This window comes from Seonamhaeicola sediminis (assembly GCF_004358095.2).
GTDB classification, from domain to species: Bacteria; Bacteroidota; Bacteroidia; order Flavobacteriales; family Flavobacteriaceae; genus Seonamhaeicola; species Seonamhaeicola sediminis.
This window is the reverse complement of sequence record NZ_SMZJ02000005.1, coordinates 57,672-173,014: the sequence shown is the minus strand read 5'-3', so window position 1 is coordinate 173,014 and position 115,343 is coordinate 57,672. Positions and strand designations below refer to the sequence as shown.

Annotated in this window: 98 protein-coding genes and 1 tRNA gene (2 of these 99 cut by a window edge); 44 read left to right on the top strand and 55 right to left on the bottom strand. The window is 33.8% G+C overall.

The genetic code is table 11. From position 1 onward, the window contains the following. The 5 genes from E1J38_RS10320 to E1J38_RS10300 all read left to right on the top strand — a co-directional run. A protein-coding gene (locus tag E1J38_RS10320) for a MotA/TolQ/ExbB proton channel family protein (protein ID WP_133356470.1) crosses the window boundary here: on the top strand, window positions 1-119 show its 3' portion. The gene continues 655 nt to the left of window position 1, outside the view; only the last 119 of its 774 coding nucleotides appear in the window; its start codon lies off the left edge, out of view; its stop codon occupies window positions 117-119. Window positions 120-139: 20 nt separating this feature from the next. Then, window positions 140-571 (top strand): hypothetical protein, encoded by a 432-nt coding sequence (locus E1J38_RS10315; protein WP_133356469.1) that lies wholly within the window; start codon window positions 140-142, stop codon window positions 569-571. 5 nt (window positions 572-576) lie between these two features. Then, entirely contained in the window at window positions 577-1,164 is a 588-nt protein-coding gene (locus tag E1J38_RS10310) for an ExbD/TolR family protein (protein WP_133356468.1), read from the top strand. Between the two features lie 16 nt (window positions 1,165-1,180). Next, the gene (locus tag E1J38_RS10305; protein ID WP_133356467.1) at window positions 1,181-1,654 is read left to right on the top strand and encodes an ExbD/TolR family protein; all 474 of its coding nucleotides are present in this window, start codon (window positions 1,181-1,183) and stop codon (window positions 1,652-1,654) included. Window positions 1,655-1,763: 109 nt separating this feature from the next. Further along, on the top strand, window positions 1,764-2,450 hold the full coding sequence (locus E1J38_RS10300; protein WP_133356466.1) for a porin family protein: 687 nt from the start codon (window positions 1,764-1,766) through the stop codon (window positions 2,448-2,450). Here E1J38_RS10300 and E1J38_RS10295 read toward each other — a convergent pair. The 7 genes from E1J38_RS10295 to pyrH form a co-directional block, all read right to left on the bottom strand. Beyond that, window positions 2,445-3,050: a hypothetical protein gene (locus E1J38_RS10295; protein WP_133356465.1), complete on the bottom strand. Its 606-nt coding sequence runs from the start codon at window positions 3,048-3,050 to the stop codon at window positions 2,445-2,447. The genes E1J38_RS10300 and E1J38_RS10295 overlap by 6 nt on opposite strands. Next, a complete protein-coding gene (gene rpoN, locus E1J38_RS10290; RefSeq protein ID WP_133356464.1) occupies window positions 3,050-4,504 on the bottom strand; it encodes an RNA polymerase factor sigma-54 in 1,455 nt (484 codons plus the stop codon). The genes E1J38_RS10295 and rpoN overlap by 1 nt, the downstream gene beginning before the upstream one ends. A 74-nt stretch (window positions 4,505-4,578) precedes the next feature. Further along, on the bottom strand, window positions 4,579-6,012 hold the full coding sequence (gene asnS, locus E1J38_RS10285; RefSeq protein ID WP_133356463.1) for an asparagine--tRNA ligase: 1,434 nt from the start codon (window positions 6,010-6,012) through the stop codon (window positions 4,579-4,581). Between the two features lie 114 nt (window positions 6,013-6,126). Further along, on the bottom strand, window positions 6,127-8,514 hold the full coding sequence (locus tag E1J38_RS10280) for an efflux RND transporter permease subunit (protein ID WP_133356462.1): 2,388 nt from the start codon (window positions 8,512-8,514) through the stop codon (window positions 6,127-6,129). A gap of 48 nt (window positions 8,515-8,562) precedes the next feature. Further along, on the bottom strand, window positions 8,563-9,834 hold the full coding sequence (locus tag E1J38_RS10275) for a DUF5686 family C-terminal domain-containing protein (RefSeq protein WP_222428240.1): 1,272 nt from the start codon (window positions 9,832-9,834) through the stop codon (window positions 8,563-8,565). A 61-nt stretch (window positions 9,835-9,895) separates the two neighbouring features. Next, on the bottom strand, window positions 9,896-10,453 hold the full coding sequence (gene frr / locus E1J38_RS10270) for a ribosome recycling factor (RefSeq protein WP_133356461.1): 558 nt from the start codon (window positions 10,451-10,453) through the stop codon (window positions 9,896-9,898). 46 nt (window positions 10,454-10,499) lie between these two features. Next, window positions 10,500-11,207, bottom strand: coding sequence for a UMP kinase (pyrH, locus tag E1J38_RS10265; RefSeq protein ID WP_133356460.1), 708 nt, complete (start codon window positions 11,205-11,207; stop codon window positions 10,500-10,502). 168 nt (window positions 11,208-11,375) lie between these two features. On the opposite strand from pyrH, the gene E1J38_RS10260 reads away from it, so the two are divergent. Beyond that, a complete protein-coding gene (locus tag E1J38_RS10260) occupies window positions 11,376-12,959 on the top strand; it encodes an IS1182 family transposase (protein ID WP_133356459.1) in 1,584 nt (527 codons plus the stop codon). A gap of 97 nt (window positions 12,960-13,056) precedes the next feature. On the opposite strand, the gene tsf is transcribed toward E1J38_RS10260, so the two are convergent. The 5 genes from tsf to E1J38_RS10235 all read right to left on the bottom strand — a co-directional run bounded on the left by tsf (window position 13,057) and on the right by E1J38_RS10235 (window position 16,927). Next, complete coding sequence (tsf, locus tag E1J38_RS10255; protein ID WP_133356458.1) at window positions 13,057-13,878, bottom strand: translation elongation factor Ts; 822 nt, start codon at window positions 13,876-13,878, stop codon at window positions 13,057-13,059. Between the two features lie 94 nt (window positions 13,879-13,972). Then, the gene (gene rpsB, locus E1J38_RS10250; RefSeq protein ID WP_133356457.1) at window positions 13,973-14,743 is read right to left on the bottom strand and encodes a 30S ribosomal protein S2; all 771 of its coding nucleotides are present in this window, start codon (window positions 14,741-14,743) and stop codon (window positions 13,973-13,975) included. Between the two features lie 247 nt (window positions 14,744-14,990). After that, a complete protein-coding gene (rpsI, locus tag E1J38_RS10245) occupies window positions 14,991-15,377 on the bottom strand; it encodes a 30S ribosomal protein S9 (protein WP_133356456.1) in 387 nt (128 codons plus the stop codon). Continuing rightward, window positions 15,377-15,832 carry a 50S ribosomal protein L13 gene (gene rplM, locus E1J38_RS10240; RefSeq protein WP_133356455.1) on the bottom strand — a complete coding sequence of 152 codons (456 nt, stop codon included), beginning with the start codon at window positions 15,830-15,832 and terminating at the stop codon, window positions 15,377-15,379. The genes rpsI and rplM overlap by 1 nt, the downstream gene beginning before the upstream one ends. Window positions 15,833-15,964: 132 nt before the next feature. Continuing rightward, window positions 15,965-16,927 carry an L-threonylcarbamoyladenylate synthase gene (locus tag E1J38_RS10235; protein WP_133356555.1) on the bottom strand — a complete coding sequence of 321 codons (963 nt, stop codon included), beginning with the start codon at window positions 16,925-16,927 and terminating at the stop codon, window positions 15,965-15,967. Between the two features lie 130 nt (window positions 16,928-17,057). On the opposite strand from E1J38_RS10235, the gene E1J38_RS10230 reads away from it, so the two are divergent. Next, window positions 17,058-19,004 (top strand): YgiQ family radical SAM protein, encoded by a 1,947-nt coding sequence (locus tag E1J38_RS10230; RefSeq protein WP_133356454.1) that lies wholly within the window; start codon window positions 17,058-17,060, stop codon window positions 19,002-19,004. Window positions 19,005-19,007: 3 nt separating this feature from the next. Here E1J38_RS10230 and E1J38_RS10225 read toward each other — a convergent pair whose 3' ends face one another. The 5 genes from E1J38_RS10225 to polA all read right to left on the bottom strand — a co-directional run bounded on the left by E1J38_RS10225 (window position 19,008) and on the right by polA (window position 25,727). Further along, window positions 19,008-20,147, bottom strand: a complete 1,140-nt coding sequence (locus tag E1J38_RS10225) for a glycoside hydrolase family 26 protein (RefSeq protein ID WP_133356453.1) — start codon at window positions 20,145-20,147, stop codon at window positions 19,008-19,010. Between the two features lie 27 nt (window positions 20,148-20,174). Further along, window positions 20,175-21,239: a DUF3179 domain-containing protein gene (locus E1J38_RS10220; protein ID WP_133356452.1), complete on the bottom strand. Its 1,065-nt coding sequence runs from the start codon at window positions 21,237-21,239 to the stop codon at window positions 20,175-20,177. Between the two features lies 1 nt (window position 21,240). Beyond that, on the bottom strand, window positions 21,241-22,227 hold the full coding sequence (locus E1J38_RS10215; RefSeq protein WP_133356451.1) for a hypothetical protein: 987 nt from the start codon (window positions 22,225-22,227) through the stop codon (window positions 21,241-21,243). Window positions 22,228-22,403: 176 nt separating this feature from the next. After that, on the bottom strand, window positions 22,404-22,775 hold the full coding sequence (locus tag E1J38_RS10210; RefSeq protein ID WP_133356450.1) for an endonuclease domain-containing protein: 372 nt from the start codon (window positions 22,773-22,775) through the stop codon (window positions 22,404-22,406). A gap of 99 nt (window positions 22,776-22,874) precedes the next feature. Continuing rightward, window positions 22,875-25,727 carry a DNA polymerase I gene (polA, locus tag E1J38_RS10205; protein ID WP_133356449.1) on the bottom strand — a complete coding sequence of 951 codons (2,853 nt, stop codon included), beginning with the start codon at window positions 25,725-25,727 and terminating at the stop codon, window positions 22,875-22,877. A gap of 233 nt (window positions 25,728-25,960) precedes the next feature. Here polA and E1J38_RS10200 point away from each other — a divergent pair, with 233 nt between their 5' ends. Both E1J38_RS10200 and E1J38_RS10195 read left to right on the top strand, forming a co-directional pair. Beyond that, the gene (locus E1J38_RS10200; RefSeq protein ID WP_133356448.1) at window positions 25,961-27,193 is read left to right on the top strand and encodes a metallophosphoesterase; all 1,233 of its coding nucleotides are present in this window, start codon (window positions 25,961-25,963) and stop codon (window positions 27,191-27,193) included. Between the two features lie 158 nt (window positions 27,194-27,351). Further along, window positions 27,352-27,648, top strand: a complete 297-nt coding sequence (locus E1J38_RS10195; protein ID WP_133356447.1) for a thioredoxin family protein — start codon at window positions 27,352-27,354, stop codon at window positions 27,646-27,648. On the opposite strand, the gene E1J38_RS10190 is transcribed toward E1J38_RS10195, so the two are convergent. Together E1J38_RS10190 and E1J38_RS10185 are read right to left on the bottom strand one after the other, a co-directional pair. Continuing rightward, a complete protein-coding gene (locus tag E1J38_RS10190) occupies window positions 27,645-28,310 on the bottom strand; it encodes a polysaccharide deacetylase family protein (RefSeq protein WP_133356446.1) in 666 nt (221 codons plus the stop codon). The genes E1J38_RS10195 and E1J38_RS10190 overlap by 4 nt on opposite strands. 3 nt (window positions 28,311-28,313) lie before the next feature. Continuing rightward, complete coding sequence (locus E1J38_RS10185) at window positions 28,314-31,628, bottom strand: protein O-mannosyl-transferase family (protein WP_133356445.1); 3,315 nt, start codon at window positions 31,626-31,628, stop codon at window positions 28,314-28,316. 153 nt (window positions 31,629-31,781) lie between these two features. On the opposite strand from E1J38_RS10185, the gene E1J38_RS10180 reads away from it, so the two are divergent. The 4 genes from E1J38_RS10180 (at window position 31,782) to infB (ending at window position 36,470) form a co-directional block, all read left to right on the top strand. After that, window positions 31,782-31,854, top strand: a tRNA-Gln gene (locus tag E1J38_RS10180). Window positions 31,855-32,001: 147 nt separating this feature from the next. Continuing rightward, complete coding sequence (gene rimP / locus E1J38_RS10175) at window positions 32,002-32,463, top strand: ribosome assembly cofactor RimP (RefSeq protein ID WP_133356444.1); 462 nt, start codon at window positions 32,002-32,004, stop codon at window positions 32,461-32,463. A gap of 13 nt (window positions 32,464-32,476) precedes the next feature. Beyond that, window positions 32,477-33,709, top strand: coding sequence for a transcription termination factor NusA (nusA, locus tag E1J38_RS10170; RefSeq protein WP_133356443.1), 1,233 nt, complete (start codon window positions 32,477-32,479; stop codon window positions 33,707-33,709). 31 nt (window positions 33,710-33,740) lie between these two features. Further along, on the top strand, window positions 33,741-36,470 hold the full coding sequence (gene infB / locus E1J38_RS10165) for a translation initiation factor IF-2 (RefSeq protein WP_133356442.1): 2,730 nt from the start codon (window positions 33,741-33,743) through the stop codon (window positions 36,468-36,470). A gap of 128 nt (window positions 36,471-36,598) precedes the next feature. Here the strand turns inward: infB and E1J38_RS10160 are convergent, their stop codons facing one another. From E1J38_RS10160 to E1J38_RS10135, 6 genes are all read right to left on the bottom strand, one after another. Then, window positions 36,599-36,874, bottom strand: a complete 276-nt coding sequence (locus tag E1J38_RS10160; protein ID WP_133356441.1) for a F0F1 ATP synthase subunit delta/epsilon — start codon at window positions 36,872-36,874, stop codon at window positions 36,599-36,601. 42 nt (window positions 36,875-36,916) lie between these two features. Continuing rightward, on the bottom strand, window positions 36,917-38,425 hold the full coding sequence (gene atpD / locus E1J38_RS10155; protein WP_133356440.1) for a F0F1 ATP synthase subunit beta: 1,509 nt from the start codon (window positions 38,423-38,425) through the stop codon (window positions 36,917-36,919). A gap of 168 nt (window positions 38,426-38,593) precedes the next feature. Then, complete coding sequence (locus E1J38_RS10150; RefSeq protein WP_133356439.1) at window positions 38,594-41,461, bottom strand: TonB-dependent receptor; 2,868 nt, start codon at window positions 41,459-41,461, stop codon at window positions 38,594-38,596. Between the two features lie 305 nt (window positions 41,462-41,766). Then, window positions 41,767-43,614, bottom strand: coding sequence for a glutamine--fructose-6-phosphate transaminase (isomerizing) (gene glmS, locus E1J38_RS10145; protein ID WP_133356438.1), 1,848 nt, complete (start codon window positions 43,612-43,614; stop codon window positions 41,767-41,769). 16 nt (window positions 43,615-43,630) lie between these two features. Then, window positions 43,631-45,313, bottom strand: coding sequence for a BamH family beta-barrel-assembly machinery protein (bamH, locus tag E1J38_RS10140; RefSeq protein ID WP_133356437.1), 1,683 nt, complete (start codon window positions 45,311-45,313; stop codon window positions 43,631-43,633). Window positions 45,314-45,383: 70 nt separating this feature from the next. Next, entirely contained in the window at window positions 45,384-46,193 is an 810-nt protein-coding gene (locus E1J38_RS10135; RefSeq protein WP_133356436.1) for a glycogen/starch synthase, read from the bottom strand. 199 nt (window positions 46,194-46,392) lie between these two features. On the opposite strand from E1J38_RS10135, the gene panC reads away from it, so the two are divergent. From panC to E1J38_RS10090, 9 genes are all read left to right on the top strand, one after another. After that, a complete protein-coding gene (gene panC / locus E1J38_RS10130; protein WP_133356435.1) occupies window positions 46,393-47,244 on the top strand; it encodes a pantoate--beta-alanine ligase in 852 nt (283 codons plus the stop codon). 13 nt (window positions 47,245-47,257) lie between these two features. Next, window positions 47,258-47,608, top strand: a complete 351-nt coding sequence (gene panD / locus E1J38_RS10125; RefSeq protein ID WP_133356434.1) for an aspartate 1-decarboxylase — start codon at window positions 47,258-47,260, stop codon at window positions 47,606-47,608. A gap of 3 nt (window positions 47,609-47,611) precedes the next feature. Further along, window positions 47,612-48,571: a lysylphosphatidylglycerol synthase transmembrane domain-containing protein gene (locus tag E1J38_RS10120; protein ID WP_133356433.1), complete on the top strand. Its 960-nt coding sequence runs from the start codon at window positions 47,612-47,614 to the stop codon at window positions 48,569-48,571. Between the two features lie 86 nt (window positions 48,572-48,657). Beyond that, window positions 48,658-49,803: an alpha/beta hydrolase gene (locus E1J38_RS10115; protein ID WP_133356432.1), complete on the top strand. Its 1,146-nt coding sequence runs from the start codon at window positions 48,658-48,660 to the stop codon at window positions 49,801-49,803. Further along, complete coding sequence (radA, locus tag E1J38_RS10110) at window positions 49,804-51,162, top strand: DNA repair protein RadA (RefSeq protein ID WP_133356431.1); 1,359 nt, start codon at window positions 49,804-49,806, stop codon at window positions 51,160-51,162. Window positions 51,163-51,232: 70 nt separating this feature from the next. Next, a complete protein-coding gene (ileS, locus tag E1J38_RS10105; protein WP_133356430.1) occupies window positions 51,233-54,637 on the top strand; it encodes an isoleucine--tRNA ligase in 3,405 nt (1,134 codons plus the stop codon). A 4-nt stretch (window positions 54,638-54,641) separates the two neighbouring features. Continuing rightward, window positions 54,642-55,022, top strand: a complete 381-nt coding sequence (locus E1J38_RS10100; protein WP_133356429.1) for a TraR/DksA family transcriptional regulator — start codon at window positions 54,642-54,644, stop codon at window positions 55,020-55,022. A 140-nt stretch (window positions 55,023-55,162) separates the two neighbouring features. Next, on the top strand, window positions 55,163-55,783 hold the full coding sequence (locus E1J38_RS10095; RefSeq protein ID WP_133356428.1) for a lipoprotein signal peptidase: 621 nt from the start codon (window positions 55,163-55,165) through the stop codon (window positions 55,781-55,783). Between the two features lie 71 nt (window positions 55,784-55,854). Next, the gene (locus E1J38_RS10090; protein ID WP_133356427.1) at window positions 55,855-56,754 is read left to right on the top strand and encodes an ExbD/TolR family protein; all 900 of its coding nucleotides are present in this window, start codon (window positions 55,855-55,857) and stop codon (window positions 56,752-56,754) included. On the opposite strand, the gene E1J38_RS10085 is transcribed toward E1J38_RS10090, so the two are convergent. Genes E1J38_RS10085 through E1J38_RS10070 form a run of 4 tightly spaced genes read right to left on the bottom strand, consistent with a single transcriptional unit; the run spans window position 56,751 to window position 59,595 of the window. Then, window positions 56,751-57,314 (bottom strand): 5-formyltetrahydrofolate cyclo-ligase, encoded by a 564-nt coding sequence (locus tag E1J38_RS10085; protein ID WP_133356426.1) that lies wholly within the window; start codon window positions 57,312-57,314, stop codon window positions 56,751-56,753. The genes E1J38_RS10090 and E1J38_RS10085 overlap by 4 nt on opposite strands. Further along, window positions 57,301-58,278 carry a succinylglutamate desuccinylase/aspartoacylase family protein gene (locus tag E1J38_RS10080; protein WP_133356425.1) on the bottom strand — a complete coding sequence of 326 codons (978 nt, stop codon included), beginning with the start codon at window positions 58,276-58,278 and terminating at the stop codon, window positions 57,301-57,303. The genes E1J38_RS10085 and E1J38_RS10080 overlap by 14 nt, the downstream gene beginning before the upstream one ends. Window positions 58,279-58,297: 19 nt before the next feature. Continuing rightward, window positions 58,298-59,173, bottom strand: coding sequence for a 30S ribosomal protein S6--L-glutamate ligase (gene rimK, locus E1J38_RS10075; RefSeq protein WP_133356424.1), 876 nt, complete (start codon window positions 59,171-59,173; stop codon window positions 58,298-58,300). Next, the gene (locus E1J38_RS10070; protein WP_133356423.1) at window positions 59,170-59,595 is read right to left on the bottom strand and encodes an ATP-dependent zinc protease family protein; all 426 of its coding nucleotides are present in this window, start codon (window positions 59,593-59,595) and stop codon (window positions 59,170-59,172) included. The genes rimK and E1J38_RS10070 overlap by 4 nt, the downstream gene beginning before the upstream one ends. A 101-nt stretch (window positions 59,596-59,696) precedes the next feature. On the opposite strand from E1J38_RS10070, the gene uvrC reads away from it, so the two are divergent. The 10 genes from uvrC to E1J38_RS10020 all read left to right on the top strand — a co-directional run bounded on the left by uvrC (window position 59,697) and on the right by E1J38_RS10020 (window position 74,456). Continuing rightward, a complete protein-coding gene (gene uvrC, locus E1J38_RS10065; RefSeq protein ID WP_133356422.1) occupies window positions 59,697-61,487 on the top strand; it encodes an excinuclease ABC subunit UvrC in 1,791 nt (596 codons plus the stop codon). Window positions 61,488-61,582: 95 nt separating this feature from the next. Further along, on the top strand, window positions 61,583-63,751 hold the full coding sequence (locus E1J38_RS10060; RefSeq protein ID WP_255449859.1) for a patatin-like phospholipase family protein: 2,169 nt from the start codon (window positions 61,583-61,585) through the stop codon (window positions 63,749-63,751). A 219-nt stretch (window positions 63,752-63,970) separates the two neighbouring features. Then, entirely contained in the window at window positions 63,971-65,128 is a 1,158-nt protein-coding gene (locus E1J38_RS10055) for a homogentisate 1,2-dioxygenase (protein WP_133356421.1), read from the top strand. A gap of 169 nt (window positions 65,129-65,297) precedes the next feature. Then, window positions 65,298-66,458, top strand: coding sequence for a 4-hydroxyphenylpyruvate dioxygenase (hppD, locus tag E1J38_RS10050; RefSeq protein WP_133356420.1), 1,161 nt, complete (start codon window positions 65,298-65,300; stop codon window positions 66,456-66,458). A gap of 134 nt (window positions 66,459-66,592) precedes the next feature. Beyond that, window positions 66,593-67,378, top strand: coding sequence for a DUF3108 domain-containing protein (locus E1J38_RS10045; RefSeq protein ID WP_133356419.1), 786 nt, complete (start codon window positions 66,593-66,595; stop codon window positions 67,376-67,378). Continuing rightward, window positions 67,378-68,301, top strand: a complete 924-nt coding sequence (locus E1J38_RS10040) for a tryptophan 2,3-dioxygenase family protein (protein ID WP_133356418.1) — start codon at window positions 67,378-67,380, stop codon at window positions 68,299-68,301. Before E1J38_RS10045 ends, E1J38_RS10040 begins: the two co-directional genes overlap by 1 nt. Then, entirely contained in the window at window positions 68,259-69,581 is a 1,323-nt protein-coding gene (locus tag E1J38_RS10035; RefSeq protein ID WP_133356417.1) for a peptidoglycan DD-metalloendopeptidase family protein, read from the top strand. Before E1J38_RS10040 ends, E1J38_RS10035 begins: the two co-directional genes overlap by 43 nt. A gap of 3 nt (window positions 69,582-69,584) precedes the next feature. Then, window positions 69,585-71,204 (top strand): glucose-6-phosphate isomerase, encoded by a 1,620-nt coding sequence (gene pgi / locus E1J38_RS10030; RefSeq protein WP_133356416.1) that lies wholly within the window; start codon window positions 69,585-69,587, stop codon window positions 71,202-71,204. A gap of 167 nt (window positions 71,205-71,371) precedes the next feature. Then, window positions 71,372-73,924 carry a TonB-dependent receptor gene (locus E1J38_RS10025; RefSeq protein ID WP_133356415.1) on the top strand — a complete coding sequence of 851 codons (2,553 nt, stop codon included), beginning with the start codon at window positions 71,372-71,374 and terminating at the stop codon, window positions 73,922-73,924. Between the two features lie 97 nt (window positions 73,925-74,021). Next, window positions 74,022-74,456, top strand: coding sequence for a hypothetical protein (locus E1J38_RS10020; protein WP_133356414.1), 435 nt, complete (start codon window positions 74,022-74,024; stop codon window positions 74,454-74,456). An 18-nt stretch (window positions 74,457-74,474) separates the two neighbouring features. Here E1J38_RS10020 and E1J38_RS10015 read toward each other — a convergent pair whose 3' ends face one another. Beyond that, on the bottom strand, window positions 74,475-75,530 hold the full coding sequence (locus E1J38_RS10015) for an endonuclease/exonuclease/phosphatase family protein (protein ID WP_133356413.1): 1,056 nt from the start codon (window positions 75,528-75,530) through the stop codon (window positions 74,475-74,477). Window positions 75,531-75,668: 138 nt separating this feature from the next. On the opposite strand from E1J38_RS10015, the gene E1J38_RS10010 reads away from it, so the two are divergent. Further along, complete coding sequence (locus E1J38_RS10010) at window positions 75,669-78,473, top strand: carboxypeptidase regulatory-like domain-containing protein (RefSeq protein ID WP_133356412.1); 2,805 nt, start codon at window positions 75,669-75,671, stop codon at window positions 78,471-78,473. A gap of 59 nt (window positions 78,474-78,532) precedes the next feature. Continuing rightward, a complete protein-coding gene (locus E1J38_RS10005) occupies window positions 78,533-80,008 on the top strand; it encodes a DUF5689 domain-containing protein (protein WP_133356411.1) in 1,476 nt (491 codons plus the stop codon). Window positions 80,009-80,054: 46 nt separating this feature from the next. On the opposite strand, the gene E1J38_RS10000 is transcribed toward E1J38_RS10005, so the two are convergent. Further along, on the bottom strand, window positions 80,055-81,023 hold the full coding sequence (locus tag E1J38_RS10000) for an endonuclease/exonuclease/phosphatase family protein (RefSeq protein ID WP_133356410.1): 969 nt from the start codon (window positions 81,021-81,023) through the stop codon (window positions 80,055-80,057). A 75-nt stretch (window positions 81,024-81,098) separates the two neighbouring features. On the opposite strand from E1J38_RS10000, the gene hflX reads away from it, so the two are divergent. Next, window positions 81,099-82,316, top strand: a complete 1,218-nt coding sequence (hflX, locus tag E1J38_RS09995; protein WP_133356409.1) for a GTPase HflX — start codon at window positions 81,099-81,101, stop codon at window positions 82,314-82,316. Between the two features lie 50 nt (window positions 82,317-82,366). Here hflX and E1J38_RS09990 read toward each other — a convergent pair whose 3' ends face one another. The 16 genes from E1J38_RS09990 to E1J38_RS09915 all read right to left on the bottom strand — a co-directional run bounded on the left by E1J38_RS09990 (window position 82,367) and on the right by E1J38_RS09915 (window position 96,282). Continuing rightward, window positions 82,367-83,293: a DUF3078 domain-containing protein gene (locus tag E1J38_RS09990; RefSeq protein ID WP_133356408.1), complete on the bottom strand. Its 927-nt coding sequence runs from the start codon at window positions 83,291-83,293 to the stop codon at window positions 82,367-82,369. A gap of 72 nt (window positions 83,294-83,365) precedes the next feature. After that, window positions 83,366-83,872: a DUF2480 family protein gene (locus E1J38_RS09985; protein WP_133356407.1), complete on the bottom strand. Its 507-nt coding sequence runs from the start codon at window positions 83,870-83,872 to the stop codon at window positions 83,366-83,368. A 4-nt stretch (window positions 83,873-83,876) separates the two neighbouring features. Beyond that, complete coding sequence (locus tag E1J38_RS09980; RefSeq protein ID WP_133356406.1) at window positions 83,877-84,209, bottom strand: cupin domain-containing protein; 333 nt, start codon at window positions 84,207-84,209, stop codon at window positions 83,877-83,879. Between the two features lie 11 nt (window positions 84,210-84,220). Beyond that, window positions 84,221-84,547, bottom strand: coding sequence for an SUF system Fe-S cluster assembly protein (locus tag E1J38_RS09975; protein WP_133356405.1), 327 nt, complete (start codon window positions 84,545-84,547; stop codon window positions 84,221-84,223). A 64-nt stretch (window positions 84,548-84,611) separates the two neighbouring features. Next, window positions 84,612-85,034: a SufE family protein gene (locus E1J38_RS09970; protein ID WP_133356404.1), complete on the bottom strand. Its 423-nt coding sequence runs from the start codon at window positions 85,032-85,034 to the stop codon at window positions 84,612-84,614. 136 nt (window positions 85,035-85,170) lie between these two features. Beyond that, window positions 85,171-85,971 (bottom strand): META domain-containing protein, encoded by an 801-nt coding sequence (locus E1J38_RS09965; RefSeq protein WP_133356403.1) that lies wholly within the window; start codon window positions 85,969-85,971, stop codon window positions 85,171-85,173. Window positions 85,972-86,022: 51 nt separating this feature from the next. Beyond that, complete coding sequence (locus E1J38_RS09960) at window positions 86,023-87,237, bottom strand: aminotransferase class V-fold PLP-dependent enzyme (RefSeq protein ID WP_133356402.1); 1,215 nt, start codon at window positions 87,235-87,237, stop codon at window positions 86,023-86,025. Window positions 87,238-87,270: 33 nt separating this feature from the next. Then, complete coding sequence (sufD, locus tag E1J38_RS09955) at window positions 87,271-88,584, bottom strand: Fe-S cluster assembly protein SufD (RefSeq protein WP_133356401.1); 1,314 nt, start codon at window positions 88,582-88,584, stop codon at window positions 87,271-87,273. Window positions 88,585-88,664: 80 nt separating this feature from the next. Next, complete coding sequence (sufC, locus tag E1J38_RS09950) at window positions 88,665-89,417, bottom strand: Fe-S cluster assembly ATPase SufC (RefSeq protein WP_133356400.1); 753 nt, start codon at window positions 89,415-89,417, stop codon at window positions 88,665-88,667. A gap of 2 nt (window positions 89,418-89,419) precedes the next feature. Then, window positions 89,420-89,782: a hypothetical protein gene (locus E1J38_RS09945; protein WP_133356399.1), complete on the bottom strand. Its 363-nt coding sequence runs from the start codon at window positions 89,780-89,782 to the stop codon at window positions 89,420-89,422. Between the two features lie 13 nt (window positions 89,783-89,795). Then, entirely contained in the window at window positions 89,796-91,244 is a 1,449-nt protein-coding gene (gene sufB / locus E1J38_RS09940) for a Fe-S cluster assembly protein SufB (protein WP_133356398.1), read from the bottom strand. A gap of 18 nt (window positions 91,245-91,262) precedes the next feature. Continuing rightward, window positions 91,263-91,592, bottom strand: a complete 330-nt coding sequence (locus E1J38_RS09935; RefSeq protein WP_133356397.1) for a HesB/IscA family protein — start codon at window positions 91,590-91,592, stop codon at window positions 91,263-91,265. A 106-nt stretch (window positions 91,593-91,698) separates the two neighbouring features. Then, entirely contained in the window at window positions 91,699-92,769 is a 1,071-nt protein-coding gene (locus E1J38_RS09930; RefSeq protein ID WP_133356396.1) for a cytochrome-c peroxidase, read from the bottom strand. Beyond that, window positions 92,770-93,531, bottom strand: coding sequence for an MbnP family protein (locus E1J38_RS09925; RefSeq protein WP_133356395.1), 762 nt, complete (start codon window positions 93,529-93,531; stop codon window positions 92,770-92,772). Continuing rightward, a complete protein-coding gene (locus tag E1J38_RS09920; protein WP_133356394.1) occupies window positions 93,532-94,890 on the bottom strand; it encodes a hypothetical protein in 1,359 nt (452 codons plus the stop codon). Window positions 94,891-94,899: 9 nt separating this feature from the next. Continuing rightward, on the bottom strand, window positions 94,900-96,282 hold the full coding sequence (locus E1J38_RS09915; protein ID WP_133356393.1) for a choice-of-anchor B family protein: 1,383 nt from the start codon (window positions 96,280-96,282) through the stop codon (window positions 94,900-94,902). 172 nt (window positions 96,283-96,454) lie between these two features. Here E1J38_RS09915 and thiL point away from each other — a divergent pair, with 172 nt between their 5' ends. Continuing rightward, window positions 96,455-97,501: a thiamine-phosphate kinase gene (gene thiL, locus E1J38_RS09910; RefSeq protein WP_133356392.1), complete on the top strand. Its 1,047-nt coding sequence runs from the start codon at window positions 96,455-96,457 to the stop codon at window positions 97,499-97,501. Here the strand turns inward: thiL and E1J38_RS09905 are convergent. From E1J38_RS09905 to E1J38_RS09890, 5 genes are all read right to left on the bottom strand, one after another. Continuing rightward, on the bottom strand, window positions 97,491-97,733 hold the full coding sequence (locus E1J38_RS09905; protein ID WP_133356391.1) for a DUF1660 family phage protein: 243 nt from the start codon (window positions 97,731-97,733) through the stop codon (window positions 97,491-97,493). The two genes, thiL and E1J38_RS09905, sit on opposite strands and share 11 nt — an antisense overlap. 81 nt (window positions 97,734-97,814) lie before the next feature. After that, on the bottom strand, window positions 97,815-98,081 hold the full coding sequence (locus E1J38_RS15300; RefSeq protein WP_133356390.1) for a DUF1660 family phage protein: 267 nt from the start codon (window positions 98,079-98,081) through the stop codon (window positions 97,815-97,817). Between the two features lie 59 nt (window positions 98,082-98,140). Continuing rightward, on the bottom strand, window positions 98,141-98,443 hold the full coding sequence (locus E1J38_RS15265) for a hypothetical protein (RefSeq protein WP_369407158.1): 303 nt from the start codon (window positions 98,441-98,443) through the stop codon (window positions 98,141-98,143). An 82-nt stretch (window positions 98,444-98,525) separates the two neighbouring features. Next, window positions 98,526-98,921, bottom strand: coding sequence for an alpha/beta fold hydrolase (locus E1J38_RS15260; protein ID WP_369407157.1), 396 nt, complete (start codon window positions 98,919-98,921; stop codon window positions 98,526-98,528). Between the two features lie 45 nt (window positions 98,922-98,966). Further along, a complete protein-coding gene (locus tag E1J38_RS09890; protein ID WP_133356389.1) occupies window positions 98,967-99,623 on the bottom strand; it encodes a hypothetical protein in 657 nt (218 codons plus the stop codon). Window positions 99,624-99,820: 197 nt separating this feature from the next. Here E1J38_RS09890 and E1J38_RS09885 point away from each other — a divergent pair, with 197 nt between their 5' ends. Beyond that, window positions 99,821-101,143, top strand: coding sequence for an aspartate kinase (locus E1J38_RS09885; RefSeq protein WP_133356388.1), 1,323 nt, complete (start codon window positions 99,821-99,823; stop codon window positions 101,141-101,143). Window positions 101,144-101,198: 55 nt separating this feature from the next. Here E1J38_RS09885 and E1J38_RS09880 read toward each other — a convergent pair whose 3' ends face one another. Next, window positions 101,199-102,491 (bottom strand): aminopeptidase P family protein, encoded by a 1,293-nt coding sequence (locus E1J38_RS09880; protein WP_133356387.1) that lies wholly within the window; start codon window positions 102,489-102,491, stop codon window positions 101,199-101,201. 270 nt (window positions 102,492-102,761) lie between these two features. On the opposite strand from E1J38_RS09880, the gene E1J38_RS09875 reads away from it, so the two are divergent. Genes E1J38_RS09875 through E1J38_RS09860 form a run of 4 tightly spaced genes read left to right on the top strand, consistent with a single transcriptional unit; the run spans window position 102,762 to window position 107,253 of the window. Continuing rightward, window positions 102,762-103,436, top strand: a complete 675-nt coding sequence (locus E1J38_RS09875) for a succinate dehydrogenase cytochrome b subunit (RefSeq protein WP_133356386.1) — start codon at window positions 102,762-102,764, stop codon at window positions 103,434-103,436. A 10-nt stretch (window positions 103,437-103,446) separates the two neighbouring features. Continuing rightward, window positions 103,447-105,462, top strand: a complete 2,016-nt coding sequence (locus E1J38_RS09870; RefSeq protein WP_133356385.1) for a fumarate reductase/succinate dehydrogenase flavoprotein subunit — start codon at window positions 103,447-103,449, stop codon at window positions 105,460-105,462. A gap of 22 nt (window positions 105,463-105,484) precedes the next feature. After that, window positions 105,485-106,228, top strand: coding sequence for a succinate dehydrogenase/fumarate reductase iron-sulfur subunit (locus tag E1J38_RS09865; RefSeq protein ID WP_133356553.1), 744 nt, complete (start codon window positions 105,485-105,487; stop codon window positions 106,226-106,228). 41 nt (window positions 106,229-106,269) lie between these two features. Beyond that, window positions 106,270-107,253 carry a M28 family peptidase gene (locus E1J38_RS09860; protein ID WP_255449858.1) on the top strand — a complete coding sequence of 328 codons (984 nt, stop codon included), beginning with the start codon at window positions 106,270-106,272 and terminating at the stop codon, window positions 107,251-107,253. Here E1J38_RS09860 and E1J38_RS09855 read toward each other — a convergent pair. Next, on the bottom strand, window positions 107,250-110,705 hold the full coding sequence (locus tag E1J38_RS09855) for a DUF8818 domain-containing protein (protein ID WP_255449857.1): 3,456 nt from the start codon (window positions 110,703-110,705) through the stop codon (window positions 107,250-107,252). The genes E1J38_RS09860 and E1J38_RS09855 overlap by 4 nt on opposite strands. A gap of 255 nt (window positions 110,706-110,960) precedes the next feature. On the opposite strand from E1J38_RS09855, the gene E1J38_RS09850 reads away from it, so the two are divergent. From E1J38_RS09850 to E1J38_RS09840, 3 genes are all read left to right on the top strand, one after another. Beyond that, window positions 110,961-111,725, top strand: coding sequence for an exodeoxyribonuclease III (locus E1J38_RS09850; RefSeq protein ID WP_133356384.1), 765 nt, complete (start codon window positions 110,961-110,963; stop codon window positions 111,723-111,725). Window positions 111,726-111,757: 32 nt separating this feature from the next. Then, on the top strand, window positions 111,758-112,717 hold the full coding sequence (locus E1J38_RS09845) for an OmpA family protein (RefSeq protein WP_133356383.1): 960 nt from the start codon (window positions 111,758-111,760) through the stop codon (window positions 112,715-112,717). Between the two features lie 165 nt (window positions 112,718-112,882). After that, on the top strand, window positions 112,883-113,920 hold the full coding sequence (locus E1J38_RS09840) for an NADP(H)-dependent aldo-keto reductase (RefSeq protein WP_133356382.1): 1,038 nt from the start codon (window positions 112,883-112,885) through the stop codon (window positions 113,918-113,920). 60 nt (window positions 113,921-113,980) lie between these two features. Here E1J38_RS09840 and E1J38_RS09835 read toward each other — a convergent pair whose 3' ends face one another. Beyond that, window positions 113,981-115,343, bottom strand: partial view of an Rne/Rng family ribonuclease gene (locus tag E1J38_RS09835; RefSeq protein WP_133356381.1) — the 3' portion only. It continues 182 nt past the right edge of the window; only the last 1,363 of its 1,545 coding nucleotides appear in the window; its start codon lies off the right edge, out of view; it ends in the stop codon at window positions 113,981-113,983.

The window sequence follows — 115,343 nt, the reverse complement described above, 5'->3', positions numbered from 1 at the left end:
TGGCTATCATTCTTCAAATTTTTTATAATTACATTATTGCTAAAATTGATAGTATAGTTAATGATATGGAGGATGCCTCTATTACATTAATGGACTTATTAATTAGAAATAAAAAGTAATAATTAAAGAATAAAAGATTATGGGTTTACATAAAATATTAAAAATAGTAGCTTTTGCTATAGCCATTATTGGCGCAATTTTTGCGCTAATGATAATAGCAGGAGATGAAGGAAGTGCTGGTGGTCCTGCAGGTAACATGTTGTATGTTACATATGTAGTACTAGCATTAATTGTAGGTCTGGTTGTAATATTTGTTATTAAAGGATTATTTGCAGGAAACATCAAGAAGACTCTGTTGACTGTAGGTGCTTTTTTAGCAATTGTGTTTATTTCATATGCCATGTCATCAGGAACAGATTTAGATTTACAGCCGTTTGTTGATAAAGGGCAAGACATTACAGAGGCAACATCTAAGAAAGTGGGAGCAGGTTTATATACCTTTTATGTATTAGCTTTTTTAGCTATTGCATCTATGGCTTTCTCTGGAGTAAAAAAAATGTTTAATAAATAATTATTATGGCAAAAAGAGCAGCACCAGAAGTAAATGCAGGCTCCATGGCCGACATTGCGTTCTTATTACTTATATTTTTCTTGGTAACAACTACTATTGAGGTAGACTCTGGGATTAACCGTAAGTTACCGCCAATGGAAGAGTCAGATGAGGATGTAGTTATTAAGCAAAAGAACATCTTTACGGTTTTGCTGAATGGTAAAGATCAATTACTTGTAGAAGATGAATTAATGGAACTTAAAGACTTAAGAGCAGCAGCAAAAGAGTTTTTAGATAACGGTGGCGACGGATCTTGTTCTTATTGTAAAGGAAAAAAAGATCCTAAATCATCAGACAATCCTGATAAGGCTATTATTTCGTTAAAAAATGAAAGAGAAACTACTTATAAAACCTACATAGCGGTTCAAAATGAACTGGTAGCGGCTTATAATGAGTTAAGAGATAGAAGAGCTCAAGAACTGTATCGTAAATCTTTCACAGAAATGCAAGCTAATTATAAAGATGTTAATTGGCCAGGGAACAAAGACAAGCTTAAAGAAAAGATAGACCAAATTAAGTTGGAATATCCACAAAAGCTTTCAGAAGTACAATAATTTAACATTAACTAATATGTCTAAATTTAAAAAGAAAAAGAGCGGCGCTTTACCAGCTATATCTACAGCATCTTTACCAGATATTGTATTTATGTTATTATTCTTTTTTATGGTGGCTACCGTAATGAGGGAAAATACCTTAATGATTGAAAATAATTTGCCGTTTGCAGATCAGGTTGAAAAGCTTGACAAGAAAGACTTGGTTATGTATATATATGCAGGAAAACCAAGTGAAAATTTTAAGCAATATGGTACAGAAGCAAGAATTCAATTAAATGACAAACTTGCTGATGTAAGTGATATTGCAGCTTTTATTGCTGCAGAAAGGGCTGCCAAAAGAGAAGAGTTAGTTCCTTTTTTAACTACGGCTTTGAAAGTTGATAGTGATGCAAACATGGGGTTAATTGGAGATATTAAGCAAGAACTAAGAAAAGTTAATGCGCTTAAAATTAACTATACTACCAAAAAAGGTAGCGTGTTTGGAAGATAGTTTATAATCTTGATTTTATATAGGTATAGAGGCGTTTTGAATTTTCAAAACGCCTTTTTTTCATTGTAGCAATTTTATTGTAGCTAAATTTTTTTTAATATAGATTAACATGAAATATTTTGTACTTATTATACTTTGTTTTTTAAGTGTAGAACAACTATTTGCTCAAGAACATGTTGATATAGAAGTAGATTCGCTTTATAAAGAAGACCAATTCTATGCTGGAGTCACTTATAATTTATTAGGAAAAAAACCGGTTAATTTAAAGCAAAGTGGGTTTTCACTGGGTTTTCAGTTAGGTTTCATAAAAGATATGCCCATTAATAAAAGGAGGAATTTAGCATTTGGATTAGGACTTGGGTATTCAGCTAATTCATTTAATCAAAACTTGCTCATTAATAGAGAATCTAATGAGTTAACCTATAGTATTCTAGCTGAGGAAACTTTTACAAAAAATAAATTTTCAAGTCATTTAATAGAAGTTCCGTTTGAATTTAGATGGCGTTCGTCTTCACCTTTAAACTATAGTTTTTGGAGAATTTATACCGGCTTTAAAGTTAGTTATGTTGTAGCACACACTACAAAACACAATGGAGATTTAGGAAACATTAAATTTAGAGATATTGAAGACTTTAATAAGTTTCAATATGGGTTTACCCTTAGTCTGGGTTATGATACTTGGAACATATATATGTACTACGCTTTAAACCCTATATTTTCAGATAATGTTATACTTAATGGTGAACAATTAAACATGAATGCCATAAAAATAGGCCTTATGTTTTACATTTTATAACCAATATGGGACCAGCAAGAGTTGCGGAATTACTCCAATAAAAATACCCATTAGTAACTCTTTGTATGTATGCGCATTTACATGTAGTCTTGAGGTTGCAACTGCTCCGCTAATTATAGCCATTAAGGCTAAGGTACCATTTATATTAATACTAAAATGAATACTTAAGGCGATAAAAAACATAAATACCCCAGAAACGGCTATCATATGTATACTAGCTTTAAATTTAAAAAAGGCGAGAACTAAACATGTCATTGATGAAATTAAAATACCAACAAAGAAAAAATACAACTCAATTATTTGGGTTGGTGTTAAAATACGTTGAATAACAATAATCACAACAATACAATTAAGAATTAAGGGTAAAATACGTTCTGATGTTGTTTCAAGGTAGATTGATTTTACCTTGCCTAATGTTTTTAATAAAAAATACAGAAGAATGGGTAGAATTATTGTGAGAATGAATAGCGATATTAATTTGGCCGTTATAACTTCTTTTGGAATGAACCTGGGCGATTTAGAAAAGTAGAATATAACACCCAGTAAAGGCATTAACAATGGATGAAAAATAAACGAGATACTCCTTAAAAGATGATTCATTATATTTTTTTACGTAATCTAGCAACAGGAATATCTAGTTGCTCTCTATATTTGGCAACTGTTCTTCTAGCAATTGGATAACCTTTTTCTTTCAAAATACCCGCCAAAGTTTCATCAGTTAATGGTTTTTTCTTGTCTTCTTCTTCAATAACGGTTTCTAAAATTTTCTTGATTTCTCTAGTAGAGACATCTTCACCCTGATCATTTTTCATGGATTCTGAAAAGAATTCCTTAATTAGTTTAGTTCCGTAGGGTGTATCAACATATTTACTATTGGCAACTCTGGAAACTGTAGACACATCCATATTGATTTCGTCTGCAATATCCTTAAGAATCATAGGCTTCAAATTACGCTCATCACCAGTTAAAAAATATTCTTTTTGGTAATGCATAATCGCACTCATAGTCACAAAAAGTGTTTGTTGTCGTTGTTTAATGGCTTCAATAAACCATTTGGCAGCATCTAATTTTTGCTTAATGAAAATAATGGCATCTTTTTGGGATTTAGATTTGTCCTTAGAATCTTTGTATCCCTTAAGCATATTGTTGTACTCCCTTGAAACATGAAGTTCTGGTGCATTCCTGCCATTAAGAGTTAACTCTAATTCACTATCAACTATTTTAATGGCAAAATCTGGTACAATATGCTCAACAATGCGGTTATTACCAGAATAAGACCCACCAGGTTTTGGATTTAGGTGTTCAATCTCAGAAATAGCATCTTTTAATTGCATTTCAGAAATATCAAATTTCTGAATTAACTTTTGATAGTGTTTCTTGGTGAATTGTTCAAAAGCATTATCAATTATGTCTATAGCTAATTCTATATCTGGAGTCTTTTCTTTTCTATGAAGTTGAATGCTGAGGCACTCCTGCAAATTTCTTGCACCCACTCCAGCCGGGTCTAACTGATGTACTATTTTTAGAACGTTTTTAATGTTAGATTCTTCGGTATAGACATTTTGTGTAAATGCCAAATCATCCATTATATCTGATAAAGATCTTCTTATATACCCACTTTCGTCAACACTTCCTACCAAAAACTCAGCAATATCTCGTTCTTCATCAGTTAATCTATAAGTATTTAGTTGATTTATTAAATGTTGTGTAAACGATGTTCCAGCAGCATAAGGCATTGTTTTCTCTTCATCGTCACTACTGTAATTATTGACTTGTGTACGATAATCTGGAATTTCATCATCACTTAAATATTCGTCAACATTGATATCTTCAGCATTAATGGTTTCGTTGTCATTATAATCGTCATTATTATCGAATTCAGAATCATATTCCTCTTTATTTTCTTTACCGCTTTCTAATGCAGGATTTTCCTCTAATTCTTGTTTAAGCCTTTGCTCAAAAGCTTGTGTAGGCAACTGAATCAATTTCATTAATTGAATCTGCTGAGGCGATAGTTTTTGTGATAATTTAAACTGTAAATGTTGCTTGAGCATATTTTGATTTGGTTTGAGTTAAAAGTATAAAATTTCTTTTAACTACAATACTTGTACCACAACCAAAATTGAGACTAAAATTCTGCGTTTTGAGGAGTTCTTGGGAAAGGAATAACATCTCTAATATTACACATACTAGTTACGAACATTACTAAACGCTCAAACCCTAGACCAAAGCCAGAATGAACTGCAGTGCCATATTTCCTGAGATCTAAATACCACCAAAGTTCTTCTTCGGGTATATTCAAGGCCGCCATTTTTTGTTTTAAGACTTCCAAACGTTCTTCACGTTGAGCACCTCCCACAATTTCGCCTATGCCTGGGAATAAAATATCCATGGCACGAACTGTTTTGCCGTCATCATTTAAACGCATGTAAAACGCTTTGATATTTGCTGGATAGTCAAATAGAATTACAGGACATTTAAAGTGCTTTTCTACCAAAAAACGTTCGTGCTCGCTTTGTAAATCACAGCCCCAATCTTTGATAATATATTTGAATTTCTTTTTCTTATTTGGTTTACTATTTCTGAGAATATCAATAGCTTCGGTGTAGCTTACACGCTTAAAATGGTTGTCTGTTACAAATTTCAGTTTTTCAATGAGCGTCATGTCACTTCTATCGGCTTGAGGTTTTTTCTTATCCTCATCTTGTTGACGTTTATCTAGAAATTCTAAGTCATCACTATTATTTTCAAGCACATATTTAATTACAAATTTTAAGAAGTCTTCGGCTAAATCCATATTACCAGCTAAGTCCATAAAGGCCACTTCTGGTTCAATCATCCAAAACTCTGCTAAATGGCGTGAAGTATTAGAATTCTCGGCTCTAAAAGTAGGGCCAAATGTATATACCTTTCCAAGTGACATGGCATATGTTTCAGCTTCTAACTGACCTGAAACCGTTAAATTGGTTTCTTTTCCAAAGAAATCCTTGGAATAATCTACTTTATTATTGCCGTTTTTTGGTAGATTATTTATATCTAGACTTGTTACTTTAAACATTTCTCCAGCTCCTTCGGCATCACTACCAGTAATTATTGGAGTGTGCATATAATAGAAACCATGCTCATTAAAGTATTTATGAATAGCATAAGAAAGAGCAGATCTTAAGCGCATTACAGCACTAAAAGTATTGGTTCTGGTACGTAAGTGGGCATTTTCGCGTAAAAACTCAAATGAATGTTTTTTGGGCTGAATTGGATATTCTTCAGGATCAGAATCACCTAAAACCTCTAAAGTTTTTACTTTGATTTCTACTTTTTGTCCTTTGCCTTGGCTTTCTACTAATTCACCTGTTACATGAATGGCGGCTCCAGTAGTAATTCGTTTTAATAAAGCCTCATCAAAATTTTCAAAATCTACTACGCACTGTATGTTATTTAATGTTGACCCATCGTTTAAGGCAATAAAGCGGTTTGCTCTAAAAGTTCTAACCCAACCTTTTATTTCTACTTCAGGAAAGGTAATATCTTCTGTTAATAATTCTGAGACGCTATACTGACGCATTAAATCTTAATTTTGAATGTAAATATAAAAAAAGCCTTTCGGCTTCCAAGTTTAATTTAAGTAAAAAAGATAATTCTATAAGTAAAAATATAAAAAATATTATTTATTGAAAGGTTATTCAACTTCGTCCTCATCAGGAATAATATTTATAGCAGGTTCTCTTAAAACTTCTTTATTAGCAATACTGCGTTCTAAAGAAAGTAATAATGAGGGAAGTAATAAAAGATTAGATAACATGGCAAACAATAGTGTAGCCGAAACTAACGCACCCAATGCTACGGTACCACCAAAGCTGGAAATGGTAAACACCGAAAATCCAAAGAAGAGCACAATAGATGTGTAAAACATACTAACCCCTGTTTCGCGTAAAGCACCATAAACAGAAACTTTTATTTTCCAGTTATTTGCCTGTAATTCCTGTCTGTATTTAGCTAAAAAGTGAATGGTATCATCTACCGAAATCCCAAAAGCAATACTAAACACTAAAATAGTTGAGGGTTTAATAGGAACACCCAGATAACCCATCAATCCTGCGGTAACCAATAATGGGAGTAGGTTAGGAATTAATGAAATAATAATCATTCTCCCAGAACGAAACATATAGGCCATAAATAATGAAATTAAGAGTATGGCCAATGATAACGATATAGCTAAATTTTTAACCAAATATTTGGTGCCTTTCTGAAATACTAGGGCTTTGCCTGTCATGGTAACATTGTATCGTTCCTTTGGGAAAACCTTATCTATTTTATTTTGTAGATTTTCTTCAATACGTTCCATTTTATCAGTCCCAATATCTTTCATAAAAGTTGTTATTCTAGCATATTGCCCCGTACTATCTACAAAGTTGTTGAGTAAATCCACATCAGAAGAAGAATTTCTAGCATATGATAAAATGAAACTGTTTTCCTGTGATGTAGGTAGTTGATAATATTTAGGGTTCCCGTTATAGTAAGCTTGTTTTGAATATTTAACCAAACTCACCACAGAAATAGGCTTTGATAGTTCAGGGGTTTCAATAATGAGATCTTCTAGCTCATCCATGCGTTTAAGCGTAGCGAGCTTCATAACCCCTTTTTTACGTTTGGTATCTACCATGAATTCTAAAGGCATGATACCGTTAAACTCTTCCTCAAAAAAGCGTATGTCTTTAAAAAATTCGGCTTCTTTGGGCATGTCTTCAACTAAACTACCAGAGATTTTAATTTGATATATACCTATAATACTTACTATAAGCAAAACAACCGATGTGGCATATATGGTAATTCGCTTTTGCTTAACCATACGCTCCATCCAGTTTACAAAACCACCAATCCAACGCTTGTTTAAATGCTCTAAATGGCGGTCTTTTGGATGGGGTAAAAACGTATAAATAATTGGTATAATAAGCAGACATAAAATAAAAATAGCCAAAATACTTAAGGATGCTACTACCCCAAATTCTTTTAAAAGTTGACTTTCAGTAAGTATAAAAGTTGCAAAGCCAGAGGCAGTGGTTACATTAGTCATTAAGGTAGCATTACCAATTTTGGTAATAACACGTTGTAACGATTTTACTTTATTACCATGAAGCTTTACCTCATGTTGGTACTTATTAATTAAAAAGATACAGTTGGGGATTCCTATAACTATAATTAATGGTGGAATTAAAGCTGTTAAAACGGTGATTTCGTAATTGAACAACCCAATAATACCAAGTGTCCACATTACCCCAATACAAACTACAATAAGTGAAATGAAAGTAGCTCTAAACGACCTAAAAAAGAAAAAGAAAATAATGGATGTAACCAGTAATGCTGCAATTACAAAAAGGTTAATTTCATCAATGATGTTTTGAGAATTTAGGGTACGTATATAAGGCATCCCTGACACTCTAACATCTAGATTATAATCTTTTTCAAAAGTCTCTATTTTATCAATTAAGATATCAATTACAAAATCTTTTCTTGCCGATGTATTTACTATATCCTTGTTTAAATAAATTGCGGTCCTGACTGTTTGGGTTTCCTTATTAAACAAAAAATTATCATAAAACGGATACTTATGAAACAGTTCGTTTTGAAGTATTTCAATTTGTTCAATTGAAGTAATGGAGTCTTTAATAAAAGGTTCTAAGTTGAACTTTTCATTCCTTGTGTCTTTAACAAGTTTTTGAAGGTCTGTAATAGAAATTACGGTCTCTACTTCTTTGTAATTTTTAAAACTATCCGAAAGTTTGTTCCAGGCATTAAGCTTTTCAATAGTAAATAAAGAATTGTCTTTTACTCCTAAAACAATAAGATTACCCTCTTCTCCAAAGGTTTTTAAAAAGTTATTGTATGTAATATTAACCTCGTGTTCATCTGGTAATAAGTTGGCTTCAGTATAGGTAAAGCGCATGTTATCCCACTGCTTGCTAAAAAACAATGTAGTAATAATAATAGCAATAAGAATAATGATTTTATTACGTAAAATCAATCTTGCAGTAACATCCCAAAAGTCTTTGCTGAACAGTTTAAACATACCTTTTTATGAAAGCAGCGCAAAGGTAGAAAAAACCCTTGTATTACCTCATAAAGTCACGTTAAATGTAAACTTTAAAGCAAGATTGTCTGTAAATTCAGGTAAATGATAACCACCATAACGGTAGGTAAAGCTTAAGCCAAAACCAAAGAGTAGTTTATTAATTTCGAATCCAGATTCTGTATAACCTTTTTCTAGTGTTTTAAAACTAATATTTTCATGTTTTTCAGGAAATTCCATGTTACCAATGGCAAATCTAGAAATCAATACCAATTGCGGGTTGAGACGCTCTGAGATTTTAAAGGGTTTAAAAAAATGTTTAGCTTGGATGGTAGTAAACTTATCAGAAAAGAACTCATTAAAATACATAGTTTCAAAACTATTTAAACCAGCTACAGAGAACCGCTGCATAACCGTTTCTTTTGTAATGTTATTAGGATAAGCATGGTACATATGTGTAATAGGGGTATCACCGTTAGCTAAACCTGAAACCAAAGTTAATTCAGAATAGTTGTCTTTGTCAATAATAATTTTATGTATGGTTCTGAAATCAATTTTAGAAAAATTGAAATCACTTTTAAAAACATTTTTAAAGCTTTTTGAATATTGAAGCGTGAATTTGGGATATCCTTGTTTAGTTTCTTTTAAACCATTTTCAGTTTGATTAAAATCGCTAAAAGGGTTCCATTGAAAGGCAATTTTAGCTACACTTAATCTAAAGTTATTTAATAGCATGCCATTAGTATTGAAACTATATTGGTAAGTTGGATTGATACTACTAATTGAAAATTCAGTTTTAGTACTTAACTTATCAAATAATAGGTGTTCTATACCAATAGATTTTGTGATATGGCTATGAAACAAATCAATATTTAATAATCTGGGTTCAAAAAATTGAAAGAAACGACCGTCTGTTAAGAATTTAGTGCTTCCGGTTTCTTGTAAATCGTCTGTATAAGATAGACTTAACCACGTATTGGTTTTAGGCGCTAACCTAATTGCTCCACCAATACTAAATTTGAATTCATCATCTCTAAACCCATAAACTGAATAACCATTTATTTTAAAATTTTTTGAGAAGTTTTCATTGGTAGTGCCACCAATACCAGTACGGATGCCTTCATATTGATTGAATTTTATTAAATACCTTAAATCGAAATTGAAATATTTGCTAGGTAAATAGCCATTGCCTAAATGTTTTACAAACGTTTCCTTTTTAACAGAATCTTGTATGCTTTCCTTGAAGGCTTTGTAAGAAGATTGACTGTTTAAAAGTTTAAAACAAAGGATAATAACAAAAAAAAGGCAATGCTTAAGCATATTATTAAACAGAAATGATTGTTGATAAAAAAAGCGACATAATTGTCGCTTTAGTTACATTTTAAACGGTCATAATTTCTTTTTCCTTAACATGGAAAATATCATCTGCTTTCTTAACGTAAGAATCTGTCATTTCTTGTATGTCTATTTCGGCATTAGCCTTTAGGTCTTCAGAAGCATCGTCTAATTTTTTAATATCATGCATAGCATCTTTACGGGCATTTCTAATGCCAATTTTAGCATCTTCTCCTTCAGCTTTAGCTTGTTTGGAAAGATCGCGTCTACGTTCTTCTGTTAATGGAGGGACATTAATAATAATACTTTCACCATTATTCATAGGGTTAAAACCTAAGTTGGCAATCATAATAGCACGTTCAATTTCTTGAAGCATAGATTTTTCCCATGGCTGTATGGTAATGGTTCTTCCGTCAGGAGTATTAACATTAGCAACTTGGTTTAGTGGTGTTTGAGAACCATAATAATCTACCATTACACTCCCTAGCATTGCAGGACTTGCTTTTCCTGCTCTAATGTTAGAAAGCTGTTTTTCTAAATGCTTTATAGCATTATCCATGGCTTCTTTTGCTGTGTCTAATATAAATTGTATGTCTTCTTTCATAGTATTAAAATTTACTTGGCATTAAGAAACAAAAATTACGCCAATTTTATATATTAACTACAGTTCCAATTTCTTCACCTGAAACTACTTTAAGCAAATTACCTTTTTTATTCATGTCAAAGACTATAATAGGTAATTCATTTTCTTGACTTAAGGTGAATGCTGTTGTGTCCATAACTTTTAGTCCTTTACTTAAAACTTCATCAAAAGAAATATTACTAAACTTAATGGCCTTTTTATCTTTTTCAGGGTCTGCTGTATAAATACCATCAACACGTGTTCCTTTTAAAATAACATCAGCTTCAATTTCAATAGCTCTTAATACAGCTGCTGAATCTGTTGTAAAGTAAGGATTTCCAGTACCACCTCCAAAAATTACTACTCGACCTTTTTCAAGATGTCTCATGGCTCTTCTTCTTATAAAAGGTTCTGCTACTTCATTAATTTTAATAGCGGTTTGAAGTCTAGTTTCAATATTCGCATCTTCTAAAGCTCCTTGTAAAGCTAAACCATTAATTACAGTAGCAAGCATTCCCATATGGTCACCCTGCACTCTGTCCATACCTTTACTGGCTCCAGCAACACCTCTAAAAATGTTACCACCACCAATAACTATGGCAACTTCAACACCTTTGTCTGTAATTTCTTTTATATCTTTTGCATATTCCGATAATCGGTCTGGGTCTATGCCATATTGGCGATTTCCCATTAGGGCTTCTCCGGATAGTTTAAGGAGTATTCTTTTATATTTCATTAGCTGTTAATACTGAAGTTGTGCAAAACTACGCAAAAATTTATTTTATATGATGATTAAATGAATGCAATTATTAATTTTGATTTGAGTTAAAGAAACAAAAAAGAGGCTGTCTGAAAAGGCAGTCTTTTTTTTTGCCATTTTTCCAATAAGTTGTTAAATTTAAGAATGAGCAGAAAAATAATTTTTAAGACTTACGACCAAGATCAGTTGAGTCTTTTGCCGCCCAGTTATGATGAGCTGGTACCGGTCAACCATCCCGTGCGCATTGTAAATAAGATCATCGACCATATCGACATCAGTGCCTTAGAGGCAAGTTACAAAGGAGGCGGCACGTCAAGTTACCATCCGCGGATGTTGCTCAAGGTCATTATCTATGCCTATCTGCGCAACCTTTATTCTTCGCGAAAAATAGAACAGGCATTACATGAGAACATCCATTTTATGTGGCTCAGCGGACAGAGCAGACCCGACCACAACACCATCAACGATTTTAGGGGCAAACGTTTACAAGGCCATCTAAAGAAAATATTCCACCAAGTCGTTTTGCTTTTGGTGGAACAGGGTGTTATCAGCTTAAAAGATATTTATGTAGACGGCACCAAGATTGAGGCCAATGCCAATCGCTATACTTTTGTATGGGGCAAGTCCATAAAGACGAGCAGGGAGCGCATCAAAAAACAATTGAAAGAACTTTGGTCCCATGTAGAAAAGGTCTATAAAGATGAACAGCATATTCCCAATACGCCCGACTTTGAAGCTATCGATGCGGAAAAAGTTGAAGCAACCATCAACCAAATCAATGATGCGCTACAGGGCAGGGAGGTCGATAAAAAAGTAAGACAAAAGCTAAATTACGCTAAGAAAAACTGGCCGACAAATATGGCAAAATACCAAAAGCAGGAAGCCATTTTAAAAGAAAGGAACAGTTACAGCAAGACAGATCCCGATGCCACTTTTATGCGGATGAAGGACGACCATATGCAGAACGGGCAACTAAAACCGGGCTACAACGTGCAGGCCTCCACCAACAACCAATACCTCACCAATTATACACTGGCGCAGACCACGGCAGATACCACTACCTTAAAAGAACACGTTAGCGACCACATTGAAAATTACAACGAAACACCTGAAACACTCACGGCAGACGCAGGCTATGGCAGTGAAGAAAATTATACAGATCTAGAAGATAAAAACATAACGGCTTTTGTAAAATACAATTACTTCCATAAAGAGCAGCAAGACGAAAAGAAAGGAAAAAACAACCCCTTTCATCCAGAGCAATTACATTATAACAAAGGAACAGACACTTATTATTGTCCCATGGGACAGGCCATGACAAACATTGGTAGCCATAAAAAGAAAACAAAAAACGGTTTTGAGCAAGAAATACATCGTTATCAGGCTCAAAACTGTAATGGTTGCCCGCTCAGAGGCCTTTGCCACAAATCAAAGCATGACCGAATCATAGAACGCAATTACAATTTAATGCGGCTCAAGGCAAAAGCAAGAACACTGCTTACCGGCGAGCAAGGCATCGCCAAAAGAAAGCAACGATGCTGGGATGTGGAAGCTGTTTTTGGAAACATAAAACACAATATGAATTTTAAACGCTTTATGTTAAGGGGGATCGATAAGGTAAGAGTGGAAATAGGGCTTATCGCCATGGCACATAACCTTAAAAAGTACAGTTTAACGGTGCAGGATTTTACTGCCACTTTTCAATCAAATATATCCAACCGCTTCTAAAACCTATGCTTTTATAAAAAAGAAAATCGCCTAAAAATCACTTTTTAGACGACCTCTTATAAATATTTAGGTTTTCCTTAATTAAAAGGAAATATGATTACCCTAAAGCAACTCGCTCAAATCCAGTAACAGTAACATCTCCGTATGTTTTCACATAATCGGCAACGCTTAATTTACTGTCTTTGATAAATGCTTGGTTTACTAAAGTGTTATCTTTGAAGAAACGGTTAAGTTTTCCTTTAGCAATGTTATCTAACATAGCTTCTGGTTTTCCTTCTGCACGTAACTGATCTTTAGCAATTTCAATTTCTTTTTCAACAATTGAAGCATCAACACCTTCTTCATTTAAAGCAATTGGATTCATTGCAGCAGCTTGCATAGCAACATCTTTTGCTGCTACCTCAGCACCATCAACTTTGGCAGAAAGACCAACTAAAGTAGCAATTTTGTTACCAGCGTGTATGTATGATCCAACAAAAGGAGCTTCTAATCTTACAAATGCATTAATGTCTAGTTTTTCACCAATAACACCAGTTTGCTCAATTAGTTTTTCAGAAACAGAAATACCATTAAAATTTGCAGCTAAAAACTCTTCTTTAGTTGCGTAATTTAAAGCTAATTCAGCTAATTCATGAGCAAGGTTTACAAAATTTTCGTTTTTACCAACAAAGTCAGTTTCACAACCTAATACTATAGATACACCAACAGTGTTATCTGCATTTACTTTTGCAATGGCAGCACCTTCAGTAGATTCTCTATCAGCTCTTTTTGCAGCTACTTTTTGTCCTTTTTTACGTAGGATTTCAATGGCTTTATCAAAATCACCTTCAGCTTCAACTAGAGCTTTTTTACAATCCATCATGCCGGCTCCAGTAGTTTTTCTTAATTTATTTACCTCTGCGGCTGTTATTTTTGTCATAATTTCTATGCATTTTATTAAATAAGTCGCTTAATTTATTTTACAAGAAAAGAATTAAACGACTCACAAATATTACTTAATTATTATATAAAGTTTATTCTTCTTCTTCAGCAATTGCTGCCTTTTTAGAAGTTTTAGCTTTTGGAGCATCTTTTTCAGCTGTAGCAGCATCTTTTTCAGCTTTACGTTCTGCTAAACCACCTGCAATGGCATCAGTTACACATGATAAAATTTTATCAATTGATTTAGAAGCATCATCATTTGATGGTATTACATAATCAACCTGACGTGGGTCTGAGTTTGTATCTACCATAGCAAAAATTGGAATGTTTAATTTTTGAGCTTCTTTGATAGCAATGTGCTCACGCTTAATATCTACTACAAATAAAGCGCCTGGTAAGCGAGTCATATCAGAGATTGAACCTAAGTTTTTCTCTAATTTAGCTCTTAAGCGGTCTACTTGTAAACGTTCTTTTTTAGAAAGTGTGTTAAAGGTACCATCTTTCTTCATTCTATCAATTGAAGCCATTTTTTTAACAGCTTTTCTAATAGTAACAAAGTTTGTTAACATACCACCTGGCCATCTCTCAGTGATGTAAGGCATGTTAATAGCTCCTGCTTTTTCAGCAACAATATCTTTTGCTTGTTTTTTGGTTGCAACAAATAAAATTTTTCTTCCAGAAGCTGCAATTTTAGCTAATGCTGCGTTTGCTTCATCAATTTTTGCTGCTGTTTTGTAAAGGTTAATAATATGGATACCGTTACGTTCCATATAAACGTAAGGAGCCATGTTTGGATCCCACTTACGTGTTAGGTGACCAAAGTGTACACCTGCTTCAAGTAATTCTTTTACTTCTACTGCCATTTTTGTAATAGTTTACGTTCTGTTGAATTAGCAATGATTAAGTGGTCATTTTCAAATCGCCTTAATCATTTAGATGCTAAACTAAATCCTGCTCTCAAATTTTTACTGGTAGCTAGGAACAACAATAACTGTTTTTAATTATCCTGTCCCGATAGCTATCGGGTTTGTTTCAGGAACTTAATAGTTTTAAATTTTCAACTTGATTGGATAACTCTTAAAGAGATTCCCAATCAAGTTGAGGATAATATTAACGTTTAGAGAACTGGAATTTCTTACGCGCTTTTTTCTGACCGAATTTTTTACGCTCTACCATTCTTGGATCTCTAGTTAATAAACCTTCAGGTTTTAAGATAGCTCTGTTTTCAGCATCCACCTCGCATAAAGCACGAGAAATTGCTAAACGAACAGCTTCAGCTTGACCAGTAATGCCACCTCCATATACATTTACTGTAATATCAAAGTTGCCATCATTGTTAGTCAAAGCTAATGGTTGCTTTACTTTGTACTGTAAAGTAGCTGTAGTAAAGTAATCCGCTAAGTCTTTTTTGTTAATCGTAATGTTTCCCTTTCCTGAGGCAACATATACACGTGCAACAGCCGTCTTTCTACGGCCAATTTTGTGAATTACGTCCATTAATTGAATTCGTTTAAGTTAATTGTTTTAGGTTTTTGAGCTTCATGTTTGTGCTCAGGACCTACAACAACATTTAAATTACGGAATAAAGCTGCCCCTAATTTGTTTTTAGGCAACATTCCTTTTACTGATTTTTCTACTATTCTTGCTGGATCTTTTCCAAACAATTCTGTAGCAGATAAACTTCTTTGACCACCAGGGTAACCTGTATGACGGATATATGACTTATCTGTCCACTTGTTTCCTGTTAAGTTGATTTTTTCTGCATTTATAACAATAACGTTATCTCCGCAATCAACGTGTGGTGTGAAGTTTGGCTTGTGTTTACCTCTTAAAAGTTTTGCAACTTTAGATGCTAAACGACCAAGCGCCTGACCTTCAGCATCAACTAAAACCCACTGCTTATTTACAGTAGCTTTGTTTGCTGAAATCGTTTTGTAGCTTAATGTGTCCACACTAATTATTTTTATTTATTAAACATTCCTCTTCAAAAAAGAGTTTGCAAATTTACGATTAAATATTTGATAAACAAACCCTGTTTGGAGATTTTTTGAAGCTGAAAATCAGATAGCTGGAAGTGGTGAAATTTAATTGCTAAAAGTAGCTCGTTGCAATCGGTCGTTTATAGATTTTCCAAGTCCAAAATTAGGAAACCGTTCGGCAATGATTATATCTAAATTTTGATGGTCTAGGTGGTGCATTGAGGCATAAAGTTTAGACATAGCTTCAGCCAAATTACCCTTTTCTGAGAGAATGATTTGATATGTAACACGGTCATCTTCAAATCTCGTTTTAAAAGATAGGATACCAATGCGTTTTCCTTGATGTTTTTCAATTTCCTCTAATATAGAATCACATAAATAAGTTGTTGTGTTGGGAGCATAATGACGAGCCAGCATCCCTGGAGCATCAGGCTTTATTTCTTTTTTATTTTTTAAAGTCACGGGGCCAACTACCTTTTCAATGTCTTCTAATGCTAAAGCCCCAAGTCTATAAATAACAGGCTCATCATTTTCAAAACCAATGATAGTAGATTCGATACCATTTTCACAAGAGCCACCATCCAAAACTTGTTCAATAGCATTTTCAAAATAAGCAGCAACATGTTCTGCTTTAGTAGGGCTGATACTTCCAAAAGGATTGGCGCTGGGAGCGGCTAAAGGGAAAGGTAGCTGTTTTAAAAGCTTTAAGGTAATAGGGTGATTAGGTACTCTTACGGCTACAGTATCTTTGCCAGCTGTTACTAAATCTGGAATAGCCTGTTGTTTTTTCAATACCAGTGTCATAGATCCTGGCCAGAAGGTTTCAGCTAATTTTTGAGCTTTAGGCGGAACATAACTAGCTATATCCTTTAATTTTTCAATTGACGGAATATGAACTATGAGTGGATTAAAAAATGGTCTTTTTTTTATTTCAAAAATACTTTTAATAGCTTTTTCGCTATAAATGTTTCCTGCAAGCCCGTAAACGGTTTCCGTTGGTATGGCAACAAGTTTTTCAGCGCTTAAAATAGCTGCAGCTTTTTTTATATCTTTTGAAATGATACTCATATAGTTTTTAAACGAGGTGCAAAAATACACTCTTTTTTTATTTTCTAATACTTCTTTAACTTTGATGTGTTTCTCAATCAATACTTTATAAAACATCAACCAATGATTTTTTAATTACTTTTGCAGTTCTATGGAGGAGTTAAGGTTATCAAATTGGTTGCCCACCACAAACAAAGAGGTTAAAATTCGTGGTTGGGATGCATTAGACGTTATTTTGTTTAGCGGGGATGCTTATGTGGATCATCCTTCTTTTGGTCCTGCTGTTATTGGGCGTATTTTAGAAAGTTATGGTTTAAGAGTTGCTATTGTGCCTCAACCTAATGTCAATGATAATCTTCAGGATTTTGTAAAACTAGGGGCTCCAAAGTTGTTTTTTGGAGTTACAGGGGGTTGTATGGATCCTATGGTTAGTAATTATAATGCTAACAAGAGAAAACGTAAAAAAGACGCCTACACACCTAATGGAGATATTGGTTTTAGACCAGATTACGCAACAACTGTTTACTCAAATATTTTAAAGGAAAAGTGGCCAGATATTCCAGTGCTCATAGGTGGTATTGAAGCTTCTTTAAGACGTGTAACACATTATGATTATTGGAGTGATAAATTGATGCCTTCTATTCTAGTAAGTTCCAAGGCTGATATGTTAGTATATGGTATGGGAGAGCAACCTCTTAGAGAAATTGTAAGGTTGTTGCAAAAAGGTGTGCCTTTTCATAGTATCAATACCATAAAGCAAACGGTATTATTAATTGAAAATGAAGAAGATATCCCGAAAAATAAAAATTGGGAAGATGTAGAAATAGCATCTCACGACGATTGTTTGAACGACAAAAAAACCTTTGCTTCTAATTTTAAAGTGATAGAGCAAGAGAGTAATAAGTTGTATGCACGACGTATTTTTCAAAAAGTAGGCAATAAAACGTTGATGATTAACCCGCCATATCCTACAATGACTGAAGAAGAAATTGATGCTTCTTTTGAATTGCCATATACCAGGTTACCACACCCCAAATACAACAAACGCGGACCTATTCCTGCATATGAAATGATTAAATTTTCCATCAACATACACCGTGGCTGTTTTGGCGGATGTAGTTTTTGTACCATTTCAGCACATCAGGGCAAATTTATTGCGTCTCGTAGTCAAGAATCTGTATTAAGGGAAGTTGATACGATTGCAAATATGCCAGACTTTAAAGGCTATCTTTCAGATATTGGTGGACCAAGTGCCAATATGTACAAAATGAAAGGTAAGGTTCAAGAAATATGTGATAAGTGTGTAGCTCCATCTTGTATTTCGCCAGTTATATGTAGTAATTTAGATACCTCACATAAACCTTTAACCCAATTATATCAAGCGGTTGATAACCATCCGAAGGTTAAAAAATCGTTTATAGGAAGTGGTATTCGGCATGATATGTTGGTGCCAGAATTTAATAAAAATGCCGATGCCAAAGAGCTAGATGATTATACTGAGGAGGTTATGACCAAACATGTTTCGGGACGTTTAAAAGTAGCCCCAGAACATACTAGTGATCCTGTTTTAAAATTGATGCGTAAACCATCATTCAAATATTTTCACAAGTTTAAGGAACGTTTTGACAAAATAAATAATAGTAAGAAATTAAAACTTCAACTTATACCTTATTTTATATCCAATCACCCGGCATGTGAAGCTGAAGATATGGCAGATTTAGCAGCCGAAACTAAGGATATGGGCTTTCAGTTAGAGCAAGTGCAAGGTTTTACACCAACGCCTATGACAGTGGCTACGGTGATTTACTATAGTGGATACCACCCTTACACACTTGAAAAAGTAAAAACACCTAAAACCCAAAAGGAGAAGGATGAGCAACATCGATTTTTCTTTTGGTATAGACATGAAAATAGAGCTTGGATTAAAAATACATTAAACAAACTTGGGCGTACAGATTTGTTGAAGGTACTGTTACCCGAAAATGATAAATGGCGCAAAAACAAACCTGGTAAAACCAAGAATACCTTTAATGACGCTGTGCCTTTTAATCAAAGAAAAAATAAAGCCAAGTTTAGGTCTAAGAAGAAGAGGCGCTAAGCATTATTCCGTTTGTATATCACTGTTTAATAAGATAACGTCTTTGGATACAAAGGTTCTAAAATCCTCTTCGGAAGGATGCCCTTCATAAGGCCCGAAAAAGTGATCTTTTCTGGCATTCCTCCAAATCATAGCATAAGTTATTGAACTGCTTCGTATAGCTCTATATAAATTATCGGTCCACCAATTGCTCTGTGGTACATTCTCAATTCCAGTTTCGGTGAGTGCAAAAAGCATGTTTTTTTCACGGGCTATACTTTCAACGATATCTAAATTCCGAATAGCATCATTGAGAAAATTACCATTTCTGAAATCATAAAGGTCTATACCGAGCATATCTACATAATCGTCACCTGGGTAATTCTTCATATACTCAGCCGCGTTGGTTACAATGTTTGGTGAATAAACATATAAAGCATTATGAACATTATACGTTTCGCTCAATATAGTTACGGTATCCCTGTAGAGCTGTTTAAACTCTTCGTTTGTTCTAAGGCCTTCGCCCCAATAGAAGAAATTCCCGTTCATTTCATGCCATGGGCGAAAGAGAACGGGTATAGGGCGGCCATTCTCGTCTTTTAACTCGTTAAGAAAGAAAGCAATATCTTCTAAGTAGCGAAGAAATCTACTCCTTACAGATCCGCCTTCTAGCATTTCACCTACAACTTTTGTCCTGTCAAAGGCATCGCCCCCTGATAATGGATTCGAGGCATGCCAACTTATGGTTATTATACTGCCATTTTTATGGGCGTTCTTTATAGCGCTTTCCCATCGAGAAAAAAAACGCTCAATTGGGATTGAAGTGTCCCAACGCTCCCAACCCTCTAAATCGAAGCCAATAATGGCTGGGTAATCTCCTGCCACTAAACTAAAATCGCTTTCGAGTGAATTGTATTCATAAAAGTCCAAACCACCAAAAACAGCCTCTTGTTGGCCAAGGGCAATTCCTTTTTGTGTAATGTGCTGCAACCTGGCATGTAAATCCTTTGCCTCTTGCACCAAATTGGGGTCTGCAAAGGTAATTTGAGAATCTATAGTTATAGGGTCTCTAACCGCATTGGGGTCAAATAAATCCAAGTCATCAGTTTGGCAACTAAAACAAAAAAAAACAATTAGTACCAGAATTTTGATAATGTGTTTCATCAATTATTATGGTATTAGAGCATTATTTTAAGGAATCTCATAAATTTCTGGATCAGGGTAAAATGCAGCGATAGCAAACCAATAACTCATTACAGATTTTACTGGCTCAAAAGATATGCCATTTCTAGAATTACTTACAACATTCCCAAAAATAGAATAGCTATTACCATTGTCATCACTAAAAAAAACTTCAGAATTATTAAAACTATAGTTAAAATTGTGGTTAGAAGTATTAGGGTCTAATTTAAAGGCATTAATAATATTGCTATTTCCAACAATCAAATAATCATTACCGTTAAAAGTATCGCGAATTACTTTTCCGTTTTCAAAGTCAGAGAATTGATAAACTTTTGCCTTGTCATCATCAATAATAGTATAGACCCTTTGTTTGTTTGGTAGGGATGGGTTTGTTATGGCTGGCCTAAAGATAAAACGTTCGTTGTTTACAGCATAATCGCCATAAGGAGAAATACCATAAGATCTTGAAAAACCTGTATTGGTATTTAAAACCTGAGAATCGGGATATAGTGTTTTCCAAGTAGCCCAATTCGTTTCTACCACATTATATAGTTTAGGCTTGTCTCCAATGAGTTCGCCATTTACACACTCTAATCCTAATTGCGACCAATTGCTGTCTGTGTTTCTATCGTACATTATCAAGTTAGCATTGTAAAGGAGTCCTGAAACACCAAAAGTCGTCCTTGCGTTTTTCGATACACTTTCCCAAGCAAATGCTGTGCCTGTAAGCGGACAATAATTTAATGTAAAAAAAGCCCCGTTTATTTCATCGTTGGTAACTTCGTGCCAATCCATGACCACGTGTGGGTAAGCTCTAGTAATATCGTTTTGGAAAATACCAATGACCAAGTCATCATCGTTCAAAAAATCGACATTATTGGCGTTGGTGAATTTTGGTTTATCGATTGAGGGAATCCCATCTTTCCCAGGGCCGCCATCTCTTACTTCGTTTATAGGGATTAACCATTCCAAGGCTTGCGGTGACGGGTTCGGGTTATCTAATGGTATAGTTTCAGAACTGCTACAAGACCATAAAAGGGTAATGGTAAACAAGAAAATTAAATACTTTTTCATTTTATTTTGAATTAAAATTTAATGGACTTTCTTTTGGAGATAGCTTATACAGGAAGCCAGTTGTTAATCTATAAGTAGGTGTTAATTGTGTACCGTCTACATTACTGTAAAGTGGTAATTCTGCCTTGGTTGACAGCGTTAGATTAGGAGTTAAGTTTATGGAAATGTTCGGGATTAAAAAAATCCAATTACCACCAGTGTTATCAAGCTGTCTACCTTCAATTCTATCTTTTACTGTGTTGCGATACTTGAAGGTTATATTTGGTGATACAAGTGTTTTTAGCAGCGTAAATTGATCTGAAAAACCTAAAAAAGCCTGAAATTCGTTACCGAATTTATAAGTAGAGTTTCCTAGATATTCTGTATCAGTACCCGTATTTCTGTATACAAACCTTGTAGAGACGTTTAACGAAGGCCTGAAATTAAAGCGTTTCGCAGTAGATAACCAATAGATGATATCCCAAGCATTACTTCCAGGTTGTAAATCGTTAATAAGTAATATACCGTTCCTATCTGCTTCGGTAGATGAGCCTAAAGGGATCTTTGTTCCCAATCCCAAGGTTAAATCGCTATCTTTTGATATGAGGTTCGGGAAATTATATTTAACTAATAGAATGGCATCACCAATGCCAGAAGAGGCTTCTAAATTTCTGCTTCCGTCGAAAGGACTTGTAATAATACGACGTTGATTTACCCATGTAAATAATCCTTCAACAGACAAAGTATTTGTAACGGCAAAGCTACTGTTAAGAAGTACAGAATGTGTAGTTCTTAACCGTGTGTCGTCATTCAGTCGTTCGGAGCCAGCATTTAAAGTGTTTAGATTATTAAAATCGTAATTGAGTCCGAATTGAAAAGTGCCTTTTTCAGATAAAGGCAAACCTATGTTATTGGATAGGGGAATACCACCAGAACAGCAGGTTTGTCCCAAGGCATGCATGGCATACATAAAACTTAAGATGCAACAAATCTTTTTGACAGCTCCCATAGCAACAATCTCTAACCTGTAAAAGGTCGTTTGCTTGGTTTAAGCCTTACTAATTTTAACTTTTGGGAGGTATTGACAAGATTAGATTTAAAGATCTCCTTCTTAGGCGTAAGAATGATGTCCCCTTAGGATTATCAAAATTAAAATATATTTTCATTGAAGATACCGAACGAAGTTCAAAGGGGTGTCTTTAATTCCTTCACTGTTTCTTCAATTACCAACAAAACACTAAACATGTGTTTTTTTACTTCTTCATTAGAAAATCTTAAGAATTTAACCCCGTAAGCTTCCAATTCTCCTTGTCTTTTAGCATCATATAAAACGCTGTGGTCATGACTTCTACCATCAATTTCTATTGCTAGACCAATTTCATGGCAATAAAAATCAACAATATAGTTTAACATGGGAACTTGTCTGTGGAATTGTACGCCTAGGGCTCGTCGTTTTATGTTTTGCCATAACAAGACTTCTGGGAGCGTACTGTTTTTACGCAACTGTCTAGCCAGTTGTTTTAGTTCAGGGTTATATGGGATTATTTTGTTCCGCATTTCTTTATCTGACACCCCTGTGGTCCCCTCAAGGGGACAGCCCAACACAATATCCCCTCGAGGGGATTATAGGGGTGTTATATGAGTTCTGGTCAATTCTTAATGCGCCTCCAACCAGTTATCACCAATATCTAAATCCACATCTAGAGGTACGTCTAGTTTATAAGCGTTTTCCATTTCGGTTTTAACCAAAGATTTGATGGTTTCCAATTCGGGCTTATATACGTCGAACACCAATTCATCGTGTACTTGTAGTAGCATTTTAGTCTTAAAATCGCCTTCATTTAATTTGTTATGAATATTGATCATGGCAATTTTTATAATATCTGCAGCACTCCCTTGAATTGGGGCGTTTACAGCATTTCGTTCTGCGGCTCCACGAACTACAGCATTTCTTGAATTAATATCTTTTAAGTAACGACGACGGCCTAAAACAGTTTGTACATAGCCATTATCTCTAGCAAAATCTACTTGCTCACTAATAAAATTTCTAAGTTTAGGATAGGTAGCATAGTAGGTGTCAATGAGCTCTTTAGCCTCTGTTCTATTAAGGTTTGTTTGGTTGCTTAATCCAAAAGCAGAAACCCCATAAATAATTCCAAAGTTTACGGTTTTAGCATTGCTGCGTTGTTCTCGAGTCACTTCGTTTATTGGGATATTAAACACTTTTGAAGCCGTTGAAGCATGGATATCTTCACCATTGTTAAAGGCTTCAATCATGGTTTCTTCTTTACTTAAAGCAGCTATGACACGTAATTCTATCTGCGAGTAATCGGCAGCTAAAAGTGTATAATCATTGCTTCGTGGAATGAATGCTTTTCTAACCTGTCTGCCACGCTCCGTTCGAATTGGGATATTTTGAAGGTTAGGATTATTACTACTTAAACGCCCTGTGGCTGCAACTGTTTGCATATAATCTGTATGTACACGTCCAGTGGTTTCCTCAACTTGGCTTGGTAGAGCATCTACATAAGTGCTTTTTAATTTTGAAAGCCCTCTAAAATCTAATATGTTTTGAATGATTTTATGATCTTTAGCTAGGTAGCTAAGTACATCTTCAGAAGTAGAATATTGCCCAGTTTTGGTCTTTTTAGGTTTGTCTACCAATTTAAGTTTTTCAAATAAAATGACTCCCAGTTGTTTTGGTGAAGCTATATTGAATTCTTCTCCAGCTTCTTTATAAATTTTTGATTCCAATTCGGCAATATCTTTTTCTAGCTGGCCCGATAAACTGTATAAAAAATCTTTATCTAAGTTAATGCCTTCTAATTCCATGTCGGCTAAAACTTTAAGCAAAGGTACTTCAATCTCATCAAATAGCTTTTGGGTATTGGCTTCGCCCAATTCATTTTGAAAATGTTCTTTGAGCTGAAGGGTGATATCAGCATCTTCAACAGCATATTCTGTTTGTTCTTTCAAATCAACTTCACGCATCGATAATTGATTTTTTCCTTTTTTACCAATTAGGGTTTCAATTGAAATTGGCGTGTAGTTTAGATAGGTTTCAGCCAGCACATCCATGTTGTGGCGCATATCTGGATTGATGAGGTAGTGCGCCAACATGGTATCAAATAATTTACCTTTTACTTCTACATTATACTTTGCTAAAACTTTGATATCATATTTTAAATTTTGACCAATTTTCTCAATAGATTCGCTTTCAAAAAAAGGTCTTAATTCTTCAATGAGTTTTTGTGCTTCGTTTTTTTCTTCCGGAAAAGGTAGATAAAATCCTTTTCCTGCTTCCCAAGAAAAAGCAATGCCAACTAGTTCTGCTGTTATTGGATTAATGCCTGTAGTTTCTGTGTCAAAACACACACTTGTTTGCTGCAGTAGTTTTTCAATAAATAACTTTTTTGAAGTAACCGTGTCTATATATTGATAAAAATGCGATGTAGTTTCTGCTGTTTTTCTTGTAAATGCCGAATCTGTTTCAGTCTTAGAGGCATTAGAACCCTCAGAGTCAAATAGTGAAAATTGTCCAGCACCAGCAGACGCTTTTAGCTTTGAGGAGGTAGTTTTTGCCTCGGTTGTGTGAGTTATAGACTCAACAGTGCTTGTCTCTTCATTATTAGCAAACGTTTTTAAGAAATTTTCTGTTAATCTCCTAAACTCCAAATCCTGAAATATCTGTTTTACTCTTTCAACATCTGGATGGTCTAGTTCAAAATCTTTAGCATCAAAAGTTACTGGAACATCAAGCATGATAGTAGCCAGTTGTTTTGAAAGTAAACCTAATTCACCATTAGCTTCAATTTTCTCTTTCATTTTACCTTTCAACTGATCTGTATTTGCCAAAAGCCCTTCCATAGAGCCAAACTGCTTGATGAATTTTTTGGCTGTTTTTTCGCCAACACCAGGAAGTCCAGGAATGTTATCACTAGAATCTCCCATCATTCCCAAAAAGTCAATTACCTGAAGCGGATCTTTTACTTCAAATTTTTTCTGAACTTCAGGAATGCCCCAAGTTTCATAACCGCCTCCAAAAACTGGTCTGTACATAAATACATTTTCGGTTACCAATTGCGCAAAATCTTTATCTGGGGTAACCATGTAGGTTTTATAGCCTTCTTTTTCGGCTTGACGTGATAAGGTGCCAATAACATCGTCTGCTTCATAGCCTTCCTTTACCATAATGGGGATGTGCATAGCTTTTAAGATTTCAAAAATATGAGGTATGGCAGTTGTGATACCTTCGGGCGTTTCATCTCTATTGGCTTTGTATGCTTCGTACATTTCAACACGGTCTGCACTACCTCCCTTATCAAAACATACAGCCAAATGGTCTGGGCGTTCACGCTTAATAACATCTAAAAGAGAGTTCATAAATCCCATAATAGCAGATGTATCCTGTCCTTTAGAATTTATTCTTGGGTTTTTTATAAAGGCGTAATATCCACGAAAAATAAGGGCATAAGCATCTACTAAAAAAAGACGTTTTTGTTCAGACATTGATTTTGTTTTTGATAGGAAATCAAATGTACATGAAATTTTTTATTTAAAAATTCATAAAAAATTAAATGAAATAATTTTTACCACAGCAAGTGTTTGAAAAGTTATGAGTAATTCATTGTAACGTACCATCTTTCATTAAGTCCAAAAAAAGGAAGTCTTAACTATAAGTTAAATAAACTAACGTTTCAGAATTGTAATTTAGATTACCACTATATTTGTTAAAAAAAGCCATGCTACGCTTAACATTGTTCATTCTTATCTTGTTGCTTTTGGATTTTTATACTCTTCAATCCTTTAAGGCTATTTTTAAAAGTAGTGTGGTTACTTATGTCTATGTTTTTGTTTCTCTTTTAATTTTAGGAAATTTTTTTATTCAAGTATTCACATTTGATAGGTCTAATGGTATTCCTTTTCGGTTTTCACTTGCACTTATTTTGTTTGTTCTCTTTTATGTTCCTAAAATTATTGTAGGTATAACATTGTTTGCTGAAGATGTATTTAGGGGTTTTGCCTTTGTCTTTGAAAAGATTAGTAGTGAAACCAATGCTACGGTAGCCTTAAATAGTAGACGTAAATTTATTTCTCAATTAGCTCTAGGAATTGCTGCAATTCCATTTACGTCTATCTTGTATGGTGTTATTAAAGGAAAATACAACTTTAAAGTTTTAAAATATTCGTTACACTTTGAAGATTTACCAAGTGCTTTTGATGGTTATAAAATTACCCAAATAAGCGATATTCACTCAGGAAGTTTTGATAATAAAGATAAAGTAAGTTATGCGGTTGATTTGATTAATGAACAGGAAAGTGATGTGATTTTGTTTACAGGAGATATGGTGAACAATAAAGCCGATGAAATGAAACCATACATAGATATATTCAGCAAGCTAAATGCTAAAGATGGGATGTATTCGGTTTTAGGAAATCATGATTATGGTGATTATGTGCGTTGGGAATCTGATGACGCTCAATTACAAAATTTAGAGGATTTAAAGACAATTCAAAAAGACATTGGGTTTGATTTGTTGCTAAACGAACATCGATTCATTGAAAAACATGGCGAACGTTTAGCTTTAATAGGCGTTGAGAATTGGGGCGCTGGGGGTTTTAAAAAAGCAGGTGACTTAAAAAAGGCATCTAGAGGAATTGATAAAGATGATTTTAAAATATTGATGAGTCATGATCCATCCCATTGGGAAAAAGAAGTCATTCAAGATGAATATCATTACCATTTAACATTAAGCGGACATACGCATGGTATGCAGTTTGGTATTGAAATTCCTGGGTGGTTTAAATGGAGTCCAGTTAAATGGCGCTACAAGTACTGGGCAGGTGTTTATGAAGAGCTAGGAAAGTTTATTAATGTGAACCGTGGCTTTGGTTATTTAGCATTTCCCGGACGTGTTGGTATATGGCCAGAAATTACGGTTATAGAGCTTAAAAAAGGTGTAAAGTCAGTATAGTTAATTTAAGTGTTCAAAATTGTGTTATTTCAGTCTTTTTTAATACATTAGACATACAGAGAGCCTTGTTTTTACGCTTGGTCTTAAGGCAATGAACGCATTACAAAAAAAATGATTAGGTTTGTAATACAGCATTTTACCAATTAATACTAAAAAGTATGTCGAAATTTGGGGAACTTATAGATGTTGAAATTCCAGTATTATTAGAGTTCTACACAGACTGGAATGAACAATCCACCGCAATGCATCTGGTTTTAAGAGATGTTGCAGCGGCGCTTGGAGACAAGGCTAAGGTTATTAAGATAGATGTTGATAAGAATGAAGAACTAGCCGATGCTTTAAGGGTTAAAACGTTACCTACTTTAATAATTTACAAAGACGGTGAAATGAAATGGCGCCAAAGTGGTGATCTTGATGCAAATACACTTATTGAAATTATTCAGGAGTACGTCTAGTCTAGCGCTTTAAAAGTGTAATCTCTTTTAGTAAAAAAGTCCAATACTTTTGGGAGTGTATACATCATATTTTTTGATGCTTTTATACTATCATGAAATACAATAATGCTTCCTGATTTAGCTTTTGAAATTACGTTATTTAGGCAAGTTTCTTTGCTTACATTTTTGTCCCAATCAAAAGATAGTACATCCCACATGATAATTTTAAACCCTTGTTCAATGAGCTTTTTACCTTGTTTGGGTTTTATTTGTCCATAAGGTGGACGAAATAGATTGACGTTTTGATAGCTAATGGATGATGATTCATTATTAATATTTTGAGACTTAAAAACTTGATTGCAAATTTTTATATCCTTAAGGTAGTCTTCTGTATTTGTTTTCCATCCTTTAATATGGTTTTGAGTATGGTTACCAATATTATGACCATCTGTCAAAATATTTTGAAAAATTTCAGGATGCTTTTCAATATTGTTTCCAATACAAAAAAATGTAGCTTTGGCATTGTAATCTTTCAAGGTGTTTAATACCCAATTGGTAATTTTTGGTGTTGGACCATCGTCAAAAGTGAGAAATATAGTTTTTTCATTAGATGGTATATCCCAAATATAATTTGGAAAGACACTTTTTGCAATTAAGGGCGTTTTTACTGGTTTGTAAATCATGCCTTACTCAATAGAGTCTGTTGTGGCCTCAATTCCGATGCTATCGGTTTGCAAAGGTAGGTCTTCGTTACTATCACTATCATCTTCTTCGCCGTAAAAATATTTAAATAGCCTTAAGTAATCATTAAAGATGTCTCCTTCGGTTCTTGCAAATTCAATATCGTGCTTTAATAAAACATCAACTAAAGCTTTATATCGTTGAATATCAGTATAAATATCTTCAAATAAGCGCTCTTGACTATTTGTTTTTAAGCTACTATAGTATTTTAAGTTTTCTTGATATTTAATTACAACATCTTTAAAGAGTTGTTGCGCTTTCTCTTTATTACCAACTTCATAATAAGCACTAATATAAGGTTCTAAAAGCGTGTAGTATCCAAAGTAATCTACTGGCATATTGGTTAAAGCAATATCTGCAATTTCTTCAGCCTTTTTAAGTTTACCTTCATTAATAAGCTGTTCAATTAATCTGGCTAAATTACCTCTGTAAGTAATAGCGTTTTTTCGGGTTTCTGGATCATGATAAATATTAGGGCTGCCGCTATTACCCCAGTCCCAAGTTTTAACTTTTTCATACATAAGGTCTGCATCTACACGCCCCATGTCGAATGGATTTGCCCTGTTAACAGGAGTTTCAATAGGAACTAATTTGTAGCACATGCCATCAAGCTGAAGGTAATCTTTCATCCATAGATAATCATCGTCACCAAAACTTCCACCAGTAAAATAAATAGGACGCTTCCAATCATTATTAGCAACAACATCTAACATTAATAACCGGTTTTTATAGATAGCACCTCCACTAACTTCAATATCAATATGAGGAACTATTTTATCAGCATCTTTTTCTTTTACAATACCATGTTTTAAGGCATTTTCTTTATTAACTGGTATTCTGAAAAACTTGGTTGGTATGTATCTGGCGTTAAGTTGTTGTGATGGATACCTATTTACATCAGCGTCTGTGAAACTTTCTAAATAATATCTAAATCTAGTTTTAGGGCTGTCATTAGTAATGAAATTTAAAGCTTCTTTTATGGAAATAGTATCATTTGAAATTGGAGCGATAGTTATATAGTCATTGGTACCCCACCTGTAATGTTCATGTGTTAATTGTGACGGAATGGGGTCGCTCTCATAGGCTTTTCGTTTCATTTGGTCTATATACCAATCGGTTTGAAATAAACTGGTGTTTACAATACGAACATCAGTTCTATACCCCTCAATTTCTTGAGCATACCAAAGCGCAAACGTATCATTATCTCCAATGGTAAATAGTATGGCATTTTCTGCACAAGAGTCTAAATATTTTCTGGCCATAGCCTGCGCGGTATATTTTCCAGAACGATCATGATCATCCCAATTGTTAGCAGCTAAAATTCCAGGAACTAGAACTAAAGAAATTATTGTAATAACAAGGGCTCCTATTTTTTTTGGAAGTTGATTTTTTAATGCATCATACATGGCATAAACACCAAACCCAATCCAAAGAGCAAATACATAAAAAGAGCCTACTACAGAGTAATCACGTTCACGAGGCTCAAACGGACGTACGTTAGTATACACTTGAATGGCTACCCCTGTAAAAAGAAAAAATACTAACATCACCCAAAATAGTTTTTTGTCTTTATTAAATAAAAAGAAAAAGCCAATTAACCCTAAAATGAGAGGTAGTAAATAGTAGGAGTTTCTGGCTTTATTATTTTTAACATCACTAGGCAGTTTATCTTGTGAATAACCAAGGTGCCACTCATCAAGTGGTTTTATACCACTTAGCCAGTTACCATGATTATCGTATTTTCCTTGAATATCATCTTGTCTTCCGGCAAAATTCCACATAAAATAGCGCCAGTACATGTAGCCTAATTGGTATTCAAACAAATACCTTAAATTATCACCTAAACTTGGTTTTTCAATATCAAAATACTCTCTACCGTATTGCTTAAGAAATTTATCAAAACCTTCATAGTCAATATTACCTTGATTAACCTCTTTAATAAAATTACTAACCAAAGAGCGCAATTCGTTTTGCATTTGGTATTCTGGTTTCAGTTTAAACTCTAAAAACCCAGTAAACATCATATAATTTTCAGCATGTTCACTACTCCACATCCTTGGTAAAATGGAAGCGTGGTCTGAGTTGTAATTCTGTCTGGCATTTTTGTAATCGTTTACAATGATATACTTGCCTTTTTCTTCGTCTTTTTCGTATTTAGGTTTATCGTCTTTGTACGGATTATTTTTATCTAAAGGAGCATAAATATCAGTAAACTGAGGGCCGTAAAATAAGTGTGTTTCAGGGTACTGTTCTAGGTTATAATAGGCTAACAACTCGCGCGCGCTAGAAGGGTTATTTTCATTAACAACCACATTGGCGTTAGCTCTAATGGGTAACATTAACCATGTTGAAAACCCAATAATGACAAAAGTTAAGCAAAGAATGGCTGTATTTAAATGTGTGTATTGTTTTTTTCTTGTATACTTTATACCATAAAAAATTATGGTTACCAATAGCAGGGCAGCAATTATAGAGCCTGAGTTAAAAGGTAGACCAACACTATTTACGAAAAAGATTTCTGAAACACTAAATATTTTTAGAATATTGGGTGCTAATAATTTAAATATAAACAGTAATACAGCAACCGAAACTACATTAGCGATGATAAAGTTTTTAACAGTAACCGTTTTGTAGTTTTTAAAATAGTAAATAAGCCCAATAGCAGGAATGGTTAATAATCCCATAAAGTGCACACCAAATGATAAGCCAATGATGAATGCAATTAAAATTAGCCAGCGGTTTCCGCGTGGTTTATCCATGTCTTGTTCCCAACGCAACCCTAACCAAAATAACACAGACATAATTAAGGTTGCCATAGCATACACTTCAGTTTCAACGGCATTAAACCAGAATGAGTCTGTAAACGTAAATGCCAAACTACCTACAAGACCACTACCAAGAATAGCCAAAGATTTAGATTGACTATCTTCAGTACCTCCTGTTATTTTTTTAAGAAGTAAAGTTATGGTCCAAAACATAAATAGAATAGCAAAAGCACTAGAAACAGCACTCATCATATTCATCATAAAACCAACTTGAGAAGGCTCTAAAGCAAACATTGAGAAAAAGGCCCCGAGCATTTGAAATAATGGCGCCCCTGGAGGGTGACCAACCTGTAATTTAGCCGAAGTTAATATATACTCTCCGGCATCCCAAAAGCTTACGGTAGGTTCAACAGTTAAGCTGTAGGTTATAAGTGCTATTAAAAAAGAGAACCATCCTAAAATGGTATTCCATTTTTTAAAGTTCAAATTGGTCATAAAATATCTGTGTTTGGTTGCTGTGGCGAATTTAAGAATAAATACGTTACTTCAAATTTTTTTAAGTAAACGTTAAGGTTTAAGAATTATTTTTTTGAAAAAATGTTTGTGCAGAAAAAACTTTGTACTAAATTTGCACCCTCAATTACACAATGGCCTATGGTGTAACTGGCAACACGTCTGGTTTTGGTCCAGAAGAGTCTAGGTTCGAGCCCTAGTAGGCCAACAGTAATTTTAAAAGTCCTTGCTTTATAGTAAGGACTTTTTCGTTTTTGAGGTTTATAAATTAAATTAAAAATTATATATTTGCACCGTTGTTAGATAAAAAAAAGATAATGAGGGGACGGAAAGTCCCCTCTTTTTATAATAAAAAATGTTTAAAACCACAGTTGAAAATTTATTGAACGATGCTTTAGAGGAAAGACCTGATTTATTTCTAATCGATTTTTCCGTACAAGGCGATAATCAAATAAAAGTGGTTATAGATGGTGATAATGGTGTTTTGGTTGAAGATTGTATTTTTATTAGTAGAGCTATAGAACACAATCTAGACAGAGAAGAGCAAGATTTTTCTTTGGATGTTATGTCTGCAGGAGCTGCTGCACCATTGGTTAAGCAACGTCAGTATAAAAAGAACATTAACAGAACACTTGAAGTAAAAACCGAGTCTGAAAAATTTGAAGGTATCCTTTCCAACGCTTCGGACAATGATATTACTTTACAGTGGAAAGTTAGAGAGCCTAAACCAGTTGGTAAAGGAAAAGTAACAGTGACAAAAGAAGCGAATATCGCTTACATAGATATTGTAGAAGCAAAAGTTGTGATTAAATTTTAATTCAGTAAGAGTTATGGAAAATATCGCGTTAATTGAATCTTTTTCAGAATTCAAAGACGATAAGCTGATTGACAGAGTAACGTTAATGGCCATTTTAGAAGATGTGTTTAGAAGCGCCTTAAAAAAGAAATTTGGCGATGATGACAATTTCGATATTATTGTAAATCCAGATAAAGGAGATTTAGAAATTTGGAGAAATAGAGTGGTGGTTGCCGATGGTGAAGTAGAAGAACCCAATCAGGAAATTTCATTATCTGAAGCCAGAAGAATTGAGCCAGATTTTGAAGTTGGTGAAGACGTATCTGAAGAAGTTAAATTAACAGATTTAGGAAGAAGAGCTATTTTAGCATTGCGCCAAAATCTTATTTCTAAAATCCATGAGCATGACAATACAATAATTTACAAGCAATTTAAAGACCTTGTAGGTGAGCTTTACACAGCAGAGGTGCATCATATACGCCATAGAGCAGTTATTTTGTTAGATGATGAAGGTAATGAAATTGTGTTACCAAAAGACAAACAAATACCTTCAGATTTTTTCAGAAAAGGAGATAATGTAAGAGGTGTTATTGATTCTGTTGAACTTAAAGGAGCAAAGCCTACCATATTAATGTCTAGAAGCTCCCCGGTATTTTTAGAGAAGTTATTTGAACAGGAAATACCAGAGGTTTTTGATGGGTTAATTACCATTAAAAAAGTGGTTAGAATTCCTGGAGAAAAAGCTAAAGTAGCAGTAGATTCTTATGATGATAGAATAGATCCAGTTGGTGCTTGTGTAGGTATGAAAGGTTCTAGAATTCACGGTATAGTACGTGAATTAGGTAATGAGAATATCGATGTAATTAACTACACAAATAACTTACAATTGTTTATTACAAGGGCCTTAAGCCCTGCAAGAGTAACATCAATTAAAATTGATGAAGAAAATAAACGCGCTGAGGTTATATTAAAACCAGAAGAAGTAAGTAAGGCTATTGGTAGAGGAGGTCATAACATTCGTTTAGCGGGTCAATTAACTGGTTATGAGATTGATGTGTTTAGAGAAGGCGCTGAAGAAGATGTGGAGTTAAGTGAGTTCTCTGATGAAATAGATGAATGGATCATCCAAGAGTTTAGTAAAGCAGGTTTAGATACCGCTAAAAGTATTCTAGAACAAGATATTGATGATCTTGTTAAGAGAACAGACTTAGAAGAAGAAACTATTTACGACGTTATTAGAATTCTAAAGGAAGAATTTGAAGAATAACATATATATTTGAGTATTTTAAAGGCAATTTATGGCTGGAACAATTAGATTAAATAAAGTATTACGTGAGCTTAACATCTCTTTAGATCGTGCTGTAGAATTTTTAGATTCTAAAGGTGTAGAGATAGAAAAGCGCCCAACTACAAAAATTTCTGAAGAGGTTTATGAAATTCTTTCAGATGAGTTTGAAACAGATGCTAGCAAAAAAGTAGCTTCTAAAGAAGTTAGTGAAGCAAAGCAAAAAGAGAAAGACGAGTTAAGGGAGCAACGCGAACGTGAACTTGAAGCAAAGCAAAAAGAAGCAGCCAAAAAAGAGGAAGTTGTAAAAGCCTCTGTTACCGTTTCAGGCCCCAAAACTGTAGGGAAGATCGATCTATCTCCTAAAAAACCTGAGGCTAAAAAAGAAGAAGCGCCTATAAAAGAAGAACCTCCTGTAGAAGTCGAAAAGCCAGCAGAAGAAAAATCAGTGGTTAAGACTGAGGAAGTAGAAGTTCCAAAACCAAAAAAGGAAGCTCCCAAAAAAGAAGTGCCTCAACAGGAAATTAAAAAAGATCCTAAAGGAACAGAGGAACTTCCTGCTCAAGAAGAGAAAGTTAAAACTCAATATCAAAAACTTACGGGACCAAAAATTGCTGGAGATAAAATTGATTTATCTCAGTTTAATAAGCCTAAGAAAAAGAAAGAGGACAAAAAAGAGGGTGCTTCAGGTAGTGATGCTTCAAATAAGAAGAAGCGTCGAAGAATAAGTAAAGTTGGTGGAGCACAGCCTAGTGGAAATCAAAGAGGAAATCAAAATAGAGGGAACGATCGCTTTAAAGGTAAAGGGAGAAGAAATACCGTTGTTAAAGAAGAGCCTAGTGAAGAGGATGTAAAACGTCAAGTAAGAGAAACACTAGAAAAACTTCAAGGTAAAGGCGCCAAAGGTAAAGGAGCTAAGTATCGTAGAGAAAAAAGAGAACAACATAGAGATCAAACTGAAAGAGAGTTACAAGCAGAAGCAGCTGAAAGCAAAATACTTAAAGTAACGGAGTTTGTTACAGCAAGCGAGGTTGCTACCATGATGAATGTTAGTGTTACTGAAATTATCTCTGCATGTATGTCGCTTGGAATGATGGTAACCATGAATCAGCGTTTAGATGCCGAAACGTTGTCTATTGTAGCTGAAGAATTTGGTTATCAAGTGGAGTTTGTTACGGCTGATATTGAGGAATCTATTGAAGAGGTAGAAGATACACCCGAAGATTTAAAACCACGAGCGCCAATCGTAACGGTAATGGGACATGTAGATCACGGTAAAACATCACTTTTAGATTACATTCGTGAAGAAAATGTAATTGCTGGAGAATCAGGAGGTATTACCCAGCATATTGGGGCCTATGGAGTTACTTTAGAAAGCGGACAAAAAATAGCCTTTTTAGATACACCAGGTCACGAAGCGTTTACAGCAATGCGTGCCCGTGGAGCTCAAGTAACAGATATTGCAATAATTGTTGCAGCAGCAGATGATGATATTATGCCACAAACAAAAGAGGCTATATCGCATGCACAGGCGGCTGGAGTTCCTATTGTATTTGCAATAAATAAAATTGATAAGCCAAATGCTAATCCTGACAAAATTAAGGAAGGACTAGCCAATATGAATTTATTGGTTGAAGATTGGGGAGGAAAAATTCAATCACATGATATTTCTGCTAAATTCGGTACAGGTGTAAAAGAATTACTTGAAAAAGTACTATTAGAAGCAGAGTTATTAGAATTAAAAGCAAATCCAGACAAACCAGCAGTAGGTACTGTTGTAGAGGCATTTTTAGATAAAGGACGTGGATATGTGTCTACCATTCTAGTTCAGGCTGGTACATTACGTGTAGGTGATTATGTGTTAGCAGGTCAGCATAGCGGAAAAGTAAAAGCTATGCATGATGAACGCGGTAAAGATTTAAAAGAAGTTGGTCCTTCAACGCCCGTATCTATTTTAGGTTTAGATGGAGCACCACAAGCGGGTGATAAGTTCAATGTATTTGAAGATGAGCGCGAAGCCAAAGCTATTGCAACTAAACGCTCTCAATTGCAACGTGAGCAGTCTGTTAGAACACAACGTCATATTACACTTGATGAAATAGGAAGACGTATTGCTCTTGGTGACTTTAAAGAGCTAAACATTATCCTTAAAGGAGATGTGGATGGTTCTGTTGAAGCACTTACAGATTCGTTCCAAAAACTTTCAACTGAAGAGATTCAAGTTAATATTTTACATAAAGGTGTTGGAGCCATTACTGAAAGTGATGTGTTATTGGCATCGGCATCAGATGCTATTATCATAGGATTTAATGTTAGACCAATGGGTAATGCTCGTGCCATTGCAGATAAAGAAGAAATCGATATCAGAACATACTCTATCATTTATGATGCTATCAACGACTTAAAAGATGCTATGGAAGGTATGTTGTCACCAGAGTTTAAAGAAGAGATTACTGGTACTGCAGAAATAAGACAAACGTTCAAAATTTCTAAAGTTGGAACCATTGCAGGTTGTATGGTAACTAATGGTAAGATATTCAGAAATTCAGGAATAAGACTTATTAGAGAAGGTGTTGTAATATTTACTGGAGAATTGGCAACTTTGAAACGATTTAAAGACGATGTTAAAGAAGTATCTAAGGGATATGATTGTGGTATGCAGGTGAAAAATTACAACGATATTAAAGAAGGTGATATTATTGAAGCCTTCCAAGAAGTGGCGGTTAAGAAAACATTGAAGTAGATTAATCTTAACAACTGACTGATCTTGATTATCAGAATCCTTATGGAGTATAAAATAATTAGTGAACATAAAAAGAAAAGCGAACCATTTGGTTCGCTTTTCTTTTTATATCTGTTTAAGAAAGAAACTTAGTCTGCTAAAACAATAACTTTGTTATCTTTCATTTCTATAGTACCAGAATTAATTTCTAATGTAAAACCCTTGTTAGATTTAGCAAATTTAGAAGCTACTTCTTCGTCTAATGTGATATTGCCAAAAATCTTAACTTGTCCCTCTTTTAATAAAGATACAACAGGAGCATGGTCTTTAAGCATTTGAAACTCTCCATTTATTCCAGGAACAGCAACTGATTCTACTTCTCCGCTAAATAATGTGGCTTCTGGTGATACAATTTCTAAATACATAATTTTTTAATTAATAATTAATAATTGTCAACTATTAATTGATTACGCTTCTGCTAACATTTTCTCTCCAGCCTCAATAGCATCTTCAATAGTACCTTTAAGGTTGAAAGCTGCTTCTGGTAAATGATCTAGCTCACCATCCATAATCATGTTAAATCCTTTGATAGTGTCCTTGATATCTACCAAAACACCAGGAATACCAGTAAATTGTTCTGCTACGTGAAATGGTTGTGATAAGAAACGTTGAACACGACGAGCACGAGATACCGCTAATTTATCTTCTTCTGAAAGCTCTTCCATACCAAGAATAGCAATAATATCTTGTAACTCTTTATAACGTTGTAATAACTCTTTTACTCTTTGAGCACAGGCGTAGTGGTCATTACCTAAAATATCTGCAGTTAAGATTCTTGAAGTAGAATCTAATGGATCTACCGCAGGGTAAATACCTAACTCAGCAATTTTACGAGATAATACCGTTGTTGCATCTAAGTGAGCAAAGGTAGTTGCAGGAGCAGGATCCGTTAAGTCATCCGCAGGTACATAAACTGCTTGAACTGATGTAATAGATCCTTTTTTAGTTGATGTAATACGCTCTTGCATGGCACCCATTTCTGTTGCTAATGTTGGTTGGTAACCTACCGCTGATGGCATACGACCTAATAATGCCGATACCTCAGAACCTGCTTGTGTAAAACGGAAGATGTTATCAACAAAGAAAAGTACATCTTTACCTTGTCCGTCACCAGCACCATCACGGAAATACTCAGCAATAGTTAAACCAGATAATGCCACACGAGCACGTGCTCCAGGAGGCTCATTCATTTGTCCGAAAACGAAAGTTGCTTTAGAATCTAACATAGCTTCCTTATCAACTTTGGATAAATCCCATCCTCCTTCTTCCATAGAGTGCAAGAAGTCGTCTCCGTATTTAATAATACCAGACTCTAACATCTCTCTTAAAAGGTCATTTCCTTCACGAGTTCTTTCACCTACACCAGCAAAAACCGATAAACCACCGTGACCTTTTGCAATATTGTTAATTAACTCCTGAATTAATACTGTTTTACCAACACCAGCACCACCAAATAAACCAATTTTACCACCTTTAGCGTAAGGCTCAATTAAATCGATAACTTTAATACCTGTAAATAATACTTCGGTAGACGTTGATAAATCTTCAAACTTAGGTGCTTGACGGTGAATTGGTAATCCGTTTTCATTAGCTTTAGGTAAATCTCCTAAACCATCAATAGCATCTCCAATAACGTTAAATAAACGCCCATAAACATCTTCGCCAATTGGCATTTGTATAGGAGCACCAGTTGCTACAACTTCAGTTCCTCTACTTAAACCATCAGATGAATCCATGGCAATAGTACGTACGCTGTTCTCACCAATGTGGGATTGTACTTCAAGTACCAATGTAGAACCATCAGGTCTGTGTATTTCTAATGAATCATAAATTTTTGGAAGTTCTGCCCCAGCAGCGAATTCAACATCGATTACTGGACCTACTATTTGTGCAACTTTACCTGTAACTTTAGACATTACTTATCTGTTTAATATTATGCGATTTAATTGTTGGAAAACATGTTTTGTTTTCGGCTGCAAATATATGGGTTTTAATTTAAAAAGAAAGCTGTTTTTTTAAGCTTTTTTATAATAACAAAAACACCTCCAATTTGGAGGTGTTTTTGTTTGATTTTTAAGTATTAATTATAGATTATTAATTATCCAAGAGACATAGTACATAGACCCTATAAAGCCAGTTCCAAAGGCTTGTGTATATTCATCTCCTAATAGGTTTGTAACTCCAGCTTTGAATGTTGATTTAAAACTAGGAACTTTTAAATTAATCTGGGCATCAATAACATGATATGCAGGTACTGCACCATTACCAAAAGAAGATTCCCAGAAATAGTTGTCACTCCAGCGCCAAGCTAGATTGAAACCAAAGTTTTTAAATAAATCTGTGTTTCCAAAAGATACTTTAACTCTATGTTCAGGTGTGTTAAAGTTAGTTGTTAAATTTGGGTTAGCGTTTTGATCAAAGTCTAACTTAGCATAGGTATAATTACCACTTAAATCAAAATTGGTAAATATTTTTGTAGACAGACCTAAAGAGGCTCCATAAGAATTAACATCAGCAGGAGAGTTTGTGTAGGTACTATATATCTGGAAATCTCCATTGGCAATAGCAGCCACAGACAAAGAGTTATCGCCAACAGTTCCATAAAAAGGAGATACAACAACAGGTTGCGTCAAGAAATCTTTATAAGAGTTATAATAAGCACTAAAATCTACTGTAAAATTATTAAACTTACCACGATATCCTACTTCATAAGATGTAATTTGCTCTGGTTTAACAACATCAGGATTGGCTATAGCATTGGGTGATGCTAAAACTGAAGGATCTCCTGTTTCTAATAATTGTAAGAGTGAAGTCACGGTATATGAATTTTCGTAAGCTACTCGTCCAGTTTGAGTAATGCTAGATGGTTGTCCAAATCCTACTTGTCCAGCTAAACTAACAGGATAATTAGCAGTATATCTATCTAAATTGTCAGGAGCTGAACCTATCAAAATAGCTCTACCAGAATTTAGCCCAATAAACAAATCTTGGGTAGTAGGATTTCTAAATCCTGTTTGTACAGAAGCTCTTATGTTATGGTTTTCATTGACCGTTAAGCCAGCAGAGAATCTTGGAGAAAGGAAACCGTCAAAAAACTCCGATTTATCATAACGGATAGATCCTGTGAGTTTTAAATCCATAGATTCATTGATTTCCATATTCTTTTGAATCTGAGTATATAATCCGTATTCTGAATAGTCTATAGGGCCATTAGTATCAGTATAAATCGTTCCAGATGAATTTAAACTATATTTTCTATATGATCCACCAATTTGAACCTCAGCAAACTCCCATAAATGGCCAAAATTATAATTAGCATCTGCATGGTAATACTTTGATTGGTCTTGAAATTTGGATCCTGTAGCCAAGTCAGGGTTATTTATACTTCTGTTAAATGCTTCTTGAAACTCAGGGGTTCCTGGTAAAAAACGTTCAATACCATCATCAGCAAAAGGGTTTGCTAAATTTGTTGGGTCAAAATCTAATACTTCATCAGCAACTTGCCTTCCAAAAATATGGGCTGCGTCAACATTGCCTCCTGGAATATTGGGTATAAGACCCCCAAATGCTAAAGCATAATTGGCAACATACTCACCATACCAAGTATTATCGTCTTTCCAAGCTCTATTAATATTTCTACCAGTGAAGGTCATGTCATATGAGTCACCTGCCTTATCAGTTACAACATAGCCTCTAAGAAAGAAATTATTATTTCTAAATTCTAATTTATGCTGCTGTTGAAAAAAACCATTTATATTATATCTGTTGGCTCCTTGATAAATTGTAGTACCTACACCTACCTTTCCTACATACTGAATCTCAAAATCATCAGCCCATGGTCTGAAATAGAGACCCCAATCGGCTTTTACACTTTCGGCATTATAATCTGTTAAATTACTTTCGGCATATCCGGTCCTGCTTACATTTTGAGAAGGTACCAAATCTGCTAAAGCCTGTGGTAGTATTCCAGCAGCAACAAGTCCGTCTGCAACAAGGGTCATATTAAGACTTTCATCATCTCCATAAATGTTAATACCATCGTAATCAGGGTTAGTTCTGTCAAACCCTCTATTGAGTTTGTCTTCTTCACTAGTTGCCATCCAGTCGGTTCCTTGTAAATATCCAAAGTTTACCTTTGCCGCAAAAACATCACTGAACTTGTGTGCTGCTCTAATTCCAAAATCTTTGTAGTCATTGTCACCGGCAGACACTTGTGATGTTATTCCTTGCTTGTAATAAGTGCTTATACCATGATGGTCAAAAGGGTTTTTGCTGCGCATAAATAAAATTCCATTAAATGCATTAGCTCCATAAAGAGCTGATGCAGCTCCAGGTAATATTTCCACGCTTTGAACGTCTGTTTCTATCATTCCTACTAGATTTCCAATAGGAAAGTTTAATGCTGGCGTTGAGTTATCCATGCCATCTACTAACTGCATAAATCGATTGTTAGCAAAGGTGGCAAAACCTCTTGTATTTACCGATTTAAAAGTCAAACTGTTAATATTTACATCAACACCTTTTAGGTTTTCCAACCCATCGTAAAAATCTGCAGAAGCCGTGTTTTTAATTTCATTAATACCAAAACGCTCTACAGTTACTGGAGATTCAAAGATACGCTCTGGGGTTCTAGAAGCTGAAATAACAACTTCATCTAGTGAAGTTCCTTCAGTTAGAACAAAATTTAATATTTGATTATTTGAGGTCACTTCTTCAGTGGAAGTTTCAAACCCAACACTACTTGCTTGAACACTAAAAGGAGGGTTTTGAGAATAGGTTAATGTAAAATTACCATCAAAATCTGTAACCGTACCTGTAGTAGTTCCTACAATAATTACATTTGCGCCTGGAATAGGCTGTCCGCTATTATCTTTTACAGTACCAGTAACAGTAGTTTGAGAATACGATAAACTGCAAAATAACAACAACAAAAAGGGAATAATTGTTTTCATTTAGAGTGAATTAGTTTAATTATTTAAGCAATATAAAAATAAAATCACAAAAATTATGCACGCATAATAAAAATTACCAAATAAAAAGGTGTTAAAAATATAGAATTAATAAAAATTGATTTTTAACACTCAAAACCATAGTGATTTTTATTTAGAATTTTTGCTTTTACTCGAAGTTCTAAATAATCCCAATTTATTTATCCGATATTATCTTTAGGATATAAATTCGGACAAAAAAATGAACAGAAATTGAGGTATAGATAAAAAAAATGATTTTGTTAAAGAATGTCTTTAATATTAATTTCTTATTCTACAGTGACCGATTTCGCTAAATTTCTTGGTTGATCAACATTCTTACCAAGCATAACAGCAATATGATAAGATAAAAGCTGAAGCGGAATAGTGGTTAATAATGGAGAAAGGGATTCTAAAGTCTCTGGAACTTCAATAACATGATCTGCTAATTCTCTAACCTGCTCATCTCCCTGTGTTACAATACCTATAATCTTTCCCTTCCTTGATTTTATTTCCTGAATATTACTTACTACCTTTTCGTAGTGACCTTTTTTGGTAGCAATTACAATAACAGGCATATTTTCATCAATCAAGGCAATAGGGCCATGTTTCATTTCGGCTGCTGGATAGCCTTCTGCATGGATGTAAGATATCTCTTTTAGTTTTAAGGCTCCTTCTAGAGCAACAGGAAAATTGTAACCTCTGCCTAAGTATAGACAATTAGTAGCATCTTTATATATATCTGCAATAATTTTGATATGATTATCAGACTTTAGAGCCTTTTTCACTTTATCAGGAATCATTTCTAATTCCAATAAATGACGGTGATAATCAGAACTAGTTATTGTTCCTTTAGCTCTAGCTAATCTTAGAGCCATTAATGTTAATACTGTAATTTGAGTTGTAAAGGCTTTTGTTGAAGCTACACCTATTTCTGGGCCCGCATGAGTATATGCACCTGCATGGGTTTCTCTGGCTATAGATGAACCAACTACATTACAAATACCAAATACAAACGCACCTTTAGATTTAGCTAATTTAATGGCGGCCAAAGTATCAGCGGTTTCACCAGATTGAGAAATAGCAATTAAAACATCATCTTCTCTAATAACAGGGTTTCTGTATCTAAACTCCGAGGCGTATTCAACCTCTACTGGAATTCTAGCTAAATCTTCAAAAATATATTCAGCTACTAAGCCAGCATGCCATGAGGTGCCGCAGGCTACAATAATAATTCTATTAGCATTGAGAAACTTTTTCATGTTATCTTCAACACCAGACATTTTTATAATTGCTTGATCTCTTAAAAGCCTTCCTCTGTATGTATCTGTAATGGCTTTTGGTTGCTCATAAATTTCTTTGAGCATGAAATGGTCATAACCACCTTTTTCAATTTCTTCAAGATTCAACTGGAGTTTTTGAATGTAAGGAGCTACCAAAGAGTCATCTTTAATTTTTCTTATTTTGATTCCTTTATGGAACCTTATGATAGCCATTTCTTCGTCTTCTAAATAAATGGCATCTTTAGTATATTCAATAAAAGGTGAAGCATCTGATGCAATGAAAAACTCATCTTCTCCAATACCAATGGCAAGTGGGCTACCTAAACGAGCTACCACAATTTCTTCAGGTTTGTTTTTATCAAAAACAGTAATAGCATAAGCGCCAATTACCTGGTTCAAAGCAATCTGAACCGCTTTTCCTAGTTTGACGCCTTCTTGTTTTTGTACATCTTCTATTAAATTAACCAATACTTCGGTATCGGTATCAGATTTAAATGTGTAGCCTCTTGATATGAGCTCTTGTTTTAAAGCATCATAATTTTCAATAATTCCGTTGTGAATTATTACTAAGTTTCCTGAATTGGAAAGATGGGGATGTGAATTTATATTATTAGGGACTCCATGAGTTGCCCAACGTGTGTGACCTATACCAACATTACCGTGTTTGGTAATTTCTTTTTCTGAAAGGTTTTCTAAATCGGCCACTTTGCCCTTCGTTTTAGAAACTTTTAAATCAGTTCCGTCAAACAGAGCGATACCAGCGCTATCGTAACCCCTGTATTCCAGGCGTTTAAGACCTTCAACTATAATGGGATAAGCTTCTCTGTGTCCTATATATCCAACTATGCCACACATAAATCTTTTTATTAACTTATTTAGGGTCTGTAAAAAATAACTTTAACTTCATTTGTTTGTCCGGATCTGAGCTATTGGTTCCGTGAACAATGGTTCCTCTGGGAGCAATGACACTAGCAGCGGGAATTTGGGTTACAACGTCTTCACTTTGTAATATTTCTGAATTACTGGTAATATTTACATTATTGGATAATACTAAACCTATTTTAGTGTTTGTAGAATCTTTTAGTAAAATATTATTTAAATGTTCTGTAATTCTAATTTTGTATCTGTAGTTACCTTCGTCATCTTTTTGTCTTAATCCCAAGTTAATAACTTTAGACCTGTTTGGGTTTCCAGTATTTTCAGTAGGGTCAACAAAATAATCAAAAGTTGGTGTATTGTTCTCAAGGTCATAAGCGTAAATTCTGTCGTATTTATGTATACTGTCATTTACCCCTGTGTTAATGGTCTCATCCTCATAGACTATTAAGTGTGCTTGATTGATAAGTTTTTTTAAAACAAAATCTCCTGTAGAATTATTAACTATGTAATTACCTTCGTTGTCTAAAGCTCTAAAAGTCTTTTTAAAAGCTTCTAAAGCTGGTATATTAGAAGTATTATTGTTGTCATCTGTATATTCAACAAGGCCATGAAACAAATCCACTGTAGCCATGCCACCTTCAACGCCTTTAAGGTAAAGTTTTTCATCACCATTGGTTCTGTCTCCTTCAGGTATGGGGTAATTGAAATTATTAATAAAGGTGTTAAGCCTTTTGCCATTAAAGTTAAAAGCATATGAAGCTTTTATTCTACTATCACCACTCTTTCTAGTATAGTAAATAGTAATTTGAGCATCAGACGATCCAAAATTTAGAAGAGCCATATTACCATCACCACCAATATTTTCTGCTTTAAAGTAAAGTCCTCTAAAGTAGTTCTTAAAGTTGTTAGCATTACTTAAGTCTGCACTCCCTTGTTTGTCAATAATGGTTGTTTTCCAAAAAAGCGGATCTAACATAATCCTGAGTGCTGGAGGTGTTATTGATTTAGTTGTATCTGTGCCTGAGATTTCCCAAAGTTCAATAGCCTCACTGCTAGGGGTGAAAGAGATATCTTTTATTAAAGCACCTTTAAAGTTGTCAAAATTGATTATGCTGTTATCGGTTCTTGCAAAATTATCTGTTGTACCACTGCCGGCATATGAAAAATAGTTTTGCTGTTCCCCTAAGTTGTCTGGGTTAAAATCTCTTAAAAAATATTCGTTTTGATATATAGATAGTTTTATTTGAGCGTTTTCATTTCCGTACAAAGAATCACTTATGGAATATCTAGAGTTACCCGTAATCTCATCAACACCAATTACTCTACTAAAATAAGGGATACTTAAAACTACAGAGTCTATTATGGGCTCTTCTCCAAAATCTGGATTGAAAGAAGTTGGTAATATCTGTGTTATAACACTTGCTGTAGTTGCTCCAAACTCAGGATCCTCATAAAAGCCTAATAGATTAGAGGGTAAATTATTAATTTGAACGGAGTCTAATTTCTTATTGAACGAGAGAATAGGAAGCGTGTTTTCATCTGTATCAAAATTAGCATTGTCTTTACCCAGTACATCACTGTCTAAAACATAGAACTCTTTATCACAAGCAATAAAGGATGTAACAAAGAGTAGAATTATGGCAGGTACTTTAAGGACTTTTATTTTCTTTTTCATCTGGGATATGTATTCTTAACACAAGTGTTTTGATAGACTTACTTCATTAACATTTATAAAGAAGTAAAACTTAACTTAAAACGTTTTCATTAAAGAATGTAGTATAAGCTTCGCCAAATTCATCTCTACTAACATATTCTAGAATAGGTTTGTTAGATGCTTTAGCGTATGCGTTTAAGTCTTCAGGAATATTCTCAGAACCTATTATGATGGCATCAGAATAATCAATAGCAACTTTCATTAAATTATTGTATGATGGATTTTCAAGCACTTTGATAGCATCATCGTCAATGCTGTCAAATTTAATCTTATTAACCAAGTCTTTATTTAAAGTATTGTTAAAACTTTGGTTGTAGACCGAAGTTACTATTTTGCTATCAGTAAAAAGAGGTTCGTCTTTGTAGTATTCTTTTAAATAGACTGGAAGCAAAGAGGCTAACCAACCATGAACATGGATTACATCTGGAGACCAGTTTAATTTTTTTACAGTTTCTATCACACCCTTTGCAAAAAAGATAGCACGCTCATCATTGTCAGAGAATAATTCGCCATCTTCATCTGTTAATGTTGCCTTTCTTTTAAAATATTCGTCGTTATCAATAAAATACACTTGAATACGCTCTTTTGGTATTGATGCCACTTTAATTATTAAAGGCATGTCTAAATCGTTAATTACTAAATTAATTCCAGAAAGTCTGATAACTTCATGTAATTGATGTCTGCGCTCATTGATGTTTCCATATCTAGGCATAAAAATACGAATTTGTCCACCTTGTTGGTTAACAAGTCTTGGAGCTTCGAATGACATGGATGAAATTTCTGTTTCAGGTAAATAAGGCACTACTTCAGATGATACATACAATATCCTCTTATCTTTCATATGTTTGTTTTTGAGGGCTTTTAAAAGCCTTTTTAACTAGCGATTAACGATTTCTATTTTTAAGAGAAATTTTGAAAAGCTCGTTTTCAAACAAGTCTCAAAGTCATTAATTCAAAATAAAAAACACGCAAAAGTACAAAAATTTATGCAAATTGACTGTAAAATCTTAAGTTTGCAGGCGTTAATTTTTTATTAAAAAGTGCAAGTTTACTCAGAAAAACAACAAATCATAGAAGCTATTGCAGCGCTTAGAGCCCAAAAACAATTAATTGGTTTGGTGCCTACTATGGGGGCTCTACATAAAGGGCATTTAGCCTTGGTAGAAAGGGCTTTAGAGAATAACAATTGCGCTGTTGTTAGTATTTTTGTAAACCCTACCCAGTTTGATAATAGTACCGATTTAGAAAAATACCCTAGGACTTTAGAAAAAGATGTGGCGTTACTTAGCACACTTTCAAAAGATAACATCATGGTGTACGCACCTACTGTTGATGATGTATACGAAGGTAATCCAGTTTCAGAAACGTTTGATTTTGATGGACTGGAATTTGAAATGGAGGGAAGATTTAGACATGGACATTTTGATGGTGTTGGCACCATTGTAAAACGTCTTTTTGAAATAATCACACCAAACAATGCTTACTTTGGTGAAAAAGATTTTCAGCAATTACAGATAATTAAAAAATTGGTTGAAAAGCATCATATTCCTGTGAATATAGTAGGTTGTCCTATTTACAGGGAAACATCTGGGTTAGCTATGAGCTCACGAAATACGAGATTAAAACCAGAATATTTAGAAGCTTCGCCTTTTATCTATAAAACATTAAAAGGAGCTAAAAAGCTTTTTGGCACAAAAAGTGCTAATAAAGTTACAGAATGGGTTGAATATCAGTTTTCTAAGCACGATTTATTAGAGTTAGAATATTTCATTATTGCCGATACAGAAACTTTAAAACCTATAAAACGAAAATCTAAAAAAAAGGCGTATCGAGCGTTTATAGCTGCTTATGCTGACGATATTAGATTGATTGATAATATCGTATTAAATTAATTATCTTTGCAGCATGCAAATTCAAGTAGTAAAATCTAAAATTCATAGGGTTAAATGCACAGGTGCAGACCTTAACTATATAGGCAGTATTACCATAGATGAAGATTTAATGGAGGCTGCTAACATTATACAAGGTGAAAAAGTTCAGATTGTAAATAATGACAATGGTGAGCGCTTAGAAACCTATTGTATTCCTGGTCCACGTAACAGTGGGGAGATAACACTAAACGGTGCTGCTGCCAGAAAAGTTTCTGTAGGTGATACTTTAATTCTCATTACGTATGCTATTATGCATATAGAAGAAGCTAAAGTGTTTAAGCCTTCATTAGTGTTTCCAGACGAAGCCACTAACTTATTAAAGTAAATATTGAAACCTAAAATAAAACGAATACTAAAAATTGCACTCCCATTATTACTGGGAGTTTTTTTGGTCTGGTATTCACTTTCTAGGATTTCAATTGAAGAGCTTGTTTCATATTTTAAGAAAGCAGACTACTCTTGGATAGGTCTGGGTGTTTTCTTTGGGCTATTAAGTCATTTATCAAGAGCATATCGTTGGCGTTTTCAATTAGAACCAATGGGTTATAACATTAAACTTGGTAATAGTATTATGGCTGTTTTTGCGGCTTATTTAATTAATTATACTATTCCAAGAGCTGGAGAAGTGGCCAGAGCATCTATTATAACTAATTATGAAGACGTGCCTTTTGAAAAAGGTCTAGGTTCTATAGTGGCAGAACGAGTTGCTGATATGATAGTTATGCTTGGTATTATAACTGTTACACTTTTTCTGCAATTTGATTTTATTTATGGCTTTTTAGTTGAAAAATTCAATCCTATTAAAATTGTTATTGTTTTATCAGGATTCGTTATTTTAATCTTCTTCTTTATAAGGTTTATAAAAAAAAGTACTTTAAGATTTGCTATAAGAATTAAGACATTTGTTAATGGATTAATTGAGGGCGCGTTAAGTATTTTTAAAATGAAGAAAAAATGGGCATACATATTCCATACCCTATTTATTTGGGCTATGTATGTGCTTATGTTTTATGTAACCTCTTTTTCATTGGAGCAAACTAGTCAAATTCCTTTTGCAGCAGTATTAATTGGTTTTATAGCTGCTAGTTTCAGTATAGCTGCAACTAACGGAGGTGTGGGGTCGTACCCAGAAGCTATTGTGTTGGCTTTTTTACTATTTAATATTCCTGAAGACCCCAGTAGAGCTTTTGGTTGGATTATGTGGGCATCTCAAACCCTTTTAATTATTATTTTTGGAGGCCTATCGTTAGTTTATTTACCAATTTACAATAGGATAAAAAGGAAATAAACACTTATAAATTAAAAACAGTGTTTTTAACCTGTTGGTTAATTTCTTAACTTGCCGTTTAATAAATCTCAAATCATTCTGCCAAAATGAAACAATTACTTGTTGTATTATTTTTTTTTACTGTAAATTTCACAACTTCTCAAGTTAAATATGAAACTTTTCAATCTTCAAGATTAGGAGAAGAGCGTCAAATAAAAATTCAATTGCCTAGGGGATATGATTCTAGTCAAGAAAAAGTATATCCATTATTTGTAGTCTTTGACGGTGATTATATGTTTGAAGTTGTTGCAGGTAATGTAGATTATTATTCCTATTGGGAGGATATGCCAGAAGCTATTGTGGTTGGTATAAATCAACTTGGTAAACGTTATGATGACTGTATGTATTCTGAACAGAATTCATTGCCAATTGAAACAGGAGCTGCTTTTTTTGAGTTTGTAGGTATGGAGCTTGTACCTTATTTAGAACGCAATTATAGGATAACTAATTTTAAGGTAGTTGTTGGGCATGGTGAAACGGCAAACTTTATTAATTATTTTTTGTTAAAGTCAAATCCACTGTTTCAGGGTTATATTTCAATTAGTCCTGAGCTCGCTCCAGATATAATAGATTATGTTCCAGAACGACTTGGTAAATTGCAATCTAAAACGTTTTACTATTTGGCATATACTAATAACGACTCAAAATCAATTAAACAGATGTCACAGGCATTAAATAAAGATGTTTCATTAATAGAAAATGAAAAATTACAATACATCTTTAATAGTTTTGAAAGGCCATCACATTATTCTGTGCCCGCTCATGCCATACCTGGTGCTTTAGAAAGTATTTTTAAAGTTTTTCAACCAATAAGTAAGCAAGAATATAAAGAGACCATATTAAAATTAGAAACTTCACCTGTTGATTATTTGGTAGAGAAATATCAAACTATACTAGATTTGTTTGCATTAGATAAGCAAATACTTGTGAACGATTTTAAAGCGATTGCAGCAGCCATTGAAAAGAATGAAGAATATGAGTACTATGAAGCTTTGGGAAAGATGGCTAGAAAGCACTATCCAAAAACCATGTTAGGTAATTATTATTTGGCAAGATTTTATGAAGAAACTGGTGAGCCTAAAAGGGCTATGCGGACTTACCAATCGGCTTATATACTAGATGAAATTGCAGGTTTAACAAAAGATTTAATGTTAGAAAAAGCAGATTTAATAAAAGCAGATTTTGGTTATTAAATGGCTAAGGTAAAAACAACATTTTTCTGTCAGAACTGTGGGGCGCAATATGCTAAATGGCAAGGGCAATGTAATGCTTGTAAAGCATGGAATACTATTGCAGAAGAGGTTATTCAAAAACCAGAAAAAAGTGATTGGAAAATACCAACTTCATCTGCAAAACGTGTTTCAAAACCACTTAAAATAAATGAGATTGATCTCTCTAAAGACGCAAGATTAAATACTTTAGATTCTGAGTTTAATAGAGTGTTGGGTGGTGGCATTGTTCTGGGGTCTTTAACGTTATTAGGTGGAGAGCCTGGAATTGGTAAAAGCACCTTGTTGCTTCAAGTGTCTTTAAAGCTTCCGTATAAAGTTTTATACGTTTCGGGAGAAGAAAGCCAGAAACAAATAAAAATGAGGGCAGAACGCATAAATCCTAACAACAATAATTGTTACATTTTAACAGAAACCAAAACCCAAAATATTTTCAAGCAAATTGAAGTTTTAGAACCAGAAATTGTTGTTATAGATTCCATTCAAACACTTCATAGTGATTACATAGATTCATCTTCAGGTAGTATTTCACAAATAAAGGAATGTACTACAGAACTTATTAAGTTCGCCAAAGAAACTTCAATCCCTGTCATTCTAATTGGGCATATTACAAAAGATGGCAATATTGCAGGCCCTAAAATTTTAGAACACATGGTAGATACTGTGCTACAATTTGAAGGAGACCGAAATCATGTATTCAGAATTTTAAGAGCTAACAAGAATCGCTTCGGGTCTACCAATGAATTGGGAATTTATGAAATGCAAGGGTCTGGTTTAAGAGAGGTATCAAATCCATCAGAAATACTAATTTCTAAAAAAGATGAAGAATTATCGGGCAACGCTATTGCAGCTACTTTGGAGGGTATGCGCCCGTTAATGATTGAAGTTCAGGCTTTGGTGAGTACAGCTGTTTATGGAACGCCGCAACGTTCTGCAACTGGGTTTAATGCAAAACGCTTAAATATGCTTTTGGCTGTTTTAGAAAAAAGAGCAGGTTTTAGACTAGGTGCTAAAGATGTATTTTTAAACATAACAGGAGGTATTACTGTTGATGATCCTGCTATAGACTTAGCAGTAATTGCTGCTATTTTATCATCGAATGAAGATGTAGCTATACAACAGGATTTTTGTTTTGCTGCTGAGGTTGGCTTGTCTGGTGAAATCAGGCCGGTTCAGCGTGTAGAACAACGCATTCTAGAGGCTGAAAAATTAGGGTTTTCTGCCATTTTTGTATCTAAACATAACAAAATTTCACTTAAAAGCACTTCCATTAAAATTCAATTGATTTCCAAAATAGAGGATTTGGTAGAATTTATCGTTTAAATTGCTTTAAATCAATACTTCGTTTTATCAAAATTCCTTAAATTCGCAACCTTATAAGATTTAAGCGTAAATGAGTGTGAAATTTCCTGAATATAAAGGACTTGACTTGCCAAAGGTGGCAGAAGAAATTCTAAACTATTGGCAAGAAAATAACATTTTTGAAAAGAGTATAAGTTCTAGAGAAGGACAAGAATCTTTTGTGTTTTTTGAAGGTCCGCCTTCGGCTAATGGATTACCTGGTATTCATCATGTAATGGCTCGTGCCATTAAAGATATTTTTTGCCGTTATAAAACTCAAAAGGGTTATCAAGTAAAACGTAAAGCGGGTTGGGATACACATGGGTTACCCATAGAGCTTGGAGTTGAAAAAGAATTAGGCATTACTAAAGAGGATATAGGTAAAACTATTTCGGTTGAAGATTATAACGCAGCTTGTAGAAAAGCTGTGATGCGTTATACTGGAGTTTGGAATGATTTAACTGAAAAAATGGGGTACTGGGTTGATATGGATGATCCCTACATTACCTATGAGCCTAAATACATGGAAAGTGTTTGGTGGCTACTAAAGCAGATTTATGATAAGAATTTGCTTTATAAAGGCTATACCATACAGCCCTATTCACCTAAAGCAGGAACTGGTTTAAGTTCGCATGAGTTAAATCAACCAGGAACCTATCAAGATGTGACCGATACTACCGTTGTAGCGCAGTTTAAAGCGAATACTGAATCTTTGCCAGATTTTTTACAAAATGAAGGCGACATTCATTTTTTAGCTTGGACCACAACCCCCTGGACATTACCAAGCAACACGGCTTTAACGGTAGGTCCTAAAATTGATTATGTATTAGTTGAAACGTATAATCAATATACTTTTGAACCCACAAAAGTTGTTCTAGGTAAACCTTTATTGGCTAAACAATTTGCAGGTAAGTTTACTCAGGTTGAAGAACAAACTGAATTGTTAAATTATAATGCTGGTGACAAAAAAATTCCTTTTTACATTGTAAAAGAATTTAAAGGTACCGATTTAGTTGGAATCAGTTATGAACAACTTCTTCCATACGCCTTACCTAATGACAACCCTGAAAATGCCTTTAGAGTAATTTCGGGAGATTTTGTAACTACCGAAGACGGTACCGGTATTGTACATACTGCGCCAACTTTTGGTGCCGATGATGCCTTAGTAGCAAAACAAGCAACTCCTGAAGTACCTCCTATGTTGGTGAAAGATGAAAACGGCAATCTGGTGCCATTGGTAGACTTACAAGGACGTTTTCGTCCTGAAATGAAGGAGTTAGCCGGCAAATACGTGAAGAACGAATATTATGATGATGGTGAAGCGCCAGAACGTTCTGTTGATGTTGAAATTGCTATTAAACTAAAAGAAGAAAATAAAGCCTTTAAGGTTGAAAAATACAAACACAGTTACCCTAACTGTTGGCGAACCGATAAACCTATTTTATACTATCCGTTAGATTCTTGGTTTATAAAAGTTACAGACGTTAAAGACCGAATGTTTGAACTAAATGAAACCATAAACTGGAAACCAAAAGCTACTGGAACAGGGCGTTTTGGAAACTGGTTAGCTAATGCTAACGATTGGAACTTATCACGTTCACGTTATTGGGGTATCCCGTTGCCAATTTGGAGAACTGAAGATGGTAAAGAAGCACTGTGCATTGGTTCTGTTGAAGAACTAAAAGTGGAAATACAAAAAGCCATAGAGGCAGGTGTTTTAGAAGCCGATATCTTTGCCGATTTTGAAATTGGTAACATGAGTGATGAAAATTATGCTAAAATAGATTTGCATAAAAATATTGTAGATCAAATTACGTTAGTGTCGCCTTCAGGAAAACCAATGAATCGCGAAAGCGATTTAATTGATGTTTGGTTTGATTCGGGCTCAATGCCTTATGCCCAATGGCATTACCCGTTTGAAAATGCCAAGTTAATTGATGAAGGGACAACCTATCCAGCTAACTTTATTGCAGAAGGTGTTGATCAAACGCGTGGGTGGTTCTATACCTTACACGCTATAGGTACTATGGTGTTTGATTCTGTGTCATACAAAAATGTGGTGTCTAACGGATTGGTTCTAGACAAGAGCGGACAAAAAATGTCGAAACGTTTAGGAAATGCGGTAGACCCTTTTGAAACTTTGGGGAATTATGGAGCCGATGCTACACGTTGGTATATGATTTCTAACGCTAATCCGTGGGATAACCTAAAATTTGATTTAGAAGGTGTTGAGGAGGTGAAGCGCAAGTTCTTCGGAACACTCTACAATACGTACTCTTTCTTTAGCTTATATACCAATTTAGATGCCTTTAGTTATGCTGAAGCTGACATCCCATTGGCAGAAAGACCAGAATTAGACCGTTGGATTCTTTCTGAATTACATACCCTTATAAAGAAAGTAGATGCATATTATGCTGATTACGAACCCACAAAAGCAGCGAGAGCTATTTCAGATTTTACTCAAGATTACTTAAGTAACTGGTTTGTACGTTTAAGTAGAAGGCGTTTTTGGAAAGGTGATTATCAAACTGATAAAATTTCGGCATACCAAACCTTGTACACTTGCATGGTTAACATTGCAAAATTGGGAGCGCCAATTGCACCATTTTACATGGATAAACTGTATCAAGATTTAAATTTAGTAACCAAAAAGGAACCTTTTGAAAGTGTGCATTTAGCCAATTTTCCGGTTTATGATGAAAGTTTCGTAGATAAGGCTTTAGAGCGCAAAATGGAAAGTGCGCAAACCATATCATCTTTAGTATTATCCTTAAGGGCAAAGGAAAAGATTAAGGTGCGCCAACCGCTTCAAAAAATAATGATTCCTATTGATAGTAAACAACAAAAAGGAGAGATTCTAGCGGTTTCAGACTTGATAAAGCACGAAGTAAACGTAAAGGAAGTTGAGATTTTAGAGGATGCTTCCGATATTTTGGTAAAACAAATAAAACCGAATTTTAAGGCATTGGGTCCAAGATTTGGAAAAGATATGAAGCTCATTGCAAATGCTGTTAAACAGTTTAATGCAGAGGATATAAAAAAAATTGAACAAACTGGTGAAATTGGGGTTGACATTAACGGAAAAAATATTACTTTAGGGCTTGCAGATGTAGAAATTACATCGCAGGACATAGAAGGCTGGTTAGTTGCCAATGAAGGTGTATTAACAGTCGCCCTAGATGTTACCATTTCTGAGGAATTGCGAAGTGAGGGAATTGCGAGAGAACTTATCAACCGTATTCAAAATTTACGTAAGGATTCAGGGTTTGAAGTTACAGACAGAATTGATGTTAAACTTCAAAAAGACGAAAATATAGTACATGCTATAGATTCAAATATGGCTTATATTAAAACGGAAACGTTAGCAGAAGGGCTTGAAATAATTGAGAATTTAGATAAGGGTATAGATATTGCTTTTGACGATATAAATACCAAATTGTTTATCCAAAAACACTAAAACTATGGGAGCAACAAGTGCAAGATATTCAGATGCGGAGTTAGCAGAATTTAGAAAGTTGATTCAAGAAAAAATTGATAAGGCGCAACATGATTTAGAACTTATAAAAAGTGCCTATATGAATGACCATAACAACGGTACAGATGATACATCGCCTACGTTCAAAGCTTTTGATGAAGGTAGTGAAGTAATGAGTAAAGAATCTAATTCTCAATTAGCCATCCGTCAAGAAAAGTTTATTCGCGATCTTAAGAATGCTTTAATTAGAATAGAAAACAAGACTTACGGTATTTGTAGAGTTACTGGTAAGTTAATTAATAAAAAGCGTTTAGAGTTAGTGCCTCATGCTACCTTAAGTATTGAAGCCAAAAACATGCAAAAATAGTTAATCCCTTTGAAAAGAGGGCTCATGAATAATACAGAAGCGTCATCATTATTTAATGAAAGACGCTTTTTTTGTTTCTTAAAACCCTAATTTGATTGGTTATTGAGGTTAGGAATATTTTTAGGATACTACATTAAACCATGTCGTTAAAAAAAACTATCATACTAGTCGTAGTTATTTTGCTAATTGACCAAATAAGCAAAATATATATAAAAACACATTTTGAACTCCAGGAAAGTGTTGAGGTTTTTAGTTGGTTTAAAATTTTCTTTATTGAAAATGATGGTATGGCTTGGGGCACGAAAATTAGTGATTTTATTCCCTTTATAGATGAAAGAACTGCCAAAGTAGCTTTAACCGTTTTTAGAATGGTTGCTATTTGCGGTATTGGCTATTGGCTTTATGATGTTACCAAAAAACATAAACCAAATGTACTTATATGGGCCATTGCCTTTATTTTTGCTGGTGCGCTTGGTAATATTATAGATTCTGTTTTTTATGGAGTACTTTTTAACGATAGTTATGGGCAAGTGGCTGTTTTTATGCCAGATACTGGTGGGTATGATAGTTTACTTCATGGTAAGGTAGTAGATATGCTATACTTTCCTTTAATTGAAATAGATTTACCAAATTGGGTTCCGTTTTATGGCGGAAAACGGTTTAATTTTTTCGAACCTATTTTTAATGTAGCCGATGTTGCTATAAGCACGGGTTTTATTATGCTTATCGTGTTTAATAAGAGGGCGTTTGCAAAAAAGTAACAGTAGTCTTTTAATAATTAAAAATATTTAAAAGATACTTACCTTATTAATTTTAGAAAAATAGATTTAGTATGAAAATAAGTATTAGTGTATTGTTAATTTTAAATTGCTTTTTTGTTCAAGCCCAAATAGATAAAATAAAATTACCTGAAGGGATTGATGAAATAAAAATAAATTACACTACACCTATTTTTAGTGTTTATATAGATAAAAAGAATAATGTCTTTGTAGAAAACGATTTAGTAGAAATAGGACAAATAGGAAAGATTTTGCAGTATTTTAAGTATAAAATACCTGAAGAACATATTCCGTTTGTGCATGTTTTTATTTATGGAGATAAGAGGGCTAAATATTTAACAATTGATAGAGTTAAAACAGAAGTAGCTTCGTCGGGTATCTTTAATCTCCTATACAAAACTGGCAGTGTCGAAGATACGGATATTTTAAAGGGGGTGCGTTTCAAAAATCATTTTTCATTTTTCAGAGTTAACTTTATAGAGAAAAAAATAACAAAAAAGGAAGAACAAGAAATCGAAAGACGCAGAGATAGTCTAAAACAAATTGAAAATAAAACAGGGGAAAGTATGTTTTTTTTCACACCTCCTCCACCTCCTTTGCATTGGGCATGGGATTTTATGGAAAGGCTTTATACTGACCAACAGGAAATAATTGATGAGATTTTAGCTGATAGACGTTTTTCTTGTATTAGAATTACTAATCATGGAATTAAAATTGATAAAATGATTTTAAGTTTTAGTGAATTACCTGAAATTGAAAAGCTTTTCTTGAGTAACGAGGTGTTATTAGTAAATTTTGATGAGGATTTAGTTTATGAAAACTATTTTAAAATGATTAGTATACTTAGAGATTTTGAACGAAAAAACAAAAATAAGCATATTCCACTTTTTGCAGAAATATCCTCTGAAATTGAAGAAATTCATAAAAAGGCTAATGTGAAAATTTGTAATTAATACTCATAAACCTTCTCTGGAGTCACACAATAATCCAACCCAATATCGTTTTCAAAAATATCACTAATAAGCTCTTCAGCTTCAAAAAAGGAGAGTCCAATTTTTAGAGTAGTAGGTTTGCAATTACTTAAAAATTTGTCATAAAAACCTTTACCATAGCCCACGCGATTGCCTTGTTTATCAAATGCTAAAAGTGGAATAAAGACTACATCAATTTTTTTATTAGAAATTTCAATACCATCAATTGGTTCTGGAATGTTATAATGGTTATTTTTAATTTTAGTATTGTCGGTTAATAAAAAGTGTGTCATTTCCATGGTTTCAAAATCACTTTTAGAAACCACAATATTTTTGTCTTTTCCAGATAAGATGCTTAAAATATACTCTGTATTTACTTCTTTTTGTACTTCAATAGCAAGGAAAATATGATAAAAAGAATGTTCCCAAATAGGTAGTTTTAAGAGCTGATTTGCAATAAGAATACTCTGTTCATCTACATCATTTAATGATAAATTATTGCGTAATGCCTTATATTTTCTTCGCAGTTCAGCTTTTGTCATTTAGTTTGGTACTTATATGAAAAAGAGCATCACCTTGATACACAATAGGTGCTTCGTTTACATTAATGATGAAGCCAGAATTTTGAGCCTTTACAAAGTGATTTAGTTTACCATAAGGGTCTGTGATGTTACCTAATAAATCACCTTTTTGAACTTTTGAGTTTATTTTAATCTGGGCTTTAAACATGCCAGATAGTTTAGCTCGCACCCATTTACTATCTTTAATGAAAACACATTCTTTTCGAGGGGTGGAGGCTTTAAACTTTGGGTTTAGCATATCTAAATGCTTAAGTATGCGTTTAGAACCGTTTACTCCAGAATTTGTTACCGTATTGTCAATATGAAATGACTTGCCTCCTTCAAAAAGTATTAATGGCTTTTTAAGTTTATAGCAGGTATTTCTAAAAGACTTATTTAGGTTTTTGGAATATAAAACAAAGGGAGCTCCAAAAATTTTGGCTAATTTTTTAAGTTCAATATCTCCATCAATAATACGTATTTGAGGGGCATTAAAGCGTCCAGAGCCACCAGTATGGAAATCAATGATGTAATCTACATGAGGAACTACTTCGTTTACTAATTTATAAGCTACTCTACTGGCTAAAGAACCTTTAGGGCTTCCAGGAAATACACGGTTTAAATCCCTGCCATCAGGAAATTCTCTTCTCAAATTGATAAATCCAAAAATATTGATAACAGGTATACAGATAATGGTACCACGTTTAGGTTTATTAATACCCTTGGCAATTAATTGTCTCACAATTTCTACACCATTAACCTCATCACCATGAATGCCAGCAGTAAATAAAACCGTTGGCCCCGGTTTTTTAGAACGCTCAATAATTACGGGTACATTTACAGACGTTGAGGTGTGAAGGTTGGCTACATCAAAGTTTACCTCTTTACTTTCTCCTAGAGCAATGGTTTCTTTAAGAATACCTAAGATTTGTTTTTCAGTCCCCATATATTGGTTTCAAAATGTATTAACGTCTGTTTCTTTCAATATAGGTTATAATGCTTCTAGCTATATTTTTTCCGGTAGCTTTTTCTATACCCTCTAAACCGGGAGTTGAGTTTACTTCTAAAAGCAATGGTCCTCTAGCAGATTGTAACATATCTACGCCACAAACGGGTAATTTTAGTGCTCTGGCGGCATTCATAGCCACTTTTATTTCAGTTTCGTTTAGTTTAATAATTTCTGCGCTACCACCTCTGTGAAGGTTAGAGCGGAATTCCCCCTCTTTTCCTTGACGTTTCATGGCGCCAACTACATGTCCGTCTACTACTAAAGCTCTTAAATCTGCACCTTTGGCTTCGGCTATATATTCTTGAACTAAAGCTCTTGCTTGTAATCCGTTAAATGCTTCTAAAACAGATTCGGCAGCATTTTTAGTCTCGGCTAAAACCACGCCTAAACCTTGAGTACCTTCCAATAGCTTAATAATAACTGGAGCACCACCAACATGGTCTAACACTTTTTCAATATCGCGAGAGTAGTTGGTAAAAACTGTTTTTGGCATGCCAATACCGGCTTTAGACAAACGTTGGAAGCTGCGTAATTTATCTCTTGATCGTATAATGGCATCAGAGGTAACGGAGGTAAAGACATTCATCATTTCAAATTGGCGAACCACGGCGCAACCAAAAAAAGTTACTGAAGTTCCTATTCTTGGAATAATGGCATCAACATAATCTAAATAGCGGTCTTTGTAGTAAATGGTAGGTTTTTCCTTTTCAATGATAAGATCACATTTTAAGGGGTCTATGACTTCAACCTGATGTCCTCTGTTTTCGCCCTCCTCAATAAGTCTTCCGGTAGAATAAAGGTGTTCGTTTCTTGAAAGAATAACTATGTTCATGGTGTTTTTTTGTAATACGAAACGTTTTCTAAATCTACATCAACTATAAACTTTTTACTTAAAAATTGCCTGCCAATTAACACAGGAAATTTCATATCGTCTCTAGTGCTTAAAGTTAAGTTAATCTTATACGTTTTCCCAAAAAATATAACTTCAGATTTTACTTTGTATCTATTTTCCTTGTAGCCGTTACTGCTTTTAACATTAGTCAAAGAATAAGAATCAAAAATCATCTCAGTTTTGCCAAAGTTTTGATGTACGTCACTATTAAAAATACAAAGCAATGCATTGTCAATTTCAATAATTTCAGAGCAGTGTATTGCAGAGGTGTAAGCTCCTGTATCTATCTTAACATCAATGTCGTAGAGTTCTAATTTTGGGAAGTCTACCTTATCTATTCTACCAATAATTGTTTTACTCATTAGCTTTTTTAAAAAGTGGCGCAATGTAGTAAATTAGTAGATGCAAATATTTAGTTGAGCAAAAATTAACCATAAAATATTTAATAAGTACCTTTGAGATAATGGAAGTGCCTACTTTAGAGATACAGTTAAAAACCTTACCTAATCAGCCTGGAGTATATCAATACTTTGATAAAGAAGGAACTATTATTTATGTTGGTAAAGCCAAAAACTTGAAAAAACGGGTTAGCTCTTATTTTACAAAAACACATGATTTTGGAAAAACCAGAGTGCTTGTAAAGAAGATTGCTAAAATAAAGCACATTGTAGTTGAAACCGAAACAGATGCTTTGTTGCTTGAAAATAACCTAATAAAAAAACATCAACCACGCTACAACGTGATGTTGAAAGATGACAAATCCTATCCGTGGATTTGTATAAAAAATGAACGTTTTCCAAGGGTTTTTTCAACACGAAGGGTTTTTAAAAATGGAGGTGAATATTTTGGTCCTTATACTAGTGGCAAAACAGTACATACCTTGTTGGATTTAATAAAAGGATTATATCCCTTACGAACTTGTAATTATGATTTAACAGAAGCAAAAATTAATGCTGGTAAATACAAGGTCTGTTTGGAATACCACTTGGGTAATTGCAAAGGCGCTTGTGAAGACAAAGAAACTGAAGAAGCATATAATGAAAACATAAAGGCAATTCGTCAAATTTTAAAAGGAAATTTTAAGGACTCCTTACATCAATTTAAAAAGCAAATGAAACGGTGTGCTCAAGACATGTTGTTTGAAGAGGCACAAAAAATTAAGGAGAAAATTGAAGTTTTAGAAAACTACCAAGCGCGGTCTACTATTGTAAACCCTAAAATTAGTAATGTAGATGTTTTTTCTATTATGAGTGATGAAACCTATGGTTACGTTAATTTTTTACAATTATCATATGGCTCCATTATTAGATCACATACATTAGAAATTAAAAAGAAATTAGATGAAACTGATAAGGAATTATTGGAGTTAGCAATTACCGAAATCAGACAAAGGTTTCATTCAAATTCTAAAGAAATTTATGTGCCTTTTAAGGTTGACTTAGGGGATAATATTAAAGTAACCATTCCTAAGCTTGGTGATAAAAAACATATTTTAGATTTATCACTTCGCAATGCGAAGTATTACAGAATGGAACGTTTTAAGCAAGACAAGATTGTAGATCCAGATAGGCATGCCAACCGTATTATGGCCCAAATGAAAGCCGATTTAAGACTTAGCGAAGAACCAAGACATATTGAGTGTTTTGATAATTCAAATATTCAAGGAACAAACCCAGTGGCAGCCTGCGTAGTCTTTAAAAACGGTAAACCAAGTAAAAAAGATTATCGTCATTTTAATATTAAAACCGTGGAAGGTCCTGATGATTTTGCCTCCATGGAAGAGGTGGTATTAAGGCGTTACAAACGTTTATTGGATGAAGACCAACCATTACCACAGCTTATTATAATTGATGGGGGTAAAGGACAATTGTCTTCAGCCTTAAAAAGTTTAGACCTATTAGGCTTACGAAGTAAAATTGCTATCATAGGAATTGCAAAACGTTTAGAGGAATTATATTATCCAAATGATCCAATTCCCTTATATTTAGATAAGAAAAGTGAAACCTTAAAAATCATTCAGCAATTGCGTAATGAGGCACATCGTTTTGGGATAGAGCACCACAGAAATAAGCGTAGTAAAAGTGCGCTGAATACAGAATTGGAGACCATACCGGGCATTGGAGAAAAAACAGTAGTAGAGTTGTTAAAACATTTTAAATCTGCTAAACGGGTGGCTAATGCTAAATTAGATGAATTGGAAGTGTTGATAGGTAATTCCAGAGCTGAAAAGGTTTATAATTTTTATCATGAATAAAATATTATCCAAGACTTAAATATTTGAAAAAAAGAATCATCATATCATTCCTTTTTTTGTTCGTTTTCATTTCCGCGAAAGCGCAAAATGATTCTTTGCAAAGTAACAACCAAAAAGTGGGCTTGGTATTAAGTGGAGGTGGTGCTAAAGGGTTGGCGCACATTGGCACACTTAAGATTATTGATAGTTTAGGCGTAAAAGTAGATTATGTTGCAGGAACGAGCATGGGTGCTATTGTTGGAGCCTTGTACGCCTCAGGCTATTCTGGAAAACAACTGGATTCTATTTTTAGGAATGCCGATTTTGATAACATCATCATCGATAATTTACCTCGAGCTTCAAAAGGTTTTTTTGAACGTAATAATGATGAAAAATATGCCTTAAAATTACCTTTTGATGATTTTAAATTAAAATTACCTTCAGCACTTTCAAAAGGTCAAAATGCCTATAATTATTTACTCAAATTATTACTTCATGTTAATGAAATAGAAAATTTTAGTGAGCTGCCTATTCCATTTTTTTGTGTGGCTACCAACATGGAAACTGGTAAACAAGTTATTTTAGAAAAGGGCAACCTTACCCAGAGTATTATGGCAAGTGGTGCACTACCCTCTTTGTTTCAACCAGTAAATTTAAACGGTCAAATTCTCATTGACGGCGGCGTGGTTAATAATTATCCAATAGATGAACTAAGAGCCAAAGGAATGGATATTATTATAGGTGTTGATGTGCAAGACGGACTTATGAATAGAGATGAATTAATTTCAGCTCCCGATGTGTTACTCCAAATTAATAACTTCAGAACCATCAAGGATATGGAAGTGAAGTCTAAAAAAACAGATATTTATATTAAACCAAACATTAAGGACTATAATGTAGTGTCTTTTGATGATGCCAAGGAAATAGTAGATTTAGGAAAACTAGCAGGTTTAGAAAAACTTAAAGAATTAAATACGTTAGCAAAAAAGGCTAGTGTTTCTCACCTTAAATTAAGACCCTATCAACAGGATAGTATTGTTGTTAACCAAATTTCTATAAAAGGTTTAGAAAAATATACAAGAGCTTATGTCTTGGGAAAATTAAAACTTAAGGGTGGTGAAAAAATAAGCTACAATGAGCTAATGAAGGGTATTAATAGCTTAGTAGCTACAAATAATTTTGATTCGTTTGAGTATCAATTAAAGACTTCAAAAAATAAAAAAGGTTTTGATTTTTATGCTAATTTAAAAGAAACAGAAACAACTACATTTTTAAAGTTTGGAGTACATTATGATGATTTATATAAAAGTGGTGTTTTAGTCAATATCACAAAAAAACGACTGTTATTTGATAGTGATATTGCTTCTTTAGATGTAGTTCTAGGAGATAATGTGCGTTATAATTTTGAGTATTTAATTGATAAGGGTTTTTATTGGAGTGTGGGGGTGCGGTCTAGGTTTAACAATTTCTACAAAAATATAAGCGCCCAATTGTTATTAGATGATTCTGAAATAGATGCCACAGGATTAAATAAAATTGAGGTTGCATTACAAGATCAAACCAATCAGTTTTATTTGCAAACGTTGTTTAGAAAAGACTTTGCGTTTAGTGCTGGTGCAGAACATAAGCGGTTAGAAATTTCATCAGAAACTTTGGCAACCAATAATGAAGATGAAGATTTTATTTTTGAAAACACTGATTATTTCAGTGCTTTTGGATGGCTTACTTTAGATACCTATGATGATAAATATTTTCCTAAAAAAGGAGTTTTTTTTGACGGTGATGTACATACCTATCTTTATGCATCTCATTTCAATAGTACGTTTGAACCTTTTACTTTGGCAAAGGCTAATATGGGTTATGCTTTTAGCGTATCTGATAAACTAGCCATTAATTTACAAACAAGTGGAGGCTTTAAATTAGGTGATAAATCTACCCAAACCTTAGATTTTGCTCTTGGAGGTTACGGAAATAATTTAATAAACAATTTTATTCCCTTTTTAGGTTATGATTTTATATCAATAACTGGTAATAGTTTTGTGAAAGCTTATGCAAGTGTAGATTTTGAGGTGCTTAAAAACCATCACTTTACTATAGAAGGTAATTGGGCAAATGTTGATGATGATATTTTTGATTCGGGCGAGTGGTTTACCCTGCCCGATTATAGAGGCTATGCTCTTGGGTACGCTATTGATACATTTTTAGGGCCAATTCAGGTAAAGTATAGCTTTTCACCTGAACGAAACCAAGGCGTCTTATTTGTTAATTTAGGGTTTTGGTTTTAACTAAACCTTAAGAATAGTTTTTCGTATTTTACCGATATTTGTATTGTTATGAAGTTTTTGTTTAAAGACTTATTGCAGTTTCTACATTATCTTATCAAGAGAAATCCTGAATAAGCAGGCATTCTTATCTTTCCTGAATTCGCAGGAATCTTTTAAATTTATTATCTTTAATACAACTCTATTAGTCATATTATCAGGCTAGTATCTAAATTTGAAAAAATGCCATTTTATCATAAATTAGGAAATATTCCACCTAAAAGACATACACAGTTTAGAAAATCAGACGGTAGTTTGTATTATGAGCAGTTGTTTGGTACTATTGGTTTTGACGGTATGTCAACGAATAGCTATCATGAGCAGCGCCCAACACAGGTTAAGGAAATTAAAAGGCAATATAGTGTAGCTCCAAAAATTGCTCTTAAAAATAATATTAAATCCTATCGGTTTAAGGGGTTTCAAGTAAAGCCAGAAGATGATTATTTAGAAAGTAGAAAAACTGTTTTGGTAAATAGTGATTGTGCCATTGTATTAGCAGCTCCAAAACAATCTACAAAAGACTATTTCTACAAAAACACCGATGCCGATGAATTAATTTTTATTCATAAAGGGAGTGGGAGATTACGCACCATGTTAGGGAATATCAATTTTAAATATGGAGATTATCTGTTAGTGCCACGGGGAATTATTTATAAAATAGATTTTGATACCCAAGATAACAGACTCTTTATTGTAGAATCCCACAGGCCTATTTACACACCCAAAAGATATCGTAATTGGTTTGGGCAGTTGTTAGAGTATTCACCGTTTTGTGAGCGTGACATTAGGCAACCACAAGAGTTGGAAACTTATAATGAAAATGGAGATTTTCTTATCAAAGTTAAAAAACAAGGAGACATTATAGAAATGGTGTATGCCTCACATCCGTTTGATGTAGTAGGATATGATGGTTACAACTATCCGTACGCTTTTTCAATACATGATTTTGAACCCATTACAGGACGTGTGCATCAACCGCCTCCAGTACACCAAACATTTGAGACCGATGCTTTTGTAGTGTGTAGTTTTGTACCACGGTTGTACGATTATCATCCGCAGTCAATTCCGGCACCATATAATCACAGTAACATTGATTCTGATGAGGTTTTGTATTATGTTGATGGCGATTTTATGAGCCGTAACGATATTGAAGCAGGGCATATCTCGTTGCATCCTGCGGGTATCCCACATGGGCCACATCCCGGAGCTACAGAGCGTAGTATTGGGCAGGTAAAAACAGATGAATTGGCGGTAATGGTAGATACATTCAAACCACTTATGGTTACAGAAGAGGCTATGAAAATTGCCGATGAGGGGTATTACAAATCTTGGTTAGAATAAATTTATTAGAAGCTACTTCCCGTTTTCGGTAGTCGCTCTTAAAAATGCTACATCATGCATTGTCTGGATAAAATTTTTAAGGAGCTCCACAAACTACCTCAATCGGGGCTACTTTAAATAGTAATAATGGCTAAACCACTAAAAGAATCAACAGAAAAACTTATAAACTATGAGTAAAGATATAAAATCAGTAAACTACGGTTTAGAAAAAATATTTGAAGGCGCGCAAGATTTTTTACCACTTTTAGGAACAGATTACGTAGAACTTTACGTTGGTAACGCAAAACAAGCAGCTCATTTTTATAAAACAGCATTTGGGTTTCAGTCTTATGCCTATAAAGGTTTGGAGACGGGAAGTAACGACTCGGTTTCCTATGTTCTTAAACAAGATAAAATAAGGCTAGTGCTTACCACACCATTAAACTCTAAAAACCCAATAAATGAACATATTGTTAAACATGGTGATGGCGTAAAAGTAATTGCCCTTTGGGTAGAAGACGCCAGAAAAGCTTATAAAGAAACAACAAGTAGAGGTGCCAAATCATATTTTGAGCCTTTTGTAGAGTCAGATGAACATGGCCAGGTAGTGCGTGCTGGAATTTATACCTACGGTGAAACGGTCCATATGTTTGTAGAACGCAAAAATTACAATGGTGTGTTTATGCCTAAATTCGAAAAGTGGGAGTCAGACTATAACCCTGAGCCGCTTGGATTAAAATATGTAGATCACATGGTAGGAAATGTTGGTTGGGGGCAAATGAATACGTGGGTAAAATGGTATGAAGATGTCATGGGTTTTGAAAACTTTTTATCCTTTGATGATAAGCAAATACACACTGAATATTCTGCTTTAATGAGTAAGGTAATGAGTAATGGTAATGGGCGTATAAAATTCCCAATAAATGAACCTGCCGAAGGCAAAAAAAAGTCACAGATTGAAGAATATCTTGACTTTTATGAAAGCGCCGGGGTACAACATATTGCTGTTGCTACAGATGATATTATTTCAACGGTAAAGGGCATGCGTTCTAGAGGTGTGGAATTTTTGTCAACACCACCAGAAACTTATTACGAAGCTGTTCCAGAGCGTTTGTTGGCACATGATCATCAGTTGAAAGAAGATATTAAAACACTTCAAAATTTAGGTATTATGATAGATGCCGATGAAGAGGGGTATTTACTTCAAATATTTACAAAACCAGTTCAAGATAGACCCACGTTATTTTTTGAAATAATACAACGTATGGGGGCTAGAGGTTTTGGTGCTGGTAATTTTAAGGCTTTGTTTGAATCTATTGAAAGAGAACAAGCCAAACGAGGAACTTTATAAATAATTGTTAAGTGTGTGCTAATAAAAACAGGTGCTCTGAAGTTTTTTTATATTTTTGGAATAGTAATTGTAATTTCTTGAGTAGAGCAATAAAATTTTATTGAAGAAGTTAATTACATAACCCAAAAAAAAGAATGCATAAAATACTACTTATATTATTACTAACAACAAGCTTTATACAAGTGTCTTATTCTCAAGATGAAAAAGCATTTGAAGATGGAGAATGGTTTAAATTTAAAATGAGTTACAGCGGTTTTTTAAAAGCAGGTAATGCAACGCTTACCGTTAAAAATGCTACATTGAACAATAAAGAGGTGTATCATGTAAAGGGAAAAGGCTGGACAACGGGTATGATAAAATGGTTTTTTAAAGTAGAAGATCGATATGAAAGTTATTTTGACAAACAAACCAACATACCTTACAAGTTTATTAGAGATATTGATGAAGGAGGTTACACCAAAGACCTTGAAATTGACTTTGATCATATCAATAAAAAAGCCCATATAAATGATAAAAAAAATAAAACCAAAACCGTTGTAAATATAAAACCCAACATACATGATATGGTATCTACTTTTTATTATTTACGCAATAATATTAAAATAGATACTTTAAAGGTTGGTGATGAAGTTTTAGTAGATATGTATTATGATAAAGAAAGCTACAGGTTTAAGTTAGAATACCTTGGAGAGGATATTATTAGCTCAGATTTTGGTGATGTAGAAACCCTAATGTTCAGACCATATGTTTTGGCAGGACGCGTGTTTAAAGAGGAAGAAAGTTTAACAGTTTGGGTAACCAAAGATAAAAATAAAGTACCTTTGCGCATCAAAGCAGATTTGGCTGTGGGCTCTTTAAGAGCGGATTTAGAAGCTTTTAAGGGGCTGAAACACCCCTTTCAAATAGTAGTTAAACGATAATGGGTTTAGATTCTAAAATTACCAAACAACTCAAAGACAAATATAACAACATAGACCAAGATTTAGAAGATCATCTAGAAGGTTTGTTGTATAGTAAACCTATCACATATTGGGATTACATCCAGACAGATGCCTTATTAAACCTACAATTACCTAGAACCAATTATCCAGATGAGATGGTATTTATTATGTACCATCAAATTACAGAGCTTTTGTTCAAAATGATACTTACCGAAATTGAGCAACTTGCAAAATCTCAAAAAGTAGAAACGGAGACGTTTACAGATAAAATAATGCGTATTAGTCGTTATTTTGATGTATTGACATCCTCTTTCAGTATCATGAAAGATGGCATGAGTATAGAGCAATATAATAAGTTTAGACAAACGTTGATACCTGCCAGCGGATTTCAAAGCGCACAGTATAGAAAAATAGAGTTTGCTTCAACAGAATTAATTAATTTAATAGACAAAAGGTTTAGAGATACCATTGATAGAAATTCATCTTATGAAAATGCTTTTGAACATTTGTATTGGCAAGCAGCAGGTAAAGACTACAAAACTGGAAAAAAGAGCTATACTTTAACAGTATTTGAAGAACGATATAAAGAAGAGTTTATTAGATTTACCAAATTTTATTACAAAAATAATCTTTGGGCAAAATTTAAAGGTTTACCTAAAAAAGCACAGCAAAACAAAGCGCTTATTAAAGCTATGCGTCATTATGATTACACTGTTAATATTAAATGGGTCATGGCGCATTATAATACGGCAAATTACTATTTAAATATTGGTGGTAAAACAGCCGAAGCTACAGGAGGTAGTGAATGGGTTAAATACATGCACCCAAAGTATCAAAAAAGGATATTTTTTCCAGAATTATGGACAACAAAAGAAATAGAAGATTGGGGAACAAATATTTAATAACAATAATATTTACTTTAGGATTTCTTTTTAATGCTTGCAAGGAGGATAAAAAAGAAGACGTTTTACATGAAGAGTTAGCGGTTGTTGAAGCGCCTAAAGATATTTATGAGTTTGGATTTAAGTTGAATGATTACGTGGTTAAGCGAGATACCGTAAAAACAGGAGAGAGTTTTGGGCAAATTTTAGAACAAAATAAAATAGGCTACCCTAAAATATTTCATATTGCTGAAAAAACTAAAGAAACTTTTAATATTGCTCGATTTTTTCAGGCAGGAAAACCATATACAATTTTATGCTCAAAAGATTCATTAGAGTTGCCAGAATCTTTTATTTATCAACCTAATAAGGAGGAATATGTGGTCATTAATTTTAAAGATTCTATCCATGCTTTTAAAAGTAGAAAGCCTATTACTTATGTTGAAAAAACGATTACGGGTGTTATAGACAATAGTATTTCAGTAACATTGGATGAAAAAGGTGTTAGTCCAGTACTTACCAATAAATTGGCAGATGATATTTATGCCTGGACCATTGATTTTAGACGCCTTCAAAAAGGAGATAGATTTAAGGTGATTTATACTGATAAGTATATAGATGATTCTATTTATGGCGGTATTCATGATGTGAAGGCAGCTTATTTTGAACATAATAACGAACCGTTTTACGCCTTTCAATTTGAAACAGATTCAGTAAAAGGAATTATCGATTACTTTAACGATGAAGCCAAAAATTTGCGTCGTGCCTTTTTAAAAGCCCCCGTTAAATTTAGCAGAATATCATCGCGTTATAATTTAAGAAGAAGAATAGCGGTTTACGGTTACAAAGTGAGAGCCCATAAAGGTACTGATTTTGCTGCTCCAATTGACACGCCTATTATGGCAACCGCCAACGGAACGGTTACTAAATCTGAACGCAGAGGTGGTAACGGTAATTATGTTAAAATTAGACATAATGCCACTTATGAAACTCAGTATTTGCATATGAGGAAGCGTAATGTAAAAGTAGGGCAATTTGTTAAGCAAGGCGATGTAATTGGATGGGTTGGAATGACAGGAAATACGGGTGGTCCGCACGTTTGTTACCGGTTTTGGGTTAATGGAAGACAGGTAGACCCGTTCAAGCAAAAACTCCCCGAAGCAAAACCCATTTCAGACTCATTAAAAGCAAGATATTTAGAATATATAAAACCTATCAAAGTTCAACTGGACAGTATACAATTTGATGAAGATGTGCCAGAGGAACACTTTAATGAAAATCTCATCACACAGAATTTTTAAATTATGGCATTACCAACAACCAACCCTACTACAACCAATGCTTGGAGAAAATTAAAAGAGCATTTTAACGAGGTGAAGAATTTACATATGAAAGATTTATTTGCTCAAGATGAAAAAAGGGCTGATAAATTCACCTTAATATGGGATGATTTTTATGTAGATTTTTCAAAAAATAGAATCACAGAAGAAACTTTTAAGTACTTACTGGAGCTAGCAGATGATGTAAAGTTAAAGGAAGCTATTCAAAGTCAGTTTTCAGGAGAAAAAATAAATCAAACCGAAGGAAGAGCGGTGCTACATTCGGCTTTAAGAGCGCCAGAGTCAGCAGTAGTAACTGTTGATGGAGAAAACGTAATTCCTGAAGTTTATAATGTAAAACAAAAAATAGAAACTTTTACCAATGAGGTAGTAAATGGTAAAAGAAAAGGTTATACAGGCAAACCATTTACCCACGTGGTTAACATTGGTATTGGAGGGTCAGATTTGGGTCCAGCTATGGTTGTTGATGCTTTACAGTATTACAAAAACCACTTAACTACCTATTTTGTTAGTAATGTAGACGGTGACCACGTTAACGAAGTTATCAAAAAATTACACCCAGAGACGACTCTTTTTGTGGTGGTTTCAAAAACGTTTACCACACAAGAAACACTATCTAATGCTAACACTATAAAAGATTGGTTTCTACAATCGGCTAGTCAAGAAGATATTGCTAAACATTTTGTGGCGGTTTCAACCAATTTAGATGCTGTACAAAGTTTTGGAATTGACCCAAACAATATCTTCCCTATGTGGGATTGGGTTGGTGGTCGTTTTTCATTGTGGAGCGCGGTGGGACTTTCAATAAGCTTAGCAGTTGGTTATGATAACTACGCCAGTCTATTATTAGGAGCCAACAAAATGGATGAGCATTTCAAAAACAAAGATTTTCAACATAATATTCCGGTTGTCTTAGGATTAATAAGTATATGGTATAACAACTTTTTTAATGCCGAAAGTGAAGCCATCATACCATACTCACAATATTTAAACCAGTTTGCTACCTATTTACAACAGGGTATTATGGAAAGTAATGGTAAAAGTGTTGATAGAAATGGCAATCCTATAGATTACCAAACAGGCACATTAATTTGGGGTGAACCTGGAACAAACTCGCAACATGCTTTTTTCCAATTAATTCATCAAGGAACAAAATTAATACCTGCTGATTTTATAGGGTTTACAAAATCACTTCATGGCAATCAAGACCATCAAGATAAACTAATATCAAACTTTTTGGCGCAAACCGAAGCTTTATTAAATGGAAAAACAGAAAGCCAGGTAATAGCAGAAGGCACCAAAGAAGCTATCATACCTTTTAAAATATTTGAAGGCAATAAACCAACCAATACCATTTTTATTAAAAAGCTAACACCAGAAAGTTTAGGTAAACTTATTGCCATGTATGAGCACAAAATATTTGTTCAAGGTGTTATTTGGAACATTTTTAGTTATGACCAATTTGGAGTGGAGTTAGGTAAGCAACTTGCTACCAAAATACTAAAGGAATTTAATGGTGAAGCAATAAACACCCATGATTCCTCAACTACAAACTTATTGAATTACTATAAAAGCATGAGTTAAATTTGCTTACGGTTTAATACTATAATTTATATTATGGCACGAGTATTTTAATATTCGTGCCTTTTTTTTAACTAATTGTTAATTTTATTTAATGCATGCATAACATTTGTGTAGGTTTTATGTGTATTTTTGCATAGACTAATTCAATTAATTAATTTTTCTTCACAATGAAAAAAACTACTCAATTTTTATTGTTGACTGTAGCGTTGTTATTCAGTTCAACAATTTTTGCACAAAGTAAAATTACAGGTACTGTAATTGATGCTGATCTTAATGCACCTTTACCAGGAGCAAATGTTATTGAAAAAGGCACTACAAATGGTGTTTCAACAGATTTTGACGGAAACTTTACCTTAACAGCACAAGCAACTTCAGGACAAATAGTTGTTTCTTATGTAGGGTACGGAAAAGTAACTTTATCATTTAATGGCGATACTAATCTAGGTAAGATTACTATTTCTCCGGATAATTCATTAGAGGAAGTGGTAATTACAGGAACGGGTGTAATCGACTTAGCTGAAGATAGAAAAACACCTGTAGCGGTATCTACCATTAAAGCAAATGAAATTAGAGAACGAGCTGGTAATTGGGATTTACCTGAAGTATTGAAATCAACACCTTCGGTTCAAAATATTAAAGGCGGTGGCTTTGGAGACGGTCAAATGTTTTTACGTGGTTTTGATCAAACAAATACGGCTTTTATGTTAAATGGTCAGCCAATTAATAGTCCAGAAGATGGTAGAATGTTTTGGTCTAATTGGTCTGGAGTTTTAGATGTTGCAAATGCAGTTCAAGTTCAAAGAGGGTTAGGTTCTTCTAAATTGGCAATATCATCAGTTGGTGGTACGGTAAATATAGTAACCAAAACGGTAGATAGAAGAGAAGGAGGTTTTGTTCAACAAATGGTTGGAAATGATAATTATACAAAATCTACAGCTTATTATTCTACAGGATTGATGGAAAGTGGTTGGGCTTTTTCAGCGATGTTAGGCCATTGGCAAGGAGAAGGTTATGTTAATGATACAGACGGACAAGGCCAAACATATTTCCTGTCATTGGGTTATAAACCTAATGAAAATAACTTATTCAACTTTTTAATTACAGGAGCGCCTCAATGGCATGCGGCAGCTGGAAGCGGAAGAATAAGTGATTTTCTTGAAAACGGTAGGAAGTATAACTCCTGGAATTTCTCAGGAGTAAATAGTCCTAATCTATTACAAAGCGGAAGATATCCGGGTGGTAGAAATATATATCATAAACCAGTTGCAAATATAAGTTGGGATTTAACTCTTGGTGAAAATTCCTCTTTATCAACTATTTTATATGGTTCTATAGGTCGTGGAGCTTTTGCTGCAACACAATTTTCAGGTGGAATACCATCGTATGCTAGAGGATCTAATAATAACCACAACTGGTATGGAGTGGTCTCAAACTTTAATACAGAATTAAATTCAAATTTAAGTTTGAATTTTGGTGCTGATGTTCGTCTTTACAACGGAATTCATTTTAGAAGTGCAAACGAATTTTTATCTGTAGACAGTGTAAACGCCTTTAGTATTTATAATGGAGGAGATTATATGCTAACTAAAACCTTTGGAGGTATCAATCCATGGAATTTAACGTTTAATCCAAATGATGAGCATGACCAACGTTTTGGATATGATTATGAAGAAGACATCAACTATTACGGTGTTTTCGGTCAGTTAGAGTATTCAAATGATCAATTTTCGGCTTTCTTCCAAGGGTCAGCATCAACTCAAACTCATGTTAGGACAGAGTATTTAAATGCAGCAGTTGAAGGCGTTTCAGAAGAATCAGAGAAAGTAAATAACCCTGGTTTTAATTTAAAAGCAGGAGCTTCCTATACTATAAACGTTAATAATAAGGTGTTTGCTAATGTTGGCTATTACTCACGCCAACCTTTTCATAGTGACTTGTTTATAAGTGATAGAAACGGAAATGAATTAATAATGCCAGAAGTTGAAAACCAAAAAATTACAGGATTAGAGGCTGGATATCAATTAGGAGGGGAAAAGATTTCTGCTAATTTAAACCTTTATTATACCATTTGGGATAATAGAACATTATTAAGTGATAATGGAGAAGATCAGGGGTCTTCAGCATTCAGGCTTTTCCAAACACAAGGAGTTAAACAGGTACATAGTGGTGTAGAGTTGGAAGTATTTGCGCGACCAACGGATAACCTTAGGGTTAATGGATTTCTAGCGATTGGAGATTGGAAATTTGATGGGAATGGTACTCAAAGGACTTTTGATGAATCTGGTACAATTTCAGATCCAGACACTGAGGTAGACCTTGACGGTGTTAAGGTAGGGGGAGCGGCTCAATTTACTGCTGGGGCATTTGCTTCCTATGAGTTTTTGCCAAGATTTAGTGTAGATGGAACCTGGAATCTTTACAATAATTTGTATTCACAAGGGCAAGCAACAGCCGATAGTCCTCCTATAGAATTACCAAGTTATGATACAGTTGATTTAGGTGCTTCATACAAGTGGTTATTGGGTGAAAATGACCAAAACGCACTGCAGTTTAGAGTGAATATCAACAATATCTTTGATGAGGTTTACTTAGAATCTGTGAGTGGAAATACAGCTGCATCTTCTATTGCATCTGAGAATTACAAAGGTGTTAATGTGTCTAATAATGGTAGATTTGGTTACGGTAGAACTTGGAATGTTAGTTTACGCTATTCATTCTAATAAAGTTTGAAAATAAGAATAAAAACCGCTTCTTGAAAGAAGCGGTTTTTTTATAGATTAAAATCACTATTTTTGAAATCAATTAAAATTAATAATCATGTACGAAATCATACTTAATCTACACTCTTATTGGGCCTATTTGGTGCTGTTTATTTTAATTATAGCATCATTGAATGCATTGATAAAATCTTTTGCAGGTAAAGAGTATAGTGCCAAAGATTTTAGAATTTCTTTATTTACTTTAATTGTTTCTCATATTCAACTTCTAATAGGCATTATATTATATTTTGTATCAGAGAGGTTTAGTTTATGGAGTGAATTGGGAGGTAAAGTAATGGGTAATAGTTTAGCGCGTTTATATTTAGTTGAACATCCGTTAGTAAATATCATTGGTGTGGCACTTATAACCATTGGTTATTCAAAGCATAAAAAGAAATTGACTTCTAAAGCTAAATTAAGAACCATAGCAATTTTTTATACCATAGCTTTAGTGTTTATTCTTTCAAGAATCCCTTGGCAACAGTGGTTTTAATTGAAAAGACCTACGAGGTTAATCTTTAACCTCTTTTATCACATAAACAAATACCGGAAAGTGATCGCTAAAACCATTGGTGAATCCGCCATTTGAAAAACTTCTATAAGGATAGCCTTTATATTGTCCCTTTTTGGTAATTAAGTAGTGCTTGTTAAAAATACCCGCTTTATAAAATCTAAATGATGAATAATCTTTTTCAAGTAAGGGTTTGGTAAATAAAATTTGGTCAAATAAACTCCAAGCATCCCTGTAAGCTGTGGTTCCTAAACCATCTTTAAAGTATTTTTCATAAGGGTTATAAATGCCTTTTAAGCTAACGCTCTTTTTATTATACTTTGGCTTTAAAACCTTTTTTACACTTTCGTCTGTTGGGTTATCATTTAAATCGCCCATCAAGAAAATTTTAGCATAAGGGTTGTTAGATTGAAGAGAATCAATCAAATGCTTACTAAGTTTTGCCGCAGCGATACGCTTTGGCTTACTTCTAGCTTCTCCACCACTTCTAGATGGCCAATGAGTAACTATCAAATGTATAAGGTCTCCTTCTAGTTCTCCGCTAACCAACAATTGGTCTCTAGTATATACACGTTTGTTAGTTAAATCATCATAGATTTTTAATTCATGACTACTTGTTGATATTGGTATAAAGATATTTTTTTGATATAAGAGTGCTACATCAATACCTCGAGCATCTGGGGAGTGGTAATGAATAATCCCATAGTTTTTAGCTACAAGTAATGAATCGTTTAAGAGGTCTTCTAGAACTTTTCTGTTTTCAATTTCCGAAACACCTATTATTGCTGGAGAATTATTAGTTATTTCACTGCCAATGTCAGCAATAACTCTAGCCATATTTCTCACTTTCTTTTTATAAACTAGCTCATTGTTTGTTTTTAATTCCATTATAGGGCTAGCTTCATCAAATTTGTTAGGGTCGTTTTCTGTATCAAACAAATTTTCCAAATTATAAAAGGCAATAGTATGTATTTTATAAGTCTTTTTTTCTTGGGAATAGATAAATGAGTTTCCTAATAAGAATAAGCTAAGAAATAAGGTTGTAAAAGTTTTCATTAAAGGAAAGTTACGTTATTGTTATTTTCGTTACAAAGTTTAAGTCAAAAGTAGATATTTGATTTAAATATCATAAATTTGATTATATTAAATGATTATTATTTAGTAACACTTAAAGTATTAATTATAAACTAAAGTATGAATAAAAGATTACTCATTTTTTTATTGGGAGTTTTTTTGTTTTTTTCAGCATCTGCGCAACAAGCTCAAATAAAAGGGAGTGTTAGGGATGCTGTTTCTTTTGGACTTATTCCAGATGTAATAGTTGAAGTTGAGGGCTCAATGTTAAATACGATAACAGGAGATAATGGGGAATTTTTGTTTGCTTCTAATGTGCCTTTAGGAGAACAAGTTTTAAGAATTTCAAAAATAGGTTACATCACTAAAAGATTTCCAATTGTTGTTAATGAAAAACAAACAGTCAAAATATTTGATATGACTTTGGAAGTAGATGATTCTTCATCTGAAGAATTATTTACTATAATGCTATCTGATGATCAACTAGATAATGATGAAAGTGGAGCCGATAATATTTCTGGTTTATTAGCATCTTCGATGAATGTTTTCCAAAGGACTGCAGCTTTTGAGTTTAGTCCTTCGTTCTTTAGGGTAAGAGGGTTAGATTCAGAGAATGGATCAGTACTCATCAATGGCATAGAGATGAATAAATTATTTAATGGGAGACCTCAATGGAGTAATTGGGGTGGTTTAAATGATGTAGTTAGAAATCAAGAACTAACCATAGGGTTGGCGCCCTCTAATTATAATTTTGGAGGTATTCTAGGAACTACCAATATTAATGTAAGAGCTACTCAAGCAAGACTTGGAGGTAGAGTAACTTATTCCTCTTCAAATAGAAGTTATACAAACAGACTCATGGCTAGTTATTCCAGTGGAATGATAGAAGGAGATTGGGCGTTTACTTTATCAATTGGTAGACGTTGGGGAAATGAAGGGTTTCAAGATGGTACGTTGTATGATTCAAATTCTTTTTTCGCATCGGTTGAAAAGAAAATAAATGATAAGCATAGTTTAAGTTTTACCTCCATATATGCACCTAATAGAAGAGGTAAGTCTTCACCTAATACCCAAGAGGTATTTGATTTAAAAGATATTAAGTATAATGAGTATTGGGGGTGGCAGAATGGTGAAAAACGCAATTCACGTATAAAGGAAGTAGAGGAACCTATAATGATGCTTAACCACTATTGGGATTTATCCAGTAAAACTACCTTGAATACAAACTTAGGGTACCAATTTGGAAAAATAGGGAATAGCCGTTTGAGTAATAATGGCACCGATTTAGTTAACGGTTTTCCTGAGGGAGGAGCATTAAACCCAAGTCCCACTTATTATCAAAAGTTACCAAGTTATGCCTTGAGAAACTTTCCAGACAATACAAGTATGGCATATGGCCTTCAACAACAATTTATAAATGACGGACAAATAAACTGGAATATGCTTTATGAAGCTAATATTTTGAATGCTCAAAATGGAGGTAATGCAATTTATGCTCTTTATGAAGATAGGTCTGATGACAAACAGCTCACAGTTAATACTATTTTTAGTTCTGAGTTAAATGACAATATTTTAGTTAATGCAGCACTAAATTATAGGTCACTTAAGTCTGAGAATTTTGCCGAAATTATTGATTTATTAGGTGCAACTACCTTTTTAGATGTTGATGCTTTTGCAACTAATATTGATGAAGCTCAAAACGACTTGGCAAACCCAAATAGGTTAGTTGGAGAGGGAGATAGATTTGCTTATAATTATAATTTGTTTGCAGATATAATTAGTGGCTATGCACAAGCACAATTTAAATATAATAAGGTAGACTTTTACCTTTCGGGTAGTATTACCAACACACAATATCAAAGAGAGGGTATTTATCAAAATGGAGGTTTTCCTGATAACTCACTTGGCTATGGTGATAAGTTAACATTTACAGGTATTGGTGCTAAAGGAGGCCTTACTTATAAACTTACTGGAAAACATGTATTCGATATTAATGCAGGTTATATTACTAGGGCTCCTTCACTACGTAATACTTATTCTAATGCTCGTGAAAATCATAATGTGGTTCCTAATATTACAGAAGAGAAAATTTTATCTTCAGATGCAAGCTATATTTATAGATCGCCAATAATAAATGCAAAATTAACAGGATACTACACTAAAATAGAAGATGCTAATGAAATATCATTTTTCTTTGCTGACGGAATAGGAGGTGATAATACGGCCTTTATTCAAGAGATACTTCAGGGGATAGAAAAAAGACACATAGGGGGCGAATTGGGGGTTGAAGCTCAAATAACACCAACCATTAAGTTTAGGGGAGTTGCCTCTGTAGGACAATTTACCTATGACAATAATCCCAATCTATTTTTAACCACAGAGGCTGATGACGAATCAATTGCTGCTGGATTTGTAGATGGCTTTAAAGATTTTGGTAAATCAAACTTAAAAGATTACAAGTTGGCTGCAGGACCACATAGAGCATATTCAATTGGATTTGAATATCGCGATCCAGATTATTGGTGGGTTGGGGCAACGGCTAATTTTTTTACTAACACATATATTGATGTTAGTCCATTAATTCGATCTGAAAATTTCACTACCGATTTTGATGGTAATCCATTTAATGATTATGATGAAGACCTAGCTAGAGAACTGTTGAAACAGGAACGTTTTGATGATTACATGGTAATAAACCTAATTGGAGGTAAGTCTTGGAAACTAGGAGATAAATATATTAGCATATTTGCCAGTATCAATAACCTCTTAGATGAGATATATAAAACGGGAGGCTTTGAACAAGGTAGAAATGCTAATTTTAGACAGTTACGTGATGATAAAAGTTTAGACACTCCAGTCTTTGGTTCAAGATATTGGTACGGTCGTGGAACAACTTATTTCGTAAACGTAAACTTTAGATTTTAAAAAAATATTTAATATAGAATGAGAAGACAAAAATCTTCAAAAATTAGAAAAACTTAATTATGAATAAAGTGAATAGAATTTTAACCCTTTTAAGCGTGGTTGCATTTGTATTTGTAATGGTATCCTGTGTACAAGATGATGATTATGCAACTCCTAATTTAGCTACTAATGAACCTGATGTTTCTGAAAATAATATCACAACATTTAAAGCAGTGGTACAACGCTATGTTTCTGCTGTCGATGCAGATGAAGATGGAGAACTTGACGATAATGAAAGAGGAAGGGATATTGGTGTTTTTGAAACCGATGAAGCAGAGCTTTATATTACAGGATATATAGTGTCAAGTGATAAAGCTGGAAATTTTTTTGAGGAATTAATTATCCAAAATTATACAGATGATAGTAACCCAGATGAAAACCCGCGCTTAGGGTTTAGGGTAGAAGTTAATGTTAGTAGTCTTTATAATACATATGAGTTTGGACGTAAAGTATATATCAAATTAAATGGGTTAGCTATTGGAGAGTCTAATGGGGTATTGGTCTTAGGGAAACCTGATGGGACTCAAGTAGGGCAAATTCAGGCTTATGAATTTAAAGATTTCATCATGAGAAGTTCTGAAGTAGCTGAAATTAAACCAAAGGTTACTACAATTTCTGAATTGACAGAGTTAGATGAAAATACGTTTATTCAATTGGATGATGTTCAGATAAATAGAAATGAATTAGATAAAACCTTTGCAGGAGATGTGAGTGACGAATTTGATGGATTTAGAACTTTAGAGAGTTGTTCAGATAATAGTACACTAACTTTACAGACAAGTACCTTTGCTGATTTCAAATCACTTCCTGTGCCTCAATTAAGAGGATCTATCAAAGGAATATTTAGTCGTGATTTTAGAGATGATTTTAGTGTTTTATTAATAAATAGTAGGGCTGATATTGCTTTTGATAATTCTGAACGTTGTGACCCTATAGAACTAAGTTGTGGATTAGCTTCTTCACAAGGATCAAATAATTTATTTGCTGATGATTTTGAGACGCAATCTATAGGTTCATTGATTTCAGGAAATGGATGGACCAATTATATTGAATCAGGAACTGAAGGTTGGGAGGCCTATTCTTCTGGAGGAACAAACTCATCTTTAGGGGTTTCAGCTAGAGTTGGATCTTTCCGGTCAGGTGATGCTTCTAGTGTAGCTTGGTTAATTTCTCCAGCTATTGACTTAGATTCACAAGATAATGAAACCTTGGTTTATAAAACATCAAATAGTTTCTCCGATGGTAGTGAAATGGAATTACTTTTTTCAAATGATTGGGATGGGACTACTGAAGGTATTAACTCGGCAACGTGGGGTATTTTAGCAGATGGCTATATTACCCAGGATAGTGATTTCTTTGGAGCCTGGTTTGATTCAGGAATTATAGATTTGTCTTGTACAGCAGGAACCATATATATTGCCTTTAAATACACTGGTAGTGGTGAGGATGATTTTGATGGCACCTTCGAGCTAGATGATATAAGTATTGATTATTAAAATAGACAGTTAACATTTGATAAGCCTACTTAGGTAGGCTTTTTAATTACTTTTTGAAAATGGTATAAACAGGAAAGTGGTCACTGTAACCTCCTTTATATTTTTTACCAACATAAGTTCTAAAGGGAGCTCCTTTAAACTTACCTCTAAATTGCTTTAAGAAATCTTCATCAAAAATATTAGCATTGTAGTATTCAAATTCATCTTTAGAGCTTTTAAAAAAGTTGGTGGTAAAGAAAATTTGATCAAATAAACTCCACTGCCTATATCTAGAAACCGTTCCTCTGTTATAAGAACGCATTGTTTCAAAAGGATTATATAACCCATGATTTTCAACCAATCTTATAATACTATTGTTGTGTGGTTCATCATTAAAATCGCCAATGATAACTATTTTAGAGTTGTTGTTTTGGGTTCTTAATAAAGTAAGAATATCTCCAACTTTTTCTGAGGAAGCCAATCGTTTATTTTCACTTTCTTGGGTGCCCTCTCGTCTAGAAGACCAATGGTTAACAATCACATGAATAGGTTCATCATCTAATTTGCCAGATACTAATAGGATATCTCTAGTATAATCTGTAGAGCCATCCTCATCGGTTAATGCTACAGTGAATGTTTCAGAATGAGCGACTTCAAAAGCAGTTTTGTCATATATTAATGCCACATCAATACCGCGTTCATCAGGTGATTCGTAATGTACATAACCATAATTGTAGTCTTTTAAGTGCTTAGAGTCTAGAAGATTTTGAATAACCTTGGCATTTTCAACTTCGGCTATACCAATAAGGGCAGGGTGCTTTCCTGTTTCTTTTCTTCCAATATTTGATATGGCAAACCCTAATTTTCTAAGTTTATTTTCATAGCGTTTTGGAGTCCATTTTTTAGCTGAAGTAGGTAAAAAATCATTATCATTGGTATGTTGGTCTTTATAAGTATCAAATAAGTTCTCTACATTGTAAAAAGCAATGGTTTGCATGTTCTCTTTCACAGGTATATCTCCAAAAAAATCGTTCATTTTCTAAAAATTGGTTTTAAAAATATAAAAATTAAAATGGATGCAATTACGTAACTTTGCATATTATTTACATTTATGATAGAAAAGAAGGACATTGCTTTAGAGAAAGCGGTTTTGATAGGTATTATAACTAAAGATCAAGACGAGGCGCAATCTAAAGAATATTTAGACGAGTTAGAGTTTTTAACCTACACTGCAGGAGGTGAAGTATTAGCACGTTTTACCCAAAAAATGGATATGCCAAACCCCAAAACTTTTATTGGGTCTGGAAAAATGGAAGATGTACGTCAATTTATTGAAGAAAACAAAGTAGGTACCGCTATTTTTGATGATGAATTGTCTGCAGCTCAAGAGCGAAATATCAGCAAGATTTTAAACGTAAAAGTTTTAGATAGAACCAATTTAATCCTTGATATTTTTGCACAACGCGCCCAAACCAGTTATGCTAGAACACAAGTTGAGTTAGCACAATGTGAATATCTGCTACCGCGATTAAGAGGCATGTGGACGCATCTTGAGCGCCAAAAAGGTGGGATTGGAATGCGCGGTCCAGGTGAAACAGAGATTGAAACCGATAGACGTATTGTACGTGATAAAATAGCATTACTAAAAGCTAAAATCAAGACTATTGATAAACAAATGGCAGTGCAACGTGGTAATCGTGGTAAAATGGTTCGAGTGGCATTGGTTGGGTATACAAATGTGGGGAAATCAACCTTAATGAACGTAATTAGTAAGAGTGAAGTTTTTGCTGAAAATAAACTTTTTGCAACCCTAGATACAACAGTAAGAAAAGTGGTAATCCAAAACTTACCATTTTTACTAAGTGATACAGTTGGATTTATTAGAAAATTACCAACCCAATTGGTTGATAGTTTTAAAAGTACATTAGATGAAGTTAGAGAAGCCGATTTGTTATTACACGTGGTAGATATTTCGCACCCTAATTTTGAAGAGCATATAGATTCTGTAAACAAAATTTTAGGAGAAATTGATAGTGGTGATAAGCCAACTATTATGGTGTTTAATAAAATTGATGCTTACAAACCTGAACCTTTAGATGACGGTGACTTAGATACCGAAAAAACCAAGGCTAATTATACCTTGGAAGAATGGAAAAATACTTGGATGAGTAAAATTGGCAATAACGCTTTATTTATTTCTGCTATCAACAAAAGTAACTTAGAGGATTTTAAAAAACGCGTGTATGATGAGGTTAGAGAAATTCATATCACGCGTTTTCCCTACAATCATTTTTTGTATCCTGATTATAATTATGAGGATATGGAGTGATAAAAAAGGGACTTATTTATAATAAGTCCCTTTTTTATAATCGTTTTAGCCTAGAATTTATAGCTTAATCCTATAGTCCAATAGGTTTGTAAATCATTATCAACATCATCAAACCCAGTAGCTGTAGCTGGTGTTTGAGCTAGTGCGTAGTTTAAGGCTTCTTGTTTGTTACTACGTAATCCAAAATCAAAACCAACACCAATCATTTTCCAAAGGGTGTATCCAAAAGAGTTAGTCCATGTCCAGTTAGAGTAGTCTCCACTTTTATAACTCTGGAATGTAGAAAAATTGGTTTTGAAGTTAATAGCGCCTATTTGCCTTGTATAATCTGCAACAATTTTTGCACCTAAAGATGATTCAAAAACAGTATTACCACTACTAAATACAAAGTTGTAGTTTAAAGGGTGTATAACTACTATAAGATTTTCAATGGGTGTCCAAGTGGCACCAACCCCTAAGTCTAAATAACCTGGGTCATTAAAATTGTCTAAAAGTGTCGTTCTATATTCTCCCATTCCTGAAATAGCAAATTTTTCACTTAATTTTCTACCATAAAGTGATGATAAGTTAAATACATCTGTAGTAGGGTTAAAGCTATCATCATCATTTGGATTGTCTTTATCATCTAATTTTACCCAATTAAGATTTGTTGTCACGGCATTTCTCCAAAAGAATTTGTCTTGGATTAAGTTAGCATAGGCATTAACGGTAAAACCAATATTTCCTGAGCTATTGTTTGGTGATCCTTGTGCATACCAATTATTAAAGTTTGATAAACTACCACCTATGGTTCCAAAAGCACCTGTTCTCCAGCCAGGGATGGCATCAATTTGTGCTTGTAAAGCCTTAACCTCTTTGAGAGCGGCATCAGCTTCTGCTTTTTTTTCTGCTTTTTTAGCTTGTAATTCTTCTTTTGTTTGAGCGTTTATTGAAAATACTCCAATAAAAAATAAACATAATAGTAATACTTTTTTCATGTTTTTATAAGATTGTTAAAGTTTGTGTAAATATAAGTGTTAGACCCAAAAAACACTTTAGGTCACTTGCAATTATTTGCTTTTGTATAGCGGTACCGAAGAACAGGCTTCACCATACATAATGGATTTAGCAACAGTTTTCAGCCTGTTTGTAATCATGATATAGGCATTTTGAGGTACGGGTTTGTTTGAGCAACCTTTAATAATAATTGGCTTGTCTTTGTATTCATTAATAGCTATTTTATTAATAATGTCTTGATAAATTGAAGTTTCTAATGTTTCCAAATTACCAACAACAACTTTTTTAACATAAGTTTCTAAATGAACAGATAAAAGCATGTACGCCCAACCAGGTATAATAGCGTCTGAACTACAGGTTAAAGCTACATAGCAATCTTGGTATTGAGACCAATCAAAAGTTTTAGCTTGTTCTCTAAAATCTTTTTCACGCAAAACAAAACCTTCAAATAGCCAGTCTTTAATATCAAAAAGAATGCGTTTGCCTTTAGGGTAAAAATCTTCAAGATCTAAAGTGACTAACTTACTATTCGCTACTCGATTTACTATTTCGTCTGCCATTTTATTATAAAAAATCTCTTCTAATAGGAGAAAAACTATCAATAAGCTTAACCTTCTCTGTAAGCGTCTGTACACAATGATTCAAGTTAGATGCTATTTTAATAACATCGCCTTCATTTAAAATATACTCTCGGTCTTCAATGAAAAATTTAAGAGAGCCATTAGCTACATACGTAATTTGTTCATGAGGGTGGTTATGCGGCTTATCTGGAGCTTTCATAGGGCCATTATAAAAATCGATTACAGTAACCATAAGTTCCCTTAAATGAACAACTTTTCTTTGCAGTGAAGGACTTAAAGTTTCAATATTTTCGTTTTGTTTAATAACTTCCGCCATAAATTTAAGTATTATAGCATCCCCAGTTCTAACTTAGCTTCTTCACTCATTAAGTCTTGAGACCAAGGGGGATCAAAAGTAATTTCAACTTCAGCACTTTTTACGGCATCAAGTGATTTTACTTTTTCCTCAACTTCAAGTGGTAAAGTTTCCGCCACCGGACAGTTAGGTGTTGTTAAGGTCATAAGTATTTTAACGTCGTAATCTTCGTTTACGAATACATCATATATCAATCCTAATTCGTAAATATCCACAGGGATTTCTGGATCGTAAATAGTTTTTAAAACGTTTACTATTTTTTCCCCTAGGGCGTTTGTGTCTATTGTTGTGTCACTCATGTTTAAATGTTTATGCGTTTATTTGTTGAGTCGTTTAAACGAATACACGTATCAACGAATAAACCTAGTTAAGTTGTGTTTGATACGCTATAGCGTACATTTTTAACTGTTTTACCATACTCACCAAACCGTTTGCACGGGTAGGTGATAGGTGTTCTTTTAAACCAATTTTGTCTATAAAACTGGTGTCGGCATCAATGATGTCTTTAGGGTGCTGATTGGAAAAGGCACGAATTAAAATGGCAATAATACCTTTGGTTATGATAGCATCACTATCTGCAGTAAATTGCAATTTATCGTCTTTCATCTCTGCATGAACCCAAACTTTACTCTGGCAACCTTTAATGATATTACTATCAGTTTTGTATTGGTCATCAATTAAGGGCAATTCTTTCCCTAAATCTATCATGTATTGGTAACGTTCTTCCCAATCGTCAAACATTGAGAATTCGTCTATAATTTCGTTTTGGATGTCTTCAATCGTCACAGTGTCAAATTTTAAGCTCTGTCACCTTGAGCGTAGTCGAAAGGTTCTTGTAAATATCGCCATTGAAAAAAATGATTTCGACTGCACTCAACCTGACAAGGTATAATTTTAAGCAAAAATACGATAAGAAAAGTTTCTATTCAATATTTTGGGCTATTGATAAAATCTCTTTAACAAGATTCTCTATTTCAGAATGGGGGTTCCCATGGTCAAAACTTTGGGTTTCATATGATTTTCCGTTTACAGTTACCGTAAATTTTGCAATGGCAGCTCCATCAAAAAGGCGTTTTTGAGAAGGCGCTTCTAAATTTGGAATGGTTTTTATGTCGATGGTTCTAAAAACCTCAATTAGTTTTTTCCATTGTTCATCATTGCATTTAATTTTGGTTATAACACCATCCCTTTTATTTTGAACTGATATGGATTTACTATTGATTTTAATAAACTGAAAACCATTGCGAGAGTGCTGTTTGTATTCAAAAGATAAAACATCAGTTGAGAATGCTTCCTTTTCAGCAATCATTAAAAGTTTTTTATTGTAGAATAATGAAAACCCGTTATCATTAAAGACAATCAAGTTCGCCTTTTGTAATGCCTTCAAAAAAGAAGTTTCTATATTGTTTTTTTCATTATCACATAACATTCTAGTAGAACCCATTTTACCAAAGCTTAATTTGTTTTCAGAATGAGAATACGAACCAAAAAATCGGTTACAACCTGAAAATCCGCTAACCTCTTTGGTGTCTTTATTAAAATTGATTTTTAATTTAAAGGATAAAACATTTTCGTTTTTTAATTGAATAATATTATAATTACCGTTCAATTCTTTCAATACTGAACTGTTATTCTGTAAATGCATCATTAACGTAAAGTCTGATGACCCTCCCCAGCAACATCTTAAAACTATGATTCCCAAAAGCATTATGAGATATTTCATCTTAAATAAGTTTTTAATCAAAAAAATAAAATACAAAAAAGATGCCTAAGTTTATGACAACATCATTTTGGCTTTTTTAACGCCTGCCACTAAAGCATCTATTTCAGCTTTGGTGTTATAAAAAGCAAAGGAGGCTCTTATGGTTCCCGGGATTTTGTAGTAATCCATTATAGGCTGTGCACAGTGGTGACCCGTACGAACGGCAATTCCTAGTTTGTCTAAGATGGAACCAACATCGTAAGGGTGAATACCCTTTAAGTTAAAAGATATAACAGATGTTTTATTTTTAGCTGTACCATAGATTTTCAAGCTGTCAATCTGCAAAAGTTTTTCGGTAGCGTATTCCAGTAATTCATTTTCGTATTTAGCAATGGCGTCAAAACCAATATTGTTCATATAGTCTATGGCTGCTCCAAAAACAATACCTCCAGCTATATTGGGTGTTCCCGCTTCAAACTTATGGGGTAGGTCGGCGTATGTGGTTTTTTCAAATGTTACTTCGGCAATCATTTCACCACCACCTTGATAAGGCGGTAACTTTTTTAACCATGCTTCTTTACCATAAAGGATACCAACACCGGTTGGTCCGCACATTTTATGAGCAGAAGCTACATAAAAATCAACATCTAAAGCTTGAACATCTGGTTTAATATGAGGGCAAGCTTGAGCTCCATCTATTAAAACAGCTGCTCCAATATCATGTGCTTTTTCAATGATATATTCAATAGGATTAATAGTTCCTAAAGCATTTGAAATATGGTTAACAAAAACTAACTTGGTATTTTTAGAAAGTAACTTTTCATATTCAGACATTACCAATTCACCTTCGTTATTCATAGGAATAACTTTAAGGTTAGCTCCAGTACGTTCACATAACATTTGCCACGGAACAATATTGCTATGATGTTCTAAAGCCGAAACAATAATATCATCACCTTTTTTTAATATTGAAGTAAACCCATTGGCCACTAAATTAATACCATGAGTTGTGCCCGATGTGAATATGATTTCATGCGAAAACTTCGCATGAAAATGTTTCTGTATTTTTTGTCTGGATTGTTCGTATAAATCGGTAGCTTCTTGACTCAAAGTATGTACACCCCTGTGGATATTGGCATTGTAATTATGGTAGTAATTTACAATAGCATCAATAACTTGTTGCGGTGTTTGAGACGTAGCTGCATTATCAAAATACACCAAAGGTTTGCCATTAACTTTTCTTGAAAGAATGGGAAAATCTTTTCTTATTTTTTCAACATTAAACATGGTTAGAAGGAAACCTTTTGCAGGAAACGTATTTTATAAATCGAAACCAATATTTACACCTAACTGGTTGGCAATAATTTTGGTAATTCTATGCTTTAATTCTGGAATTTTAACAGAACTTAAAACATTATTACTAAACGCATACATTAGTAAAGCTTTAGCTTCTTTTTCTGGGATTCCGCGAGAACGCATGTAAAATAGTGCACTTTCATCTAATTGACCAACAGTACAACCATGAGAACATTTAACATCATCTGCAAAAATTTCTAATTGAGGTTTAGTGTTTATGGTAGCTTTGTCACTAATAAGAATATTATTATTGGCTTGAAATGCATTGGTTTTCTGAGCTTCTTTTTCAACGACTACCTTGCCATTGAAAACACCGGTAGCACTATCTCCAAAAATACCTTTATAATCTTGATGGCTTTCACAATTTGGCTCTATATGGTGTACCAACGTATTATGGTCTACATGTTGTTTGTTTCCAATAATAGTAACACCTTTTAAAGTAGAATCTATGCGTTCTCCTTCTTGATAAAAATTAAGGTTATTGCGTATTAACTTGCCTCCAAAAGAAAACGTATGAACAGAAACAATACTTTCTTGTTTTTGTTTGATAAATGTATTATCAATTAAGGAAGCTTCTTGGGTGTCGTTTTGAATTTTATAATAATCTACAATAGCGCGTTTTTTAGCAAAGATTTCAGTAACGCTATTGGTTAGTACAGGATTGCTTGTTAGACTTTGGTGGCACTCAATTATCTGTACATGAGAATTCTCTTCAACAACTATCAAATTACGTGGTTGTAACATGGTAGCTGATTCGTTACCTGTTGAAAAATGAATAATCTGAATAGGTTTTTCAATAATCTTTCCCTTAGGAATATGAATATAAGCTCCTTCTTTTGAAAAGGCTGTATTTAAAGATGGTAAACTATCGGTTGTGGCAGCTTTATTAAAATAGTTTTCAATCACCAATCTGTATTTTGGTTTGTTTAACGCTGCAGACATTAAGCAAACATCTAACCCATCATGTGTTGTTTCAGAGAGATGTGATGAATACTTCCCATCAACAAAGATGATTTTGTAACTATCTATATCGTGAATAAAGTACTTCTCAACGTCTCTATATTCAAGAGCATTTTCCTGTTTAGGGAATACACTATAGTCTTCTTTTAAAAGTTTGTTTAAAGAAGTATATTTCCAAGCTTCGTCTTTTTTGGTAGGGAAGCCTTTTTTCTCAAACATTTTTATAGCATCATTTCTAACATCGCTTACGTAAGAATCAATTTCTGTTTGATTTTCAAATACTAAAAATGATGATAATAGTTTTTCTTTTAAATCCATATTCTTCAGTATGCAGTTTTCAGCTTTCAGTTTTCAGTCTCTATGATTGTCTACTGCGAGCTAATTACTGGTTACTAGCGCTATGCGCCAACTTCTTCTTTAATCCAGTCGTATCCTTTTTCTTCAAGTTCGTGGGCTAACTCTTTGCTTCCAGATTTAACAATTTTACCATTGTGTAAAACGTGAACATAGTCAGGAACGATATAATCTAATAATCTTTGGTAGTGTGTAATTACTATTACGGCATTGTTTTTACTTTTAAGCTTGTTTACACCATTGGCAACAATACGAAGTGCGTCGATATCTAGACCGGAATCGGTTTCATCCAGAATGGCCAATTTAGGTTCTAACATAGCCATTTGGAAAATTTCGTTACGTTTTTTTTCACCACCTGAAAAACCTTCGTTTAATGAACGTGATAAAAATTTTCTATCTATTTCAAGTAGATCTGATTTTTCACGAATTAGCTTAAGCATATCCTTAGCAGGCATATCTTCTAAACCTTTTGCTTTTCTAGTTTCATTAATAGCTGTTTTAATGAAGTTAGTTACAGAAACTCCTGGGATTTCAACAGGATATTGAAAAGACATGAAGATACCTTTGTGGGCGCGCTCATCGGCTTCTAGTTCTTCAATATCTTCACCTTCAAAAATGATATGCCCTTCTGAAACTTCATATTCCTCTTTACCTGCTATTACAGATGATAAAGTGCTTTTCCCAGAACCATTTGGTCCCATGATAGCATGAACCTCACCTGCTTTTACCTCTAGGTTAATACCTTTTAATATACTCTTATCTTCAACACCTGCGTGTAAGTTTTCTATCTTTAACATATTTACTGGCTTAGTTTAATAACGTCATTATTATCATCATTAGGAAGTGTCTCAACTTTGAGTATTTCTAATATTTCTAATTTGTCTTCCCAAAGAATGGTTTCGTGTTTTTCTTTATTTATAATGCCTTTAAGTTCAACCCTAACCATGTCTGTTGGCTGCTTTTTAAGAGGCTCTGCTTTTTTATTTAACTCAAGAGCTTTTTCATTGATGATTACTCCATATATGAGTGTGTCTGTTTGTAAAACAGCAGCATCACCATGAAACACATAGTCTCCCGAAATAATTTTGCCACTTTTTTCTTCCTGTTTACAGCTAAGAAAAATTGAAAAGGCACAAATAAAAAGAATGATTAGCTTTTTCATAAAAGAACTGTTTTTATCCAACGCTTCCCTCTAAACTTATTTCTAATAATTTTTGTGCTTCAACTGCAAATTCCATAGGTAACTTATTTAATACTTCTTTGCTAAAACCATTTACAATTAATGCAATAGCCTTTTCAGTATTAATACCTCTCTGGTTACAATAAAATATTTGGTCTTCACCAATTTTACTGGTGGTTGCTTCGTGCTCAATTTGTGCAGATTGGTTTTTTGCTTCAATGTAAGGGAATGTATGTGCTCCACATTCATTGCCCATTAATAAACTATCGCATTGCGAAAAGTTACGAGCATTTTCAGCTCTAGAGTTTATTTGTACCAAACCTCGATAGGAATTTTGTGATTTTCCTGCAGAAATACCTTTAGAAATAATGGTTGATTTGGTATTCTTACCAAGGTGAATCATTTTTGTTCCAGTATCGGCTTGTTGGTAATTATTGGTTACCGCAATAGAGTAAAACTCCCCAACTGAATTATCTCCCTTTAATACGCACGAAGGATATTTCCAAGTTACAGCACTTCCTGTTTCAACTTGCGTCCAAGAAATTTTTGCATTGGTTTCGCATAAACCACGTTTGGTTACAAAATTATATACACCACCTTTTCCTTCAGCGTTTCCAGGGAACCAATTTTGAACTGTAGAATATTTAATTTCAGCATCATCAAGTGCAATTAATTCTACAACTGCTGCATGCAACTGGTTTTCATCTCTACTTGGTGCGGTACAACCTTCAAGGTAACTAACATAACTGCCTTTATCTGCAATAACTAAAGTTCTTTCAAATTGACCTGTTCCTGCTTGATTTATTCTAAAATATGTAGATAATTCCATAGGGCACTTAACACCTTTTGGGATGTAACAGAAACTACCATCACTAAATACGGCACTGTTTAATGCGGCATAGAAATTATCTCTTTGAGGAACTACGGTTCCAATATATTTCTTAACCAATTCTGGATGCTTTTGAATAGCTTCAGAAATACTCATAAAAATAATACCTTGCTCCGCTAAAGTTTCTTTAAAAGTTGTTGCAACTGAAACAGAGTCTACAACCACATCCATGGCAACACCGGCTAATTTTTTTTGCTCGTCTAATGAAATACCTAGCTTATTAAAAGTTTCTAATAGTTCTGGATCAACTTCATCTAGACTGCTATATTTAGGCTTACTATTTGGAGCTGAGTAATATGAAATGGCCTGAAAATCGGGCTTTTCATAAGTAACATTAGCCCATTCGGGTTCTTCCATGTCTTTCCAGATTCTGAATGATTCAAGGCGCCATTCAGTCATCCACTCTGGTTCTTCTTTCTTTTTTGAGATAGCCCTTACTATTTCTTCATTTAAACCATTAGGGAAAGTCTCCGATTTAATATCAGTATAAAAACCGTATTCGTATTCCTTGGTTTTTAATTCTTCCCTTAAATCATCCTCAGTATATTTCGACATAAATATTTTCTTAAAAAATTAAAGCGAAAATGATTCGCCACAACCACAAGTTCTATTGGCATTAGGGTTGTTAAACACAAACCCGGTTCCGTTTAACCCACCAGAATATTCTAAGGTAGTGCCAATTAAGTATAAAAAGCTCTTTTTGTCTACTATGATTTTTACACCATTATCTTCAAAAACTTTGTCGTCTTCTTGTTGTTCTTTGTCAAATTTTAAATCATAAGACAATCCTGAACATCCGCCACTTTTTACACCAACACGAATAAAATCTGTAGAGGCGTTATAACCATCTTCGGTCATGAGCTCTATTACCTTTTTCTTTGCTGTTTCTGAGACTTTAATCATTTGTTTTTAATTAGATTGACTCTAAATAGAGTGCAAATATACAATTTAAGTCATGGATTACCACAGAACCTAACATTATATTAATAAATGGTTTTATAGTTTTTAATTATTGGTTTTTAAAAATAGGATTATTGATAAATTCAAAATCAGAAAGTGATAAAAGAAAAGCCTTTAAATCAGCTTTATCCTTAGGGCTTAATTGAACACCTCCTTGAGCTACTTTTTTCATAAGAGGGTCTATAGTATTTGAATTTTTAAGACCTTCGCTATAATGGTTTATGACTTCGTCTAAAGTAGTAAATCTTCCATCGTGCATGTAAGGCGCAGTAAATTGTAAGTTCCGAAGTGAAGGTGTTTTGAATTTTCCGTTATCAGCTGGGTCACCTGTTACTGCGCCTAGGCCCATATCTGTAAATGTTTCATCCAAGCCATTGTTATGAAATCTATTATCTGTCCATAATGGATTTCTTTCATTACCATGGCAATGAAAACAGTCTCCTTTTGTTTCATCCATAAAAACATTAAATCCGTTTAATTCTTCGGGAGTAAGTTCAACTTCACCCAAAAGATATTTGTCAAATTTTGAATTGGATGAAATAAGGGTTCGTTCAAATTGTGCAATGGCTTTAACTACCAGAGTTGAATCTATAATTGAAGTTCCAAAAGCCTGTTCAAAAAGTGTGGGGTATTCTGGGTGCTGTTGTAGTTTTTGCTCAACATCTGTCCATGTTGTATTCATTTCAATAGGGTCTGTAACAGGAACAAAAGCTTGATGTTCTAAGCTAAAAGTATTACCATCCCAGAAGAATTTTTCATCAAAGTTCCAAGCTAAATTAAATAGGGGCATGGAATTCCTGTTTCCTCTAATACCTTCTACCCCATCACTAAATCTATCACTATCAGAAAATGCATTTTTACTCAGGTGACAATCTGCGCAAGATTGCGAATTGTTAAGCGATAAAATAGGATCGATAAAGAGTTTATTCCCTAATGCAACACCTTCTTTAGTCTGTGGGTTGTCAAAAGGAATAACAGGATCCAATAAATTATTGGAAAATAGCTTTGGAATTTGAAGCGGGCTGGGTGTAGGGCCACTAACGGGTTTGTCAACAGTTTCCTTTTCACAGGAAAGAGCGATTAAAATAAAAGTTAATATAAGTAGCCGTCTAGTCATCATTTATGGAGTATCGGGTTTCAGGGAGAATACATTTTGCCCATTGTTATACATCATTATTTGCGCTGTTGAATTTGGCATTAACATTTGGTTTAGTGCATTTAAATCCCAGATATGCGGATTTTTAAACCATTCGGCAACATTCATTTCTATATTTAAAGTTGTATTTTTTGATATGATAACATTTCCTAGGGTTACTTTAAAGAAGGTGTCTTGAGGGAATGTTGGGTTAGTTCCTGGATTATCTACAGCTCTAATGGCATGATAATTATACCCTTGTTCTTCATTGTTACTATTTATGAATTTACCATCTAATTGCATGTAATGATAACCACCGCCTAACATAGAAGGTACGTTAAAAAGGGCTACGTTCAAATCGTTGTAACCATCTTCGGTATCATTGTCTTCATTATTAAATCCGAAAGTAAATGAAACCTCAGAATAAGTTCCTTCAGGAATGCTTACTGAAGGCGAAAAACTTAAGTTTTTATTGTTACTAACATCTATAAGTTTGTAAGCTTCTAAATTTATCACTTCATTATTTGATTCCAATTTAATATCTGAAATCAAATACCGTAATCGTTCAATACTTAATTGGTTGTTATTGGCATTGGTGAATTTAATGGTGTTAAAATCTGAATTTGTTATGGGGGTGCCGTCCCAATTATGACTAAAACTGAGCGTAATATTATACGTTTTTGATTCGTCATCAGAACTACAGGAAAGCAAAAGTAAGAGTATTAATAGTGAGGCAATTTTTTTCATTTATTTTGTTTTAAAAATTAATAAATCAGAAAACCCTTTATTACTCTGAATATCAAGATTAGAGCTACTGGATTCACCAACTACCAATGCAGATCCATCATTCAGTTCGATAACATCGTAAGCTAGGTCAACTTCGGTACCGCCAATATTTTTCTGCCATAACAGTTCTCCGTTGTTGTTTATCTTAATAACCCAAGCGTCGTTTTGGCCTTTATTGTTGGAAACGTCAATATCACCACTTCTAGAACTTCCGCAGATAATAAAACCACCATCTTGGGTTTTAGAAATAGAACGCGCAGCATCAAAACTACTCCCTCCAAAAGTCTTTTCCCAAATTAATTCTCCAATTGGGGACATCTTTATTACCCAAAAATCGGCAGCACCTTTATTCATCGAAACATCTTTATCATCACTTCTTGTATCTCCAATTACAAGATAGTTGCCATCGTTGGTTTTTATAATGCCTCTTGCTTCGTCTGCCTGTGAGCCTCCAAAAGAGTTTTTCCAAACAAGTTCACCTGTTTCAGAAATTTTAATAATCCAAAAGTCATAAGAGCCCTTGTTGTTTTCTACATCAACATCGGCACTATCCGATGAACCAACAATAATGTACCCCTTATCACTGGTTTGTACAACATCGTAAGGTGTATCAGTAAATGTGCCTCCAAAATACTTACTCCATTCAAGGGAGCCAGCTACATTTAATTTAATGGACCAATAATCGCCACCAGCATGTCTTTTTGATGATAGCTTTGTGTTACCTTGACCACCAGATGCTGTAACATCTAAAACCCCAACAATTAAAAAACCGCTATCTTGGGTTTGAATAATAGAGAGACCATTATCGGCTCCTGAAAACCCAAAATTTTTTTCCCAAATGATATTGCCAAAACTATTGGTTTTTAAAATCCAAAAATCATTAAAACCATTGTTCTTTGAAACATCACCATCACTGCTTGTACTAGATCCTAGAATAAGGTATCCGCCATCTGAGGTTTGAATGATGTCACTTCCTCGGTCATCATCCATTCCGCCATAGGTTTTTTGCCACTGTAATGTGTGGTCTTGATTGTATTTAAGTAATAGATAATCAAAAGATTCATTAGTTTTATTTGTAATGTCTCTATCAACACTTTGCGTGAAACCTAAAATAGCGTAACCACCATCTAAGGTTTTTATAATAGCGCGCGCACTTTCATTTTTAGAACCTCCAAACGTTTTTATAAAATCAATTTCTTTTTCAATGGGGGTCTTAATTTTTGGTTCTGTTGAAGATTCGTTTTTAGAACAACTAAAAATCAATAAAACAATACAAAGTAAATTAGTAAATGGGTAATATTTTTTTTGGCAAATAAACATAACAAGCTATTATGTACCACTTTTTCTCACTATAAAAAGTCCTCTGTTAATATCACTAATAATGATATTGCCACTGGGGAGATATGGGTAAACGCTCCATGCACCATCAAAAGCAGTTCCGTTATTTTCGGGGTAGGTGTCAAAGTAACCTGTTTCTATAAAAGTAGTGTTGTCTATTTCAGAAATATCTAAAACTCGCATTCCTGCCCTGTAGTTTGCAAAATAGTAGGCATTGTTTTTTACGTAGCCATTATGGTCAATAGCAGCCGAAGGTCCAAAGTAATTAAAATGAAATTCTGGATTATCTAAATCTGTAAAGTCAAAAACAACAGTTTTAGTGTTAATTCCAATTCTTAATTCGTCTAATTCGTCACCAAGAATGAAATATTTCATATCAGATGTAAACCATCCTTGGTGAGCATACCTGACATTGTCGTAACTAATCGTTGAAATAATGGTTGGACTTTCCTTATCTGAAACATCGGCAATAACCACCTCATTTTCATTACTGCCAATAAAAATTTCCTTTCCTGTATAATCAGTGTCAGGGCCATTATATGTTACTACTTGTGCGTCATGAGCATATCCACCTGCTGCCATACCCCCTTCAATAAAAGGCGCTATTGGATTTTGAATGTTAATAAAAATGGGCCCACCCTCATACGTGCTGTTTCGATTGCCGCCAACAATATAGGCATAGCCACTTTCTTCGTTAATTACAATATTATGTGCTCTACCAAAATCTGTAAACCAAGTATCTGCAGTGAAAGTTTCAGGTGAACTTGTAACATTTCTTAATCTTGTAAGATCAAAAACTTGCATACCATGACTGTCTTCTCCAGTAACATTATCAGCAACTATAAACGCGTAATTATCATAGACTTTTACATCTCTCCATGTGCTTGATGTTGTGGCGGTAGGAAGTTTGCCTAAATAAATAGGGTTGTTAGGTATTGATATGTCAATAAAAGCAATACCATTGTCCAATCCCATTAAAGCGTATTCTTTATTGGTTACGGGATCTGCCCATCCCCAAGAATCATTTCCCTTTGCAGCGTTAAAAGTTGATAAAGGGATGTGAATCATCAAATCGTAATTATTACAAGGATATATGTCAGCAAAACCATTTTCACAATAAGCCAGAGGAGTATAAGGATTTACATAGTCGTCATCACAGACATTACCGATGCCGTCACTATCATCATCATTTTGGTTAGGGTTAGATATAGATAAACAGTTATCTACATCATCAAAAACACCATCATTGTCAGTATCAATAGTTTGAGGAATGAATTCTACAGGCTCTGTGTTACAACCTTGAGAGCATATAAAAAAAACACCAAACACACTTCTTGTTATGTAGAGAAAGAGTTTTTTAAGTATAAACTTCATTTTGCAATTTTTTTCTTTTCTATCAAATTTAAAGATTATTACACAACTAACCTTCAAACGCTTGATTATTTTTTAACGGATAAAAACTTAAAATAGTACTGTTATACATTTAGAGATTGGTTTTATAGTTTTATATAGTAGGCTAAACAAAATACCTTCTTATTTTTGCAGCATGATAGAAGATAAAAACCAACAAAGAACCGAATTAAGTGATTTAGGTGAGTTTAGGTTAATTGACCATTTAACTAAAAACTTTGAAATAAAACTCAAATCAACAATCAAGGGTATTGGAGATGACGCTGCTGTTTTAGATTTTAATCAGAACAAAATTGTAGTTACTACCGATTTGCTTGTTGAAGGAGTGCATTTTGATTTAAGCTACATGCCCTTAAAACATTTGGGGTATAAAGCAGTTGTAGTGAATTTATCGGATGTATATGCTATGAATGCAAACGCTTCACAAATTACGGTTTCTATTGCGGTTTCAAATAGATTTCCTTTGGAGGCTTTAGAAGAATTATATGCCGGTATAGAAACGGCTTCAAAAATATATAATATAGATGTTGTTGGTGGTGATACTACCTCATCTACAACTGGATTATTGATTTCTATTACAGCAATTGGAGAAGTGGAAAATAATCATGTAGTTTATAGAAACGGAGCAAAACCAAATGATTTGCTTGTGGTTTCTGGTGATTTAGGAGGGGCGTATATGGGGTTACAGGTCTTAGAAAGAGAAAAAGAAGTTTATAAAGTTAATCCTAATAACCAGCCTGATTTAGAGCCTTATTCTTATATAGTAGAAAGACAACTGAAACCAGAAGCCAGAAAAGATGTTGTCAAGTTGCTAAAGGATTTGGGTGTTAGGCCAACAGCTATGATTGATGTAAGCGATGGCTTGTCATCTGAAATTATGCACTTATGCAAACAAAGTCATGTTGGTTGCGATTTATATGAAAATAAGCTGCCATTAGATCCTCAAGTTATTTCTACTTGTGAAGAATTTAATATTGATAGTACCACAGTGGCATTAAACGGGGGAGAGGATTATGAATTGTTGTTTACTATATCACAAGATGACTTTCCAAAAATTAAGGCAAATCCTAATTTATCGGTAATTGGGTACATAAAAGAAAAAGAAGCAGGAATGTATTTGGTAACTAGAGCCGAGACAAGAATAGAACTTAAAGCTCAAGGGTGGAAAAATTTTAATGACTAAAAACTAATAAGTCTGGGTTTAGTTTGCTTCTTTTACGAAGACGTCTTTTATGGATGTTTTCTAAAACTTCGTTTATCTCTCTAAACTTGGGTGTTAGCTCTGTTAAAGTTCCTGAACTATTTGTGGTGAACTCTTTTTTGCAGTTTTTACAAGTGTATTCTTTTACATGATATGTTATGTGTCGAGTTACACTGAAATCATGTCCAAACATTTTGCAATGAATGTTTTTCATTTACTATTAGCGATTTATTTAATACTTTAACTCAAAGGGGATTAAATGTATAAAAAAATCGACAAAAGCAACCAGATAACATTAATAAATCGATGAAACGAATGTTTTTCTCTTTGAACGTTGCATTCTAGATGTGTACATTCGTTCCAAGATATCGTTAATCTCCTTGAACTTAGGCGTTAACTCAATCAAATGACCATTACTATTGGTAGTAAGTTCCTTTTTGCAATAACTACAAGTATACTCTTTTACATGATGAGTAACTTTTTTACTTATTTCATAATCATGACCAAATAAAGAACAGTAAATACTTGGAAATAAATTACGTTTAATAGTAGTTTTCTTCATGGTTAAGTAAGTTTAGTGACTATAAACCTACAAAAAATAACACTAAAAACGATAAAAAGTTAAATATTTTCGATGAAATACATGATTGAGTTTGAAAAATCATCTTTATTTTCTATAAAACTCATATGTCCACCTTCAAATTCTACTACAATTACCTCAGTATTCTTTGATTGTGTTTTTAATGAATTGTAATCTAGGGCAGGATCTTCTTTTCCAATAATCATCATTTTTTTGTAAGGAGAAAAGTGTAGAAGCACTTCTCTATCTTCTCTTATTTTCATGCCCTCTAATGCTGCAATTATACCTTGTAACGGCGTATTTAAACATTCTTTAATTAATGATTTAATTTCTTTTGAAAACAAAGTTTGATTTTTTTTAGAAAACAAGTTGGAAATAGCAATTCTAATAAAGGTTTTATGGTTTTGTTTTACTGCTTCAATACCTCTATCTCTGTTTATTTTTTTTTTCTTGGGTATCTGATCTTGCTGTTGAGTTCATGAGACAAAGACCTTTAACGTTATCTGGATTCTTTTCTGCAAAAGCAAGCGCAACATAACCGCCCATTGAATGTCCAACAAATATTGACCTTCTAATTTTTAAATGTTTTAAAACAGTTTCAACAACTTCGGCCATTAACTCCATTGAATGGATATATCCCAAACATTCGGTTTGGCCATGTCCCAAAAGATCAATGCAAACTACACGATTTTTTTTACTTAGTTGCGGTATGAAAGGTTTCCAGATGTTAGAGTTTTCTAAAAACCCGTGAAGCAATACAATGGCACTGCCTTTGCCATGATCGGTGTAAAAAATAGTAATGCCTTTGTACTCTAAAATCATATTTTACCAGTATAGTACAAAGTTAAAAATGATTGGTTCAAATACTTAAGATTTTACCCTTTTTATAGCAGTAAAGGCTTTGTCAACATAGTCGTCTTCAACCAAGATAGTAAATTCATTAGTAGTTGATAAAACTTCATATAGAACAATACCTTCCCATGCTAAACGCTTAAAAAAGTGATAATACAAACCGGCTATTTTAGAGTTGTCTTGCGGTAAATTAATGCTAATAGCGGAAAGGCCACTTTGAACAGCAAGAAACGTTTCGTTTTTTAAATTGTCTTTAACAAAATCTTTAAGGCTACTTGAAATGATAATATTACTCTCATGAATTCCTCTTGTGAAGGTGTAAAAAAGTTTGTTTTCTTGATTTATTCGAGCCAATATTTTAGTATGATTATCAATGAGAGTATCTGAATTTTTAACAGTGAAGTCTGTTAAATTGGAACGCACCGTAATATCACCTAAATTTTGAATAACAAGCCGCATTTTTAATGTATTACCCAGGGTAGGTGGTGGACTATAGCGTCTTAAAGCCATCATAATAGCACCTGGTTTTACATCCTTTTTTAGCATTTTGCTAATAGGTTCTGTAAGTTCAACAGCCAAAGCACTGTAATTAATAATGTTCCTTGATAAAGCTTCCTCTAAATATGGTTGTGTAATTAGTATATCTTCAACACAGTTTGATACGGTTTTCATCTGTTTAAATTTTTTTTGAATTTGAATAATGAAAATTTACGCTCAGTAATTGTTAATTATTTAACAATATGTGTAAAAGTAAACATTTTTTTATAAAAATAGGTTATAACTCATCTTCTATATTAATTTTGCTGCTCAATTTGATAAAAAAACTAATAGTTGTTATAGCAACCTATACAAATAACAAATTTAGATAGATGAAAGTATTAAAGTTTGGAGGTACTTCGGTTGGTTCTGTAGAAAACATGAACAATGTAAAAACTATCATCAATGATAGTAGTAAAAAGATAGTGGTACTTTCAGCTATGTCTGGTACAACCAATGCTTTGGTTAGTATTGCTTCTGGAATTGAAAAAAATAATATTAAGCAAGTACAGTCTGAAATTGAAAACTTATATAAAAAGTATATTGATGTTGTAAATAACTTGCTAAGCAACAAATCTGCTAATGCTAAGGTTATGGCCTATGTGTCTGAGCGATTTGATTTCTTATTACAATGTACAGAAAAACCTTTTTCATTGACTCTAGAAAATGAAGTATTGGCTCAAGGTGAATTACTTTCAACCTTTATGTTTAATGCTTATTTACAGCAAGAGGGAATTAATTCCCAATTGTTAGCAGCATTAGATTTTATGAGAATTAACGAAGTTAAAGAGCCAGATTTTGAATATATACAAGAACATTTAAATACGATTTTAAGAAATAGTCCTGAAGCAGATATCTACATAACTCAAGGTTTTATTTGTTTAAATCATGCAGATGAAGTGTCTAATTTACAACGTGGAGGTAGTGACTTCACGGCCACTATTGTTGGTGCGGTTATTAAAGCCGAGGAAGTACAAATCTGGACAGACATTGATGGAATGCACAATAATGACCCAAGGTTTGTAGAAGGAACTCAACCAATTTCAGATTTATCATTTGACGAAGCTGCAGAGTTAGCCTATTTTGGTGCTAAAATTTTACATCCGCAAACGGTTTTACCAGTAAGAGAAGATGGAATTCCTGTGAGATTAAAAAACACAATGAATCCACCAGCACCTGGAACCTTAATTAGCAGTAATCATGTTGAAAATGGTATTAAAGCCATAGCAGCAAAAGATAATATTACGGCCATTAAAATTAAATCGGGTAGAATGCTTCAGGCACATGGTTTCTTAAGAAAAGTGTTTGAAATTTTTGAGATTTATGAAACTTCCATAGACATGATTACAACTTCGGAAGTAGCTGTTTCTCTAACTATTGATGATGATAAAAACCTTGATAAAATTCTATCGGAATTAGAAGCTATTGCTACTATTGAAGTAGATAAAAACCAAAGTATTGTTTGTTTAGTTGGTCACTCCATTGTAAATCATGAAGATACCTTTAAGTTATTCCAAATTTTGAAAGATGTAAAAATTAGAATGATTTCTTATGGGGGTAGCCGTAATAATATTTCATTGCTAATTGACACAAAAGATAAAGTAGAAACATTGCAAAAACTAAACACGTATTTATTTGAATTAGTCACTCTTTAAAAATATGATCTGGTTTGGGCAATAAAAAAGAGGGGTTTTAGCCCCTCTTTTTATTTTATGAATTCATGATAGATTCAATTTCTTCAATCTCAACAGGAATATTTTTCATTAAGTTAATTGGTTCTCCTGTTTCTTGAATAACTACATCATCTTCTAGTCTAACACCAAACCCTTCATCTGGGATGTAAATACCGGGTTCAACCGTAAAAACCATATTTGATTGCATAGGCTCTGTTAAAATGCCATAATCATGTGTGTCTAATCCCATGTGGTGACTGGTTCCATGCATGAAGTATTTTTTATAGGCTGGCCACTCTGGATTTTCGTTTTGAACATCAGCTTTATCTAGCAATCCTAAACCTATCAATTCTGATGTCATAATTTTACCAACTTCAATATGATATGCTTCCCAAAGCGTTCCAGGGACTAACATTTTTGTGGCTTCATTTTTTACTTTTAAAACAGCATTGTAAACGGCTTTTTGTCTGTTGGAAAACTTGCCTGAAATTGGAATGGTTCTAGTCATATCACTGGCATAATTGGCGTATTCTGCGCCAACATCCATAAGAATTAGATCACCTTCTTTACATTGTTGGTTGTTTTCAATGTAATGCAAAACATTGGCATTGTTACCTGAGGCAATTATTGGGGTGTAAGCAAATCCTTTAGAACGATTTCTAATAAATTCATGGATGTATTCTGCTTCAATTTCATATTCCCATACACCTGGTTTTACAAAATCAAGAACCCTACGGAATCCTTTTTCGGTAATATTACATGCCTGCTGAATTAAATCAATTTCAATATTGTCTTTTAAAGACCGTAGCCTTTGCAAAATAGGATTACTTTTAGCAACAGTATGCGCCGGATATTTTTCTTTTAACCATTTGGTAAAACGGTCTTCTCTTGTTTCAACTTCAACATTAGAGCGATAATGTTCATTGGTGTTGATATAAACGGTTTCACATTGGGTCATGATTTCAAACATGATTTTTTCCATGTCTTGTAACCAGTATACTGTTTTTATACCGCTAACCTCAAAAGCTTTTTCTTTGGTAAGTTTTTCTCCTTCCCAAACAGCAATATGGTCATTGGTTTCTCTTAAGAACAATATTTCTCGGTGCTTTTCTTTTGGGCAATCAGGAAATAAAACTAAAATACTTTCTTCCTGATCAACTCCACTTAGAAAAAAAATATCACGATGTTGTTGAAAAGGTAAGGTGCTATCAGCACTAATTGGGTATATATCATTTGAATTAAAAACAGCTAAACTTTTAGATTTCATTTCAGAAGCAAAGTTTTTTCTGTTTTTTATAAATAACGTGTTGTTTATTGCAGAATATTTCATTGGATTGTGAGTAGTTATAATTGAGTAAAATTAAAAAATAAAGTACACTTTTAATAAGTTGCTTGGTGTATAATAATTAAAGACTGAAAATATTACTATAGTACGCTCTTTAAAATTGTTTTAACTATTTTTATCTAATATGATTTTTATCATTTTTTAAAACTAAGTATTATTACTTATAATTATTCTAAATAAGAATAATTAATCATTTGCATATTGTCTATGAATGTATAGTAATTTACCTTTGCAACTTACTAAATAAATTAAATAATGAGCGGATTTTTTAAATCTTCGATAGGAAGAAAAGTTGCCATGGCGCTTTCTGCATTCTTTCTCATGTTTTTCTTAATTATTCACCTAGCAGTTAACATTACTTCGGTGTTTAGTGAAGATGTCTTTAACGAGCTTTCTCACTTTATGGGAACTAATCCAGCGGTACAATTTGCATTGCAGCCTGTATTGATTTTTGGTGTTGTTTTCCACTTTGTAATGGGATTTGTGCTAGAGTTAAAAAACAGAAAGGCTCTTGGAGTTTCTTATGCAAAGAACAATGGTGCTGCAAACTCTACTTGGATGAGTAGAAATATGATTTACAGCGGATTAGTGATACTAGCTTTTCTGGTATTACATTTTATAGATTTCTGGATACCCGAAATCAATGTAAAATATATTAAAGGCGATATGTCTGGTATGCACGGGGGAGAGTATAGATACTTTCATGAAATTGTTGCTAAGTTTGAAAGCCCTACAAGAGTTGTAGCTTATGTGGTATCTTTTATTTTATTGGCGTTACACTTACTGCATGGGTTTACATCGGCATTTCAATCTATGGGATCAACAGCTGGTAGAAAAAAAGCGTTGCAAAAGTTTGGGAAGATTTATTCTTTCATTATCCCATTAGGATTTATCATTGTAGCTGTTTACCATCATTTTAATCACCATTAATTTTTAGCATATGAGTGTTTTAGATTCAAAAGTACCAAAGGGTCCAATCAAAGATAAATGGACCTCTTATAAAGATAAAATCAACTTAGTTAATCCAGCTAACAAGCGTAATATAGACATAATTGTTGTTGGAACTGGTTTAGCAGGAGGTTCTGCTGCAGCTACTCTGGCTGAGTTAGGATACAATGTAAAGGCATTTGCTTATCAAGATTCTCCAAGACGTGCACACTCTATTGCAGCTCAAGGAGGAATCAATGCAGCAAAGAATTATATGGGTGATGGAGACTCAGTTTACAGATTGTTTTATGATACTGTAAAGGGAGGTGATTACCGTTCTCGTGAGGCCAACGTATATCGTTTAGCTGAAGTTTCAGCAAATATAATTGACCAATGTGTGGCGCAGGGTGTTCCTTTTGCTCGTGATTATGGCGGGTTGTTGGATAATCGTTCTTTTGGTGGTGTTCTTGTGTCAAGAACATTTTATGCCAAAGGACAAACGGGACAGCAGTTATTATTGGGAGCATACTCTGCAATGAACCGCCAAATTGCTCGTGGTAAGATTCAAATGTACAATCGTCATGAAATGTTAGACGTGGTAATTGTAGATGAAAAAGCCAGAGGAATTATTGCCAGAAATTTAATTACCGGTGAGATAGAGCGTCATTCTGCACATGCGGTAGTTGTTGGTTCGGGGGGGTACGGAAATGTTTATTTCCTATCAACCAATGCTATGGGTTCTAATGCTACAGCAGCATGGAAGATTCATAAAAAAGGAGCGTTTTTTGCTAACCCTTGTTATACACAAATTCATCCAACCTGTATTCCGCGTTCTGGAGATTACCAGTCTAAGTTAACCTTAATGTCAGAGTCCTTACGAAATGATGGACGTATATGGGTTCCTAAGAATTTAGAAGATGTTAAGGCTATTAGAGAAGGTCGTAAAAAACCAACCGACTTGTCTGAAGACGAAAGGGATTATTACTTAGAAAGACGTTATCCTGCATTTGGAAATCTTGTACCAAGAGATGTAGCATCTCGTGCTGCCAAAGAGCGCTGTGATGCTGGTTACGGCGTTAATGCTACAGGAGAAGCAGTATATTTAGATTTTGCATCGGCCATAGAGCGCTATGGTAAAGAGCAAGCTAAGATTCAAGGAATTGATAATCCGTCTAAAGCAAAAATCACAGAACTCGGAGAAAAAATAGTTGAAGCTAAGTACGGAAACCTTTTCCAAATGTACGAGAAAATTGTAGATGACAATCCGTATAAAACACCTATGATGATTTATCCAGCAGTTCATTATACTATGGGAGGTGTTTGGGTGGATTATAATTTAATGACTACCGTTCCTGGTTTATACTGTATAGGTGAAGCCAACTTCTCAGACCACGGAGCTAACAGGTTAGGTGCCTCTGCTTTAATGCAAGGTTTGGCAGATGGTTATTTTGTATTACCTTACACAATTGGTGATTATCTATCAGAAGATATTAGAACTGGAGCAATCCCAACAGATTCTAAAGAATTTGACGAAGCCGAAAAATCTGTAAAAGATAGAATAGACTTCTTTATGAATAACAAAGGAAGCAAGTCTGTAGATTATTTTCATAAGCGTCTGGGAAAAATTATGTGGGATAAAGCAGGAATGTCTCGAAATGAAAAGGGATTAAAAGAAGCCATGTCAGAGATAAAAGCTCTTAGGGAAGAGTTTTGGAAAGATGTTAAAGTGCCAGGTTCAGCAAATGAAATGAACCCTGAACTTGAAAAAGCAGGTCGAGTTGCAGACTTTCTAGAATTAGGTGAGTTATTTGCTAAAGATGCCTTGATGAGAGAAGAATCTTGCGGAGGTCATTTTAGAGAAGAATCTGCTGAGGAATCTGGACCTCAAAAAGGTGAAGCAAAAAGGGATGATAAGAACTTCGCTTTTGTAGCTGCTTGGGAGTATAAAGGAGAACCAGGGGATGCAGTGCTTCACAAAGAAGAGTTAGAATTTAAGGATATAGAATTAAAACAACGTTCATACAAATAAGAAAGTTATGTCTGGAAAAGGAATGAATTTAACATTAAAGATTTGGCGTCAAAAAGATGCACAATCTAAAGGTAAGATGCAAACTTACAAGGTAAATGATATTTCAGAACATATGTCTTTTTTAGAGATGATGGATGTTCTGAATGAACAATTAATTGCTGAAGGAGATGAACCTGTTGCTTTTGATCATGATTGTCGTGAAGGTATTTGTGGTATGTGTTCATTATATATCAATGGTGAAGCGCACGGGCCCGATAGGGGTGTAACTACTTGTCAGTTACATATGCGTATGTTTAATGATGGTGATACTATTTATATAGAACCATTTAGAGCAGCTGCTTTCCCAGTTATTAAAGATTTGGTAGTAGATAGAAGTGCTTTTGAGCGAATACAGCAAGCAGGAGGATATATTTCGGTAAATACTTCTGGAAATACTCAAGATGCTAATGCTATTCCAATTTCTAAACATGCCGCTGATGAAGCTATGGATGCTGCAACTTGTATTGGTTGTGGTGCCTGTGTAGCTACTTGTAAAAATTCTTCGGCTATGTTGTTTGTTGGTGCTAAAGTATCACAGTATGCGTTATTACCTCAAGGACAAATTGAAGCTGCTGACCGTGTTAAGAATATGGTAGCTCAAATGGATTTAGAGGGTTTTGGAAACTGCACAAATACCGGAGCATGTGAGATAGAGTGTCCTAAGGGTATCTCATTAGATAATATTGCAAGGATGAATAGAGAGCTTATAAAAGCATCTGTGAAATAAATAAGCAAGTAAAAAATAAGCACAAGCTCATACCAAACGGTATGGGCTTTTTTTATTTACGTATAGTTTATGAAAAAACGTATCTTAGATATTTAAAGCCTAATATTTTGATGGTTCTCAATATTTTATCCAAGAGTTTAGCCTTAGTAACTATATGTGTTTTAAGTGTTTCTTTTACTTTTTCACAAGAACCAACAGTGTCTTATTTTAGTGAAGAAGCTCTTTTACGACATGTAGAAACATTATCTTCAGATGCATTTGAAGGTAGACTTACTGGTACTAACGGAGCTATTAAAGCAAAGAAGTATATTATAAACCAATTTTATAGTTTAAAAGTACAGCCTTTTAAAAAATCTTATGAGCAACCTTTTAAATTTATAAAAGGAAGAAAGGAATATAAAGGCACCAATGTTTTAGGCTATATAAAAGGAACTCTTGAACCCAATAAGTTTATTATTTTAAGTGCCCACTATGACCATCTAGGAATTAATAATGGAATCATTTATAATGGTGCAGATGATAATGCATCTGGTATAGGTGCTCTTTTTGGTTTTGCCGAATATTTTCAAAAATATCCACCAAAACATTCAGTTATTTTAGCAGCTTTTGATGCTGAAGAACTGGGTATGCAAGGGTCTTATTATTTTGTAAAAAACCTCCCTTTTTCTATAAAAATGATAAAAGCTAATCTTAACATGGATATGATTAGCCGCAGTAATAAAAATGAGTTGTATGTAGCTGGTTCTAATATTAATACATTTTTTAGAAAAGCTGTTTGTTGTATAGAATCAAAAAAAATAGACCTTATTACAGGTCATGATGGTTATGATGATAAAGATAATTGGGTGTATGCGTCAGACCACTCTAATTTTCATAAAAAAGGTATTCCATTTTTATATTTTGGAGTAGAAGACCATGAGGATTATCATGAAGCAACCGATGATTTTGAAAATATTCATCCAGAATTTTATACAGAAGCAGTAAACGTTATAATCTCTGTGTTTAATAAAATTGACGCTCCTTAAAAGTAAGCTTTCAACTGTATGGAACCTGTATGGATGGTGTTGCTAGTTTCTGTTTTTCTTCCAAAGTAGCTTAAATTTAGGTCTAAAAAATTAGTTAGTTTTTTTTGTGCCAAAAGCGTCCATGTAAAGTTTTTTCCTGATTGCAAACCTTCTAACATTTGGTAAGCTACGGGTGAGTTAGCATTGCCATTAAATATATTCGAAAAGAAATTGAATTCACCATTAATAGCACTTTTAGCATTTTTAGAAAACATAAAAGACGCTCCATATTTTTGTTGTTTTAAGAATTCTAACCCTCCTATTATATTTTCTTTTTGAGCAAATTGATAAAATACATCAAAACTAGAGTTGTCATTAAATAAATAAGATAATTTAGGATTAAAACGGGTTTCTTCAAAGTTGTAGTTTCTACTGGCAAAATTCTCACTCAAACTTTGGTTTTTTTCACTAGCTGAAAAAAAGGAGATTAGCCAATTTTCTGATAACTTATGGTTAAAGTTTAATTGATGACTTTGTAAACTATTCTCAACAAAACCAATGGATAAAATATTTCTAGTTTTGTTTTCTAAATACGTGTAAGAGGTTGTGTATTTTTGTTTTCCTCTATTATAAAACAACACGTTTCTGAAGTTTAACTGTAAACCTAGCTGATTATTATCATCACTTTTAAACGGATTGAGATTAAAACTGTTATTGTCTCTTCTGTTTTTTCTGTCGATTAAATAGCTTGTCTGGTTATAAAAATGCGACCAGAATTTTTTTGATTTTTTTTCGCTTACAGACCATTGTGATGGATTGATAGTTAAGGTCTGGCTAAGTCTGTTTTGGTGGGTCTTAATAAAAATTCGATTTGGCAATAACACCCTTATATATTTACCTTGATCTTGAAACTGTGCAATTTCAAACTCTTCTAATTCCTGAATACCATTGTTGTTATAGTCAACCCAAGTGTAAGTACCTTGTCCTGCTTCTACCTCTACATAGGTAAAATCTTGTTGAGGTAAAGTGCCAGAATTGGTTTCATAAATAGTGTTCCACTGAACTATATTTTTAAATAGCTTCTGGTTGAATTGTAATCTGGAATTTACAGATTGCTCATCATTAAGACCTGTTTCTTCACTTTTTAAATTCCTATAGTTAGTATAAATAGACAGATTGGTATTCTTGTTTTGAATGAGTTTAGAATTTAGGTAAAAGGTATTGGAAGTATTCACTTTTTGTAATTGGTTGTTCCTAATACTATCATTAACTCGGTTTTTATAACCCAGTTCCACAAAAATTCTAGTGCTGTCTCCAACGCCGGCGAAAATTTCATAAGATTTAAATTTCTGGCTTAGTGGTGTTAAAGTATTGGTAGAAACTTCTCTTTGCTCATTGTCTTCAATAGCTAACTTGGTTCCAATCCAGCTTTTTTTCATACCATAGGTAATTGTACTATGAGACCTTAAAAAGGAAGATTTGTTTATATTAGATGTAGCTTTTAAAAAACTACTATGTGAATTAACTCTTAGTTTATTTAATAACAAATTAATATTGGCCACATGCCGATTTCCATTAAAATCAATAGAATAATTTAAATGTTCAAATTGATAGTTTACTAGGCCTTTTTTTGGATGAAACAATCGCAAACCAGAATGTATTAAAGTTTGATCTCCAATACTCATATTAGAAACGGTACCGTCTGAAGATAATAAATTCCAGTCTCGGGCAAATTCTGCATTATATAACCTTTCAATGGTTCTATAATTATCTTGTATATAGTCTGTGTTTGCAAATACATTTAAAGACCATAGACTATCTTTTTTCACGAGACTTTGTTCTATGTTTATCTTACCGGCAACACCGTTGTTGTTATTATCATCTAAACTTGAAAAAAGGTTTAAATCGTTTTTGCTACCAGCCAATTCAAAGTTTATATTAGTTTTTTCATGCGGTTTGTAGCTACCATTAATAACGGCAATTTGAAGTCTAGTTGGGGCTACCAATTGAACTATGGGAGCATAATTTCCTTGATTAACACCTGCATATTCGTAAATATTGTTCACAGTATTGGTGCTGCTTAGTACATAATCACCTTTATTAGTGCCAACTTGAGTGAAAGTTACCCGATATAATTCATCATTAGGGTCATTAGAAAAAACAAAAGCTTCAATACCACCAATAAGTTCTTTTTTATATAAAATGCGGTTTTCATTTAAAGCTTCTTGAACTTCTGAAGGGGCCACCATTTGGGTTCTGTCGTCTCCAGCATCTGCCAGAATTTGAATTTGTTCATCAGACAAATTTTGTTGTAGAGGTTGGTTTTTAGCATCGCTTTCAGAATATACAGAAACTCCAATTTTCAATCTATCACTGTTAAGATTTCCTCCTCCGTATGCTACAAATCTAGAATAGTTGCGTTCACTGAATTGATAATCTACCGTGATCCGCATTTCAGAAGTGATAGGGTAGGTGGAGTTGAAAATTATTTCTCCAGCGTTATAATCTATGATGTAATCTTGGTCTTCACCACGTTTTACAGGCACACCGTTAACATAAACGGTTTCACTTCCAGATACAATAAGTACAAACAATTCACCATTGGTACCTTGTAATTTATAGGGTCCTTGATTACCTTCTTGGGCTGTGAACTGGCTTCGGGTAAATTGTCCGCGTACAATAGCTCCTGCTGCAAAAACATTATTTTGAGAGTCATTAGTTCCTAAATTAGCATTAACCGATAACCCTTGCACACGCTTAGAGAAGCTTGCAAAATAGGAGTTATTATTTTGTAGATCAATATCACCGGCTCTGATATTCCACGAGTCACTAAAAAGTTCAATAAAAACTTGGTCAAATTCATCTAATCGTTGGCTATATCCACTTTCTTGCAAAGGAATATTGGCATCTTGAATAGAGGCTCTTAAAGAGACCTTATTGTTTAATTTTCCTGTAATTTGTAAGTCCAATTCACTATTTAGTACAGAGTTTTGATTGTTTCCAATGGTGACGCCTCGAGAAATGCTCCCCGATGTAGTTAACCCATCAAAAGGTGTAAATATGTTGCTATTATTTGGTTGCGATAATTTATATAAAGTTTGTGCACTGCTGTTATCAGAAATGATGATAGATTCATCTAACTGCATATAGGTTTTGGTTAAGAACTCTGGGAATTTTAGATAGTTTATAATAATAGAATCTGTTTCAATAGGCTTTTTAAAGGTTAAAAGTGCTTTGGGGAAATCAATGTGATAATAGGATGAGTCTACTAAAGTTTGGTCTTTTCTTTGTATTGAAAAACTACTGGAATTAATACTAACACTATCAATTTTAATAGACTCTTTTACTGCTATTTTAATAGACTTGTAGTTAGAATTTTGGTTTTGTGAAAAACTAAAATAACAAATGAATAAAAAAAGCAAAACAGGATAATATGAAAGCTTTGAATAACCCAAACTATGTGATGAGTTCAAGACAAGATAAAATTTTAACCCGCAGCAACCTTTTGGTTGGGGGGACTTAAAATTTTTGATAACAAAGAAATCGCCCATAGTTTGGGATAAAACAAGTTTTGGTAATTACTAAATCTTATTCAAAGCTTTCATTAGATATTTAAACTAAAATAAGTCTAAAATAGTATGTTGATAGTTTTCTGTATAAATGCTTGATAAAGCTATGGTGTAAAAGTAATGTATTATTTATTTTAGCTGAAAACAAAAGAGAATCAAGTGAAAATCATATCGTATAATGTAAACGGAATTAGAGCTGCAATTAATAAGGGTTTTTTAGATTGGTTAAAAGCAGCTAGTCCAGATGTGATATGTTTACAAGAAATAAAGGCATTAAAAGAACAATTAGATTTAGCAGTTTTTGAGGAAGCTGGATATAAACACCATTACTGGTTTAGTGCCCAAAAGAAAGGCTATAGTGGTGTAGCTGTTTTAAGTAAAAGCAAACCCAATCATATTGAATATGGAACCGGTATTGAATCTATGGATTTTGAAGGTAGAAATTTACGAGTAGATTTTGATAATTGCTCTATTATGAGTTTGTATTTGCCTTCTGGCACAAATATTGCTAGGTTGGAACATAAGTTGGAATACATGGCCATGTTTCAAGACTACATAAACAACCTTAAAGAAACCATCCCGAATCTTATTATTTGTGGCGATTATAACATTTGCCATGAAGAAATTGATATTCATAATCCTAAAGGGCTTAAAAATGTTTCAGGATTTTTACCAGTGGAACGTGAGTGGATTGGCGCCTTTATAAATAATGGATTTGTTGACTCTTTCCGATTTATAAACCCTGAAAAGCAACAATATAGTTGGTGGAGTTATAGGGCTAATGCACGCGCTAATAACAAAGGTTGGCGATTAGATTATGCCATGGTTGCTAAACCTTTACAAGAAAATATCAAAAGAGCCGTTATACTTCAGGATGCGGTTCATAGTGACCATTGTCCTATACTTTTAGAAATTGAACATTAATTAAATTCAGTCAAACCCAAAAACCTAACCTAATGATTAAAAGAATTTCAGTATTAGTATTAACCCTAGCGGTTTTTGCTTCTTGTGTGTCACCTAAAGTTTATAAAGAACTGGAAGGTAAATACAATAACTTAAAGAATGAGAACCGAAAACTATCTGATGAAAATGAGGCTCTCTTAAAGGCTAAAAATGCGGCAGCCAATGAGTTGAAACAAATTCAAGCAGCATATGAAGAGGCATTAGCAGATCGAGATAAACTGAGAGCCGATTGTAACGCTATGAAGTCTAATTATGATGCTTTAAAGGCTTCTTATGAAGCTTTAGAAAAGAATAGTTCCGCAGCCATTGCTAAAAATTCGCAAAAGAATAGAGAACTATTAGCCCAATTAGAAGCTAAAGAACAAGCTTTGGCAGCAGAAAGTGCTCGTTTAGAAAAACTTAAAAAAGAATTAGAAGATCGTTCTAACAGAGTTGCAGAGCTAGAAAAAGTAATTGCCAATAAAGATGCAGCTATGAGTGCTTTAAAAGATGCCATTTCAAGAGCCTTGACCGATTTTGAAGGAAAAGGTTTAACCGTAGAGCAACGCGATGGTAAAGTGTACGTTTCTATGGAAAATAAGCTGCTTTTCAGTTCAGGAAGTTGGGCTGTAAATACCGAAGGGCGTAGAGCTGTTCAGCAACTTGGTACAGTGTTGGGAGATAATCCAGAAATTGCTGTTTTAATTGAAGGCCACACAGATAATGTACCGTATAAAGGTAGCGGTCAGTTAAGTGGTAACTGGGATTTGTCTACCAAACGTGCCACCGCCATTGTAAACATACTTAGAGAGAATGCAGCTATCAATCCAGAAAATTTAACCGCTGCGGGACGAGGTGAGTATGCGCCAGTTGCTACGAATGACACTCCTGAAGGAAAAGCAAAAAATAGACGCATAGAAGTTATTTTAACACCTAAATTGGATGAACTATCTAGGTTGTTAAATGAGAATTAATCATTATTTTACAGATTTATAGTTTGATAATCATTTTATAATTCGAAACAATATCATACATGACAAAAGCCTTTTTAGTAATGTAATTTACTGGAAAGGTTTTTATTTTTGTTACTAATAAAATACCATTTTATTCAATTTTTAACACTACAAAAAACTTTATAAATGAAGTATACAGTATTGCCAAACACCAACATAAAGGTTAGTAAAATTTGTTTAGGCTCTATGACTTGGGGGAATCAAAATACAGAAGCAGAAGGACATGCTCAAATAGATTATGCCATTGATCAAGGTGTAAACTTTATTGATACTGCGGAGTTATATCCAGTACCGGCCTCACCTGAAACTCAAGGAAAAACAAGTGAAATAATTGGGACATGGTTAAAAAAAACAAAGAAAAGAGACAAGCTTATTATTGCTAGTAAAATTGCTGGTCCAGGAGACTATACGGCACATATCCGTAAAACGGGATTTAGCAGTGAGGCTATTCATCAGGCTGTTGATAATGAATTAAAACGATTACAAACAGATTATATAGATTTATTTCAATTACATTGGCCGGAGCGACAAACGAATACTTTTGGAGTTAGGGATTATAAACATGATTACAATGATGATTGGACAGATAATTTCAATGAAGTTCTTAATACCTTACAAGATGTTATTGAAAGTGGAAAAGTTCGCTATATAGGGCTCTCTAATGAAAAAGCTTGGGGAGCCATGCGTTATCTAGAAGAAAGTAGGCGTAATAATTTACCCAGACCAATAACCATTCAAAATCCTTATTCCTTATTATGTAGGACTTTTGAGGGTGATTTGGCAGAAGTTTCCATTAGAGAGAATTTAGGCTTACTAGCTTATTCACCAATGGCTTTTGGTGTCTTGTCTGGTAAATATATTAAAGGTACAGCCGCTGATAATGCTCGTTTAAAATTGTTTCCAAGATTTGCGCGGTATAGTGGCGAGCAATCTACAGAGGCAACAGAGCGGTATTTAAAAATTGCGGAGGACAATAATTTATCAATTAGTCAAATGGCTTTGGCTTTTGTAAATCAGCAACCATTCTTAACCAGTAATATTATTGGGGCTACTAATTTAGAACAACTTAAAGAGAACATTGATAGTATTAATGTAGATTTAAATAAGGAAGTTATTGAGGCTATTAATAAAGTGCATGATGTTATACCTAATCCTGCTCCATAAGTTTACAGATTACCAATTAATCAAAAAAGCCTTACTAAACAAATAGTAAGGCTTTTAAAGTTATTTAATTTGATTACCATCTTTGTCAAAAAAATGATATTCTAAATATGTGTAAGCATCTCTTGGTAAAATTTTCACCCATTTTTTGTGTTCAAAAAACCATTTTGAACGTATAGATGGAAAACCTTTAGTTAAAAAGGCTGCTATAAAAGGATGTGTGTTTAAAGTCAACTTTTTATAGTCTTTTCGAAGCAATACTTCAAGATCATGCGTTATTTTTTGAACAATTCCAATTGGAGCTTCAACTTCAGATCCGTTGATTCCATTTGGGTCTTCCTCCCTAGTTTTTATATTCATTTCAGGGCGCGTACGCTGTCTTGTAATTTGTATCAATCCAAATTTACTTGGAGGCAAAATCTTATGTTTTGCTCTGTCGTCTTGCATTTCTTCACGTAGATGATTAAAGAGCTTCTGCCTATTTTCGGCATTAGTCATATCAATAAAATCCACTACTATAATACCGCCCATGTCTCGTAATCGTAACTGGCGAGCAATTTCTGAAGCAGCAATTAAGTTAACTTCCAATGCAGTTTCCTCTTGGTTATTGGCTTTGTTAGAACGGTTTCCGCTATTTACATCTATTACATGTAAAGCTTCAGTATGCTCTATTACTAAATAGGCACCCTTTGCCATAGAAACGGTTCTGCCAAATGAGGTCTTTATTTGTCTTTCAATACCATGTTTTTCAAAAATAGGTACTTTAGATTGATACAATTTAACTATTGATTCTTTCTTTGGTGCAATTTCTTGCAGATAATCTTTTACTTGATAATAAAGCTCTTCATCATCAACTGTTATTCCAGTGAAGGTGTCATTAAAAATATCTCGTAAAATAGACGAGGCTTTATTCATTTCTCCTAACACTTTACTTGGATGATGGGCTTTATGTAATTTTTTACACATTGCGGTCCAACGACTAAGCAAATTCTGTAAATCTTTATCTAGTTCGGCTACTTTTTTGCCTTGTGCTACTGTACGAACAATAACTCCAAACCCTTGAGGTGTTATGCTTTTTACCAATCGTTTTAAGCGGTCTTTTTCTTCACGGTCTTCTATTTTTTGTGAAATAGAAATACGACTAGAAAAAGGAACTAAAACAATATATCTGCCGGCAATTGAAAGCTCAGAGCTTATTCTTGGGCCTTTTGTAGATATGGGTTCTTTTACTATTTGTACTAATAGCGATTGATTAGATTTTAATGCGTCGACAATTTTGCCGTCTTTATCAATATCTTTTTCAAATGGGAAATTTTTTAAAGAAAAATCTTTTAGTTTACCTGTGCTTACACGTTTTGTGAATTTTAAAAGTGAAGGTAATTTTGGGCCTAAATCATGATAGTGCAAAAAAGCATCTTTCTCATAA

What these genes read in the sequence shown, in the direction of transcription:
- E1J38_RS10315 (WP_133356469.1), top strand. Translation starts at nt 140, where the DNA reads ATGGGTTTACATAAAATATTAAAAATAGTAGCTTTTGCTATAGCCATT.
- E1J38_RS10310 (WP_133356468.1), top strand. Translation starts at nt 577, where the DNA reads ATGGCAAAAAGAGCAGCACCAGAAGTAAATGCAGGCTCCATGGCCGAC.
- E1J38_RS10305 (WP_133356467.1), top strand. Translation starts at nt 1,181, where the DNA reads ATGTCTAAATTTAAAAAGAAAAAGAGCGGCGCTTTACCAGCTATATCT.
- E1J38_RS10300 (WP_133356466.1), top strand. Translation starts at nt 1,764, where the DNA reads ATGAAATATTTTGTACTTATTATACTTTGTTTTTTAAGTGTAGAACAA.
- E1J38_RS10295 (WP_133356465.1), bottom strand. Translation starts at nt 3,050, where the DNA reads ATGAATCATCTTTTAAGGAGTATCTCGTTTATTTTTCATCCATTGTTA.
- rpoN (WP_133356464.1), bottom strand. Translation starts at nt 4,504, where the DNA reads ATGCTCAAGCAACATTTACAGTTTAAATTATCACAAAAACTATCGCCT.
- asnS (WP_133356463.1), bottom strand. Translation starts at nt 6,012, where the DNA reads ATGCGTCAGTATAGCGTCTCAGAATTATTAACAGAAGATATTACCTTT.
- E1J38_RS10280 (WP_133356462.1), bottom strand. Translation starts at nt 8,514, where the DNA reads ATGTTTAAACTGTTCAGCAAAGACTTTTGGGATGTTACTGCAAGATTG.
- E1J38_RS10275 (WP_222428240.1), bottom strand. Translation starts at nt 9,834, where the DNA reads ATGCTTAAGCATTGCCTTTTTTTTGTTATTATCCTTTGTTTTAAACTT.
- frr (WP_133356461.1), bottom strand. Translation starts at nt 10,453, where the DNA reads ATGAAAGAAGACATACAATTTATATTAGACACAGCAAAAGAAGCCATG.
- pyrH (WP_133356460.1), bottom strand. Translation starts at nt 11,207, where the DNA reads ATGAAATATAAAAGAATACTCCTTAAACTATCCGGAGAAGCCCTAATG.
- E1J38_RS10260 (WP_133356459.1), top strand. Translation starts at nt 11,376, where the DNA reads ATGAGCAGAAAAATAATTTTTAAGACTTACGACCAAGATCAGTTGAGT.
- tsf (WP_133356458.1), bottom strand. Translation starts at nt 13,878, where the DNA reads ATGACAAAAATAACAGCCGCAGAGGTAAATAAATTAAGAAAAACTACT.
- rpsB (WP_133356457.1), bottom strand. Translation starts at nt 14,743, where the DNA reads ATGGCAGTAGAAGTAAAAGAATTACTTGAAGCAGGTGTACACTTTGGT.
- rpsI (WP_133356456.1), bottom strand. Translation starts at nt 15,377, where the DNA reads ATGGACGTAATTCACAAAATTGGCCGTAGAAAGACGGCTGTTGCACGT.
- E1J38_RS10235 (WP_133356555.1), bottom strand. Translation starts at nt 16,927, where the DNA reads ATGAGTATCATTTCAAAAGATATAAAAAAAGCTGCAGCTATTTTAAGC.
- E1J38_RS10230 (WP_133356454.1), top strand. Translation starts at nt 17,058, where the DNA reads ATGGAGGAGTTAAGGTTATCAAATTGGTTGCCCACCACAAACAAAGAG.
- E1J38_RS10225 (WP_133356453.1), bottom strand. Translation starts at nt 20,147, where the DNA reads ATGAAACACATTATCAAAATTCTGGTACTAATTGTTTTTTTTTGTTTT.
- E1J38_RS10220 (WP_133356452.1), bottom strand. Translation starts at nt 21,239, where the DNA reads ATGAAAAAGTATTTAATTTTCTTGTTTACCATTACCCTTTTATGGTCT.
- E1J38_RS10215 (WP_133356451.1), bottom strand. Translation starts at nt 22,227, where the DNA reads ATGGGAGCTGTCAAAAAGATTTGTTGCATCTTAAGTTTTATGTATGCC.
- E1J38_RS10210 (WP_133356450.1), bottom strand. Translation starts at nt 22,775, where the DNA reads ATGCGGAACAAAATAATCCCATATAACCCTGAACTAAAACAACTGGCT.
- polA (WP_133356449.1), bottom strand. Translation starts at nt 25,727, where the DNA reads ATGTCTGAACAAAAACGTCTTTTTTTAGTAGATGCTTATGCCCTTATT.
- E1J38_RS10200 (WP_133356448.1), top strand. Translation starts at nt 25,961, where the DNA reads ATGCTACGCTTAACATTGTTCATTCTTATCTTGTTGCTTTTGGATTTT.
- E1J38_RS10195 (WP_133356447.1), top strand. Translation starts at nt 27,352, where the DNA reads ATGTCGAAATTTGGGGAACTTATAGATGTTGAAATTCCAGTATTATTA.
- E1J38_RS10190 (WP_133356446.1), bottom strand. Translation starts at nt 28,310, where the DNA reads ATGATTTACAAACCAGTAAAAACGCCCTTAATTGCAAAAAGTGTCTTT.
- E1J38_RS10185 (WP_133356445.1), bottom strand. Translation starts at nt 31,628, where the DNA reads ATGACCAATTTGAACTTTAAAAAATGGAATACCATTTTAGGATGGTTC.
- rimP (WP_133356444.1), top strand. Translation starts at nt 32,002, where the DNA reads ATGTTTAAAACCACAGTTGAAAATTTATTGAACGATGCTTTAGAGGAA.
- nusA (WP_133356443.1), top strand. Translation starts at nt 32,477, where the DNA reads ATGGAAAATATCGCGTTAATTGAATCTTTTTCAGAATTCAAAGACGAT.
- infB (WP_133356442.1), top strand. Translation starts at nt 33,741, where the DNA reads ATGGCTGGAACAATTAGATTAAATAAAGTATTACGTGAGCTTAACATC.
- E1J38_RS10160 (WP_133356441.1), bottom strand. Translation starts at nt 36,874, where the DNA reads ATGTATTTAGAAATTGTATCACCAGAAGCCACATTATTTAGCGGAGAA.
- atpD (WP_133356440.1), bottom strand. Translation starts at nt 38,425, where the DNA reads ATGTCTAAAGTTACAGGTAAAGTTGCACAAATAGTAGGTCCAGTAATC.
- E1J38_RS10150 (WP_133356439.1), bottom strand. Translation starts at nt 41,461, where the DNA reads ATGAAAACAATTATTCCCTTTTTGTTGTTGTTATTTTGCAGTTTATCG.
- glmS (WP_133356438.1), bottom strand. Translation starts at nt 43,614, where the DNA reads ATGTGTGGCATAGTTGGATATATAGGACACAGAGAAGCTTATCCCATT.
- bamH (WP_133356437.1), bottom strand. Translation starts at nt 45,313, where the DNA reads ATGAAAAAGAAAATAAAAGTCCTTAAAGTACCTGCCATAATTCTACTC.
- E1J38_RS10135 (WP_133356436.1), bottom strand. Translation starts at nt 46,193, where the DNA reads ATGAAAGATAAGAGGATATTGTATGTATCATCTGAAGTAGTGCCTTAT.
- panD (WP_133356434.1), top strand. Translation starts at nt 47,258, where the DNA reads ATGCAAATTCAAGTAGTAAAATCTAAAATTCATAGGGTTAAATGCACA.
- E1J38_RS10115 (WP_133356432.1), top strand. Translation starts at nt 48,658, where the DNA reads ATGAAACAATTACTTGTTGTATTATTTTTTTTTACTGTAAATTTCACA.
- radA (WP_133356431.1), top strand. Translation starts at nt 49,804, where the DNA reads ATGGCTAAGGTAAAAACAACATTTTTCTGTCAGAACTGTGGGGCGCAA.
- ileS (WP_133356430.1), top strand. Translation starts at nt 51,233, where the DNA reads ATGAGTGTGAAATTTCCTGAATATAAAGGACTTGACTTGCCAAAGGTG.
- E1J38_RS10100 (WP_133356429.1), top strand. Translation starts at nt 54,642, where the DNA reads ATGGGAGCAACAAGTGCAAGATATTCAGATGCGGAGTTAGCAGAATTT.
- E1J38_RS10095 (WP_133356428.1), top strand. Translation starts at nt 55,163, where the DNA reads ATGTCGTTAAAAAAAACTATCATACTAGTCGTAGTTATTTTGCTAATT.
- E1J38_RS10090 (WP_133356427.1), top strand. Translation starts at nt 55,855, where the DNA reads ATGAAAATAAGTATTAGTGTATTGTTAATTTTAAATTGCTTTTTTGTT.
- E1J38_RS10085 (WP_133356426.1), bottom strand. Translation starts at nt 57,314, where the DNA reads ATGACAAAAGCTGAACTGCGAAGAAAATATAAGGCATTACGCAATAAT.
- E1J38_RS10080 (WP_133356425.1), bottom strand. Translation starts at nt 58,278, where the DNA reads ATGGGGACTGAAAAACAAATCTTAGGTATTCTTAAAGAAACCATTGCT.
- rimK (WP_133356424.1), bottom strand. Translation starts at nt 59,173, where the DNA reads ATGAACATAGTTATTCTTTCAAGAAACGAACACCTTTATTCTACCGGA.
- E1J38_RS10070 (WP_133356423.1), bottom strand. Translation starts at nt 59,595, where the DNA reads ATGAGTAAAACAATTATTGGTAGAATAGATAAGGTAGACTTCCCAAAA.
- uvrC (WP_133356422.1), top strand. Translation starts at nt 59,697, where the DNA reads ATGGAAGTGCCTACTTTAGAGATACAGTTAAAAACCTTACCTAATCAG.
- E1J38_RS10055 (WP_133356421.1), top strand. Translation starts at nt 63,971, where the DNA reads ATGCCATTTTATCATAAATTAGGAAATATTCCACCTAAAAGACATACA.
- hppD (WP_133356420.1), top strand. Translation starts at nt 65,298, where the DNA reads ATGAGTAAAGATATAAAATCAGTAAACTACGGTTTAGAAAAAATATTT.
- E1J38_RS10045 (WP_133356419.1), top strand. Translation starts at nt 66,593, where the DNA reads ATGCATAAAATACTACTTATATTATTACTAACAACAAGCTTTATACAA.
- E1J38_RS10040 (WP_133356418.1), top strand. Translation starts at nt 67,378, where the DNA reads ATGGGTTTAGATTCTAAAATTACCAAACAACTCAAAGACAAATATAAC.
- E1J38_RS10035 (WP_133356417.1), top strand. Translation starts at nt 68,259, where the DNA reads ATGGACAACAAAAGAAATAGAAGATTGGGGAACAAATATTTAATAACA.
- pgi (WP_133356416.1), top strand. Translation starts at nt 69,585, where the DNA reads ATGGCATTACCAACAACCAACCCTACTACAACCAATGCTTGGAGAAAA.
- E1J38_RS10025 (WP_133356415.1), top strand. Translation starts at nt 71,372, where the DNA reads ATGAAAAAAACTACTCAATTTTTATTGTTGACTGTAGCGTTGTTATTC.
- E1J38_RS10020 (WP_133356414.1), top strand. Translation starts at nt 74,022, where the DNA reads ATGTACGAAATCATACTTAATCTACACTCTTATTGGGCCTATTTGGTG.
- E1J38_RS10015 (WP_133356413.1), bottom strand. Translation starts at nt 75,530, where the DNA reads ATGAAAACTTTTACAACCTTATTTCTTAGCTTATTCTTATTAGGAAAC.
- E1J38_RS10010 (WP_133356412.1), top strand. Translation starts at nt 75,669, where the DNA reads ATGAATAAAAGATTACTCATTTTTTTATTGGGAGTTTTTTTGTTTTTT.
- E1J38_RS10005 (WP_133356411.1), top strand. Translation starts at nt 78,533, where the DNA reads ATGAATAAAGTGAATAGAATTTTAACCCTTTTAAGCGTGGTTGCATTT.
- E1J38_RS10000 (WP_133356410.1), bottom strand. Translation starts at nt 81,023, where the DNA reads ATGAACGATTTTTTTGGAGATATACCTGTGAAAGAGAACATGCAAACC.
- hflX (WP_133356409.1), top strand. Translation starts at nt 81,099, where the DNA reads ATGATAGAAAAGAAGGACATTGCTTTAGAGAAAGCGGTTTTGATAGGT.
- E1J38_RS09990 (WP_133356408.1), bottom strand. Translation starts at nt 83,293, where the DNA reads ATGAAAAAAGTATTACTATTATGTTTATTTTTTATTGGAGTATTTTCA.
- E1J38_RS09985 (WP_133356407.1), bottom strand. Translation starts at nt 83,872, where the DNA reads ATGGCAGACGAAATAGTAAATCGAGTAGCGAATAGTAAGTTAGTCACT.
- E1J38_RS09980 (WP_133356406.1), bottom strand. Translation starts at nt 84,209, where the DNA reads ATGGCGGAAGTTATTAAACAAAACGAAAATATTGAAACTTTAAGTCCT.
- E1J38_RS09975 (WP_133356405.1), bottom strand. Translation starts at nt 84,547, where the DNA reads ATGAGTGACACAACAATAGACACAAACGCCCTAGGGGAAAAAATAGTA.
- E1J38_RS09965 (WP_133356403.1), bottom strand. Translation starts at nt 85,971, where the DNA reads ATGAAATATCTCATAATGCTTTTGGGAATCATAGTTTTAAGATGTTGC.
- E1J38_RS09960 (WP_133356402.1), bottom strand. Translation starts at nt 87,237, where the DNA reads ATGTTTAATGTTGAAAAAATAAGAAAAGATTTTCCCATTCTTTCAAGA.
- sufD (WP_133356401.1), bottom strand. Translation starts at nt 88,584, where the DNA reads ATGGATTTAAAAGAAAAACTATTATCATCATTTTTAGTATTTGAAAAT.
- sufC (WP_133356400.1), bottom strand. Translation starts at nt 89,417, where the DNA reads ATGTTAAAGATAGAAAACTTACACGCAGGTGTTGAAGATAAGAGTATA.
- E1J38_RS09945 (WP_133356399.1), bottom strand. Translation starts at nt 89,782, where the DNA reads ATGAAAAAGCTAATCATTCTTTTTATTTGTGCCTTTTCAATTTTTCTT.
- sufB (WP_133356398.1), bottom strand. Translation starts at nt 91,244, where the DNA reads ATGTCGAAATATACTGAGGATGATTTAAGGGAAGAATTAAAAACCAAG.
- E1J38_RS09935 (WP_133356397.1), bottom strand. Translation starts at nt 91,592, where the DNA reads ATGATTAAAGTCTCAGAAACAGCAAAGAAAAAGGTAATAGAGCTCATG.
- E1J38_RS09930 (WP_133356396.1), bottom strand. Translation starts at nt 92,769, where the DNA reads ATGATGACTAGACGGCTACTTATATTAACTTTTATTTTAATCGCTCTT.
- E1J38_RS09925 (WP_133356395.1), bottom strand. Translation starts at nt 93,531, where the DNA reads ATGAAAAAAATTGCCTCACTATTAATACTCTTACTTTTGCTTTCCTGT.
- E1J38_RS09920 (WP_133356394.1), bottom strand. Translation starts at nt 94,890, where the DNA reads ATGTTTATTTGCCAAAAAAAATATTACCCATTTACTAATTTACTTTGT.
- E1J38_RS09915 (WP_133356393.1), bottom strand. Translation starts at nt 96,282, where the DNA reads ATGAAGTTTATACTTAAAAAACTCTTTCTCTACATAACAAGAAGTGTG.
- thiL (WP_133356392.1), top strand. Translation starts at nt 96,455, where the DNA reads ATGATAGAAGATAAAAACCAACAAAGAACCGAATTAAGTGATTTAGGT.
- E1J38_RS09905 (WP_133356391.1), bottom strand. Translation starts at nt 97,733, where the DNA reads ATGAAAAACATTCATTGCAAAATGTTTGGACATGATTTCAGTGTAACT.
- E1J38_RS15300 (WP_133356390.1), bottom strand. Translation starts at nt 98,081, where the DNA reads ATGAAGAAAACTACTATTAAACGTAATTTATTTCCAAGTATTTACTGT.
- E1J38_RS15260 (WP_369407157.1), bottom strand. Translation starts at nt 98,921, where the DNA reads ATGATTTTAGAGTACAAAGGCATTACTATTTTTTACACCGATCATGGC.
- E1J38_RS09890 (WP_133356389.1), bottom strand. Translation starts at nt 99,623, where the DNA reads ATGAAAACCGTATCAAACTGTGTTGAAGATATACTAATTACACAACCA.
- E1J38_RS09885 (WP_133356388.1), top strand. Translation starts at nt 99,821, where the DNA reads ATGAAAGTATTAAAGTTTGGAGGTACTTCGGTTGGTTCTGTAGAAAAC.
- E1J38_RS09880 (WP_133356387.1), bottom strand. Translation starts at nt 102,491, where the DNA reads ATGAAATATTCTGCAATAAACAACACGTTATTTATAAAAAACAGAAAA.
- E1J38_RS09875 (WP_133356386.1), top strand. Translation starts at nt 102,762, where the DNA reads ATGAGCGGATTTTTTAAATCTTCGATAGGAAGAAAAGTTGCCATGGCG.
- E1J38_RS09870 (WP_133356385.1), top strand. Translation starts at nt 103,447, where the DNA reads ATGAGTGTTTTAGATTCAAAAGTACCAAAGGGTCCAATCAAAGATAAA.
- E1J38_RS09865 (WP_133356553.1), top strand. Translation starts at nt 105,485, where the DNA reads ATGAATTTAACATTAAAGATTTGGCGTCAAAAAGATGCACAATCTAAA.
- E1J38_RS09860 (WP_255449858.1), top strand. Translation starts at nt 106,270, where the DNA reads ATGGGCTTTTTTTATTTACGTATAGTTTATGAAAAAACGTATCTTAGA.
- E1J38_RS09845 (WP_133356383.1), top strand. Translation starts at nt 111,758, where the DNA reads ATGATTAAAAGAATTTCAGTATTAGTATTAACCCTAGCGGTTTTTGCT.
- E1J38_RS09840 (WP_133356382.1), top strand. Translation starts at nt 112,883, where the DNA reads ATGAAGTATACAGTATTGCCAAACACCAACATAAAGGTTAGTAAAATT.